The following is a 115,343-nucleotide window of genomic DNA, read 5'->3' on the forward strand; positions in this document are numbered from 1 at the left end:
ATCCTGAGTCATTACAGGTTGATCCAATTTATTATATACAATGTACTCCCATCCTTTACCTGGAATCTTCTTTTCTATCAATCGGTTTCTGTGATCATATTTATATTGATAGCAGAGCTCTGACAGTTCCGTAGTACTTACTCCATCTGTTGAACTCAGCGTTACTTTTGGAGGGATCACATAGGTCAGGTTCCCAAAATCATCATATACATAATAGGTGTCGTGGGCTATATTGTCATTATAGGTTCTTTTTAGAACTACTCTACCTTGTTTGTCTGTATACTCCTTGGTAGTATGGTCATTGAGATGCGATTGACCTGGTTGCCAGTTTTCATCTTTGGTAGTGGTAACCTGCAATTCATTAGGATTGTAATATCCATCTTTAACTAGTGATGGAACTTCGGTATTGGGTACTCCACTCACTAAAGGAAAACTAACATCAAAATAGATGACCTCATTGGTACCATTACTATCCCAATCAAATTTGATGGTATGATCAATTTCTGTTGTTATATTGGCTTTCCAGTCTTTTCCTGGAGCTCCTTGTTCTTGTACCCGATTTAAAGGTGAAGGCTCAAATACACTCTCAGAATAAGCATTCACATCTGCCAGTACCATTCCTGTAAAATCTGAAGGATACTTGGTTTGATAATAACTGTTGATATCAGTACTTATATTAACCGTCTTATAACTCCCTACAACTGCGTTAGATTCAAAAGGTAGGTATTGTTTATCCTGTCTTCCATAATCATCATATCCTATATGGGAGATGATATCTTTTCTCTCTGGAGAAGCTTTGATCCCTATTTGTTGTTTAGGTCTTCCTAATCCATCAAAATAGGTAATGCTTTCAATGACGTCTTTATTACTTTGGATCCCAATGTTTGGGTCAAGTAATTGAGTTTCTGTTATAGGAGCTTGAAAAGCCCTGGTAAACACATAATTTTCTGTAGCACTCAGTGTAGGATCAAAATAAGGCTCTGCTATAATAGAAGCAGAGAAACTCGTGGATTGAAATCCTGGAGCCAGTATAATACTTTCTGTAGCGGTATAATTACCAGAGGTAGCTGCAGAGAGTGTGATCGTAGACTGTGTTTGTGCCTGCATTGTCATACTTACAAAAAGTAATGCAACGCTGATATATTTTAGAATATTCTGTATCATCTTCACTAGTTTTTGTAGTTATATTGATTTTCACTTACCAGATTCCCATCAGCATCTTTTACATATTGCAATCGGTTGAACTGATCATACTGATAGTAGATCGTATAACCCCTTGGATCAGTGATACTGGTCACTCCAATCAGTGGATCGTACGTATAGGTCGTAACCATTGCATTGGGGAGATCGGTTCGTAAAGTATTTTCTTGTGTATTGGTTAACCCCGTAACTCCTGTATGGAAATTAGCACCAAATCCAGATAAGGCTTCAATCTCACTACGTGTAGCATTTTCAACTTTGGCTATAGGATATTCCTGGTTGTATCCCCATATATAACTGATATGAGAACCATCTGCTTTTGAAACTTCTAATGGGTTACCGTGATTATCATAGTCTAAATATTCTACCCGATCTTGTAAAGCATCATTACTTTTTCCTAATTGTACAACTTCTGGTAAAATCAAATTACCACCCCAATCTTTAAACAATGTTCGTTGTCTGGATAATAAGATTTCCTGACTTCCTTCTTTCTTATAACTTTCCACTTGGATGGGAGTTCCTATTTTATGCAAATCACTTTCTTGTAAACGAGTAATTGTATTTTGTTGTGCTGATGTTAAACCAGAAAGTACTCCAACATCTGACGGATAATACGTTGAAGTTCTTAACTCTTCTCCGTTACTATTTTTAATCGTGCTTGCTGTTTGGAAATAATCAGGATTATTATAAACATAAGAATTTTCTACTACAACAGGATTTGCACCATCGGTATTATAAATAGTTTCTTTAGAGCTAGTCAACAATTTTTTTCCAAAAGAATAAAAACCTGTATTATATATAAAGGAATTATTAGCAAAAGCCTGAAGACCACATCTATCCATTACTGAAGGAGAAGGACCAAATGTATTAGAACCAAATGTAGCTTTGACATAATTTATCGCTAAACTTGATTCATCAACTGTTGTATAATTATTTTCTATACTTCGTAATAATGTATAACTATCATCTGCATTTCTTTTATAAAATTCTTGTTTTTTTAAGCTCCCGCTAGCCCAACTCTTTGTATAATAATTACTAAAATTGCCATAACTTCGAGTTCGTAATAATGTTACATAAGGCCATTCTTGAGTTATGTTAACTCCTCCAACTACACAAGGATAATGATCTGGGTGTACAAAAATATTAAACATTGAACCACTACCTGGTCCGGTACCAATAATACGATCAGAAGGTGTAGGCTCATATTCATACACTATTTTACCATTATCTTTTCTTGAATGATCATAATTATACTCAGTAACTTTTTTATATTCTACTGATGGGCCTCCATTTATATTTAATGCATATGAAGGATGCGAAGAAAATGAATTTGTACAATCAGGATAATTTATTGTTTGATAATCTTCATACACAATTGGTATTAGCAATGATGGTGTTGTATAGTCAAATTCTTTTTTTGTTAAAAAATCAGGATTTGTACCATCATAGCTAGTTATAGATTTAACACGTAACCCGCCAACTAATTTTTCGACTGTCTCTGTTGTACTACCAGTTAATTCATCCCAACTTACTCTTGCTGTAACAAATGGACAACCTGCTGCTCCATTAGTTCCTATTCCTTTTTCCCAAGCTTCAATGGTATAATTATTACCTTGGTAAAGAGTAACATCTTCACTAATAATTGTTGATAAATAGGGCAATGTTGGAGGATTCGTTCTATTTCTTTGATAAACGGTTCCATTAAATTCAACATAAGATTCATCTCCTAACCCTCCTAAAGCATCAGAAAAAGAAATTTCTATTTTAGCATTATACGGCTTCGTAACAGGACTAAATGATGTATTTTGTAGACCCGTAGGAGAACACCAATGTGGAGGGGATCCTCCTTGTGCACCTTGAGATGAAATAAATGCGCTTTTACGTTCATATGTTGGAATCGTATTGGTCACAAGATATTTATTTGCTTCATATTCAAAATCTGTATAGCCTCCAGTAGGGTAATAAATACGTGTTAGAATACCCGCTTTTGTTTTTTCTTCATCCGGATTTCTATTCCCAAAACCAATTTCAGCATTAAGTGATGAAGTCCCTGCAAAAGTGGGAGTGGTCACTGAAGGGAAATATAAAGTTGCATTACGTTTATGTACAAAGCTTTCAGAATTATTGTTAGCATATCCCCAGAAATCTTGGCCAGATGAATTTCTACTTGATAATTGTGTGTTATTATATTCAAAACGATATATTTCAGGGTTACTATTATTTGGATATACCTCTACTCTATCTAGTTTTAGTGATTTATTATATTTGTTAGAATCATATCCTGGAATCGAAGTACTGTATGTTTTTCCTCCAAATCTATTATAGTAGCTATAATTAAATGTAATTTGTTTTATTAGTTTACTAATCCCATTAACCAAAGAATATACACTGATATTATTTAATTTTGGAGAATCACTATCAATTCTATCCATACTATAATCAAAAAGTACGTAGCCATTTTTAAAGTTTATTTTCCTAAGACTCTTTTCAATTACATCAAAAGGAGAGGATATTGATGGATTTGCGGGAGGAGATGTCCAATTATTTGTATTCGTTAATATCCCACATACCGATATATTATCCCCTGTAATCTCTTTTCCTTTCTCAAAGGTATATTCATCATATTCAAAAGTAACTTCATCAATTAAATTGGCTGAAACCACCCTACTCAAATATGAAGTTGTTATATATTTTCTATACTTATTTTCTAAAGTACTAGGTGCCCATCTATCTATAGTTTCAGTTTCATAAAACTCTAGTTTTTGGCCATTTTCCAGAATTGCATTCGAAGGGTATGCTTTAAAATCATTATCATAACCAGTAATTTTAATTGGTTTATAATCACTAAATACAAAATCTTGTTTATTTTGATCGTAATAAAATTTCCCTGAGAGACCTGAGTAGTTAAACAGGTATTCATCCTGTGCAGTATCTGCTCTACCTTTATAAACATTATATAAATAGGTATAGTTTTCTAAGGTATAATCTAATATAGAACCTAATTCAGGTATATCTTCTGAACCTGGCTGTCCTTTTACATTTCTAACGATCGCACCACCCGCATTTAACGTCCAACCTAATCCAACCCAGGACGCTTCTTCATTAACTCTTATTCCTGAGACAGCATTATAACTTAAACCTATCGGAATTTCTATACCTCCTTGCTTTATTGTATATAATGGAATGGAAATATTGGTGGTTCCTAAGTTGGTATTTACAGGAAATGTTCCAAATTTACCTATACTTGCCGCAGTAGGAGATACTGGAGCATAATCAGGTAAATCTTGTGCCATTATTATCCCATTTATAAGAAGAAAAAAGTAAATTATATATCTATTCATTTGATTTATTTTTTCTTATTATTATTCTTTAATCAACAAAGCTTCAATCTTCGCTAATCTAGCTTCTAATTCAGCATTCTTAGTTTTTACTTCCTGTAATTCTTTGATTTCTTTTTCCTGAGCAATAGTATACAATGTCAGTTCTTCGATTTTTTCAAGTAGTTTTGCATTCATTTTTCCTAATTGAATACCATTTTTCTCAACTTCTACTGCGGATGGAATATTAATCAGATGACCTTTTTCTGTAATATGATTTTCTACTTCTCGTAAAGAAGGAAGGTTATAGTTTTCTTCAAAAACGTAGTCAGGCCATCCTGTAAGATCTACTCGTACTTCTTTAGAGTGAATGGTGCCATTTACGGCTAGTTTTTCATCTGGTGTTGAAGTTCCAATACCAACGTTTCCTTCAAAATAATTCTTTGTTGTAGTTCCTTGCTGATATACTCCATAAGTGTTCTCACCTTGCACTCTTTTAATAAATACACCATATCCATTATTAACCGTTCCGTTACCTTTTTGAACATCAATATTTACTCCATAAGCATTTTTTACAATACCCGTAGCACTACTTTCATTTCCGGATCCTACATCGATACCCACAGATTCATTTACTACTCCTGACTTATTATTTAAACTAAGAATCCATCCTCCTCTTATTTTACTTTGTTCACCACTAGTATGCGAAATACTATTAAAAGCAAATAATGCTGAAGACCCATAAGAAGGCGCAGTAGTTCTATCCTGGAATACATATGTTTTAATTCCATCAAAAGGATCTGCACCTACACCAAGACCTGTATTTATTTTTACATTACCTCCTAAATCTTTACCTTTAATAGTCATAATATTTTCGCCTGCCGATATATTAAAAGCGTCATCTTTAGGAAAATATAAAGTATTTCCAAACTGAGTAGCTCCAATGGTTATTTTCTTTTTAGAATCTCCTGTTCTTCCAATGGTTAAAAAACCTCCATTAGTATTCATTAATTCCAGTACAGATTGTGTACTATCATAATTTCCTAAAATGGTGTTATTACCAATACTTACTTCATTAGCTCCAAAAGAATAAATAACTCCCTGATTATCATAATCATGTTGTGCTTGCACTCCATAAAAAATTCCTATTAAAAGTAATGCCAAAATTTTATTTTTCATTTTTCAAGTATTTGATATGTTTATATTAATTATATTTCTCTATTATTTAAATCTCTATAAGTATGTGTCTTAACTAAGGGATATGTTACCATGGTTTTTTAAATAAAATTGAATTAAATTTTAAAACCATAAAAAAAATCCCGTTCTCTATATAGAAAACGGGATACATAAAAATTTTATCGAATATTTTACTTACTCAAATACATCTTACGTCTTGAGTATAGATCATAGAATTGATCATCCTTAAGGTCATCAATAAATAAGATACTTTCTCCAGTACTCTTCATCTCTGGTCCCAGTTTCTTATTTACATTCGGGAACTTATTAAAAGAGAATACAGGTTGTTTGATCGCATATCCTTCTAAATGCGGTTTAAAATCAAAATCTGTTACTTTCTTCTCTCCTAACATCACCTTTGTTGCATAATTTACATATGGTTCTCCATAGGCTTTGGCAATAAATGGTACGGTACGAGATGCTCGTGGATTGGCCTCAATGATATATACAACATCGTCTTTAATAGCAAATTGTATATTAATCAACCCTACCGTTTTTAGCTCTTTTGCTATTTTATATGTATGATCTTTGATCTGTTGCATTACAAACTCACCTAAGTTAAACGGTGGTAAAGTTGCATTAGAATCTCCCGAATGTATCCCACAAGGTTCTATATGTTCCATGATACCAATAATGTATACATTTTCTCCATCACAAATTGCATCTGCTTCAGCTTCGATAGCTCCATCAAGATAGTGATCCAATAATAATTTATTATTTGGGATCTTACGTAACAAGTCTACTACGTGTTCTTCTAACTCTTGCTTATTGATCACAATTTTCATCCCTTGTCCTCCTAATACATACGAAGGTCTTACTAGGATTGGGAAATCTAATCGATCTGCTACTGCCAATGCTTCGTCAGCAGTTTCTGCAGTATCAAACTCTGGATAAGGAATATTGTTTTCTTTTAGCAATGTAGAGAAATTACCTCTATCTTCTGCAAGATCCAATGATTGATAGCTAGTACCAATAATTTTTATCCCGTAACGATCTAACTTCTCAGCAAGTTTTAAGGCTGTCTGCCCTCCTAGCTGCACAATTACTCCTTCTGGTTTTTCGTGACGTATAATATCATAAATATGCTCCCAGAATACCGGTTCGAAGTATAATTTATCTGCCGTATCAAAATCAGTAGAAACCGTTTCAGGGTTACAGTTGATCATAATGGTTTCATAACCACACTCTGCAGAGGCTAAAACTCCGTGCACACAACAGTAATCAAATTCGATTCCCTGACCGATACGGTTAGGGCCTGATCCTAGTACTACTATCTTCTTTTTATCTGTTGGTTTACTTTCGTTAGCAACATATTTTTCTCCTTCTGGAGTTTCAATCTCTGCTTCAAAAGTCGAATAAAAATAAGGAGTTTGTGCTTTAAATTCTGCAGCGCAGGTATCCACTAATTTATATACTCGATTAATCCCTAATTCATCACGTTTATTATACACCTCACTTTCATAACAACCAACCATATGAGCAATTTGTCTATCTGCAAAACCTTTTTGCTTTGCTTCAAGAATCAAATCTTTTGTTAATGATTGGATAGTGTAGGTAGAAATCTCTTTTTCAAGATTATAGAGTTCTTCATATTGTTTTAAGAACCACATATCAATCTTTGTAATCTCATGAATCCTGCTTAAAGGAATTCCCATCTGGATTGCATCATAGATCACAAATACTCTATCCCAACTGGCATGAGTAAGTTTATCTATAATCTGATCATAATCTTTATATCCTTTACCATCAGCTCCCAATCCATTTCTTTTTATCTCTAAAGATTGAGTTGCTTTGTGGAGTGCTTCCTGGAAAGAACGACCAATTGCCATTACTTCTCCTACTGATTTCATCTGAAGTCCTAATTCGCGATCAGATCCTTCAAACTTATCAAAATTCCAACGTGGTATTTTTACAATTACATAATCTAGTGTAGGTTCAAATAACGCTGATGTAGATTTAGTAATTTGATTATCTAATTCATCCAGGTTGTACCCTATGGCTAGTTTTGCAGCTATTTTGGCAATAGGATATCCTGTTGCTTTTGAAGCCAATGCTGACGATCTTGAAACACGAGGATTAATCTCAATGGCGATAATATCTTCATTCTCATCAGGACTTACAGCAAACTGTACATTACATCCTCCGGCAAAATCTCCAATACTACGCATCATATGTATTGCCATATCACGCATTCTCTGGAATGTTTTATCGCTCAATGTCATTGCAGGAGCTACCGTAATAGAATCTCCTGTATGAATCCCCATAGGATCCATATTCTCAATAGTACAGATAATAACAACATTATCATTATTATCTCTAAGCAATTCTAGCTCATATTCTTTCCAACCTAATAAGGCTTTATCGATCATTACTTCGTGGATTGGAGAAACCTCAAGTCCGCGAGTTAATAATTTATCAAAATCCTCTTCTTTGTGTACAAATGATGCTCCGGCACCTCCTAATGTATAAGAAGCTCTAATTACTAACGGAAAACCAAATTCCTGTGCTATTTCTTTACCTTTAAGGTATGATCCTGCTGTTGCCTGTGGCGCCATAGGAATACCAATCTTAAGCATTAGTTCTCTAAACTGCTCACGATCCTCAGTAATATTGATTGCATCAATATCAACTCCAATAATCTCTACATCAAAATCTTTCCAGATTCCTTTTTCGTCAGCTTCTATACATAAGTTTAGCGCTGTTTGTCCTCCCATAGTTGGTAATACTGCATCGATTTGAGGATGTTCTTTTAAGATCTCTATAATCGATTTTGTATTCAACGGTTTAAGATATACATGATCCGCCATAGACGGATCTGTCATAATGGTTGCCGGATTGGAATTGATCAGTATGGTTTCGATTCCATCTTCACGTAGGGATCGTAAAGCTTGTGTTCCAGAATAGTCAAATTCACACGCTTGTCCAATAATAATAGGACCTGATCCAATAATCAGTATACTCTTAAGGTTTTCTCTTTTAGGCATTTATTCTCAAATTATGCTTAACAATACAAATTAGATATAAAAAAAGGCGTTACCTCTACAGTAACACCTTAAATATTTTCAACGCACATAAATCATTAGTGCTTGTGTCTTAACTCTGATGAAACAGATAACTTCTTTCTACCTTTTGCTCTTCTTCGAGCTAACACTTTTCTACCATTTACTGAAGCCATACGCTCTCTGAAACCGTGTTTATTCTTTCTTTTTCTTTTTGATGGTTGAAACGTTCTTTTCATTGCTATCTATCTTTATAAATCTTCTTGAAATATCTAATTTTGATTTTTTGAAGTATCTCTCCTCAAAACTGCGGGCAAATATACGAAGAGTTTTTACTTTGACAAACCTAAATATCAAATATTTTTTATCCGAAAAAATTAGTTTCTTTGCACCAAATTTAAGACAACTGTTTCAATTATGAAAAAACAAGCACTATTACTAGTATTACTATTCTTCGTATCGATGATTGTTTTTGCTCAAAAACAGTTAAAATATAATCTTACAACAGAAGATTCTTTTATCATACATCAAAATACAACCCAGCATATTACGCAAACATTGCCTTATGGAGAACAAGTGGTTACTAATGAAATTGGCGGCGATATGTTTTTTAATGTTGTAAAAGTACAAGAAGATAGTATTTCCATAGAAATGCAATATAAGAGCTTAAAAATGAAAATGAGTTCTCCTTCTCTTGGTGATCTTATGACCGTAGATACCTCAGTCACTCCAGATTCTACAGATATTCAAGCGCTGATTTTTCAAGGACTTGTTGATGCTCCCGTTACTTTTACTATGCTTAGGACAGGAAAAATAGTTTCGTTTAATGGTGCAGAAAATTTGATAAGTTCAATGCTAAAGAGTGCTAAAATAACAGAGCCTAATATGGTTGATGTTATAAGAGCCTCATTAGACGGACAATGGGGAGATGAAACTTTGATCAATAATTTTGAACAAATGATTTATGTTTACGGTAACAATACCTCTTCTAAAGGTGATACCTGGCAAAATCAATATACTGGTGATCTGAGCGCAAAAAACACCTGGAAAATTGAAGCAATTGATAATGAAAAAGCGCAACTCGTAGGAGATGCTACAATAGAAATGAACACCACTAATAAAGATATTAGTATGGCATTAACTGGAACTCAAGAATCCATCATGTCAATTGATCCCCAAACGGGACTTATTACAGAAGCAAAAGTTAGTGGATCTTGCAAAGGAGATAGCATTATGACTGTATCTCCAGACACAAAGATTCCTACATCAATTACTTACACAAATAATTACAAAACATCTAAACATTAAATTACAGTCAAAAATGTACAACAAGAATATTAAACTAGTAATAGCAGTATTAATTATCGGAACTGCAGTATGGCAAATGATCGAAGGATATATAGGCAATGGAATTATGCTAATATTATTATCTTTAATCTTTGTCTTTTTATATTTTAAAAATGAATTAATCCTATTAGCATTTTTGCGGTTACGGAAGCAGGATTTTGAAGGTGCTCAAAAATGGCTTAACAAAATCAAAAACCCAGAAAGCGCTCTTACCACAAAGCAACAAGGTTATTATAATTACCTTTTAGGTATTATGCTGTCTCAAACTAATATTACACAAGCAGAAAAATATCTAAAAAAAGCTATCAAGCTTGGATTATCTATGAATCAAGATCTTGCAGTAGCCAAACTAAACCTAGCGGGTATTGCAATGACTAAAAGAAGAAAAAGAGAAGCTCAAAATTTACTTACAGAAGCTAAAAAATTAGATAAGCATAATATGCTTAAGGATCAGATCTCTATGATGAAACAACAAATGAAAAAGATTTAGGCACACTATTTGTCTAAAGTATTACGTTATCTATTAAAAAGTAGTGAAACACAACCCTTATAAATAAACACCACAACAAGAAGTTTTTATTTCAAAAAAACGTTTATTTAAAAGACTTTATAGTACTTTAGCTATTGTAATTAATTTGTAATGAAGAAATTATTAATTTTAGGAATACTCTTTTTATATTTTACCAATACATTCTCTCAGGAAGAAGTTAGAATACCTTTCTCTGTTGCTATTTCTGCCCATATTGTAAAATACAATCAGAGAATTGATGAAGCATATAAAGATAATGATTTAGAGCGTGCAGAATTTCTTTTTGACTCTCTTGTAACCAATCATCTTAATGGTACTTATTTGGATGATTTTACTGTTAATCCTTTAAAAGGAGATCCTATCACTTTAAGAGAGTATGAAAAGCCTATGTTTCTTCTTTCATATGCATCCTGGTGTGTACCTGGTGTTGGAGAAATTCCTGCATACAACGATCTTGTAGACAGGTTTCATGATCAAATTGATTTTGTCATAATTTTCTGGGATACCAAAGAAAAACTAAAAGAAAAGATCAAAGAGTATAACTCACATGTGCAGATGGTTTATGTTAACGAAAAAACCAATCAAGATTCTTATATTATCAATAAACTAAAACATGCCCTTGGTTTTCCGATGATGTACTTTATGGATGAAGAGAAGAAAATCTTAGATATTCGTAAAGTAGTTACTCATCATTCTAGTGAAACGCTAAGCAATTCTTATAATATACACTTCAATTCTTTATCTAAAGGGGTTTCTCTTTTAATTGCAGATATAGACGCAAAGCAACTTTTAGAAGAACAACGTAACCCCGAAAAAGAAAAAATAATAGAAAAAGATACCCGGACTGATGCAGAAAGAGATATTGATGCAGAGTATGAACAATACAGAAGGGAAAAAGATTCTATTAGTCGATTAAAAAAAGATAATAATCGATAAGCTTTCGCGTCCACAAAATCTTGTATTCAAATTTATAGATTATTACTTAATTATATAGAATCACAACAATAACACAATGAATCTATTGAAAATTTCATTCTTTTTGGTCTTGATAAGTTGTTCAACTTTTTCAAAAAAAGAGCAAATCCTCACTGAAGATGAAAATATAAAATTAAACGATCAAGATACTGAAGTAGAAAAAGTAAAAATTACAAATTATAACTTTGTTGCTCATTTTTACGATAAATCTTACGGTAGTATACTTATAAATGGAATACCTATAGTATATAGATCGTTAGAAGATACTAAATCCTCTAGTAGATCTAATTCTCTACCTATTGGGGATCTTTTAGTAAATGGCACGAATACAATTCAGCTTATTGGGGATTTTCAAGAAGATAAATATGAAATAGGAGTTTACCAAAATGAAGTTATACAATCTGGTCAACTTGCTGATGAAGATATAAAGATTGAACTCAAAAAAAGTAACTCTAACTTTTTTACTTTTGATATAAATAACATCCCTTATCATATATGGGATGATGGTGAAGATTTTAAAGCTTCAGATTATGAAAACCTTGCTACACTTGTAAAGAGAATGGATCATATTATTAAAAAGGGGCAAGTAAAAAAATATATTGAACTTCATAAAATTGAAATACAAGAAGCTGTAAAAAGAATTAATTCTATTGGTCATTTATCGTTTTCTTTTAAAGAAATGGAGGATGATCTTAAAGATTCTTTTAAAACTATTAGAAAAGGAAAAGAATTTACTGCTATTGATATTTCTATAGATGAAATTAAATACCACATTTCTACTTCTAAAAAACTAGCAACTATAACTCACAAAAACAAACCTTATCTTACTGGTTTTAGAGATAATGAATTTCCTAAACAGGTATGGGAATGGAAAATGTTGTATATGAAGAAAAACGGTAAATTTATACCCATTTTAGATTACTAGAAATAACTATTTCCCAAAAATCATTTTTAGAGCAACAATCATTAATACTCCTCCAAATATTTTTTTAAGAAGTGTCTGATTAATAGATATTGCTAGTTTACTACCTAAATACCCTCCTACAATAAAAGTAACTGCAATTATAGCTGCATATTTCCAGTTAACATGGCCTTCTTGATAATAATTATACGCAGCTAATAATGTAACAGGTACAGCTAACACAGCCAAACTAGTACCTTGTGCCTGGTGTTGAGAAAAATTAACCCATAAGATTAACAAAGGAATCATTATTACACTTCCTCCAATCCCTAAAGTACCGCTAAAAAAACCTGCTAATAAACCTATTAGGATTAATGAAATAAGCACAGATGTATTCATACCATAATTTTATAGCAGCTAACTTATAAAAATAATCAATTTAAAGAGTATGATTTTTTATAGAATCTTACAAAATCATTGTTTAGTACAAAACAGACATTTATTGTCCAAAGCCTGTTTTGTAATATCCTTCTCTAGGTATTTTTATAAAATACTCTTTTCCCGTACTATTATTAAGATGTGCTTCTCTAAGCCAGGGATTATGAAGTTTTAAAATCTTATAATTTATATTATGCAATTTTGCAAAATCTGTAAAATCAGTGATAGGCTCATCTACTAAGACATCAAATGTAGGTATATGCTTATACAGATCTTCATCTTTAAAGTTAAAACCATATTTCTTAGGGTTACTAAGAATTTCTTTTACAGCAACAATTCTAAATACATATCGACCGGTTTCTTGTCCTAACAAAAGATCATAATATGTTTTTACATTTTGTTTGGTAAGTCTCTTATTTACTCCTGCACTACCCGCATTATAAGCAGCTGCAGCCAAGGTCCAGGAACCAAAACGTTCTTTTGCCTTCTTTAAATACTTACAAGCAACTCGAGTAGATTTTTCTATATGATATCTCTCATCAACGTTAGCATTAACTTCTAAACCGTATTCTTTTGCAGTACCTTTTAATATTTGCCAAAACCCGGTTGCTCTTGCCGGAGAAACTGCCTGTGTAAGACTACTTTCTATTACTGCCAAATACTTAAAATCATCAGGAACTCCTTCTTCTTTAAGAATAGGCTCTATGATAGGAAAAAACTTATTAGCTCGTTTAAATAACAACAATCCATTAGATTGCCAATATGTATTGACTAATAACTCTCTATCCATTCGCTCTCTAATATCCGGATTTTCAACAGGAACCAACTCTCCTGAAAAATTCAGGTTATCTGGCATTGGGATGGCATAAACGTTATAATCGTTTATTAATTTTTCTTCTAGAACCTCTTGAGCCATAGGTTTCTCAGGTTCTTGCTTTGTAGCATTTACTAATATTCCAAATGTAAAAAGAACACCCAGAACAACTAAAACTTTTTTTATTGTCTTCATTACTAAGTAGATTTTATTTGGGGAATAAAATTTATGTTTACAATATAACGTAAAAAGTTAGACTAATGCAAGTTATCATTGATTATTTGAGGTAAATGTTTATTAAACCATTTTGCCCTATTTATAATCATGACGTGCGTTCCCCCATCTACAGTTATGCAGTTTTTGATATTTGAAATTGGAAATACAATATCCTTATCCCCATGGATATGTATTAACTCTTCTGAAGCTTTTTCCTGATCCCAACATACCATTTTTTCAATAGCCCAATCCAGATATCTTTTATCATTCACCGATAAATATCGCTGATACATTTTAGCTCTTTTTTTGGCAAAATCTCCAAAAGCTAATTTTTCCCAATTCTCTATCTTAGACACAATTGATGTTGGTAACAACCTATAAGCCCCTGTTTTTCTTGCCAACTTCATTCTCTTAGGCAATTCATATTTATTTTTTACACTAGAAATAATGATAAGTTTTTTGATTTTCAAATACTTACTCATTTCCTGTGCCATGACTCCACCAAAAGAAACACCTATTAGAATACAATTTTCGTGCCTTATTTCTTCACACATTCGTTTAGCATACATTTCCATGGATTCTTTCTTTTCAGGAATCTTCCACGGTATTGTATATGTCTTAAATGTATCCTTTGGAAGTTCAATATATTCAAAAATTGATACATCCGCTGCCATTCCCGGAACGAAATAAATATGGCTAACTTCCTGCGACATAGGTATTTTAACAGAGGTTATTGAGTTTAAAGCTCTAATTTTGTTATCTTTGCACTCAAAATTATGGTATTCCTTTTTGACTTAAAAGGAAATTTTAGATTAAATTATTGTAAAGAGGGAATTTTTAACTAACAAATCTTTGTTAGGTAATTTAATACCATTTTTAATTATAAGTTAAATCTTATTTAAATAATGGTTGATACTTTTTGAAGTTTTTTTATAAAAACTTTTAAGGATATATAACGTTGAATTTGAGACAAAACTCAAACCAACATTTAATGTAAACACCTGATAATTAAAAATATGGAGAACATGAGCGAGGTCGCATTAGAAGTGATTGACAATGAATTTCTAAGACAGTTCGAGACTACTATTGAAGGTCAAAAAGCAAAGATTGAGTACGCCCAACAGGAAAGAAAGATTTTTCTTACCAAACTTATTATGAGCGAAGAACACCTTGAAAAAGGGTATGGTGAAGATTTTATTATCGCTGTATTTAACATAATTGAAGAACGTAATATCAGACTAGTACCAACAAGTCCTATTATCGCTAAATTTATGAGAAAAAATAGAAGGAAGTATAAAGATTTACTTCCTGTAGGCATAAATATATAGTTTTATCTATATTATAAATTAAAAAATCTGCACTAGTGCAGATTTTTTAATTTATAGACTTTACAATTCAATCTCTACTTATAAAAAGTCAAACCGTACCATTCCATCCTCATCAATTTCGGTAAGTTTTACTGTATGTAAAGTATTAACATAAGACGGATTCCATGGCATTTTCACCTTTACATAGTTCTCTGTAAAACCATGAATATACCCTTCTTTATTTTCTGATTCAAAAAGTACTGTTCTTTGAGTTCCTATTTGGCTTTCATAAAAAGCTCTTCTCTTCTTTACAGACAAGCCACGTAACATCTTACTTCTTTTCTTGCGAACATCAGAAGGTATTACACCTTCAAGATTAGCCGCTACCGTATTATCTCTTTCTGAATATGTAAAGACATGCAAATAAGAAATATCTAGTTCTGAAAGAAAATTATATGTATCTAAAAAATAATCATCTGTCTCTCCAGGAAACCCAACGATCACATCTACACCAATACAAGCATGAGGCATTACCTCTTTAATTTTCTTAACCCTATCAACATATAAATCACTAAGATATCTACGACGCATCATTTTTAATATCTCATCACTACCTGACTGTAACGGAATATGAAAATGCGGTACAAAAGTTCTTGATTGAGATACGTAATCAATAGTTTCATTCTTAAGTAAATTAGGCTCAATAGAAGAAATTCTTAATCGCTCAATACCTTCTACCATATCTAACGCTTGCACTAATTCAAAAAAAGTATGCTCGTGCTTTTTATTTCCAAATTCTCCTTTTCCGTAATCACCAATATTTACACCAGTAAGTACAATTTCTTTAATACCTTTTTCAGAAATTTCTTTTGCGTTCTTCAGTACATTTTCCAATGTATCACTACGCGAGATCCCTCTAGCAAGTGGGATTGTACAATACGTACATTTATAATCACATCCATCCTGAACTTTAAGAAAAGCTCTCGTACGGTCTCCAATAGAATAACTACCTACATAAAAATCTGCATCTTCTATTTCACAAGAATGCACTTCTCCAAAGTCATTCTTAGACAAATCATGGATATAATCTGTGATTTTAAATTTCTCTGTAGCTCCCAAAACAAGATCTACTCCATCAACAGATGCTAGTTCTTCTGGTTTTAATTGCGCATAGCAACCTACGGCAGCTACAAAAGCATCAGGGTTTACCTTTTGTGCCTGTTTTACAATAGTTTTAAAACGTTTATCGGCATTCTCTGTAACTGAGCAAGTATTAATTACATAAATATCTGCGTCTTCAGAAAAATCTACCCTATCAAAACCTTCATCTTTAAAATTTCGGGCAATAGTAGAGGTTTCTGAAAAATTCAGTTTACAACCTAACGTATAAAAAGCAACTTTTTTTCTATTCATACTGAACTTGTTTCAGTATCTTATTAAATTTACGACTAAGATTCCAAAAATCATTACATTGTAGTCCTTCAGAATCTTTATTTTTTACAAATAAAAGGTCCTGAAACGAGTCCAGGACACACTCAAAAAATTGAGTGTGCAAATATACCAACAATAATTCGTTTACTAAAATTGAAATCAAATCATTATTTAAGTTTAATTCATTATACAACAATCATTTACACAAGTCTACTGTTGATTTCTTGTGGAAACTCTTCAAAAGAGACCAATGATCATTTGGTCTTTAGATATAATGAATATTCAAATATAAAGACACTAGATCCCGCTTTTGCCAGAAATCCATCAATTATCTGGCCTACAAATCAGATGTTTAATGGCCTGGTACAGTTTGATGATTTACTGCAAGTACAGCCAGATATCGCAAAAAGTTGGACAATATCAGAAGACGGAATGACTTATACATTTATTCTTCGGGATGATGTATATTTTCATAAACATCATCAGTTTAAAACACCAGACAGTACTCGAGCAGTAATAGCTTCTGATTTTACTTATAGTTTTGATCGATTAATAGATCCAAAAGTAGCCTCGCCAGGCAATTGGGTTTTAAAAAATGTAGAAAACTACAAAGCTGTTAACGACAGTATTTTTACAATTAATCTCAAAAAACCTTTTCCTGCATTTTTAGGATTAATGAGTATGCGGTATTGTTCTGTAGTACCTAGAGAAATTGTAGAGCATTACGGAAACAAATTTAGGGCTCACCCTATCGGTACCGGTCCTTTTAAATTTAAATTATGGGAAGAAAATGTCAAACTTGTACTTCGCAAAAATGAATTATACTTTGAAAAAGATAAAAACGGAAAACAACTACCCTATCTTGAAGCTGTTGCCATTACCTTTTTACCAGAGAAACAAAGCGAATTTTTACAGTTTGCAAAAGGTAACATAGATTTTCTTAACAGCCTGGATGCTTCTTACAAAGATGAATTGCTCACTCCTGCAGGTAATTTAAGAGATCGGTATAAAGATCGTATCAATATAAGCAAAGGTCCCTACTTAAATTCTGAATACCTAGGATTTTATTTAGAAAGTGAAAAAGACGAAATCAAATCCGAACTACTTAGAAAAGCGGTAAATTATGGTTTTGATAGAGAAAAAATGATTACGTATCTCAAAAATGGTATCGGTACGCCAGCAGTAAATGGTTTTATTCCCAAAGGACTTCCTGGTTTTAATAATGTGCAAGGATTTACTTATAATCCTGAAAAAGCCAGAAAACTGGTAAAAACCTATATCCAACAAACCGGAAACACAAATCCAACCATTGCCATCGCTACAGATAGTAACTACTTAAGCCTTTGCGAATTTATACAAAGAGAATTAGAGAAGATCGGTCTCACAGTAAAAGTAGATGTTATGCCACCATCTACTATTAGAGAACAAAAATGGAGCGGTAAACTAGATCTCTTCAGAGCTAGTTGGATTGCTGATTATCCAGATGCAGAGAACTTTCTTTCTCCGTATTACAGCAAGAATTTTACTCCTAACGGACCTAACTATACTCATTTTAAAAATGAAACTTTTGATCGTTTATATGAGGAGAGTTTTTCTATCACAGATCAAGCGCTTAGAGAGCAATATTATGCAAAAATGGATTCTATCATCATAGCGCACGCCCCCATAGTTCCTTTATACTATGATGAAGTGGTACGTTTTACACAAAAAAATGTGAAAGGACTTACCAACAATCCTCAAAACTTCTTAATTCTTAAACGAGTTTGGAAAGAAAAGAAAAAGTAATTTGATGGAAATAATTAACCCATTGTACATTTAATTATTTTTTAAATCATAATCCGTCAATTCGAGTGCTTCGACTTCAGGAGAAGTATATCGAGAATAGGATTTTATTTAAAAAAGACTATTCTCGATACATTTTGTCTTCATTTTATTGCAACAAAATACTCGAATCAATCCTTTTATAATAATTTTCCTAAATGCACAACCAGTACAATTAATATCCTTCTATGAATCAAAACCTTTACGCCAAGTCTTCGTTTCCTCAAAAATATGCTCTAGTATTTTAGCATCTTCATCTGTAAAAGGAACATCGCGTCTTGTCATTACAACCTTAGCTACTTCAAATGCTTTTTTGGTTAGGTAGGTTGTAAAACCACCGTTTCCACCCCAACTATAACTAGGTATAAAATTACGTGGGAAACCACTTCCAAAAATATTAGCATTCACTCCTATTACCGTTCCTGTATTAAACATGGTATTGATTCCACATTTAGAATGATCCCCCATCATCAATCCACAGAATTGTAATCCCGTTTTGGCAAAACCTTCGGTTTCATAGCTCCATAAACGAACCTGAGCATAATTGTTTTTTAAATTAGAGGTATTGGTATCTGCCCCTATGTTACACCACTCTCCTATTACCGAATTACCTAGATACCCATCATGTCCTTTATTAGAACATCCAAATATCACCGAATTTGTTATCTCACCTCCAACTTTAGAATGAGGTCCAATAGTAGTTCCTCCATAAATTCTTGCTCCCATTTTAACCTTTGCCTTCTCGCATAACACAAAAGGCCCTCTAATAAGGCTTCCTTCCATGATTTCTGCATCCTTTGCTATATAAATTGGTCCTTTACTTGCATTAAGTGTTGCAAATTCGAGTTTTGCTCCTTTTTCTATAAAGACATTTTCTGGCGCTAGTACATTATTACTTTCCGGAATAGGTTCACTTTGTCTACCATCAGTCAATAGTGCAAAATCTTCATTAATTGCCTGTTCATTCTTTGAGAAAATATCCCAGGTATTTTTAACCGTAAAGATGTCATAATTATACTGGATCACTTCATACGTATCAAAATCTACTTCCTGATCTTCTTTTACATAAAAAGCTATTGGTTCATCATTATAAAAAACAGCTTGTTCTGGTTGTAGATTGCTAATCATAGTCACCAGATTTTGAGAAGGAAGATAAGATGCATTGATCATCACATTTTCTTCTAACTCTACCATAGGGAATTTCTCACTTAGATAATCCTCTGTTACCGTAGATGTAGTAAACCCCAAGTGTTTCTCCCATTTTTCTCGTATCGTTAATATCCCAATTCGGATTTCTGCTACAGGTCTTGTATAGGTAAAAGGCAATAACGCATCACGCGAAGCTCCATCAAAAAGAATATAATTCATGTCTTGATCTATAGTTGATTGTTAATAATAATGGGGTAAAGTCAATGTTGTATCCAGAGCAAAAATAAAAACTCAAGGTTAAACCAGGGTTAAATCAACCAATTATTTTAGTTTTTTAGATGTTCTGAAATAATGGTAAATAAAAAAGCCTTTCTGCTAAGAAAGGCCTTTATTAAATTCTTATGCTAGAATTACTTCTTGAATTTAGCATATTTATTTTTGAACTTGTCGATACGTCCTGCTGTATCAATAAGTTTAGATTTACCTGTATAGAAAGGATGAGAAGTTCTTGAAATTTCTAATTTCACTAACGGATACTCTACACCATCAACATCAAGTGTTTCTTTAGTATTCGCAGTAGATTTAGTTATAAAAACTTCATCATTTGACATATCCTTAAAGGCAACTAGTCTATAATTTTCTGGGTGAATATCTTTTCTCATTATTTTATATCTTATTCAATTTTCGAGGTGCAAATTTACAACTAATTTTTTAATCACAAAATATTTTTGATTAAAGAAATTGAAATTAATTTACTATAATCAACCCTATCTAAAGTTTAAAATATTATCCTCCTTCTCCAGATGCAGTTTCTTGGCAGTTACACGCCCAACCTAACAAAATTGCAAGCACTCCATCATCTGCATCCGAAACATCGCAACATCCTCGTTGGCTTCGATTACTTGAAAGACCAATTAAATATATTCTTAAGTCTTCAAATTGATCAGCAATGCTATAAAACTCTTCTGCAGTAAGATTTAGAGCTTCTAGCTGATAATAAACATTTAAAAATTCTTCTGTCTGATTTCCTAAAAATTCTTGGATTAATAGTTCTATTTCAGTTTGACTCAATTCTCCAGATGCTGATTTCTCGGAGAAAGAGTTAATAAAAGTTTCATATTTCCCTGTTTTAATTGCACTTTTATTAAATTCAATAATGGTTTGCTTTACCAAATATTCTTTTTGAGCTGATAAAATCTCCTCAGATCTATCGTCCTTTGAACAGGAAGTGATGAATAATAAAGAAATCCAAAATGTAAAAAGTAATAGTTTTTTCATAAGCTGTAATTTTGTTAATATTTTATCAATTTAAATTGGGGATGAAATTTCAAAGAGGTTTATTTCTATTTTAATCAACAATATAATTCAAACTAAACAACGCATTACCACACACTTAGCCTCAACTTTTGCTTGCTAAAATCTTTATATTCAAACATAAGCAAAGACCTTATTTTAATTACGGAAAAACCGTAATAATTTTATAAATATACGACAAAAACTTGGATTATATCGATAAAGTGCTCTTTTTATTGAAGTGTAACATTTTATTATATTTGTGACTTGAAGCCTAATAAACAAGTATCTAGCATCTTTACAGTATGGAAAAAACTACTATTTCTACAAAAAAATGCATCCTAAAATATGGAGTAATTCTAGGAATCGTATTAATTATATATGACATAATCTTATATATTACAGGGAATTCAATCAATAAAAATTGGATAAAGCCAATAATCGAATTAACTATACTTACATCCATAATCATTTATGGCATTTATGTTTTTAAATCACGTAATCAGGGCTTTTTAAAACTTGGACAAGCTTTAAAAATTGGAATCGGAATAGCTTTAATAGGAGGATTAGTTCCTTTTATTTGGAATTTTCTATTATTGAATGTCATTGATCCAGATTTACCCAATCAAATACTTCAAGCCAAGCCTGAAAGGTTATTATCGTCTGACTCTAAAATATCGCAAGAACAAATGGATAAAAGTATAGAAATTACTAAAACATTTAGTTCTTCATATATGTTAACAGTTTTTTTAACAGTTTCCAATTTATTTTTTGGATCACTTATTTCTTTATTCGCAGGTGCAATAATGCAAAGAAAAAAAGATGTTTTTTAGCTTGTGAACATCTTGGTATTTTTGTTTAATCAATATAATTTCCCTCGTAACTACTGTACTATTCCATTATTTTCTACCTTTTTATAAACTTAAAACTAAATATGCTTCAATTTATTTATAAATGATGAAGGATAAATCCCTGTTTTTTTATGGAATGCTTTTGAAAATGATTCGCTGTTTTTAAAACCAACCTCTTCAGAAATACCTTTTATAGAATATAATCTAAATTGTCTATCATCTTTTAATCGTTCTATTGCATAACCAATTCTAAGATCATGTAAATAATTAGAAAAATTCTTTCCTTTATAAACATTAATTATTTTTGATAAATAAGTTGAATTAGTATCCAATTCTTTGGCTAATACATTTAAACTATATTTTTTGCTTAGGTAGCGTTCTTTATTTTCAAAATCGTTCATCCCTTTCAAAACTCTTTCAATTACATTAGTAGAAATATTTAAATCATTAAGTTTCTTTTCATTCTCTTCTTTAAGCATTGATTCTGGATCCGATAATTGATTTGTATGAGAAACTATTGCTCTAAAACTTTTTTGATACCGTGCACGATCTTTATAAAGAAAAATTGTAGCACTAATAAATATAATAAGAAAAAGAGTCAATACTACTATAGTTATTCTCCAGGAAAACCCATCATCTTTTAAATTAGATATTCTAATATCATCCTTAAAAACGATTAAAGGAATATCATACTCTTTAATTACTTTCTTTATCGAATCCGTATAAACACTATTATATAAGCTATCTGTTTGGGAGAGTTTTTTAGAGTAGAGCAATCTTTGGTCAAAACTTTTTTCCTCTTCAAAATGATTCATCAATATTTTAAACCCTTCTATCATATCTGGAAGAATATTTTTCTCTATTTGAATCATCGAATCCATTTTAATTAAATAATGAATACTCTGATCCTTCAAATCAATTTCAGAATATATCTTACCTAAGTAATAATATGATAATGTTAACTCAGAGGTTCTATTATTATCCTGAAAATAAGAAAACGCTTTTGTTATACTATCAATTCCTTGTTTATATTTTTTTTCATGATAGTTAGTTATTGCAGAGTTTAAAACAAATGAATGGTATAATTGTTCATCTTTATTATTCAGTGATTTTTGAATTCCTCTTTTATTAAAATATGATGCTGAATCTAAAACATTTAGGTAGTTATATTCTCTAGCCAAAAAAAGAATATTTTTAACCTGATCTTTTAAATCTTTTTTAGATGCATATTCATAACATTTTTGAAAACTTTTCAGAGCTCCCCTATGCTCTCCTATCCAACTTTTTAATTGACCTACAGAACGATTACAAGAATACAATATCCTAAGGTTAGACTTTTGCAAGGCAATCTCTTTAGCTGCATTATAATTGTTTAATGCTTTTTTAAACATTCCCTTTGTTAAATAATAATCCCCTTTTAATAAATATCCATCTGCGAGAAACAGTTGATTTTTAGATTCTTTTGACAATTGAATAATACTATCCATATATACTAAATACCTTTCTTTTCCTTCATATAAATGAGAGATTAAAAAGAAGCCGCGAGTAGTAAAAAAATCTTTTTTTTCTTGCCTACCTTTTTCTATATATGTTTTAGCATAAACATAGGCTTTATCAGGTTCTTTTTTGTAGTTTTCAAAGAACAATTCATACAGCTGTAAATATCTTTTACCTTCTAAAGAATCAGGAATTTTAAAATCTGTCACTCTATCCTGAGCCAATACCTTACAGCTTAAAATAAGTACCAAAAACAATATTCTTTTCATTAAAAAACTAAAATTGATTTTAATTTACTTCATTATAAAAGAGAAAACTTAGCTAATAAATTGTAATAAAGCAAAATCAAAGATCGTTTATTTTTAAAAAGCAGAAAACTATTACTTAACTTAAAAATTAAGATATTTACCCCTTTAACCTCTAGCATATTATTACTTACTAATGAAAAAAAACATTGGCTCTATCAAAAAATGCGTCTTAAAATATGGAGTGATTCTTGGAATATTATCTATTACATATAATATTGTTCTTTACATTTTTAATAAGATTACGGAACAAAATTGGATAAAATCTATCATTGAATTAATTATTCTAATAATTATGATTATTTATGGAATATATAAATACAAAAAGAGTAATAATGACTTTTTAAAATTAAGCCAAGCCATCAAAATTGGAGTTGGAGTTTCCTTTATTGGCGGGATTGTAACTTTTATATGGTTTTTATTGTTATTGAATGTTATTGATCCCGATGTGTATAATCAGATAGTTCAAGCGAAGTTAAAAAGTGGAATATCAAATAATCCTGATATATCTCAAGGACAAATAGAGAGAAGTGTTTCGATTGCTGAAACTTTTAGTTCTTCTTATATGCTGACAGCATTTTTAACTGTTTCGAATCTATTATTTGGGTCACTTATTTCTTTGATCGGAGGAGCAATAATGCATAAGAAAAAAACTTTATAGCTAGTTCTAACTATAGTAGACCTTAAAATTATTTACACACTTTATTCTTTCCAATAGTATGTAAAAACCATACATTTCTAACCTTCATCATACCATTTGACTATATTTGAGGTAAGCACTTAATTATGTTTAATAACATAACCATGAAAGAAACCACTGTTCCTTCTATCAAAAAAATTATAATAACTTATGGATTGGTTTTGGGGATTATTCTTAGCTCACATAGAATAATTATCTACCTTACCAATAATATCACCAGTAATAATTGGGTAATAGCAGTAACCGAATTAATGTTATTAACTTCTGTAATTATTTATGGAATATATAAATATAAAAAGAGTAATGATGATTTTTTAAAACTAGGTCAAGCCATGAAAATTGGAATTGGAGTTTCCTTTATTGGCGGGATTGTAACTTTTATATGGTTTTTATTGCTATTGAATGTTATTGATCCCGATGTGTATAATCGGATAGTTCAAGCGAAGCTAAATAGTGGAATATCAAATAACTCTGACATATCTCAAGAACAAATAGAGAGAAGTATCGCTGTTTCTGAAACTTTTAGTTCTTCTTATATGCTGACAGCATTTCTAACTGTTTCTAATTTATTATTTGGGTCAATTATTTCTTTAATTGGAGGGGTGATAATGTATAAGAAAAAAACTTTATAGCTAGCTCTAACTATAGTGGATTTTAAAATTATTTCTACACTTTATTCTTTCTAATATAAGTAAAAACCATACATTTCTGACCTTCATCATATCATTTAACTATATTTGAGGTCAGCACTTAATTATGTTTAATAACTTAACCATGAAAGAAACTACTGTTCCTTCTATCAAAAAAATTATAATAACTTATGGATTGGTTTTAGGGGTTCTGGATGTTATATTTAAAATAACAACTTATTCAACCGATAAAATATTCAGTAAAAATTTGATAATACCTCTAATAAATTTATTTATACTAATCTTTGTAATTATTTACGGTATATACAAATACAAACTAAGTAATAAAGGCTTTTTAAAATTGAGCCAGGCTTTAAAAATTGGGATTGGCATTGCCCTAATAAGTGGTATAGTAATTTTTATTTGGTTTTTTTCATTACTAAATTTTATAGATCCCGAAATACATAATCAATTTATCCAGGCAGGTTTAAAAAGTGGAATGTCAGTGAATCCCGATATGTCTCAGGAAGAAATAGAAAAAAGCTTGAGAATCGCTGAAACCTTTAATTCTTCCTACATGAAAACTGCATTTTCCACAGTTTCTAATTTATTATTTGGGTCAATTATTTCTTTAATTGGAGGGGTGATAATGCATAAGAAAAGAGTTTTATAGCTAGTTCCAATTATTGATATACAAATTTCTGTTTTGAACATTTACGATGTTTCACCGTTTGAAAAACACTTAAAATGAAAAACAATACTCTATCAGCTAGAAATTATATTCTGAAATATGGTTTCGTTCTTGGAATTTTATCAGCTATTTATTCCTTTATTCTCTATTTAATAGGTAATATGACTAATGAAAATTGGTTGTTTCCAATTATAAGTGCAATCATACTTATTGGTGTCATCAATTATGGAATATATAAACATAAATTAGATAATAATGGTTTTTTAAAATTAGGAAATGCTATAAAAATTGGGATTGGTATTGTCTTATTTGGTGGAATAATTACAATTATTTGGAAAGCCATTTTATTTAATGTTATTGATCCTAATTTATCAGATCAAATGTTAAATGCAGAAATAGAGAGAATAATAGCTAATAATCCAGATTTATCACAAAAACAATTAGATAGAAATATAGCAATTGCAGAAAAGTTTGGATCTATTTATGTTAAATCACTATATGTTTTGATTGAAAATTTATTATTTGGATCAATTATTTCTTTGATTGGAGGAGTTATTATGCACAAGAAAAAAAGACTTTAGTCGGGATATTTATTATGTTTTGCATGAATTAACAATATTTCCTAAATACGCCTATTATAATTTAATCATTACTTTTTTCTATAAGTTCCTCTATCTCAAAAACTCTATCTCTAATCTATTATTATCAATATATTTTATTGTCTTAAATGCAAAAATCTACTTATCATCGTAATTTTTACTGTTATAAAAACCGAATAGATCGTTACATTTTTATAATATGTAAGTATGTACATAAACATTTTTAATTTTAGTAATTCTTACCATAAAAGGTCTTAAGATTTACAAAAAATATAGCCACCATCTTCTTTATTTAAAATATTTTATAGCTCTAAATAAGGTTTTATGACTGTATTATCTGTAAAAACCCACGTTTTTCATTCTAATTATCACAAACTTAACTACAAAAACACAAAAGTCTAATTATCAGATAATTACCACTTCATTTTTTAACCAAAAACAGGTCGATTTTTATAAATTAAGACTCATTTTGTTTGTATCAACCTTATTCTCCGCTATAGATTTGTAATCAGTTATTAAAAGTCTATTGTGAAACCTAATTCGCAGGTTGTTGAAAAAGTTAATCCAATTTTCAAGCACAAAATAACTTGTTAATCTATTAAACGAAATATTTAGGGATAAAAACAAAATTATGAGCAGAATGAATGAAGAAGAGATCAAAAACAGAATCGTATCGGGAGATGAAATTATTTTGAAATCATTTTATCATCAGCACTTTTCATATATAAAAAGTTACATTTCTAAACAAGGTGGATCAAAAGAAGATGCTGAAGATATTTTTCAAGATGCTTTATTATTAGTGTATCTAAAATTACGTTCTAATCAAGATGTAATTAATATTTCTGTAGCCGCTTATTTTAAAGGTATATGCAAAAATCTATGGCGAAATCATGTTCGTAATGAAAGGAAATGGGCTATGGCTGATATATTAACTGATGATTTTGAAGATGACCAAATATCCATCACAGAAGAAATTTTGAATAAAAACCGTAAAAATTTATTTAACACTTATTTTTCTACATTACATGGCAAGACAAAGCAACTATGGAAACTTATTTTTGAAGAAAAAAGCAGTAAAGAAATCGCATTAGAAACTGGATATACAGAAAAATATGTTCGCAAAAAGAAACACGACACAAAAAAGCAATTAATTCATAAGATATCAAAAGATCCTATATATCAAGAATTGGTTGAGTATGGTTCTTAATTTCAACTCATAACCTTTTAATATATTTGTTAAGTATTATTTAAAAAGTAATTATGCCAGAAACCAATATTTCTATCAAAAAATATATTTTAAGATACGGAGTGATTTTAGGAATTCTGTATGTTATATCTCGAGTTGTTATTGATTTAAACCACGATGCAAGCTCTATTCATCCTGTTTTGGATTTATCAGTACGAATTATAGTAATCTTATCAGGAATATATGCCTATAAATCCGCTAACGGAGGTTTCTTAAAATTAAGCAAAGCCATAAAAATTGGTATAGGTATTGCTGTATTAGCTGCGGTAATGCTCTCAGTTTGGAGTATTTTATTTCATACGATTATAGAACCTGATCACTTAGCTAAAAAATATGAGGTTCTAGAAGAGCAAATGATTGAGGATAATCTCACTATGTCAAGAAAAGATGTAAATCAAGGTCTGGAAGTATCAAAAAAAATAGGTTCACCCTATATTATGTCTATAATAACAATCACCTGGAATGCTTTATTAGGATTCTTTATTTCTTTACTTGGGGGAGCAATAATGTATAAGAAAAAAAGCCTTCTTTAATATTTTGCAATCTAAAATATCTAAGCAATAAAATTCCTTTATTTACTCGTAGCAAACTCATTTTAAATTCACCATTATAATATATTTATCACCCATACTTGTAACAATTTAGTATATTTGAATACTTATGGTTTATAGATAACCAAAACAACATTAATTATGGAAAATGAGAAAGCACCCGCTAAGAAAATTATTATTAATTACGGAATTATATTAGGTATAATCTCGGTACTTCTTGGTGTAGTAATGTACATTACCAATGAATATACAGATCCACATTGGATATACTCTGTTGCAGGATTTTTAATTCTTATTGGCGTAGTCATTTATGGTATTAAAGCTTACAAAACTTCTAACAATGGGTTCTTAACCCTAACAGATGCCTTAAAAGTAGGAATCGGAATTGCTATGATAGGTGGTATTATCGGCGCGATCTGGTCACTTACATTAACAACAGTGATTGAGCCCGATTATACACAACAGGTTCTTGATGCACAAAGAGAAAAAATGCTAGAAGATCCTAATATTACAGAAGAAATGGCTGAACAAAGTATTTCGATAATGGAAAAATTTAGTAGTCCTTTTATTAGTATTGCATTTTCTATAATAGGAAGCTTATTCTTCGGTTTTATTATTTCTCTTATCGGAGGTCTCATTATGCAAAAGAAACAAGATCTTTATTAACATATGAATATATCAGTGGTCATACCACTGCTCAATGAGCAGGAATCGCTAAACGAATTATACAATTGGATTGCAAAAGTTATGCAATCCAATTCTTTTTCTTACGAAATTATTTTTATTGATGACGGTAGTACAGATGGCTCCTGGAAAACCATCGATCTACTATCTCTAAAAGACTCCAATGTCAAAGGAATTCGGTTTCTGAAAAACTTTGGTAAATCCCAGGCATTACATGCTGGATTTAAAGAAGCCCAAGGAGATGTTGTGATCACAATGGACGCTGACCTGCAGGATAATCCAGAAGAAATTCCTGAAATGTATGATCTTATTAGTAACAAAGGGTACGATCTAATATCTGGATGGAAAAAAAAGCGGTATGACTCTGTAATTGCAAAAAACTTACCTTCTAAAGTATTTAATGCTGCAGCTCGCAGAACCTCTGGTGTCAAACTGCACGATTTTAATTGTGGACTAAAAGCTTATAAAAACATTGTTGTAAAAAACATAGATGTTCACGGAGAAATGCATCGATACATTCCTGTATTAGCAAAGAATGCGGGGTTCTCAAAAATAGGCGAAAAAGTAGTACTACATCAAGCCCGAAAATATGGTAAAACCAAATTCGGGATGAATCGATTTATAAATGGATTCCTTGACCTGGTGACAATATGGTTTATGTCACGTTTTGGTAAAAGACCAATGCATTTCTTTGGACTTATTGGAACAATACTTTTTATTGTAGGTTTTTTCCTCTCTCTCTATCTCGGAATAGATAAATTATTTATTGAAACCAAAGGAAGGCTTATTGCTCAAAGACCAGAATTTTATATCGCTTTGACTTCTATGATATTAGGAACACAGTTTTTTCTTGCTGGGTTTTTAGGAGAAATTATATTGACCAGTAAGCGCAATAAAGAACGTTATAACATTTCAGAAAAAATCCATCTTTAAGAGTATACCAGTTCTTAAATGATATTAGATTATAAAAAGATCTCTTTCATTAGGAATTATCCAATTTCAAAACTTAACTTTGCCCACTGTTAACTACACTTAAGAAAGCTTTTAAACCAAAAATACAACCATGCAAATCACAGATTCCTTAATAAATTCAAAAGTTGAAGAATGGTTTACACCAACCTTTGATAATGCCACACAAAAAGAAATAAAAAGAATACAAGATCAGGATCCAGAAGAGTTAAAAGAAAGCTTTTACAAAGACCTTGAATTTGGTACTGGAGGTATGCGTGGTATAATGGGTGTAGGAACCAATCGTATTAATAAGTATACACTAGGTAAAAGTACTCAAGGGTTAAGTAATTATTTAATACGCCAATTTAGTGATCAACAACCAAAAGCCGTTATCGCTTATGATTGTAGAAATAATAGTGATACGCTGGCGCAAATAGTTGCCGATGTATTTTCTGCTAACGGAGTTAAAGTATATCTTTTTTCCAGCCTTCGTCCTACTCCTGAGTTATCTTTTGCTGTGAGAGAATTAGGCTGTCACTGCGGTATTGTATTAACAGCCAGTCATAACCCTCCAGAATATAATGGTTATAAGGTGTATTGGCAAGATGGAGGGCAATTAGTACCACCACAAGACGCAGAAATTATTGCAGAAATCAATAGTCTTAAATATTCAGATATACAATTTGAAGCGAATACGGATCTAATACAAAAAATAGATCAGGAAATCGATACAGTTTTTATTGAACAAAGTGTAAAAAACGGAAGTTTTGTAGCTACTCAAGAAGCAAAAGATGATACTACAATTGTATTTACTTCGCTTCATGGTACTTCAATCACAGCAGTGCCAACAACGCTGGAAAAAGCAGGGTATAACAATGTTCATATCGTAAAAGAACAAGAACAACCTGACGGCAATTTTCCAACAGTAAAATCTCCAAATCCTGAAGAACCGGAAGCTCTGGCGATGGCAATGCAACTAGCGCAAGAAGTTAAAGCTGATATTGTAATCGGTACGGATCCGGATTGTGACCGATTAGGAATTGCTGTACGCAATAACAATGGAGAATTGCAATTGCTTAATGGAAACCAAACTATGATCGTTATGACTTGGTTTCTTTTAGAACATTATAAAAACAATAAAGGCCTTAACGGAAATGAATTTATAGCTTCTACTATAGTCTCTACGCCGATGATGAAAAGTCTTGCAGATGCTTATCAGGTAGAATATAAAGAAGTATTGACTGGTTTTAAATGGATTGCAAAACTTATTAAAGATTTTCCAGAAAAACACTTTATAGGAGGTGGAGAAGAAAGTTTTGGATTTATGGTTGGGGATTTTGTAAGAGATAAAGACGCGGTTACCTCTACTCTATTGGCCTGTGAAATTGTAGCCTACACCAAAGCAAAGGGTAGTTCTTTCTATAATAAATTATTAGAGTTATATACTGAATATGGTTTTTATAAAGAAAGTTTAGTTTCACTAGTAAAAAAAGGAATTGATGGCGCAGCAGAAATCAAACAAACTATGATTGATTTACGCAACGATCCTCCTCAATATATAAATGAAGAAAAAGTAGTGCTGATCGAAGATTACCAAACCGGGATAGCCAAAAACTTACAAGATCATACAGAAGAAACAATAGACATTCCTAAATCAAATGTATTAATTTTTTATACAGAAACTGGAAGTAAAATTGCTGCTCGACCTAGTGGTACAGAACCTAAAATCAAATTTTACATGAGTGTTCAGGAATCTCTGAGTACTATCACAGATTTTGATCAAGTACAACATCAATTAGACAACAAAATAGAATTGATCAAAAAAGATCTAAAATTAACGTAATAGCAGTATGTACTGCTGATAAATTATAATGAATTATTTTAAACAAATCCTTCGCTTTGCGAAACCGTACAGAATGTTTGCTGTACTTAATATAATATCAAACATATTTTACGCTCTTTTTGGCACGCTGGCCATGGTATCCTTGTTTCCGATGCTTAATGTTTTATTCGGAAAAACAGAAAAAGTTAGAATAGAACCAGAATGGCAAGGAATACTGAAGGTAAGAGAATATAGTGAAAGCTACCTCAACTATTTTGTAACTCAAAAAGCTGATCAAGGAAATGATGATGTGCTTATTTTTATGGTTGCTCTCGTTGTTAGTATGTTTTTCTTGAAAAATATATTTAGTTATTTAGCTATGTACTTCATTACATTCCTTAGAAATGGTGTGCTAAAAGATGTTAGAAATGAACTATATCGAAAAACAGTAGAACTACCTCTCTCCTATTTCTCAGAAAAAAGAAAAGGAGATACTATTGCCAGGATCTCAACAGATGTATTAGAAATACAACATTCTTTTTTATCTATTCTAGAGCTAATCGTTAGAGAACCTTTAATGATAATATTTACAATACTTACAATGCTTTTAATAAGTTTAAAACTTACAATATTTGTATTTGTATTTATACCAATTTCTGGATTCGTGATTTCTTTGATAGGAAAAAAGTTAAAAAAACACTCAGATAAAGTTCAACAGGAACAAGGGTATTTTTTATCAATTGTTGAAGAAACTCTAGGTGGATTGAAAGTAATTAAAGGATTTAATGCTGAAAAAATCTTCGGTAAAAAATTCCAGGCATCTACACAACGATTTTATGATTTTTCAAACTCATTACTTAACAGGCAAAACCTTGCTTCTCCAACGAGTGAGTTTTTAGGAATCACTGTAATAGCGGTATTGCTATGGTATGGAGGTCAAATGGTTCTTGTAGAAAAAACATTAGATCCAGGACTATTTATTGTATATATGGGATTAGCATATAATATCCTTACTCCTGCCAAAGCAATTTCAAAAGCAAGCTATGGTGTAAAAAGAGGTAATGCAGCTGCAGAACGTGTTCTTGAAATACTCAATACAGAATCTCCTTTGAAGGATAGTCATGATGCTATTGATAAAAAAGGGTTTGATAATTCAATTAGTATAGAAAACATATCTTTTAAATATGAAGATGAATATGTTCTTAACGATTTTACATTAAACGTACCCAAAGGAAGTTCTGTTGCTCTGGTAGGACAATCAGGTAGTGGTAAATCGACTATTGCAAATCTAGTTACTCGATTTTATGATGTAAATAAAGGCAATATTAAAATCGACGGCACTGATATCAGAAAATTAACAAAAGAATCTTTAAGAAATTTAATGGGGCTCGTTACACAGGATTCTATACTTTTTAATGATACTATAAAAAACAATCTTCTTATCGGAAATGAAACAGCATCTGATAGCGAAATTATTGAAGCTCTAAAAGTTGCTAATGCCTGGGAGTTTGTTAAAGATCTACAATTAGGAATAGATACTAATATAGGTGATAGTGGTAATAAATTAAGCGGTGGACAAAAACAACGTTTATCTATTGCAAGAGCTGTATTAAAAAATCCTCCAATCATGATATTGGACGAAGCTACCTCTGCTCTAGATACCGAAAGTGAAAGATTGGTACAATCAGCATTAGAGAACATGATGAAGAATAGAACTAGTATTGTAATAGCCCATAGGTTATCGACAATACAAAATTCAGATTTAATCGTCGTAATGCAAAAAGGTAAGATTGTTGAAAAAGGTACACATGAAGAATTAATTGCAAAAAACGGAGTATACCAAAAATTAGTAACAATGCAATCATTAGATAACTAAACTTCTATTTATCAAATAATTACAAAATAAAAAAGAGTGCTTTCGCACTCTTTTTCTTCACACAAATCATCTTAATTTAGGGGCTTATTCTAAAATTAAAACTCACTTTTTATAAAATCTTTCATCTTGGGGGGAATGAAAGGTTAATTCTGTTTTACTGGTGTAAATATACAATCATTTTTGAAACCTACAAACATATTTATGTATTTTATCTAAAAAAAGTGTTTTTTATCATAATTAAACTAAAAAATATGATAAAAAGTAGTATTTATCCTACAAATTACTATGAGTACATAATATAATTACTTCTTAAGATTTGTTAATACCTATAAAATAAAAAAGAGTGCTTTCGCACTCTTTCTCTTCACACAAATCATCTTAATTTAGGGGCTTACTCTAAAATTAAAACTCACTTTTTATATAACTTTCATCTTGGGGGAAATGAAAGCACTAACTCATTTTCACTTTGTAAAGATACAACTATTTTTCAGTTAAGCAAACTTTTTATGCTTTTTATCTATAAAAAATTAATTTCAACCATTATAATTTTAAAAAAATAAATAAAAATGAAAGTTAATTCCTACAAATAATATATACCTTTATTTTTACAAAATGAAAAAAGAGCGCTTTCGCACTCTTTTTCTTCACACAAATCATCTTAATTTAGGGGCTTACTCTAAAATTAAAACTCACTCTTATAAAAAACTTTCATCTTGGGGGAAATGAAAGGCTAACTCCATTATTACACTGTAAAGATATTATTATTTTTTAATAAAACAAATTTTTTATGCATTTTATCGAAATAAATGTGTTTTTAAACCAATTTAATGATATAATTATAATAAATTGTAGTATTATTCCTACTTACAAAAAAATATAATAATTTCCTATACTACTATATTTATCAATTTAAAAAGTGCTAAAAATGTGTAAAAATAAAAAAGAGTGCTTTCGCACTCTTTCTCTTCACACAAATCATCTTAATTTAGGGGCTTACTCTAAAATTAAAACTCACTTTTTATATAACTTTCATCTTGGGGGAAATGAAAGTACTAACTCATTTTCACTTTGTAAAGATACAACTATTTTTCAGTTCACCAAACTTTTTGCGCATTTAATCTATAAAAAACAACAATAATCATATAATTTAACATTTATTCCTACATTTTCCTACAAAAAATTACAATAAAAAATTTTTATACAAGTTAATTAAACCTTTTTTCTCTAAATTAGTCATAGATATGTCATATTACTAAAAACAACCAATATCAAAACTACATTCTAACATTGAATATCTATAAAGAAGAATACTTACTTAGAGAACTACAATCTGGAAAAGACATTAATGCTGCTTTTAGCACACTTGTGTCTTTATACAAAGAACGTCTCTATTGGCATATAAGAAATATGGTAAAAAATCACGATGATACTGATGATATACTTCAAAATGTTTTTATTAAAGTCTATAAGAATATTAAAAACTTTAAAGGAGATAGTAAACTGTATTCCTGGCTATATCGTATTGCTACCAATGAATCTATAACATTTCTTAATCAGAAGGCAAAGAAATATAATATCACTAATCAAGAATTAAGTCAACAATTGGTACAGAATATGCAGGCAGATGTATACTATGAAGGGGATGCCATGCAATTAAAGCTACAAAAGGCTATTGCCACATTACCGCAAAAGCAACAACAAGTATTTAATATGAAATATTTTCAAGAACTTAAATACAAAGAAATGTCAGAAATATTAGAAACAAGTGAAGGGGCTTTAAAAGCTTCTTATCATCATGCCACAAAAAAAATTGAAGATTTTTTAAAAAATGATTAAACCTTTTTACATTTAACCAGTCTTATTAATAGTGAAAAAGAATAATTTACATACAAATAAAAGTGGGTTTAAAGTTCCTGATAATTATTTCGAAGATTTCGAAAAGAATATTCTCGCTTCTTTACCTACTCAAAATGAAAGTCATTTATCTGATAACAAAAACACAGGGTTTAAAGTTCCTGATGATTATTTTGCCAAATTTGATGATAACCTTTCAAAAAAGATTGATGCTGAAAAATCTTCAGGAAAAGTTATATCTATATTTTCTAAACGAAATATCTTATACTTCTCTAGTATTGCAGCAATGATAGCTATAATTCTTACTGTATATACTTCTAAGGATAAAGAATTTGACTTTAATAAAATTGACGTAGCTGATATACAATCTTATTTTGATGAAGGAAATGTAGAATTAAGCGATAATGAAATTGCTTCTCTGCTAGATGAGGATATCAGTTTTGCAGAGACTTTTAACGACCAATCTATTGATGAAGAGGAACTAATAGAATATCTATCTAATGAAGAAATAGATGAAGACATTATATATATAGAATAAAATGAAACGAATGAAAAAAATATTACTATTGGCCTGTGTTGTTTTTATATCCTGTGCTTCTTTTGCTCAGAAAGGCCCTAGAGAGAGGATGAAAGCTTTTAAGGTCGGGTATATTACAGATCAACTTGATTTAAATGGTAGTGAGGCTCAAAAGTTTTGGCCAATCTATAATAATCACGAAGAAAAAGTAGATAAATTAAAATTTAAAGAACGTAAACTAATTCGATCTTTAAAAGAAGCTAATAATGGTCCAGATGGTCTTAATGATCAACAAGCTGGAGATTTTTTAAATCAATATCTGGAAACCGTAAAAACGAAATCTCAATTACGACAGCAATTGATTAAAGATTTACAAAAAGTATTACCTAATAAAAAGATACTCAGATTAATTAAAGCTGAAGCCGATTTTAACAGAAGACTTATGAAACAATTACAAGAAAGAAGAAAACGAAATAAGCAATAATCCATAGTATTTTTCAAATAAATAAAAGAGAGACATAAATTGTCTCTTTTTTTTATCTAAAAACTATTCTCGCTATTCTATCTCTTCCAGCTGCTATAGCAGTACTATCGTTCACAAATCGTAGTGTCAAAAAAGCTTCTTTACTTAATTCTTTCCAATTTTCTCCATAGTCATTAGAAATAGAAAGACCTGTAAATCCTATAGCTACCATCTCTTTACCTCCACTATTAGGTATATAACGTACACTACTTTTGTATCCTGGTTCTTTTCCAGTTGCAATTAATTGCCATGTTTTTCCACCATCCTTTGTAATAGCTTTGTTAGCAATATTTTTTTCTGGTTTGGTATAATCCCCACCAAAAACAACTCCGTTTGATTCATCATAAAAATGAATAGTATATGCACCTGTAGTACTAGTTCCCTGAACAATCGGTAACTCATATACTTCCCAATTTTTTCCTTTATCAGGAGAATAAAATACCCTGGATTTCATTCCTCCAGATATAATCCATGTTTTATCTCCCACAATACTAATATTACTATCACTAGCGGCAAAAGCAGCTTCTCCTTCAATTGTTTTAGGGAGTTCATTACAAGATAACTTATTCCAACTCTCTCCCCCATCTCTTGTAATCAAAATAGATAAACAGTCAGAAACAGGATCACCCATCGCTATACCTTCTTTTTCATTCCAAAACATCATCGAATTATAAAATATCTTTTCATGACGCTCAGTATAAACCAATTTCACTTTTCCTGATCTTTTACTGACTTTATATAATAAAGCAGGAGACTCAATACTCAAAACAAAAAAATATGCCCTCGTATCTGCTATTGCTCTAAAACTTGGTTTCTTTCCTTCAAAATTAAAAACCCCTGTATTCTTTTTCTTAAAAAATTGATATAAAGCATTATTCTCTACATATCTCTTATTAAGCTTAAAATAGCCATACTTACCATTATTACCGGCATACATCAATAGATTTTTATCCATAGTTATTGCTCTGATACTTATAGAATCCTGGTATACTGTTTCTATAGTTGCTTGAGTAAAATTATGTTCCTTAGTTACTTCTTTTTTACACGAAACGAAAAACATAATTAGAGCTACAATTGTGATTATCCTCATTCTCAATAATTTTGCTCAAATATAATGGTATTTTATTACAAAGAACTACCTTTGCAACCCCTTAAAAATTAAAGATGCGTTTACATAGAAATTTAGTTTTTGCAGTTATCGATGGACTGCACCAAATATTTAATGAAGGAGCTTATGCAGATAAGGTTGTTCAAAAATTATTAAAACGTGATAAACGATGGGGTTCTCGTGATCGCAGTTTTGTTGCTGAAACTACGTATGAAATTGTTAGATGGAAACGTTTATACGCAGAAATCGCAGAGGTATCAGAACCATATTCACGAGAAAATCTTTGGAGATTATTTGCCGTATGGGCTACGCTTAGAGGTATCACTTTACCCGATTGGAAACAAATTGCTCCAACTCCTACAAGACGTATCAAAGGGAGGTTTGATGAGCTTAGTAAAGTAAGAAAGTTTAAAGAATCTATCCCTGATTGGATGGATCAGTTAGGAGAGCAGGAATTAGGGAAAAAATGGGATAAAGAAATAAATGCTTTAAATCAACAAGCACCTGTAATTCTTAGAGCAAATACCTTAAAAATATCAAGAGATAAACTCAGAAGCAAACTTGAAGATGAAGAAATTGATCTAGAGTTCATAAAAGGGTATCCTGATGCACTTCAACTTACAGAAAGAACTAATGTTTTTTCTACAGAAGCTTTTAAAAATGGGTTATTCGAAGTACAAGATGCTTCTTCACAACTAGTTGCTAATTTCCTGGATGTACAACCAGGTCAAAGAATTGTAGATACCTGTGCTGGAGCTGGAGGAAAAACACTTCACCTTGCAGCATTGATGCAAAATAAAGGTCAAATTGTTGCTATGGATATCTATAGTAATAAATTAAAAGAGCTTAAGAGAAGAGCTCGAAGAGCTGGAGCACATAATATCGAAACTCGAACAATTGAGAGTACAAAAGATATTAAAAAACTACACGGTAAAGCGGATCGCGTATTGATCGATGCTCCTTGTAGCGGCTTAGGGGTTCTAAGTAGAAATCCAGATGCTAAATGGAAGCTTCAGCCAGAATTTTTGGATAAAATAAAAGAAACTCAATCTCAAATATTAGAAAGCTATTCTAAAATGGTAAATCCAGGAGGAAAACTAGTATATGCCACCTGTTCTATTTTACCATCTGAGAATCAAGAGCAAGTTAAAGCCTTCTTGGCAAAAGAGACAGGAAAAGAATTTACCTTTGTAAAAGACAAAAAAATACTTTCATCAGAGTCCGGTTTTGATGGATTCTATATGGCATTACTGCAAAGAAAATAACTCAACGCAAATACAAATGAAATTAAGGTTACTTTTAATAGCATTTAGCATATTATATCTGGGATATAGTCAGGTTCCAGCTAATTATTATGATAGTGCGACAGGACTCACAGGCTACACTTTAAAAACTGAACTAAAAAATATTATATCAAACGGTCACGTAGATCAAGGATATTCTGCACTCTATACCGCTTATCAAACTACAGATAATGATAGTTATTATGAAAATGATAACACAGTACTTGATATGTATTCAGAAAATCCTACAGGAGCTGATTCTTATAACTATGCACATGATACCAATGGAGGAAATGCTCCTGGTGATGCTTGTGGCAATGTAGGAAATACAGAAGGAGGATGTTATAATAGAGAACACTTATTCCCGCAAGGTTTTTTTAATAGCTTAACTCCTATGAGAACTGATGTTCATCATGTCGTTCCTACAGATGGTTATGTAAATGGTCAAAGAGGAAGTTTTCCTTTTGGAGAAGTTAACACTCCTACTGACACATATTCAAATGGCTCCAGAAGAGGTCCAAGTGCTACCACTGGATATTCGGGAACAGTATTCGAACCTATTGATGAATTTAAAGGAGATATTGCAAGAGCTTTATTATATTTTGCTACAAGATATGAAGATGAAGTTACTTCTAATACGTGGGATAATCCCAATGCCGTTCCTGAAAACCCGTTGGATGGATCTAATGATCAGGTATATGAAACCTGGTTTGTAAACCTTCTAGTAAACTGGCATAATGGTGATCCTGTATCTCAAAGAGAAATAGATAGAAATAACGCTTCTTATAACTTTCAAGGTAATGCAAACCCTTTTATTGATCATCCAGAGTATGTAGGAATGATATGGGTTACAGATACTGAAGCACCAACGGCACCAACAAATCTTATAGTTTCTAACGAGACATCTAATAGTATTGATTTGTCCTGGACCGCTTCTACAGATAATATTGGAGTAACTGCGTATGATGTATATGTTGATGGTTCGTTTAATAAAACGGTCTCAACAACAAATACTACAATTACTGGATTGACTCCTCAAACCACATATGCGTTTACTGTATTGGCAAAAGATCTTGCAGGAAACAGTTCTGCACAAAGTACTTCGGTTAACGGAACCACGACTGCTGGTAGTGGAAACTCCAATGTGTTATTTATTTCTGAGTATATAGAAGGAAGTAGTAATAACAAAGCCATAGAAATAGCTAATTTCACGGGTGCTTCGGTTTCACTTAGTGATTACGAACTTCGATTAAGTAGCAATGGAAACGCAAGTTGGACAGCTACATATACTTTTCCTAATGGATCTTCAATAGCCGATAATGATGTTTTTGTAATCGCACATACATCTTTTGCACTTACCTGTTCTAATTTAGGAAGCGCAGACGATTCTAACAGCTCTATCACAGGCTTTAATGGTAATGATGCAATTGGTTTATTTAAAAACAATACATTAATTGACATTTTAGGAACTTTAGGAAACGGCTCTAATTATGCTCAAAATACAACACTGGTAAGAAAAGAAACCATTACATCTCCTAATACAGTTTATGATGCAAATGAATGGAATTCCTTTGCTTTAGATAATTGTGATGATCTGGGAACTCATACAGTAACTACATTATCTGTTGATGATATAAAGCCTCAACAGTTTAGTATATACCCTAACCCTTCAAACGGAACTATTTTTATAGATTCTAAAAATGTTTCAGAGGATATTGAGGTTAAAGTATTTGACATCACTGGTAAACTTATATTAATATCTGATGTTTCTCGTACTAAACAAAGAACAATGCTAATAGATCTTCCAAAAGGAATGTTGCTTATCGAATTAACAACATCTCAAAAGAAAGTCATACATAAAGTCATTGTACAGTAAAAAATAAAAGCGGCAATGTAGCCGCTTTTATTTTTTTATTAATGTATTGTTTAAAATTTAGTGGATAACTCTATAATTGTACAATAACTTTATAATATAGTTTCCGAAGAAAAGTAGTAAATTTGCAGCTTAATAAAAACAACACAAAGTACTCGGAGCATGATCCACTTCTTCGGAAACCCAAAAGAGAATATTTTTGCAGTACAAACAGCTGACGAAATCTCATCAGAAAACATTAAAAAATTGATATGGTTATTTGGCAACCAACCTAAAATATCTGCGGCGTCTATTGACGCTTTTTTTGTTGGTCCGCGTGCCGCCATGATTACACCTTGGAGTACTAATGCCGTAGAGATTACCCAAAATATGGGTGTTGATGGTATCATACGTATTGAAGAGTTTACATTGGTATCAGAAGAGTTCTCAGATTTTGATCCAATGTTATCTCAGAAGTATAACGGTTTAGATCAAGAGATATACACTATTGACATTGAACCTGAACCTATATTAGAAATAGATGACATCGCTGCTTACAATAAAAGTGAAGGACTAGCTCTAAATGATGAAGAAATTGAATATCTCGAAGAGGTTTCTAAAAAAATAGGCAGAAAACTTACAGATTCTGAAGTATTCGGGTTTTCACAAGTAAATTCTGAACACTGTAGACATAAAATATTTAATGGCACCTTTATTATTGATGGTGAAGAAAAACCTTCTTCTCTTTTCAAACTAATTAAGAAAACCTCAGAAACAAATCCTAATGATATTGTTTCTGCTTACAAAGATAATGTTGCCTTTATAAAAGGCCCTAAAGTAACTCAGTTTGCTCCAAAAAGTGCTGACAAGCCCGATTTTTATGAGAACAGTGAGTTTGAAAGTGTTATATCAATTAAAGCAGAAACACACAACTTTCCTACGACCGTTGAGCCTTTTAATGGAGCGGCAACAGGTTCTGGAGGAGAAATAAGAGATCGTCTTGCAGGAGGAAAAGGTTCTTTACCACTTGCAGGAACAGCTGTATATATGACTTCTTACTCTCGATTAAATGAAAATCGTCCTTGGGAACAAGGTGTAGAGGAAAGAAAATGGTTATACCAAACTCCTATGGATATCTTGATCAAAGCTTCTAACGGAGCTTCTGATTTTGGAAACAAATTTGGACAACCATTAATAATCGGTTCTGTACTTACTTTTGAACATGAAGAAGATGCCCGTAAATTAGGGTTTGATAAAGTTATTATGCAAGCCGGTGGAATTGGCTATGGTAAAGCAGAACAAGCTATAAAAGCAGCACCCGAAAAAGGTGATAAAATAGTAATTCTTGGTGGTGAAAACTATCGTATTGGTATGGGTGGAGCTGCAGTATCTTCTGCAGATACAGGAGAATTTAGTAGTGGTATAGAATTAAATGCTATCCAACGCTCAAATCCTGAAATGCAAAAACGTGCCGCCAATGCTATTAGAGGTATGGTAGAAAGCAATGTAAATTCTATCGTTTCAATTCACGATCACGGAGCTGGAGGTCACTTAAATTGTCTTTCTGAACTCGTTGAAGAAACTGGTGGTAAGATCGACTTGGATAAGCTACCTGTTGGAGACCCTACATTATCAGCAAAAGAAATCATCGGTAACGAATCACAAGAACGAATGGGATTAGTGATCGGTCAAAAAGATATAGACACCCTTAATCGTATTGCAGAACGTGAGCGATCTCCAATATATCAGGTAGGGGATGTAACTGGCGATCATAGATTTACTTTTGAATCAAAAACCAAAGGTGATAAACCTATGGATCTTGCTTTAGAAGATATGTTCGGTAGTTCTCCTAAAACTATTATGACCGACAAAACCATAAATAGAAACTACGATAGTGTCAGTTATGATAAAAACAATTTCAATAGTTACCTTGAACAAGTACTACAATTAGAAGCCGTAGCTTGTAAGGATTGGTTAACTAATAAGGTAGATCGATGTGTTGGTGGAAAAGTAGCTAAACAACAATGTACTGGTCCTTTGCAACTGCCACTTAACAATTGTGGAGTTATGGCATTGGATTATAATAGTACAGAAGGTATTGCAACAAGTATTGGCCACTCTCCTATTTCTGGGCTTATTGATCCTGAAGCAGGAAGTAAAAACTCTATTGCAGAAGCATTGACAAATATTATTTGGGCACCTCTTAAAGACGGATTGCAGTCGATTTCTTTATCAGCAAACTGGATGTGGCCTTGTAAAAATGAAGGAGAAGATGCCAGACTATATAAAGCCGTAAAAGCAATATCAGATTTTGCTATTGATTTAGGGATCAATGTGCCAACAGGTAAAGATTCTTTATCAATGAAGCAAAAATATGCGAATGAAGATGTAATTGCTCCAGGAACGGTAATTATCTCTGCAGCTGCTAATTGTAATAACATAAATAAAATTGTTGAACCAGTTCTTCAAAAAAATGGTGGAGATATTTATTATATCAACCTTTCTCAGGATAGTTATAAACTAGGTGGTTCTTCATTTGCGCAAATAATTAATAAAATAGGTACAGAAGCTCCAAGTATTAAAAATGCTTCAAGTTTTAAAACCACTTTTAATACTATTCAAAAGCTTATTAATGAAGATCACATTGTAGCTGGTCACGATGTTGCTTCTGGTGGATTAATCACAACGCTGTTAGAATTATGTTTTGCAGATATTAACTTGGGAGCAAATATTGATTTAACCAATATCGCTGAGGGAGATTCGATAAAATTATTATTTGCAGAAAACTCAGGGATTGTATTACAAAGTAAGATTGGTTCTAATATAGAAGCTATTCTTTCAGAAAATGATATTGCATTTTTCAATATTGGTAAAGTATCCGAAAATGGTGCATTACAAATAAAAAATGGTGCAGATCAATATAATCTTGATATTGAAAATCTGCGAAATACCTGGTACAAAACTTCTTATCTATTAGATCAAAAGCAAACGGCTAATAACTTAGCCAACGACAGGTTTGAAAATTATGCAAAACAACCTTTGCAGTATTCATTCCCAAAACAATTTACAGGAAAACTTCCTGTTATTCCAAATCAAAAAAGACCTAAAGCTGCTATTATTCGTGAAAAAGGAAGTAATTCTGAGCGAGAAATGGCTAACGCAATGTATCTAGCTGGATTTGATGTTAAGGATGTACATATGACCGATCTTATTTCTGGTCGTGAAACTTTAGAAGATATTCAATTTATTGGTGCCGTTGGAGGATTCTCTAATAGTGATGTATTAGGTTCTGCAAAAGGATGGGCAGGTGCTTTCTTATATAACGAAAAAGCAAACACTGCTCTAAAAAACTTCTTTAAACGAGAAGATACTCTTTCTGTAGGTATTTGTAACGGTTGTCAATTATTTATGGAACTTGAAGTAATTAATCCTGATCATTCTACTCACGGAAAAATGACTCATAACGAGTCTCATAAACACGAGAGCTCTTTTACTTCTGTAAAAATACAAGATAACAATTCTATAATGCTATCTACGCTGGCTGGAAGTACACTGGGAGTATGGATTTCTCACGGAGAAGGCAAATTCAATTTACCACTATCTGAAGATCAATATCACATTGTTGCTAAATACGGATATGAAGGATATCCTGCTAATCCAAATGGTTCAGATTATAATGTAGCAATGATGTCTGATAAAACAGGGCGTCACTTAGTAATGATGCCTCATATTGAGCGTTCTACCTTTCAATGGAACTGGGCCAATTATCCAGAAGGAAGACAAGATGAAGTTTCTCCTTGGATAGAAGCTTTTGTGAATGCTAGGTTATGGATTGAAAAGCAATAAATAGCAAATCAATAATTATTGTAGGGTCAACCACCTTTCACTTGTTATATATAATAAACTCATCTTGGAACTTTATTTTAACCAAAAGTTCTGAGATGAGTTTATAATGATGTCTTAAAAAAGGGATAATAATTCTATTTTTTATAGATCATCGTTGCTTTTTCACTCTAAAACCATTTTAATTACACTAAAACCTAATAATTTACAAGGCCATGAAAAAACTACTCTTTATTCTAACCTTAATGGTATCTTGTTTGATTTTTTCACAAACCAAACCAACTATATATAGTCGTGCAAAAATCACATACAATACTCCTCAAAACTTTAAAAAACTTATGCAAGCAGGGATCTCAATGGATCACGGACAGCATAAAAAAGGAGTTTTTATTATTTCTGATTTTTCAAAAGAAGAAATTAATATTGCCAAAAATTTAGGCTTTCAGGTTGATATACTCATTAAAGACTCAGAAGCAGATTTTATTAAACGTAATCAAATTGCCAAAACTCAAAAAGCAGTTCAAAATCCAACCTGTCCATCTGGTAATGGTGATACGACCGTCTATCCTACTCCAACTAATTTTTCATTAGGATCTATGGGAGGATATCTAACATACCAGGAAATGCTGGATAATTTAGATGCCATGCGCACTCAATACCCTACTTTAATTTCTGCAAGAGCAAATATGAGTACTTTTTTAACCAATGGAACTCCTGATAACTCAGTTTCTCCATCTATTGGTGGAAATGCTATTCAATGGGTAAGGATATCTGATAACCCGGATAATGATGAAAATGAACCTGAAATCTTGTATGATTCAATTCACCATGCAAGAGAACCTGCTAGTTTATCACAACTTATATATTATATGTGGTATCTCTTAGAAAACTATGCTACAGACCCTGATGTAAAGCAAATTGTAGACAATACCGAGTTATATTTTGTTCCTGTAGTAAACCCTGACGGATACTTATATAATCAGGTAACAAACCCCAATGGTGGTGGTTTATGGAGAAAAAACAGGTTTAATACACACGGAGTGGACAACAACCGTAATTATGATCATTTTCCTAACGGAAATGCTGGTGCAGCAACTTGGGGGGGACCAGGTTCATCAAGTAGCACCGGTGCCGAAACTTATCACGGAGCTAATGCCTTTTCTGAAGTCGAAAACCAAGCAATGAGATGGTTTACGCAACAACATAATTTTATTATAGCGCTTAACAATCATACCTTTGGCCAACTTCTCTATTTTCCATATTCCTATGCAAATATTGCTACACCAGATGAGAATACATTTATAGCTGTAGGAGCAGAACTTACATCCAGAAATGGGTATAACCCTTTAAGAGACTCTCCTTTTTCTGGAGATAGTGATGATTTTATGTATGGTGGTACTACACAACCACACGATAAAATATTTTCTTTTACTCCAGAAGTCGGAAATTCTTTCTGGCCTGCTTCAAATGAAATAGATGCTATTTGTAAAGATATGATGTATCTCAATCTTACTGCAGCCAAAATGACAAATAACTACGCTAGAATAGAAGATTCAGGTTCTGTATTTATTGGGGATAACTTAGCATTTAGTGCAGAATATATTCTCAAAAGATTAGGATTGACAGGAAATGGAGATTTTACGGTTAGCATAGTACCTGTTTCTAATAACATTACTAGTGTTGGTAGTGCTAAAAATTATACCAATACCCAGATTGGAACCGATATACAAGATAATATTCAAATCAATCTAAACAATTCGATAAGTATTGGTGACGAAATCTCATATACTATTCAAGTAAATGGAGGTGCAATTACAGAGTCAATAACAGTAATCAAAAAATTTGGTGCTTTTCAAAGTATTGTTGATAATAATGCTAATACTTTAACCGGATATACACAGTCAGGTTGGAGTACTACCACATCAACTTTTGTATCCGCAACAGCTTCGATTACAGAATCTCCAACAGGTAATTACGCTCCAAACCAAAATAAAACGATAGAGCTTGATCAAAGTATCGATCTTACAGATGCTGCTGCTGCGAATGTTCAGTTTTATGCAAAATGGGGTATTGAAAATAATTGGGATTATGCACAATTTGAAGTATCTATAAACAATGGTACTTCTTGGATTCCTCAATGTGGTAAATTTACGAATGCAGGAAGTTCTAATGCAGGTCAACCTACAGGAGAACCATTATATGACGGTACACAAACTGAGTGGGCATTAGAAGAAATAGATCTTAGTGATTATCTGGGCGAAACAATTAAGGTTCGTTTTCAATTTGTATCAGATGGTAATACTGAAGCTGATGGTTTCTATTTTGATGATTTAAAAATAAATACTATCGATAATTCTGTCTTAGGATCAGAAGATTTTATCATTCAGAATTTCAACCTTTACCCTAATCCTGTAGTAAACCAGCTTCAGATACAATCATTATTAGCCAATGATTATACCTTTATAGTAAGTAATCTTCAAGGGCAGCAAATTATCAGTAAAACGCAAACATCAGGAAATCAAGTTTTAGATTTGTCTTCCTTAAATACTGGATTATATTTTTTAACAATTATTACTGAAGGGAATAAAAACACTTTCAAGATTATAAAAAAATAAATCTGATAACATTAAGCATAAAAAATTGACGAGTTATTAAAAGATAGCTCGTTTTTTTATATATTAGGGTTGCGTATTCTAAGATTTTTTATAATTTGCAAAACTATGCACGCATAGTAGTTATATAATCTCTACTAGCAATTAAATAGATAAAGATTAAAAAACTGCTAAAAAATATCTAAAACGACTTATGACGACAATTACTAGGCTATTTGATTTTCCACATTATCAATTAGAAAACTTTAATTTAGACAAGGCTTTAGTCACCAAATATGATGGCAAATGGATTGCAACTTCAACTGCAGAATATGTAGAAAAAGCAAATCAGATCAGTAGAGGTCTGTTGAGGCTTGGTGTAAAACCTAATGATAAAGTTGCAATTATCTCTACTAATAACAGAACCGAATGGAATATTGTTGATATTGGTATCCTTCAGATTGGAGCACAAGATGTCCCTATCTATCCAACAATTTCTCAAGATGATTATGAATATGTATTAAACCATTCAGAATCGGTATATTGCTTTGTATCTGATGAAGAAGTTTGTCAAAAAGTAAAAAATATTCAAGCCAACGTTCCTTCTTTAAAAGAAGTATATTCTTTTGATGATATAGCTGATTGTAAAAGTTGGAATGACGTTTTAGAGTTAGGAAAAGATGATAGCAATCAGGAAGAAGTAGAAAAACTGATGGCATCTGTTAAAGAAGATGATCTTGCTACTCTTATATATACTTCAGGAACTACTGGTAGACCAAAAGGTGTAATGCTAAGTCATAAAAATGTAGTAAGTAACTCTCTTAACTCTTCGACTAGATTTCCTATCGTTGATGGAGAAACAAAAGCTTTAAGTTTTTTACCTGTCTGTCATATTTATGAAAGAATGTTGATGTATTTATATCAATATAGAGGAGTAAGTATATATTTCGCAGAGTCTTTAGAGACAATAAGTGATAACCTGAAAGAAGTTAAACCAGATGTAATGACAGCTGTTCCGAGACTTTTAGAAAAAGTTTACGACAAAATCATTGCCAAAGGTGCTGATCTTACTGGTGTAAAAAAGAAATTGTTCTTCTGGGCTGTAGAGCTTGGATTAAAATATGAACCTTATGGTGCCAATGGATGGTGGTATGAGAAAAAACTTGGGATTGCCAAAAAACTAATTTTTAGTAAATGGCAAGAAGCTCTTGGAGGTAATCTTAAAGTCATCGCTTCAGGAAGTGCGGCCTTACAGCCTAGATTGGCAAGAATATTTAATGCTGCCGGACTTTCTGTGATGGAAGGTTATGGTCTTACTGAAACGTCTCCGGTTGTATCTGTAAATGAGCAAAAAGATAGAGGTTTTAAAATAGGTACTGTTGGTAAAATGATTCCGCAAACCGAAGTTAAAATTGCTGAAGATGGAGAAATACTTGTAAAAGGACCTCAAGTAATGCAAGGATATTATAAAGATGAAGAAAAAACCAACGAAGTATTAAAAAATGGTTATTTTCACACTGGTGATATTGGAGAAATTGACAATGAAGGGTTTTTACGCATTACAGATCGTAAAAAAGAAATGTTCAAAACCTCAGGAGGTAAATACGTTGCTCCACAATTGATCGAGAATGCTATGAAACAATCTCGTTTTATAGAACAAATTATGGTTATTGGAGATGGAGAAAAAATGCCAGCTGCCTTTATACAACCAAATTTTGAGTTCTTAAAAGAATGGGCAGAACGTAAAGGGATTGAAATCAGTGGTTCTATTGAAACTGTAATTAACAATCAGGCAGTAATCGATCGTTACCAGGAAGAAGTTGACGAACATAATGAAAGGTTTGGTAAGTGGGAACGTGTTAAGAGATTTGAGTTAACAGCAGATGAATGGAGTATTGATGCAGGTCACCTCACTCCTACTATGAAACTTAAAAGACGAGTAATAAAAGAAAAATATAAAGATTTATATACGAAGATTTATGGCTAATTCAATTCACTGATTACATTCTTATAGTTTATAACATTAACTGTAATTCAGTAAACTCCTCATTTTATGAGGAGTTTTTTTATTAATTCAACAGAAAAACGTAAATTACTCTCACTTTCCTTAAAATTTTACATTATTTATTATGCATGCATAATAAATTTTCTTATCTTTACGTTCCAATATATTATTGAATGAGAGAAAAGACAATTGATTATGCACTTAGAGCCACTTGGATGGCCGTTGCAAAAATGTATAATGAAGAAGCAGGTAAAAAGGGTAGCACAATGGCTACTGGATTTGCATTAATAAGTATAGACCCAGAAAATGGTACTCCTTCTACTTCTTTAGGTCCTAAAATGGGTATGGAAGCAACTAGTTTGTCTCGAACCCTTAAAACCATGGAAGAAAAAGGATTAATCTACAGGAAGAAAAACCCTCAAGATGGTAGAGGTGTACTTATCTATTTAACGCCTTTCGGTGTAGAAATGAGAAATTTTTCAAAAGATGTGGTCTTCGCATTCGATAATGCTGTGAAGAAACACGTGCCAAAAGAAAAGTTAGAAACTTTTTTAGAGGTATTTCAGATGATAAATGATCTGATTTCTTCAAAGAAAATTTACACAAAACAAGAATCTATAACATCTTAACAACCAGAAGTTAAAAAATGAAGAGAATCATTAAAAAAGTTGCAGTCGTCGGTTCAGGAATTATGGGATCCGGTATTGCATGTCACTTCGCTAATATTGGAGTCGAAGTATTATTATTAGATATAGTTCCAAGAGAACTAAATGACAAAGAAAAGGCAAAAGGGCTTACCTTAGAAAATAAAGTTGTCCGTAACCGATTGGTAAATGATTCATTAACCGCGGCTCTTAAATCAAAACCTTCACCAATATATCATCAAAAATTTGCTAATCGTATAACTACTGGTAATCTAGAAGATGATATTGCAAAAATTGCTGATGTAGATTGGATTATAGAAGTAGTTGTAGAAAGACTTGATATCAAAAAACAAGTTTTTGAAAACTTAGAAAAATATAGAACTCCTGGTACTCTTATTACTTCTAACACTTCAGGTATCCCTATCAAATTTATGAACGAAGGAAGAAGTGAAGATTTCCAAAAACATTTTTGTGGAACACACTTTTTCAATCCAGCACGATACCTTAAGTTATTCGAGATCATTCCTGGACCTCAAACTTCTAAAGAAGTTTTGGACTTCCTTAATGGTTATGGAGAACAATTCTTAGGAAAAACTTCTGTAGTTGCCAAAGATACTCCTGCTTTTATTGGAAATAGAATAGGGATCTTTAGTATTATGAGTTTATTCCATATGGTAAAAGAAATGGGATTAACTATAGAAGAAGTTGATAAACTGTCTGGTCCGGTGATTGGACGTCCTAAGTCAGCAACCTTCCGTACAGTTGATGTTGTGGGGTTAGATACTTTAGTACATGTTGCTAATGGTATTGCAGAAAACTGCCCTGATGATGAGCGTCACGAATTATTTAAACTTCCTTCTTTCATAGATACTATGATGGAAAACAAATGGTTAGGAAGTAAAACAAAGCAAGGTTTTTATAAAAAGAGTGTTTCTGCAGAAGGAAAGAAAGAAATCCTTTCTCTTGATTTAGACACATTAGAATATAGGTCTAAGAAAAGAGCTTCTTTTGCTACTTTAGAAATGACAAAATCCATTGATAAAGTAGTGGATCGTTTTAAAGTATTAGTTGCTGGAAAAGATAAAGCCGGAGAATTTTACCGCAAAACTTTATCTTCTCTTTTTGCATATGTTTCTAATAGAATTCCAGAAATCACCGATGATCTATATAAGATTGACGATGCAATGAAAGCTGGATTTGGTTGGGAACACGGACCTTTCCAGATTTGGGATGCTATCGGTGTAGAAAAAGGAATCGAAATCATGAAAGCCGAAGGTTTAGAACCAGCTGCTTGGGTTAATGATATGATTGCATCAGGTAGTACTTCTTTCTATACAGTAAAAGACGGAGCTACCTATTATTATGACATTCCTCAAAAAACTCAGGTAAAAGTTCCTGGACAAGATGCCTTTATTATCCTGGATAATATCCGTAAATCTTCAGAAGTATTCAAAAACAGCGGTGTTGTAATTGAAGATCTGGGAGATGGAATCCTGAATGTAGAATTCCAAAGTAAAATGAATTCTATCGGAGGAGACGTATTAGCTGGCTTAAACAAAGCTATAGATCTTGCTGAAAAAGATTTCCAAGGATTAGTTGTCGGTAATCAAGCTGCAAACTTTTCTGTTGGTGCCAATATCGGAATGATCTTTATGATGGCTGTAGAGCAAGAGTATGATGAGCTAAATATGGCAATAAAATACTTCCAGGATTCTTGTATGAGATTACGTTACTCTTCTATCCCAACCGTAGTTGCTCCTCACGGAATGACACTTGGTGGTGGTTGTGAGATGGTATTACACGCAGACAAGGTGGTTGCCGCTGCAGAAAGTTACATTGGACTTGTAGAATTTGGAGTCGGTGTCATCCCAGGTGGTGGTGGATCAAAAGAAATGGCGTTAAGAGCTTCTGATCTTTTCAAGAAAGATGATGTAGAGTTAAATATACTTCAAGAACATTTCTTAACTATTGGTATGGCCAAGGTATCAACTTCGGCTTATGAAGCCTATGATACTAATATCCTTCAGAAAGGAAAAGATATCGTAGTCGTTAATAAAGATCGCCAGATCGCTACTGCAAAAGCGTATGCAAAACTGATGGCAGAACAAGGGTATACACAGCCAGTAAGACGCAAAGATGTAAAAGTTTTAGGAAAACAGGCACTAGGTATGTTCTTAGTAGGTACTGATTCTATGGAGGCTAGTAGATATATTTCTGAACATGATCACAAAATAGCCAACAAGCTTGGGTATGTAATGGCTGGAGGAGATTTATCAGAACCAACTCTGGTTACAGAGCAATATCTTTTGGATCTTGAACGTGAAGCTTTCTTGTCTTTATGTACAGAACGCAAAACCCTTGAGCGTATCGAACATATGCTAAAGAAAGGAAAACCTCTTAGAAACTAGAAAAAGAAAAAAAAGAAATGAAAACAGCATATATAGTAAAAGCATATAGAACAGCCGTGGGAAAAGCACCTCGCGGAGTGTTCAGATTTAAAAGAACAGATGAATTGGCTGCTGAAACCATTCAGCATATGATGAAAGAATTACCTCAATTAGATGTCTCTCGTATTGATGATGTTGTTGTAGGTAATGCAATGCCAGAAGGATCTCAAGGATTAAATATGGCACGTTTAATTTCACTTATGGGATTAAACTCTATCGATGTACCAGGATCTACAGTAAATAGATTTTGCTCTTCTGGATTAGAAACCATAGGTATTGCAGCTGCAAAAATACAGGCTGGTATGGCAGATTGTATTATTGCAGGTGGAGCAGAAAGTATGAGTTCTGTTCCTATGACAGGATATAAAACTGAATTAAATTATGACCTGGCAAAATCAGGACACGAAGATTACTACTGGGGAATGGGTAACACTGCAGAAGCAGTAGCTGATCAATTCAAAGTATCTCGAGAAGATCAGGATGAATTTGCTTATAATTCACATATGAAAGCGTTAAGAGCACAAGCAGAAAATCGTTTTCAGGATCAAATAGTTCCTATCAATGTAGAGCAAATTTATATCGATGAAAACGGAAAGAAAGCGTCAAAATCTTATACCGTAACTAAAGATGAAGGCCCTCGTGCAGGAACCAGCAAAGAAGTACTAGGTAAATTAAGACCTGTATTTGCTGCTGGAGGTAGTGTTACGGCTGGTAACTCTTCACAAATGAGTGATGGAGCAGCTTTTGTAATGGTTATGAGCGAAGAAATGGTGAAAGAATTAAACCTTGAGCCTATTGCAAGATTGGTAAATTATGCTGCAGCTGGTGTTGAACCAAGAATTATGGGTATCGGACCAGTAAAAGCTATTCCTAAAGCTCTTAAGCAAGCTGGATTAAAACAAGATGATATTGAGTTAATTGAACTTAATGAAGCCTTTGCTTCTCAATCTCTTGCCGTAATGAGAGAATTAAATATCAATCAAGATATCGTTAATGTAAACGGTGGTGCAATTGCACTTGGACATCCACTTGGGTGTACAGGAGCTAAACTTTCAGTACAATTATTTGATGAGATGCGTAAAAGAGATATGCAAGGTAAATACGGTATGGTTACCATGTGTGTAGGAACAGGGCAAGGAGCAGCAGGTATTTTTGAATTTTTGAATTAAGAGGTAGAACTAGAGAAATAACACTAAAAAAATGAGTACAGAAACTATAAATAAAGATATTCTTAGAGGAGGACAATTCCTTGTTAAAGAAACGAAGGCAGAAGATGTGTTTACTCCAGAAGATTTTTCTGAGGAGCAAAGAATGATGAGAGATAGTGCCAGAGAGTTTGTTGATCGCGAACTTTGGGCACATTGGGAAAGATTTGAATCCAAAGATTATGATTATACCGAGGCTTGTATGAAAAAAGCTGGAGAGCTTGGCCTTCTTGGTGTAGCTGTTCCTGAAAATTATGATGGATTAGGAATGGGGTTTGTATCTACGATGTTAGTATGTGATTATATTTCTGGAGCTACAGGATCTTTCAGTACTGCATTTGGAGCCCATACAGGTATTGGTACTATGCCAATTTCATTATATGGTAATGAAGAACAAAAGAAAAAATATGTTTCTAAACTAGCTACAGGTGAGTGGATGGGAGCATATTGCTTAACTGAACCAGGTGCCGGATCAGATGCAAATTCTGGAAAAACCAAAGCCGTTCTTACCGATGATGGTAAACATTACCTGATCTCTGGTCAGAAAATGTGGATCTCAAATGCTGGATTTTGTAATGTAATGATTGTGTTTGCTCGTATTGAAGACGATAAAAACATTACCGGATTTATAGTTGAGTACGATCCATCAAATGGTATCTCATTAGGAGATGAAGAGAAAAAATTAGGTATCCACTCCTCTTCTACTCGTCAAGTATTCTTTAGCGAAACCAAAGTGCCTGTAGAGAATATGTTATCAGAAAGAGGTAACGGATTCAAAATTGCAATGAATGCATTAAACGTAGGTCGTATTAAATTGGCAGCTGCTTGTTTAGATGCCCAACGTCGTGTTATTGGTGAGGCAACTAAATATGCAAATGAGCGTATTCAGTTTAAAACTCCTATTATGAATTTTGGTGCGATCAAATCCAAAATTGCAGAAATGGCAACCAATACATATGCTGATGAATCAGCTTGTTATCGTGCAGCAAAAAATATCGAAGATAGAATTGCTATCCGTCAAGCAGAAGGTAACTCACATCAGGAAGCAGAACTTAAAGGTGTAGAAGAATATGCTATTGAGTGTTCGATCCTTAAAGTAGCAGTATCTGAAGATGTACAAAGTACTGCTGACGAAGGTTTACAAATCTTTGGAGGTATGGGATTCTCTGCAGATACTCCTATGGAATCTGCCTGGAGAGATGCCAGAATATCTCGTATATATGAGGGAACAAATGAAATTAACAGAATGCTTGCTGTAGGTATGCTTGTTAAAAAAGCAATGAAAGGACACGTAGACCTTTTAGGACCTGCTATGAAAGTAGCTGATGAATTAACAGGTATTCCTTCGTTTGATACTCCTGACTACTCTGTATTATTTTCTGAAGAAAAAGAGATTGTTGCAAAACTTAAGAAAGTATTCTTAATGGTAGCAGGATCTGCAGTACAAAAATTTGGACCTCAACTAGAAGAGCACCAACAATTATTAATGGCTGCTTCAGATATATTGATTGAGATCTATATGGCAGAATCCGCCATCTTACGTACAGAGAAAAATGCAAAACGTTACGGAGAAGAATCACAAGAAACTCAAATCGCAATGTCTCAACTATATCTATATAACGCTGTAGATATAGCTATCAAAAAAGGTAAAGAAGCAATTGTTTCTTTTGCTGAAGGTGATGAGCAACGTATGATGCTTATGGGACTTAAACGTTTCACGAAATATACTAATCAACCTAATGTGGTAGCATTAAGAACTAAGATTGCTAATAAAATTGCCGAAGAAAACGGGTATTTCATTGGCTAATGCAACTCAACTGCCCTTCCCTATGGCATTAAACTAGGGAGTTGTTTAATTTTGATTTAAGAAACGGTCTTTCTGTTGGGGAAAGACCGTTTTTTCTTTTTCTTATTTCTATATATATATTCATTTGTACCTATTTCAAAAACTACGAAAACCTCAAAGCTAACACTTCATTTTTCGTACTATAAGCTGTGAATAAATAATAAAAAAGATCCCTTTATAGTACTATTAGACAATAAATTATGTCAAAATTTGATAGTTTTTGCTAAAATATCATCAATTTATCAACACGAAAACGTTGTAGTACCATAGTAGCTTTATAAAATTGATTATTTCGTAATAACTTAGTAGGAATTTAACACAAGAAACATTTTTATAAACAAAAACTACTTATTATGAAATCAAACTCTCCTCCAACGAAAATTAATAATCTTTTTGCGTTGCCATAACCAACACCGCAGCAATTTTATTCTAATTATAGAAATCATCAGCTATTAGATTTCTAATTTTTGAATTCTATAACGTCACGGTCAATATTTAACTTATAGATATATACTCGTGATTCTACTTTTACGATAGTGTTCAAAAAAACACCAGACAATTTACTTGCAATGATAATTGCGAGATAACACAAACTCACTTATATAACCAAAATGATTCTTAACTAGAATTACAACAATTTTAAAATGAAAAATACCAACACAAAACTAATTTTATGGATCTTTATATTTTGCTTACCACTTATAAATATTAAGGCACAAGATGAAGATGTACTCTTTCAGGCTTTTGATTGGAATGTACAAAATCAACCCGCAGGACAAACCTGGTATGATGTCGTAACTCAAAGTAGAAATGCTATTAAAGATGCGGGCATAGATATGATATGGATGCCACCTCCTAGCAATTCTGCAGCACCACAAGGATATTTACCGAGAGAGTTATATGATTTAAATAGCGCTTATGGAACGCAAGCACAACTAGTAAATCTGATCAATCAATACCATGCTTTAGATATTAAAGTATTAAGTGACATTGTGATCAATCACAGAGTAGGTTCTAATGATGCCGTTACTTTTGAAAACCCTGATTGGCCTACTTTTTATATTACGGCTGATGATGAAGGCAGAAACTTTGTTAATTTCCCAGTAGAATTCAGTATTAATGGAGATTATTTTCCTGGTACGGCTCTAAAATCTGATGGTTCTGACGGTACTTTCGCCGCAGCAAGAGATATAGATCATAAAAACCCAGCAGTAAGAACTGAAATCATACGATGGATGAATTTTCTGAAAAATGATATTGGTTTTGATGGTTGGAGGTATGATTTTGTACATGGATATGATCCTATCTACAACAAAGAATATAACGATGCTACCAACCCATACTTTGCAGTAGGAGAATTATTAGAAAGCAGTCGTGTACAAACCAACAATTGGGTAAACTTTGCACAACAATCTTCTTCTGCATTTGATTTTAACACCAAAGTAAGTTTACAAAACGCTATAAGGGATAACAATCTTTCTTACCTAAGAGACGGACAAGGAAGGCCTTCTGGTATGATTGGTATCAACCCAACAAAATCGGTGACATTTCTGGATAATCACGATACTGGATTTGCTCAACAATGCTGTGGATCTAATTATGTATTCCCAGATGGAGAAACTAATTTAAGAAAAGGATATGCCTATATCTTAACACACCCAGGTAATCCAGCAGTTTTCTGGCCTCACTTTTTTGATAGTGGAACCGGAGTTCGCAATGCAATAAAAGACCTTATTACTGCCAGAAAAAGCGTAAGAATACACTCAGGTTCTACTATAAATATTGCTGAAGCAAGAAATGATCTATATGCTGCTTATATAGATGGTCGAAGTGGAACTATTGCTATGAAATTAGGTAGTGGTAACTGGTCTCCTAATGGTAGTGGTTGGGTTTTACAAACTTCGGGTAATGATTATGCAGTATGGACACAGGGCGGAGATACTGGTGGTGGAGAAACTGTGCCTCCATTTACCGTTAATTTCCAAAAGCCTTCAGGTTGGAGTAATAATATCAATGCCTATTTCTTTGATGCTTCTGCAAATGCAACACTTCCAGGCACTTCTGGATGGCCTGGACAGCAAACCACAAATATCTCTGGCACACAATGGTATTCTTATACAGTTACACCTACAGCTGGAGTTGCTGCAGAGAATATAAGAGTTATCTTTAACGATGGTAGTAATCAAACCGGAAACTTATCCCGCAGTACAACTGGATGGTATACTAATGGAACCTGGACAGATACTTGCCCATCTGATTGTAGTGGTTCTTCAAATTCTAATGAAGTAACACTTAATTTTAGAAAACCCGGAGGCGGATGGGGAAATAACGCTAACCTATATTTATATAATAAAACCACAAATCAAACCTTATCAGGAACACCTGGTTGGCCTGGTCAAAGTATGAATAATTTAAGTGGTACTTCCTGGTGTGCAGAAACATTTACGCTGCCAAACGGTGTATCAACAAACGATGTAGGTGTTGTATTTAATAACGGTAGTGGTCAGCAAACTGTAGATCTTACTCGAGGAACCGATGGCTGGTTTAGTGTTACGGGTAGTAGCAACGGAAAAAGAACAGGTACCTGGTCCAATAACTGTCTCACTGGTTGTCCTTCTAGAAATGTATCAGGAGTTAATGACAAAGATATAGCCATGGATGCTAATGCAATCATAACCCCTAACCCTATTCGAGATCGAGCGACTTTATATGTGACAACCCAAACAGATGGATTGTTACAGATTACAGTTTCTAACCTTTTAGGTCAAACCCGAACAATTTATAATCAAAAAACACAAGCAGGTAATCAATCTATTGATATTAATGGTAATGATATAGGAGAACAAGGCATTTACTTTTATACGATTAAACTAAATGGCATCAAGATCTCTCAGCTAAAAGTCGTGAAATAACTTTTGCCCCTTATTTTAACTTTTAGTCAGTGTACTTTCATAAGTATGCAAAGCGGTTGCTACATTCCTCTAGCAACCGCTTTTAGTTTTAATTATAAATTTTTGATGAATATCATTCTTTCATTTAACTACTTTAATAGGTTCTTTTTCCATTAACCCTTCAAAAGTGGTACGTATTTATTCCAATTAGCAACAATTGCCCAAATATTAATCCCAAACATTACTAATGATACTCCAATACCTGAAATATCGTGTACTAAATGATGAACAAATATTCCTACCATTACCGGAAGAATTACTATCGCTCCTAATGCTCTTGTTTTAGGTATCGCAATTAATGCTCCTCCAATAATTTCTACAATTCCTACCAAAGGAAAAACCCATTTGACGATCATAAATCCTCCCATGATTTTCATCATTTCTTCAGACATTTCGGGCATAGGCATATAGTTGAAGAATTTATTAAAACCTGAGTTAACCATCATTAACCCAAATAGGATACATAAACCTGTAAGAATTTTATTTTTCATTTTTCTTTTGACTTTATTATTAATGGGTCAAAATTAGTTATTTTTGATTACCATATGTAATCAGTTACCCAAAGGTAATCAGTTACCTTTGGGTAATCAACACCTTAGAATAGATGAAAAAAATGGAACATAAAGAATGTATGTCTGCTTTACTCCCAGTAAGAGATACATTAGATATAATCGGTGGTAAATGGAAGATTTTAATACTAATTTCTATTTGGGAAGGCAATAAACACTTTAGAGAAATAGAACGTAGTATTCCCAAGTTAAGTACTAAAGTATTGTCAAGTGAACTAAAAGATATGGAAGCTAATCAATTGATCACAAGAACTGTCTTAAACGGTTTTCCTGTTCGAACCGAATATAAACCCACCGAATACTCAAAAACGCTGCAAAAGGTCATTACAGAATTGCATAATTGGGGTGCCAATCACAGAAAAAAGATTTTTGGAAAATAAACTCTAAGTTAGGTTTTTATAATCGCAAACAATTATTGCTGTATCAACCATTATTAACTAGTAAAGCCATAAAGTAAAGGAGTTTCACTCACTTATTTATCTATATTTTCTCATATATAAGTGTGTACAATTATTTTTTTATCTTTTGTCCTCTTCCTATAATGAAATACAATAATGCGCCAAATAGATTAAAGAAGATTATTACGAGTAACCATACCAATTTATTATTTCCTCTAAAATTATTCCTCAAAACATCAATTAATGCAATTAGAGGAAGTATCAAACCGAATATTAATAATAAAATTTGCCATGGACCAATAATACCGAGAGTAGTCATTGTTTACGTTTTTTTTAGATTATAGGTTAAGGAGTACCACCCCCAACGTTTGATATATGTTGTAACCAAACAAAATGTTACCTTGTTTTTACTTTTCTTTTTGAATTTTTACAACTATCGTGTTAGCTGCCATGTCACCAACTCTTTGATTTTTTTTTGAATTTTGTATTGTTAGAATTCCAACTAACCCAAAAAAGGACATATCAAATGGATCTAATAAATGTCTTAGCAAAGATTGCCAGAATGATAATTTTTCAGAAATTCCATTAATTGAGATCGGTCTTAATCCTACAATTGAGTTTCCTATCGTGGCTCCAAACAATTGTTCAAGTCCAACCGTCATTAGCCCCCAAAATATTACTGGTATCAAAGCAGGTAATCCACTCACAGAATATCCTCCATCCGGATCAGGTTCTCCATAAGCATATAGATAAGCAAAGAGAAACATATAGATAAGTAAATAATCTATAAATCCTGCTAAAATTCTACTTCCAATATTAGGTTCTGTTTTTGTATTTGTGGAATAATTCATTTATTTTTATTTTAATGTATTTTATAGCAAACAAGTACAAACCAATTGTTTTACAATAGTTTAACTTTAAAAATTGCTCACCTCTATATCTAATCAATCAGTTTATTTAATTACAATTACCATTATCCATATTTAAGGTATAAGGTTGACTACTATATTCATTATTTACCACTTCAATAACCAGATACAATTCAATATCCTCATTTACTACTAGAGTTGAATTCGATTCTTCATCAGGGATAACTTGAATAGAAGAAGTAAATAAATTTTTATTAATATCATACAAACTCTTTTTTAGCAAAAAATTCGATGGGATATTAGAAATATTTATTTGAATGGTTTCACCAGCCGTTGCACTAAAAAAGTAATAATCAATATCGTCTAAAGAGTTAATTGTGGCTGTTATATTTTCACATGTGCTAATTTGAGTAGCCGTTTCACAAGAATTATTTTGTTCATATATATCTTCTGCTGAGCTAATCCCTTCAGTAACCGTAAGACCAAAACTTACATTCTTAGATGTTGCTGTATGAGTAATTGTTACTTCTGTTAATGATTCAGTAAGAATTGTTCCATTATCAGGAGTAGATTTGATTCCTTTGTTTTCGAATTCAGAAAAAGGTACTTCTTCAAAACTACCATCTGTCATAGTTTGAGTTATAACAAGTCCAGAAAGATCTAAGACTTCATCAGTGTAATAGCTTAGTTTTAAAGGAGGCGTATTAATTGCAATATTACTTGTTTCAATCAGTATAGAGTCTTCTTTTTCACAGGATGATGAAATAAATATGAAAATTATTGCAAATAAAACTAAATCAAATCTTCTTGTCATTTTTAAATATTTCAGGTTATTACAATGCTTGTTAACAATTAATATATGTCGTGACAAAACAAAATGTTACCTTGATTTTTAGTTTTTTTGCATATTGATTATTAACGCTTTCTTAATAAAGACATTACATCATTGTAAAAACACACTTCCTTATAGATCAATCACCTTATTGTTATGATCTTATTAGATTATCGTATATATTTTTATTCTATGAATGACATTAATTATAGGCTTGACAATTGAAAAATCTGTTCAGATTGTTTTCTATTGATTGAAGAAGGTGTCATTCGTATCATTTGATTGCGAATCCCTACTAATATTGGATTAGATAAATGAGCAATTTTCCCGACAAACCAACTTGCTTTAACTACTTGGTGAGCCTTTGGCAATCTTAGTTTTTGAAATTCTTCAAAAGCCTTATTGGTTTCGTATCTATCTAAACATTCTGAGAGGATAAATGCATCTTCGATAGCCTGACAAGCACCTTGTCCCATATTTGGAGTTGTTGCATGAGCAGAATCTCCAAGAAGACAAACATTTTCTTTATACCAGATATTGGTGGGTTTTAGATCTGATATTTCGGCAGTATTTATTTGTTCTTTTTGGGTAGAAGCAATGATGTTTTTAATAACTGGATTATAACTACTAAAGTATTTTTCAATGTTATTTATGGAAAGTTCATTTTTATCATTTTTGAAAGATTTTAAAGCGTACCAATAAACTTTGCTTTCAGAAAGTTGAACAAATCCGAATCGCTCAGATTTCCCCCAAGCTTCATTTAACTCACTTCTATATTTAATTGGCAAGTTATGTTCTGTAATTCCTCTCCAGCATATTTGATTTGCATTTCGTATCGTATTGTTAGGAAATAACTGCTTTCTAACCGCTGAATTTAGTCCATCAGCACCCAAAACTATTGAAGATTGGATTTGTTGTCCATTTTCAAAATATAGAGAATACCTATTTTTGTCTTTGACCATTTTAGTAAGCTTGTGGTCTAAGTGAATTGGAGTGGACTTTAATTCGTCTATTAAAATTTGTTGTAACGTTCCTCTGTGAATTGCAATGTTTCTAACCTTATGTTTTTTCTCAAAATACGATAAATCAATTTTGGAAATTGCTTTTAGATTGGCCTTGGTTATATTCATTGATAAAATTGGGTTTCCTTTTTCCTCAATTATATTTCTCAAACCTAATTTCTCATATACCTGCATTGCATTATTTGCTAAAATAATTCCTGCTCCAACAGGTTTAAATTTTTCAGCTTGTTCAAAAATTCTCGTTTTAAACCCTTTCTGTTCAAGTGCAATTGCTGTGGTTAATCCTCCTATTCCAGCTCCTATAATATCAATGGTCATTTAGTATTGGTTTTGTAATTGATAATGAAAATTCTTGTATACTAGCAATTCGTTTTTATATATGGCTTACATATTTATCTAAGTGACTATTTATTTTTCAAGTATAATCATTTAGTTATCCAATGTACTTACATCTACAGAGGCACTTTGTGAGATCAGTTTTTTAAGACAATACCCAACGTCTCTATTGCGATGTACATTTGTAAAATATTCTGCGCCAGGACCTTTAGCAAAAAGAGGTACTACGGCAGACGAATGATCTTTGGTAGACCATTTCATTTGTATTTTTGGATACTTGTCAAAATCAGAAACAACTGCCAATCCACCTGTTTCATGATCAGCAGTAAATATCACTAAGGTTTCTCCATTGGTTTTAGAAAAATTCAGAACAGCAGAAAGCGTTTCCTGAATTGATTTTAAACCTCTTAAAACTCTTTTAGAATCATTCTCGTGAGAAGCTGCGTCCATTTCTTCACTTTCTACCAATAATACAAAAGGTTTATCCTGAGAAGAAACGTATGTTAAAGCTGTTTCGGTCAATTGCAAGAGATTAGGAGATGAGTTCATATCCTGGATTTCGTCTTCCTCAAAAAGAATGGCGATAGGGCTTGTTTGTTTTGCACCACCTGGAAGTTCTAAAGATCGTTCCAGAAAATGAAATCGTTTTTCCAAAATTTCCAAAGTTTCACCTACTTCAGGAACATCATCTTCACCTACATCCTCAAATTCACCAAATAAAAGGTCGAGTTCACTTGTTGCGATCTGCTTCAATATACCTCTGGCATCATCTTCATTTCTGATATGTGCCACAAAAGCTGCAGGAGTACCATCCCAAACGTAAGAATCAGTTACAATTCCAGTAGTATAACCCTGAGAAGAAGCCAATTCAAAGATATTTTTTATGGGTTTCTGGTCCTTATCGATACCTATATAACCAAAATTTGTTGATGTTCCAGTAGCTATAGCTGTAGCCGACGCCTCTGAATCTGTTAGTGACCCGTAAGCAGATCTTGCATCGTGCCATCCTTTAACATCAAACTCCTGCCAAACAGGAGATAAATTTTCTGACTGCTGCGTTTGTAAGGCCAGAGATAAATGATTAAAACCCATTCCATCAGCTATAAAAATTATGATGTTTTTTGGTTTTTTACCAGGATATTCAGAATTAATCTTGTTACTAACATCTCCTGGCGAAAACTCAATATCAGACGAAGGTATTGAAATAGAAATATTGAATATGTACAATATTCCTGTAACAAGTACAACTAATACAACAGCTGTCAAAAAGCTAATTTTTTTCCAATTTTTCATAATAATCGCTATCGTTTAATACATAAATCAGAACAACGCAAGTATCCCCAACTTGCTTATTTTTATTTCTTATTAAACTTATAAAAATTTAACGCCATTACAAATAGAAAACCATCTTTTAATCTGACATTTAATTGCTCTCATTTGTATCTTCATAATGAATAATAAATTATTGAATTAGTGTTATTTTTGCCCAACATCTACTGTAATTAGATTGATTATTTATGAATCCAAATTTTATAGACTATCTTTTAAAAGTTACCAAATCTACTGAGTGTAAAGAAAGTGAAACCATTCAACCTTTATGGAGTGATTACGGTAGGATTTCTCGTTATCAATTAGACAATTCCTCGCTTAATACAGTAGTAGTAAAGTTTATATCCTTAAATCAATCTAACGAGCATCCAAGAGGATGGAACACAGAGTATTCTCATAACAGAAAGGTGAAATCTTACAAAGTTGAAACAAACTGGTATGAAAAATGGAGTCAACTTTGTAACGATAATTGTAAGATCCCAAAGTTAATCGGTTCTTTTTCTGAAGGGAACGATCAATGGATTGTTTTAGAAGATTTGAACCTCAACTTTCCGTTAAGAAAAAAACAACTTCAATTTAAGGAGGTAAAAGTGTGCTTAAAATGGTTGGCAAATTTTCACGCCACATTCTTAAATCATAACCCCAACGGTTTGTGGGAAATTGGTACGTATTGGCATTTGAAAACCCGACCAGATGAATTCAAAAATATTGAGCATCAAGAACTAAAGTCAAAAGCACACTTAATCGATGATTTATTAAACCAATGTAAATATCAAACTATTGTTCACGGAGATGCAAAACTTGCTAATTTTTGCTTCTCCGAAAATGGGGAAAGTGTAGCTGCTGTAGATTTTCAATATGTTGGCGGTGGATGCGGAATCAAAGATGTTGCTTACTTTTTAGGAAGTTGTCTTTCTGGTTCTGAATGCGAATTATATCAAGATGAATTATTGGATTTTTATTTTTCGCAATTAGAAAGCTCACTTAACTCTCTTAAACTAAAGGTTGATTTTAAAGAGTTGGAACAGGAATGGAGAAAGATGTATCCTATTGCCTGTACTGACTTTATGCGCTTTATGCTTGGATGGATGCCATCGCACCAAAAAATAAATGATTACAATCTGAACATAATGAATTCGGTTTTATCGAGTTTGTAAAGTATAAGAGTCATTTAAAAGTATTAATCTTCAAAACTTAAACCTTCTATAGCGATATCAGGTTTTTATTACTTATCCGATTATTTTTATTTTAAAATACTGATCCATAAAAACTATTAACAATAACGAGATTGAGCAAAGAAAAAACGTTATCAAGTTAAATTTTAGACTTATTTTATTTCTTATAGAAAACCTTAAGATTAAAAATAAAAGAAAACTGCTAAAAAGTATTGAAATAGTATACAACCCTAGTCCAAATGACAAACCAAATCTTCCTTCATCATTAGGGCCAAACATATTTGCTAAACCTGCAAAAAATCTATACACGAACGGAAAAAACAAAAATGGATAGCTATTAATATTTTTAGTTTTGTCTGCAATAAAATAAAATATGACTGCTTGAAGAACTGTAAATATCGGTGCAGAAATAGTTATTATGTTTGCATTCCAATCATTTATATATTTTCCAGAAATTGGTGATGCTCCATTAAGTGACATTGACATTTTATTTCCTAGTAATTCACCCGTGATCCAATGCGCAAATTCATGAAAAAAACAACTCAATAGAACCGCTATAAAAAGGAATACAATATATATAAGATTGATTTTTTGTGATTTCATACTACAACTTTTCTGTTAGACAGAAGGAACATAGTAACGGTTACATATTTATCTTACCGTCAACATTGGGTATATATTTAGAGGTTCAGGTAAACATGAATCTCTATAGGTTCATATTGAGTTAAAATGAGAAAAGGGTTTCTAAATCGTTTTGATCAGTTTGTTTTAATTCTATTTCTATTGTTCTTTTCATAGTAACCAGAATTTGATATAAGAAAATCACGTCAATTCGAGTGATCCGACATAGGAGGATTCTATCGAGAATAGTGGTTTTCTCTCGAAAAAAGCTATTCTCGATACAATTTTTCTCCGTTTCACTATAAAAAATTACTCGAATTGACGCTTTTATCTATTTAAATGTATCATATTTTGGATTAACGCAGAGTCAAAGTTTTATATTTTAGGCATTTCTTAATTCATGTTTAAATTGTTTTTTAGCTAGTTCTGCGATCCTTTTACTTCTGATTAAGAGCCATAACATCAATAAAATTTCACCGCACGAAGTATAGTCCGAAAGCGTTGGAATCTTCAAATCAGGATAAACAAATAGAAATATAGAATCTAAAACATAGCCAACACCTGCAATAATTAGCATAATTCCAATAAATTTTGAAAAAGGAGTGCCCAATTTAAAGATTAAAACACCTAAAGGAAATAGCCAAAGCCCCCAGAATATTACAGCAATATAGCTTCCATGTTTTTGTATTTCTGTAAATAGATGCGTCAGGTTTTGTTTTTCTATTAAGGTAAAACCTTCTAAATTATTAATTATGATCATAGCAAAATGATTAACCTCATTTACTGTAGATACAACAGCTCCAAATAGCATTAAGATTAGCATAGATAAAGTCATGGTTTTGTTGATACCCGATAATAATCTATATAGACAGATTACGAGTAAAATGCTTGTAACATTCATAATAAGAATACTTACTATCCCTATTCTAAACAAAAACGGATTGTTGCTAATATTAAAAAAGGTGGTTGCAATATCTCCTTCTATTTTTATTTGAGGAAAGACGTACATAAGAGCATAAAAACCTGTTATGGCAAGAGCTAAATAGAATAATCCAGCATAAAGTGCATTCTTTTGTGGCTTGTTTATTTCTACGCTTTTCATTCTTCCTGTTTTTTATATGTAAATACTTCTTCTAAAGGTTTATCAAAAACTAACGCGATTTTAAATGCTAACTCAAGTGAAGGTGAATACTTCCCTTTTTCAATAGCAGCAATTGTTTGTCGTGTCACATTTACTTTATCTGCTAATTCTTGTTGGGTCATTTCATTATTAAGAAATCGCAATGTCCTAATCGTGGTATCTATTCTACACTTTTTCATATCAGATCCCTTTTTTTGAATAATAGTACTCTGATATATTTTGCGCTATAAATGAAGAAAGTATTGAGAAGTAAAACATTTTGAACATTGAAGGAATCGATGCACCAATTGAAAGCAATATCATTGTAACAACAAAACCAAGCATAAATGTGGTGTTAAAGTTGCGGGATGCTTTTAATTTTATAATTTCTCCTAGCTCATCTATAAGGAATTTTTCCTCTTTCTTTTTAGTCAACACAGTATTGAAAATACTATAAAGCAAGTAAAAAATAATTCTCGATAAAATCATTATAGGGATAAAAATTAGTATGGATGTACCCCAAAAAGGTAATTCTTTTACAGTGTTACTATACCCTTTATAAACATTCAAAAGAATTATAAAATATGTTGAAAAGGTTATAAGATCTATTGTCAAAAACACTAATGGTCTTTTTTCCTGAGCTGTCATAATTCTTCATTTTAAGTTGAGTAATTTTTACTCAAAGTTAAAAATACATTACTTAATGTAAAATATTTTTAACATTAAATTTTAAAGAAACTTAATTCATAGATTTTTAGTGTTATCTATTTCGTTGAAATTGTAGTTTTTGAAATTGTGGATAACGATCTATACAAATGGGTGAAGACTTATAATCCGAACATATATCCTTTGACACCAAACACTTTATTATTTTCTTTTTGCTTCTTCGATAAGTTTACCGTTTTCGTAGATATTCAAAGTTTCAATTTTGGTCCCCGATTTTATAAATTCATAAACCACATTTTCATAGTTGAAGTAGAATCTATTCTCTGATTCAGGGAATAATTGTGTTGTCCAACCTGGTTTTCCATCATTAACATCTGTAGCTCTGAGTAGCTTTCCTTCTCTTTTGATATTCACTATTCTGTCAGGAAGACTATAATCACCCACATATTGATTCAAGGTTTTACCTGTTAATTCGACTTCGGCCAAAGGCTGATGATCATAGCTAATGATTCGCGTTAATTTCCAGGTATTGTTTTCTTTTTTCCATAATGCAGTCATTTTTCCAGATCCCACTACCTTTTCGGTTCCATCATTAATTTGTAAATAGAAAATATGGTCGCAGAATTCGAGTGCTCCATAATTATCCATCGGAAAAACTTTAAGGGTACCTTTGGTCAACTGTCTTCGCAAAGGTTGCCTGGCGCGTTGTCTTTCTCCACAAAAAATGGCCATATCTGCCATTTCTTTTTCTTTTGATTCGGTAAATCCGGCTTTATCATGGAAGTATTCAAAATCTTCTGCCAAAAAAGACGCATATGTTTCCAGGTCACAGTCTTTTTGTGCTGTAGAAAACATTAGGCTATCCATCATCGCTATGGTTTTGAATAGTTCACTAGGTTGTTCTACTTCTGCTTGCACTATTTCCTCGATGGTTTCTACCGTTTTGTGCTTGCAAGAAGTTAATACGATAAGAATGGCACTTGAGTATATTAATTTTCTCATTATCAAACTTTTAATTTGATATAAAGATTACATTTCTTATCAATTGTTACAGTTTTTAATATTGCATAAAGATTTGGTTATGAGAAGTTTTAATGCAGTTTAGGTTTTGTTGCAGGTAGTTTTTTAATTTTTTCAATACTCCAATTTAGGCCTTCAATCACAGCGTCTTTTGATAATAGCCAAGCCCGGTTGATTTTAAAATCTTTTCTATTTTCCTTTACTTGGTTGGATATTGATTCTTGACCTACTTCCCAACCAGCAATTTCCTTAGTCCAACCGTACTCAACTTTAATTAGTCCTTTTTTTACTTTACTTATAAATAAGCCACCAACATATTGGTCAGAAAGGTCAAAAGCAATGAAAGCCTGTTTGTCATTCAATCCTTGAATTTTCTCTTTGAAATAGTCCAAATATCCAAGTACAAGTTCTTTTTTCGTTTCGAATTCCTTAATTAAAAAATCTCCAAGATAATAGGTGTCTGCAACTTGCAAGAATGAAGGCATTGCATCCACTTTCAAAAAGATGTCGTTGTTTGAGCTTCCAATTTCGTCAAAGAGTATTCGTATCATTTTTTAACTATCTACAACGTTTAATATATGTGTTGTTGTATAACGTTTTTATTTTTTCTCACTCCTGTTTCTATATATTTTCAGGAGATAATTTAGTTTTTGCGTACTTATGTTCAGTTCATTTATGAATATTTCTTCATTCCCATTTTTGTGATCATAACTTAGATAGTATTCACCTTGTCCTCCAGAATATGAAGGTTTAACAATGATATCCTCATTTTTTATTTCTGACCATTTTCTTATTCGTTTACCATTAAAAATAATACCCTCTTCTGAAAGAATAAGTTGAGGAACATCATTTTTCGGAGATTTATGATAGTTTCTTATTCCATAAATTGACAGAATAACTATTCCAGTTCCTAAATAATAATTATGGTAAAAGAAAACATAGATTCCAAAACCAAGAAGCAAAATAGAAACTATTAAGTTAAATACTTTATATCTCTTCGAATAGTAGATAATCGTCTCTTTTGGAGCTTTCTTATTTTCAACAAATAAACTTTCTAGCATTTCTTTGATGTTGTGCAACGTTTAATATATGTGTCGTGGCAATGCAAAATGTTACCTTGCTTTTCGATCTTTTTACGCATTGGCTACTAACTTTTCCTCTCAGCAAGCATAACCCTTACCAAAAATACAAGAGCCATTCGATTAATCACAGATCGGCTATAATCACATATATTGTGTTGTATGCTATTTGTTAATTAATATTCAGCCGCTTGTTCATTTCCTTTATATGTTTTTTGCTGTAAAGTTTGCTACTAACGATCCAATATATAATTCCTCCAAATATAATAGCTGCAAGAATTGAAATCCAGCTGATTCCTTGCCAATAAAACACTCCAATAAGAATTATTAAAAGGATTATCTCGAAAATGTATTTCTCCTTTTCCTCATTTCTTCTTTGAAGAATCATTTTATTACCTTTTCCTTTTTTAATCCGTTCCAACACTTTCTTTGTTAGTTTGTCAATACTATAATATTTGTCCAAATCCGAATAAGAGAAACAGATACCAAATTTCAATTCCAATTTATCCATAAACCTATAATACTTTCGTACGCCTCTAAATGAATTCTTAATCGTATTTTTTTTATGCGCTGGATGAGTTAAGAAATCCATAAAATGACTTTCATTAAAATCAGCAGAAGGATTACTTCTTTCAGATTTAAAAATCTCAAGTATTATATTTTTAACTTCTTGTTCAGTCATTTTAGTTTGATTATCTACAACGTTAGGTATATGTTTAGTGATTTGGTTGTAGTGTTGGCTTTTAGCAGTCATTAAATATAATACAGTGTTGTTTGCTGTAGTCTTTTCAACTTTCCCAGGTTATATAATCTAAAGTTCCATCATAATTTACATTTAAAACTAAAAGCTGATTGCAAGGTTCTCCATGAATATCAATTGTGTAATCAAATGTTGCGAAATAAGGAGCTTGTGGATAAATCCCAACTCTTGTTAAATTCAGTTGTTCCATTAAAAGGCTATTCTTTGATTTTTTGCGATTTTTAAAGTCAATTATTTCAGCTAATTCACTTTCGTCAAGTTCTTCAAGATAGAAATTAAGATAGTCCGATGTCATACTTATGTCTTGTTCAAAATCAGCTTTTATATACTTCCGATTTTGATTATCAAATTCAGGTATTCTTTTCACGAATTCCCATATTTGATTTAATTCAGATTGATTTGTCAATTCAGTCTCAAAATTTAAATCTAGATTAATTTTTCTATTTCCAAACTTTAAAGTCCAATCGTAATAATCCTCAAGTTTTCTCAAGTCGATTTCCGTAAAATCAGGTTTTTCCAAAACTTGGACTTCTCTGTAGTTATTTTCAGATTCTTTTTTGTCTCTTTTGAAAAAATCAAATATTCCCATCTTCGATTGTTTGGTCAGATTACCGCTAACGGTTTGTGTATGGCTTGTTGCGGAATTTTCCGAAGGAAACATTCTGATAAGTTACTAAGATAGCAAATCTGCAATGAATTCCGATTAAGGAATTCTGCCGCAATGAGTTATACACCTTGTTAGGCACAGCTATTTTAGTTCAAATATTTCTTTTCCGATTTCTTTTTCGATCAATTTAGTCGCCAAGTAAGTTATTTTAAATTCCTCCGTTTTGATTGAGAATTTCAGATAAGGTCTTTTGGCAAGCTCATAATATTCATTCAAATAGAAATCATTATGGTCAGAATACAATTCGGGATTGATTTCTGGACTATTTAAGTTATAGCAATAATTCAAAGTCACATTTTGATTGTATTTGCTAATAGCTTTGAATTCATAACACTCACAGTCTAAATCCAATATTTTTTGATTATCAATTTTCCCTTTGCTTAATAATTTCAGCGAGTTTTCTTTCGTGTTCAAAGAGTCAACTTTAGAACTGTTTTTATTCGTAAAATAGAGTTTTGCTTTATTGGTAAAATAATATTGTGAATCAGCTCCAAATTCAGAACTATTCAGATGAATTCTGCGAAAGTCTCCATTTCCAGAATAGTACATTAATAAACTGTCTCCATATTTATCATTCAACTGTTTTTGAAATCCGTCTGGCGCTAATTCAGTTGTTGTGATTTCAGTTGAGAACTTTATAATTCCCTCAAAGTTGTTTTGTCCATTTGAACTACAACTTGTTAAAATCAAAAAAGCTAATATTATTAATCTGTTCATTTTTCTAATTGTGCCTAACAGGAATATATACACACCTTCCATTTACAAACGATTATAAGTATTTGTAAATATATAATACACGTTTAGCGCATACCTGTTTTATAAGTAAACGAAGGTAACAAAAAGGTTTCTTATGACTTTAATTTTCAGTATTAGAAATTCTGATTTATAAATTGAGACCTATTCAACTGGCTTTCTGAAAATAAAAAATAACAAACTATCTTTTTACAAGGTACATTTCTCGGAGTAATATTAAGAAAGATAACAAGAGTGACTTTTTACCTAATAGATAGGTTTTATATTGAAATACAGACAACGTTTTAATGTTTAAATATTTTTCAAATTATGCACAACATGTTCGTGCATGATTTGTTTGCGTTGATTAAGCAACTAATTTAGTAAATACAAACTGAATAGAAAATCCGCGAGGATTTTCGTAAGTAGAGTAGAACTAGCAATTAATTATACACGGTGTTACCAAACGTATGTACAATTAGTCTTAAAATTATGTTTGCTAAATTTATTGTTCCTTCTTAAAATATGCCATTTTTAACTTGCTGATAACTTCTGTGCTCACCCAATAAAGATTCATTTCTCCTCCTTCGGAACGTCGGCTAAAAATTAAATATTTTCCATCTGGAGTGACATTCGCACTTCTTTCATCAAACGTTGAGTTTACTGTAATTCCGAGGTTTATTGGTTTTGTCCATGCACCGTCTTTCTTTTTAAAATAAACATAAAGATCCGCTTTTTGATTTTTGTCTTCTCTATTTCGAGCATCTACTATTAAATAATCTTGAGACGGGGAAATAAAGGGGTGACCTCCAAACTCAATTTCAGCTTCCTGAAACTTAGGGTATTTACCATTTATATTCGGAGCATAGTAGGTTCTAAATTTTTTAGACATATTGGTATAATAAAGATCTCCGTTCTTCGCGAAAGTTGAAGTCATCACTTCATGCTCATTTAAAGGAGAATCAAGTTTTATTGCATCACTCCAACCATTGTTCAGACGGTTTACATACCAAATGCTAGTGTCTGTAAAGTCAGCGTTATACGCGGTGAAATATATTTTTTTACCGTCATAACTCACATTTGGTTTCATTTCTCCGGCCTTTTTACCTTTGGTAAAATTTGCTTTTTTAAACGGTGTCCATTTTTTATCTTCGAGTTTTGAAAAATAGATATCAGCGGGTATGCCAGCTTTTTTCTGAACTGCAAAATACATTTCATCTAAATCAGGAGAAAACGAAACACCCATTTCGTGTCTCCCATTAATTGAAATAATGCCAGGTGCAAAAATTTCAGGAATTAAGTTTGGTGGCTTTTGTCCAAAATAAGGGCTTACTATAGTTGGTGAATCATTGCCTTTTAAGTTCTGTTTTTTAGTATTGCACCCATTTAAAAATAATGCTAATACAAATATTAAAATAAAATACGTTTTTTTCATTATTTTAAGTTTCAGTCAATTTCTACGTTTTTATGTTTTCTTCTTTGTGTTTGCAATTTATAATTCCAACCCACCCGTTGGCTCGTTCACTAAAAAGATCTACTCACTACAGCATCATTCAAATGGTAAATCATTACTATTTTCATAATGTCCATTATACATTCCGCCTTATTTGGATCTAAGCGTCTCAATAATTTGCGCATCCACCCAGAATATATCTCCCTTTCCTAAGCTATCAAGACTGAAAAAGGAAAGATATTTTCCATCTGGCGTTACGTATCCTCCACGCTGTGAAGCACTTGTGTTTACCTTATCACCTAAGTTAATGGCAGTTCCCCAAGAGCCGTCTTCCTGTCGAAAACTAACGTAGATATCACTACCACCATAGCCATCATCTCTTTTACTATCCCACAAAATATAGGACTCATCAGGTGCAATGAACGGATGGACGTTCTGTTTTCCGGTATTTATCTCTTTACTAAGTAGCTTCGGGGCTTCACGTACACCATTGATTAGTCGAGAATATCGAAGAACAAAATCTCCTTCTTTAGGATATTCATCAAAAACATAAGTGCCTTTGGACGAAGTGGTAAGGCGCATGATGTCGAAGTCTTCAAACGCAGAACCAAGACTTTTAGGCTCTGACCATCCCTCATCGGTTCGCTCCCTATATTGGTTTTTAAAAAACATAGTTTTACCATCGGGAGAGAAAGACCCACGCACCCCAGGTTCCGCTTCTGACTCGTGCCATCGATTATTCTCGTATTTAAAAACAAAGTGCGTATCTTTTCCACTTTGGTTGTTTCTCCTACTAAAGTAGAGCTCTTTCATGTCGGGTGAGAATTTAAAACCCCATTCATGATGCTCTGTCGAAACAATACCCGGAGCAAAAACTTCGGGAGTTAAGCCTGGAGGCTTTTGCCCAAGATAGGGGCTTACTATCGTTGGTGAATCATTGTTTTTTGATTCTTGTTTTTTAGTATTACAAGCATTTAAAAATATTGTAAATACAAGTACTAAAAATATAAAATTGCTGTTTTTCATGTTTATTTTTTTACTCAAATGTTGAATAAATGTATAGTATATTCAATGTAAAAATTCATTAATGGGATAAACACAACAATTAAATGATGAAATCATTTCGTCATTTATATGGGGCTTATGTATAGAATTTATGTGAATTTGAATTCCTAAGATATTATCTAAAAGTTTTCAACGCACACATAAATCATACATTGCGAATTTGGATAGAGTTACAAAAGCTACCAGAGCATATTTGCTAATTGAAAATAATAAAGTACCTGTGAGTGCGATGTATAAGGTTATTGATTTTAAAAAATTGGAAGTTTTAGCAAAATTATAAAATGGTTTATTCCAGTCCTAAAGTATAATTCTTAGTCATTGTTTAAATTTTTATGATGTTTGGTAACGGTTCGTGTATGAGTAGTAGCGGATTTCTATTCACAAACCTTTCGGTTTAGTACTGACCATTGTTATATGTTTACACTTTCGTTTTATAACATAAACCGCTATTACTTATACACCGTGTTGGTGGTAGTTTTTTATTTTTTTTGTATGGTATAGAAATCATAAGTTGCTTTTGCAATATCCGCTATAATTTTTGCATTTATTTTAAAATCTTCTTGTGATTCTGTTACAAATACACTAATTAAAAAGTAATTCCCATTAGGTAAAAAGACTACACCAATATCGTTTACCGCAGCAGTAATTCCTGTTTCTTTGTTGGTGCCTGACCAACCTGTTTTATTAGCTACACTTGTTCCCTTTGGTAATTGCCCTTTTATTCTGTTTTTCCCAGTTGTTGTCTCTTTATTAGTTTTCCAAAAAAAGTCATAACTGCTTTCTGAAAGTAAATTATTTTTATTCTCAAAGAATAGTTGAAGTGTTTTACTTGCAGCATTTGGGGTTGTCCAATTTTGGAAAATATTTTCCCATCTTGTTTGTAACCCTTCTTCATTGAAAGTAATCTGTATATCTTCTACACCGCTCTCTTTTATGTATTCTTCAATCGTTTTAGGTGTTCCGATAAGTCGAATTAAAATATCACAAGCTGTGTTGTCACTATGAGATACATTGTATTGGATTAATTTTTCAATAGTAAAATTGCCTCCATTTGGGTTTTCATCTCTTAGTGGACTCCAAAAGTCCTTTGGCAAAAGTTCATCTTTATCTATTTTTACGGTTTGGTCTAATGATAACGTTCCCTTATCAACCTCAGATAATACTGCCAATGCAATATGGAACTTAAAAACACTTTGCATTGGAAACCGTTTATCTCCATTTAGAGAAAGAGTATCTGTCCCATTATTTCCGATTATTGAAACTCCAACTACTGCATTTTTATCCGATACGATTTGCTCGATTTTTTTTCTTAGAGAATCAGTTTTATTATTTGGTGTCTCGCTAAGAATGATTTGCTCATTTTCTTTTTGTTGCGAATTGGTTTTGTCGTTTGATGTCGTGCAACTTATTAAAAATAATAATAGTAGAGTTGTAAATTGAATTGTTTTGTTCATTCTGTATGTTTCTTTCTTTGTAGTCTTGATTATGTTTCTGTGAGCTGGATTCAAATTACCACCAACAGGGATATATACACACCTTCCATTTACAAACGATTATAAGTATTTGTAAATATATAATACACGTTTAGCGCATACCTGTTTTATGAGTAAACGAAGGTAACAAAAAGGTTTCTTATGACTTTAATTTTCAGCATTAGAAATTTTGATTTATCTATTGATCCCTATTCAACTGGCTTTCTGAAAACAAAAAATAACACACTATCTTTTCATAAGATACATTTCTCCAGGTAATATTAAGAAAGAGAATAAGGACAACTCTTTACCTAATAAATAGGTTTTATATTGAAATACAGACAACGTTTTAATGTTTAAATGTTTTTCGAATTATCCACAACGTGTTTGTGTATGATTTCGTTGGGTGTTTCAACAACTAAATTAGTAAATACAAACCGAATAGAAAATCCGCAAGGATTTTGGTAAGTAAGCCTTCACTAGCAATGAATTATATATGGTGTTGGCAACTGGCTTTATTTAATTCAAATTTTTAATCATTCTATTCATTCCTTTTAATTCTTCTTTAAAATATGGAATGTCTAAGGTCGTTTTACTATGGAATTCAAACCCAAGTTTTTTATAAAATGCAATTGCGTTTTTATTTGTGTCAATTACACATAAAAAAACACTTTCCTTTCCACTATTTTTCGTTTTTTGAATTATATCTTTTAAAGCCAATTTTCCTATTCCCATTCCTTTATATTCAGGCAGAACATAAATTTTCTCTAATTCTACTGAATTTGGAATGAAATCCGAAGACGTATTAATCTTGGTTTTTACAAATCCAACTTGTTTTTCTTGATGTTCAATAAAATAGTATTCAGTATTTTTATCCGTCAAATCTAAAGTGAGTCTTTTGTCGCTAAATTCGTTATCTAAATACCACTCTAATCCGCCTTCATTCCAATGATTATGAAAATTCAGAGAATAAGCATCAATGCATATCTTTTTTAATTTATTAATATCCTCTAAAAAGGCTTTTTTTATTTTCATTTTATAATTTGAGTTCGATTTTCCGCTTGTCGTTTAATATATGTGTCGTAGCATTGCAAAATGTTACCCTGCTTTTCGATCTTTTCGCGTATTGGTTGTTATCTTTTACTTTCTGCAAGCAATTACGCCTTATCAAAAATACAAGAACCATTCGATTGATCACTTTGCTGCTATGATCACATATATGTTGTTGTAACCAGTAATTTATTTATTTTCTACTGAATCGATTTGTGCTTTTATTTCAATTATCTCTTCAGGAATCCAGTCAAATGACGAATCCAATTCAAAAGCTTTTTGTTTTAATTCCAAGGCTTCTTTATACTTTCCAAGTTGTCGCATTAAGTCTCCTTTTGAATCGTATGCATTTCCGTTTTCAGGTTCATTATTAATAAATTTTTCAAAAGCTTCTTCTGCCTTATTTAATTCGTTATTATTAATATAGGCATATCCAAGAATATTATAGCCGGAACCATAATTTTCGTCAAGCTCAACAGATTTTTCTCCCGCTTTAATGGCGAGACTAGGATTTTTTCTAAAAAGCAAAAAAGAAATAGTGTGATGTAGATATTTATCGGAAGGACAAAGTTTTGCTAATTCGAATAATTTGTTTTCATAAATATCTTCTGGGTTGTTAAGCCTAAACTCTGTTGCATCAATTAACATTTGTTCTTCTTTAGAAGCTAAATGTTTATATTTCTTAGCAAGTTGATGATTAAGTCTTTTTATTGAATCCTCTGGTGAATATATTGATATGAAATTATACATTCTTACAAAACTGCTATCCAATTCAATAGCTTTTTCATATTGTTCGATTGGATTTCCATTTATTCCATTTTGAACTAAATATCTGGCTTTTTCAAAATGTTCTTTCGCCTTTTCAGATGATGTGGTAATTGGGATAATTTTTTGTACATCTTCTTTCTCGTCCATTTTGTTGTTTTTACAAGATATCAGTAATGAAATAAGTAGTAAGGCAATTATTCTCATCTAGCAATATTCATTTAGGTTTGGTTTTATTGGTTACAACGTGTTCGTGTATGGTTTGTTGCAGAACAAAATGTTACCCTACTTTTCGATTTTTCTTGCGCATTGGTTGCTAACTTTAACTTTCTGCAAGCATTGCGACTTGCCAAAAATACACTAACCAATTGATTGATCACTTAGTTGCTATGACATCATATATAGTGTTAGCAACTCTATATTTTTTCGGCATAATATTCGTTCGCTTCCAGTCCAAGTAATTCCATTTTTTTGAGATCAGGATATTTTTCAATCCGCTCTATTAACTGTTCAAAAGTTTCCTCTTCCAATCTGATCTCATCTAAAGAGAAGAACCATTCCGAGAAATAGTATAATTTTTGAACTCCGTATTTATTGGCTATTTGAGAGAATATTTTTTTTACCTTACTCGTCAATTCCGCATTTTCTTTATCCACGAATTTAAACCAGGCTGTAAAAATATCTGATGTTCCTGAAAACTCTATGAAATTTGGATTATCAAAGTATATTTTAAACTGTTGATCAATAAAAGTAAATTCAAAAAACTCAACGTTATTCCTCTTTTTTAGACTCCAATTTAGATTTTCAGAGTTTAGGATATTGGAAATCCGTTCTTTTTCCTTTTCTAAAGAATTAGATTCACGAAAACCTATTATTTGCATCCAGACTGCCATTCAGATTTTATTGTTGCCAACAGGAATATATACACACCTTCCATTTACAAACGATTATAAGTATTTGTAAATATATAATACACGTTTAGCGCATACCTGTTTTATGAGTAAACGAAGGTAACAAAAAGGTTTCTTATGACTTTAATTTTCAGTATTAGAAATTTTGATTTATAAATTGAGACCTATTCAATTGGCTTTCTGAAAACAAAAAATAACAGACTATCTTTTCATAAGATACATTTCTCCAGGTAATATTAAGAAAGAGAATAAGGGTAACTTTTTACCTAATAAATAGGTTTTATATTGAAATACAGACAACGTTTTAATGTTTAAATATTTTTCAAATTATGCACGTCTTAAGTTTGATTTTTATTTTTTATTATAAATATCCCAATGATTTGAATAAGGATTAAATTTCCAAAAATCCATTAATGGTTTATTGCTTTTATCCCATCCTCCAAATAAAATCAAGGATTCATCTATTACACTGTACATCAATGCTGGTTTTCCTGCTCTTTTGGATGGGCCTTCATTCGCGATCAAAATCCACTTTTCACCATTCCAACTTAGAGTGTCACCCAAATACTGTTGGTTATATCCTCCAAACAAGATTACTCTTTTGGATGTAACATCATATGCCATAGCATGATGGTCTCTAGCTAATTGATTATTCTTATTACTTATTTCCCAGCCTTTTACTATATGCCATTCCCAAGTATCTCCATAAATAAATTTATCATTTCCATTTTTACTAAAGCCTCCAAAAAGAACTACTTTTTTTCGTTGTTGATCATAAGCCATTGTATGTTGTAATCGCGGAGGTGGTACATCTTTTGACTTTAATTCTATCCATATTTCATTACTAAAAATCCAAGTGTCATTTAGGGATAAACCTTGAGCATTTGAGCCACCAAAAAGAAAGAGATCACCATTATCGCTGTTAAATACCATTCTATGTGACTGTCTGGGGATTGGACCTGATTCGCTCAGTTTTTTCCACTTATTACCATTCCATGACCATAAATCGTTCAGAATATCTCCATTTTCATTTTTGCCACCGAATACTAAAAGGCGATTCTTAAATGAATCGTAAATCATTGAATGTCCGCTTCTAGGTTCAGGAGCTATGTCTGTTTGTATAACCTTCCAGGTTTCTCCGTCAAATACCCAAAAATCGTTTAATCTTTTTTTTTCAATACTGCAATAACCTCCGAAAAGGAACATTTTGCTCTCCTTAGAATGATATGCGGTAACCGGTTGATTTCTTGGACACGGATTGTTTACTATCTGTGAAAAAACCTGACTTGTTGAAAATACTACTACTATAACAATTATTTTCAGCATGATTTTTCATTTAAAGTATTATTCAGAACATTGTGTGTATGCTTAGTTGCGCTATCCAGAACTAAGTTAGCAAAAGAAAATAAACCTGAGGGGAATCTGGCAAACCTTTAACAAACAACTCATAGTCAGATAATTAACCTTTCATATTATTGTGTAGCGTTTTTTATTTCATCTCAATTACAGTATTCCCTTTTTTTCTGCCAGAATCTATATGTTTATGTGCCTCTACAATTTCATCGAATTGATAAATCTTGTCAATAACTGCTTGATACTTTCTATTTTCATATAATTCTCTCAACATTTCAAGTTGCTCTATGGTCTCAGTAGCATATTCCATTCCTCCAACTGTTTTAAAAACTCCGCCATTATTTAGTAAATGCGCACATTGTTTTTTGGAAAACTTTCCTGATGCATCAAAAATAATATCATATGACAACGTACTTTTTGTAAAATCTTCCTGATTGTAAAAAATGAAATGGTTACTATTAAAAGTTTTGATAAACTCTTCGTCGTTTGAATGACAGACTGTAGTTATTACAGATTTGTAGTATTGAGCTATTTGAATCGCTGCTGAACCAACTGAACCAGTGGCTCCAATAATTAAAACTTTACAATTTGGTTTCTCTTGAATTTTAGCTTTTTGTAAAAAGTAAATAGCCGTTTGTCCACCAAATAAAATTGAAGCTGATTGGTTAAATGTTGCGTTTATAGGTTTTTTGGTTACCAGCTTTTTCTCAGAAATGGTTAAATACTCTGCGTGTGTTCCAAACTTGAAACCGGTAACTCCAAAAACTTCGTCATCAATATTGAAGTTTTTCACTTTATTACCAATCTGTTCTACAGTACCTGAAAATACGGTTCCAAGAATTGATTTACGTGGTTTTGTAAACCCAAAGGTAAATTTCATAGCTAATTTTTTTAATCCATTAGTTTTGAGTGCTCTAACACTTACATCTCCTGAATTAATAGTAGTTGCCATCACCTTTACTAATATTTCATCATTTTTAGGGGTTGGTCTCTCAACCTTCTGAATTTGTATAACTTCTGGACCACCATATTTCGTGCAGATAGCAGCTTTCATTGTATCAATTTTCATGGATATCTATTTTTCATAAATGTAATAGATAAGCATCCTCTTAAACGTTGACTATAGTCAAGAAATTAAATATTTAGAATTTCCTTAAACAGACTAATTACATAGTTTACTTTTATCTAAAAGTCGTTTTTTGATTCTACTTAGAGATTCTGGAGTAATTCCTAAATAACTTGCGATTTGACCTTCTGAAACTCTATTTATCAAGTCAACTCTTTCTTTTAAAAAGTTTAGATATCTCTTTTCTGGGGATTGAGTTTTAAATGCAGATATTTTTTTTGTCGCTTTGACCCACTCATCTTCTGCCATTTTCGAAATTATATTCTGTAAAGCAGGATAGTTTTCTAATGATTTGGATTCGCTTTGATGATCTCCAACTATTAAGAAACAGTCTTCTACACATTCAAGATATGTATCAGCACGCAAATTTTTTATAAAATTTTCAGAAGGTATTGCAGGATGAGACTCGGTGTAAAACTCAACAGTTCTCTTGGTTCCATCAATTATTTTATATTCTCTTACCAAACCTTTGAGAACAAAAAAACAATTCACAGAAATTTTACCTTCTTCTTGAAGAATTTGTCTTTTAATAATTTTTTGGACGTTAAGTTCTGAGCCCAGTTGTTGTTTTTCCTTCTCAGAAAGTTCTGAGAATTGTTCTAAAAACGTTTTAATAATCTCTTTAATCATGTTTTGGATTCTAATGATATACAACGTGTTTGTGTATGGCTAGTTGCGTTGGTTAGCAACTAAATTAGCGAATACAAACCGAATAGAAAATCCGCGAGAATTCTCAGAAGCAAGTGAGAACAAGCAATTACTTATAGCCATTGTTGTACGTAGTTTATTCAGTTAATTTGGTCAAATCAACGTTTGTAATTTCCTCAAAGATTTGAGCTGCTAATTCAGTATCAATTTTTCCCATTCCGAAGCTTACAATTTTTCCGATAAGAATCATTTTTAAATCTTTCTTACTGATTTTTTTGCTTTTCCCTTTGAGCTCTTCGATTTCCTCAAATATTATTTCTTGTCCGAATCCAAGTTTATCCAACCTTTCTAAAACAGAGTCAATTCTCTGATGTAATTGGGTAAGTTCTTTTAAAGAATATTCCACATCATTTTCAGTCAATTCACTTTCTGGAACTTGGTAATCTTGAAAAATGTTCTGTTGTCTTTGAATTTCGTGATTTATGTTTCTGATATTACTTAATTCAGACCTGTTAATTCTCTCTTTTTCTTTCAAGAAATTTAATTCTTGATTTTGCCTTTTCTTTGTTTCGATATCAAGTGCTTTAGTTAAATAATCTTGATTTCTAGAAAGCTCTTTTCGCTTATCAGCTAACTTTTTTTCAAAATCAGCAACTTTAGTACTTACTCGAATTAATTCTTTTGATTTTGAGTCAATTTGTCTTTGATAACCTTGAGCAGTTGAAAGACTTTTAGTGGATAACATTTTTTTAGTCAAGTCATTAATCTTAGAATTCAAATCCACTTCTTTTTTTCTTTCCGCAGCTTGTTTTTTCATCAAATCCGCTATTTGAGAATTAAGTTGACTTACTTTATTTCTATAACTACTTACTGACATTCTAAATACTTGTTTTCAAATTACGTACAAAGGTCTTGTGTATGAAACGTGGCGTGCAAAATGGCACTAAATTTTCGAATTAACACAGAGCCCAATTTTTATATTTTGATTTAATTTTTCTATTCTTAAAGCCAAATTAAAAATTTGGCGGTCTTTATAAATAAACACAAACCTTTCGGTTAAGTACTTATTAGCTATGTTTTATACACCGTGTTGCGCACAGTACTTATTTTTCTCCGTTTTTCTTTAATAAAATGTATACTCTATTCAAAATCATTATAAGTGTCAATAAAAAGAGAGACATCAAAAAATAGTTTATTCCAATTATTGACTTTTTAATTATCCAATCATATTGAAATTCAGGAATGTCAATAGTTGTAAGCAAAAGAGTTATTACTATAAAAATTGAAAGAACTATGCAAAATGAAATATTACTGTGTATCTCTTTTACAAACTTTTTCTTTAGGTCACTGTTTTCATTATTAGCATCTTTCTCAATATTGTCTAATTGACTATAGATTATCGCTAAAAGGTTGAATAGAAAACCTCCAAAAATTGAAATAGCAGCAATTAAACTCCCTAGTTGGTCTTTAAAAGTATAACCTTTATAAGTTAATAAAATGGAAAGTGTCAAGGGTAAACCGATGAATAACAATAAATCTTTTCCATTAACCCAATTTGATTTTTGATTTAAGCTTTTTAGTGTCTTAAAATGGTCTGTAATTATCGATATAATATTTATACGCTCTAACATATTAAAGTCTTAAGTCAATTATATCGGTTATTAATTCTTCACTTTGTTGTATCAGTGATTCAATTAATGGTTCTCCTTGTTCAGAGAATTCAATTTGTGATGTTACATCTACATCTGGTTGAATTCGATTTCTATGCATAACATAAAAAGTCTTTCTTTTACCATTTAATTCCAATTCAAATTCCACTTCATCAAAGTCTTCATCAATTCCGTCAATTTCAATTCTTTCTCTGTCAGGATTAGTGAATAAATTGTCTACAAAGTTTTTGAAGTTTTGAGGTAAACTTCCAGTTGATGATAGCATTGATGTTTTTAATGTTCCTGGAATTTGTTCAGGTGTTCCATTATTTCTGTAGTATTCTTCAATTGAGCTAGGAATTCTTCTTTTTATAAAATCTACCTTTTTAAGGTTTCCATCAGTTATCATTCTTCTATAGACTCTTCCGTGAACTACATTATTTACCAATACGGTATAATTTTGATAGCCTTGTTCTCTAATGTATTGGTTAATAGTTTTTTTGAAAACTGTTTTGATACCAAATTTAGCTTTTCGTTGAAGTATTAATACTCCATTATCTCTTTGCGTAGGCATTTTTATGTAAAAGAAAATATTTCTAAATGCAGCGTGATTCCTTTGGACATCTAATACTTCTTCTCGTGTTTCCACATCTCTTATTTGGTATTGTTCACCACTTACTCCAGTCGAAAAGTGTCCGTAAATCCTCCTGTTTTCAATATCTACCGTAGGTGGTGCTTCTAAAGTTAAATGTAATGCCGTTGTTTGTCTTGTATCAGCTGTTGCTAATATGTTCTCAAAAATAGAATTTAAATAGTTTTCAAAAACGCGAAAAAAATCGTCAGTACCGTTGAAATGACTTAAAACTTGGTCATTTTTTTGTCTATCTTGAATTTTTATCAGATATGTGGAAAGTAAAATTTTATCCATTTATTTTGTTTTCTCGCCTTATGCACAACGTCTCTTGTATGGTGCGTTTGCTTCCCGAAGGGAGCATATGCATTATACAAATTGTTAGGCGCTTTTCTTTAGGTTATTATCTAAGAATTCTTTCAGCTCTTTTGGGATTCTCAATCTCGGTGCTAATACTTGGACAGCTGTAGCAGCGGATAAATTTACATTCAGTTTAAATTTTGGTTCTCCTTTTTTTCTGTCACAGTTTAGGATATCTGGTAAACTGTTTAAGAACTTCAAGAAGAACCACATTTCAAATTTTCCGCGTACATAGTATTTGGAATTGTCTATTTCTGATAAAGTTCTACTATGTGTAAGAACGTCCTTCCATGGTGCTCCATTTGGTGTGTCCATTGATTTTTCTAAGAATTCCTTTATGCTTCTTTTGCGCTTTACCTTCTCTTTAAATTCAAAAACTTGGGACAGATCGATTTGATTAAGGTTCGCATTCAATTTATTCTCTCGGAAATAAAGTATAAGCGCTATTACTGGCATTATTTCCTTATGGAAGTTTGTCAATTGTATAATAAATTCTCGAGTTATTTGATTAATTACTTTATCGTCATCTATTGACAATAACTCTCTTAAACATCTTGCAAACATTGATTTGTTTACTAGATAGTTTTCAATAGAATAATATTTGGTTTCAAAAATATTTGTGTCAGTTGGATATGTTTCATTTAGGATATCTCTAAAGTCTTTATCCACTAGAAAGAGTACCCTATTTTTTTTGTATTGAGACCAATCGACTTGCGAATAATTATGATAAACACTTTTTTTGTTTTGAGCTCGGTAGTAAAATATTCTTTGTTTTTTACCCTTATATCGTTCAATGTAATTTGAATAAAATGAAGGGTCGTCTTTTCCTTCATAAAAGACATGAATTCCGTTATTGCCAAAATTATATTGTTGAAGGAATTTCGCATAAACAGAGGTGCTTGATTTAGCCGCATTTTTTAAGTAATCCAAGAATTCCATATACTACCTTTCTATAAATGAGTTCAACGCCTTGGCATATGGTTCTAATTCATTTTCGAAAATGAAAGGAGAGTGAGTTACTGCAATTAGTCCATCACAATACTCATTGTTGGTAATGTCTAGCAAAAAACGTTGTTGCCATGGAACAGATAGTGAAAGTTCAGGTTCATCAATTATTACAAAGAATTTTTTACGTCTGGATAGATATATGTGACTGAATAAGGATACAATTTGCTTTTCACCTGAACTTAAATCTTTGAATAAAATTTCATCTTTTTTCCTTACACGTCCTTTTATCAAAGGGTGAATTGAAATTTTGAAGTTTATGTTATCATAGATGAACTTTTTGTTACCAGAAAATTCGTTACAAATAGAAACAAAACGCTTTATATCTTCTTCTTCCCTCATTAGCTCATTGTAGATATCGGAAAGACGGTAAATAAAATATGCGATTATTTTATTCTCCTCTTTATCAATTGAACCTTTTTGGTTTACATCATTAACGAAATCTATAAGTTTATTTTTTTCTTGTTTTGATAATACACTTTCATCAATTCTATCAAGGATTGACGAAAGGGCTTCTTCCTTGAAAGTTTCGATTTGTTTAAATGAAATGTCTTGATAAACACGGTTAATAACATCTTTTAAATATCCACCCGTAAGGTTGGTCTTTAATTTGTTATTCAAATCTTCTCGTAACTCATATAATCGGTGTTTAATCTTGTCTTCGACATCTTCCATGCCGAACTCTACTAACTCCACATAACTTCCTTCAGTTGGTTCGCGATGTCTCTTTCTTTTTCTATATTTATCAATATCAGATTCTAAATCAGGGAAAATATTTTTTAAATCTTGTTCAATTCTCCTGTATGTTGGTAAGTAAAGTATTTGTGAGTCAATAAGGTTTGAAAGAGCTTTCCCTCGTTTGGGAAGGACTTCATCAAAAAGAGATAAGTTTTCTTGGGTTAAAACATTCGATATTTCAAAGAGTAAATGAGAAGGTATTCCAAATCTATCAGCAGTGTATTCGTATTTATAGGGATGTTTTATTATTTCGAATGGGTCTATATTAAGTAGTAGGTCTGCTAATTTCTCTTTTACGCTCTTAGGATATCTTTTGAAATATTTTTGAATTTTGGGTGAGTTTAATATATCCATTTCATCTCTGGAGATCTTAAAGGCTTTACCACCAACCGTAACTGAAAGACTTTTGAAATTATAGCGTAATAGTTTATTCCATTGTCTTGTGAGTAAATAATAGATAATATTTACGATTGTCGTTTTTCCTGAACCATTTTCTGCTACAAGAATTAATTTGTTGTCCTCGACTGGGATATGATAGTCATGTTCTCCAAATAAGCCTTCTATGTTAATTTTCTCTATATTCATTTTGTTTTCTTAATTGCGCCTAACAATTGAATATACCAATATGGTATATCTACATTTTATCTAACTATTTATAAACGTATAATACACCTATAATCTACGGTTATTTTGTAATTAATCGATTCTAAAGAAAAGGAAAATTCCCCGAAAAAACAAAACGAAAAATATAAATAAGGCAAGTGTTTTTAAAAAACTACTACATAAAACCCAGGCTCTTTTGAGTATAATCCTACAGATAAACTATCGTTTGTAGAGTTTTATTTAGAATGAAATCGAAAAGTAAAAAGGATCATAGATCTGATATCACTACGCAGTAATCAAGCAAACAAAAAAATCTTAAAAACGAATCGGCATCAGTAGCCTGCTAGTTTTATTATTTCTTTTGGGGTAAGATTACTTAACTCTAAAATATTTTTTCCAGAATTCGTCATTGCTTTCCTTATTAAAAAATTTCCGGTTCGATACCCTATATACGTTCTCCCATCCGGATGTTCTCCCATTACCCAATCTGCATAACTTGCATCTATAGGAAGTAACAAAATTTCTTTTACCCATGTATCGGTAACATCGGTATACGCATTTCCTTCATGTACGTTTCCTGTATATATTTCTGTAAAAGCAACCGCTAAACCTTCATTAACCATCGCATTAGGGATTCCTGGGCTAAACGTATTATCTTTTATCGCCCATCCTCTGGACAAATGATGAAACTCGTGAAAGATGGTAGATTTTATACCTAAACGCACCGAATCAATGATTCCGTTCTGATACTTATTTGAGATTTGAATGAAAACCACCGGTGGAGCATTGGTTTCTGTTCTTCCGGTTACTCCTCCAACAGCATCAAGATCCCAATCTACATTCTCCACAATAACTTTTATGCCATCCGGAAGTTTTGGTAATAGTTTTCGAACCTCCTTTCCTGAATTGGTTATCACTTTATGGATAAAATCTTTCTGAGGTTCTGTAAATTTAGCAGACGCTTCTTGAAAAACGATATTCACTTTGGTTGATTCGTCATTCTTAGAATCAGAATTGCAAGAAATAACACATAATACTGGAAGAATTAAAATCAGGTTTCTAAGTAAATTCATTGTATTCGTTGTATTAAATATTAAAATGGAACAATAGGGTAAAACACAATTCATTCTTGTTTTAGTTATATCTATTTTTGATTTCTTGAATGATGTTTTGTTTGAAGTTTTCGTTTGTCATAAACTTCTTTTCAAACTCCTCGAAGTCTTCTTTTTTAATTCCGCTTTTTATTGCGGATTTTTTAAAATACTGAAGTGTCAGCGTTTCACTTTTAGCAAATTCTAATAAAGATTTAATGACAAGGTTCATTTTAGCTCTTCCAAAGGTATCTTCAAAACATTTAAGCATTAGCGGAGCCATGATATATCTATATTTTTCTCCAATCTCATTTGTATCTTTTATGTTATGTAATGGAATAAAAACATCGTCCTCTTTTAAATATTTTGCTCTCTTAATCAAAACCTCTTTCAGGAATTCTATTCCAATTAAATCTTCTGCAATATTGTATGATAAATACTCAGCAAATGATTCTAGCCAAAACCATTTTAACTTTCCTGACAATACATTATTACCAAAATAATTATGTCCAAATTCGTGACCGAAATATCTAAGATAATCGTTAGAGAATTTACCATTCTCATCTGTCAATTCATTAAAATCCAACCCTGTAAATGCAAAAGAAGGATATGTATTAAATCCCCAACTACTTCCTTTTTTTCTTTGATTGATTGCCTTGTGGTTAATTAAATAAATATGGTCTGTAAACTCAAGATCTAGATTTCTGGAGAGATTACTTTTTATGATCTCTATATTTTTAAAGATGTCTTTTGCATTTTCTTTGGTTACAGCGGTATTTAAGATATAGTCTCCATCATTTTCTATAAAATCATAGGTACCGGCAAATAGCAATAATGGATACGCTTTTTTTGAAACAAAACGGGCCGTATTTTTCTTTTGCGGAGCGGTTCCATTTAAAAAGATAGTATCACCACCCACAATACTGATTGTTAAATCATAGGTATAACTATTCATTAGTTTATCATGTACACTATCATAAATTACAGGATACCATTTTGTTTGTTCGGTTGCTCTAACGGTCTGGTTATTAAAAGCAATGATGCCTTTGTAATCAAAATTATTATAATCATTAGCATACACCGGAAAAGCACCTAAATATGTAACGTTGAGTTCTTTTAATGCTGTTGTAGAATCTACTTTAAGGACATATTCTATGGCTTCTCCTTTCATTTCGCCATCATAATGTCCATTGTAATTAATTAGTTCATTTTTTTTGTCCTTAAAGTATTTGACATTCATCCCTTTGTTTAACAGGATACGATACTCTTTTAATTCTGGAATATTAGATAAGTTTACATCGCATGTAAATAATCCAGAATTCAGATCAATTTCAATACTACCTTTAATATGTACTTGTGCAGAAATGGTATTAGCTAATAGACTAACACCAATAAATACTAAAACTATATAAATTCTTTTCTTCATTGATCAATGTTTTTTTAATAGAGACCTGTGATTTTGATATTGGTTACATTAAAAATTGTAAATCATATACGTTTGTTTTAATATTATATCCTTTTATAACCTATACCGATCCATAGTATATTCATGAAAAAGAAAAAAAATGAAACTAAAAAAATAAAGAAGCCCTGGCCAACCAAGGATGCTATGGAACAAGTTTATAAAATGAAACTTTGGGGTGATAATGAATCTGATTATTATTCTGGTACAGGATCACATCATCCTGATATTGTAAATCCATATATAAATGTTATAACATCATTTTTGACATCTTTTAAAAACCCCCTGCTAGTATGTGACTTGGGTTGTGGGGATTTTAATGTAGGAAAAGAATTGGTAAAGTATTCTAAGAAGTATATCGCTGTTGATATAGTAACGGATCTTATAGAACGTAATAAAAAAAAGTTCAAGGAAGAAAATTTAGAATTTCATTGTTTGGATATCGCAGTAGATGATATACCTTCTGGAGACTGTGTGTTATTAAGGCAAGTATTACAACATTTATCGAATGCAGAGGTACAAAGTATCCTCAATAAACTAACCGATTTTAAATATGTTATTTTAACAGAGCATATACCCGATGAAGAGTTTATACCTAATAAAGACATTATATCTGGGCAAGGGATTAGACTAAAAAAACAAAGTGGTTTAAACGTATTAGCGTCTCCTTTTAATCTTAAAGTAAAAGAAGAGAAACAGCTATTATCTATTAAATCAAATGACTTTAAAGGAGTTATTGTAACTACATTATATAAAATCTTTTAACGCTTTCTTTATTTCTTTTTATATGTATTGTTATCAACGATACTCAATGCTTTTTCTGCCTGTTTGATATGTCTAAAGTTATGATATATCAAAACTCTAAATGTATCTCCTAATCTAAGCTTAATCAGTTTTGATATAGAAATTGCGGTTTTAGTCTTATCAAGGTCTACATGCTGGGATTTGTTCAACAATTCAATTATCTGATGTTGCTGATCTATAAATTTCTCAAGTGTTTGAATATCCAATTCTGAATTTATCGGGTTCATAGATGTAAAGGTTTTCATTTTATTCAATTTCTCACTGTATGAAACTGATTTACTAAAATATCTTCCTAGCCAATTACTTTTAAAAACGTTTGAGCTTTTATAATTAGAAGTTTTTATTTTATCAGATATTTCTGGGATATAAAAATCTCCATACCTATTTAAATGTTCAATACATTCTAATGCGCTCCAACTTTTAAGGTTTTCTTTCCCGTTTAAAATATCAATAGGTTGATTTTTTAAATTTTCTACAAAATTTATATTCTCGCGTGTAATCTCTAATAACTCTTGTAATAATTGTTCGGATGCTAATTCCATATATTTTTTATTACAAATTTGAGCATCCTGATTATTAAAAAACTTGATTGAGATTAAGATTTTTTAATTCTTGAAAGTGTTTCTGGAGTCATCCTTAAATAGGATGCGATATATTTATTAGGTATTTCTTGAAAAAGTTGAGGGCTTCTTTTTAAAACTCTATTATATCTCTCAATAGGAGAAGATGTTAGAATGTCTCTTTCTCTTTCCATTTGTTGCAAGACAAAATCTTTGAGAATATTAAGCCATATTTCTTTATTCTGAGGTGATGATTCTATAAAAGACATATAACTTTTTTTATTGATAACCTTTACCACCGTTTTTTTTAATGCCTGAATATAGAAATCTGACGGCTTTTCGTTTAAAAATGAATCTAAAGAGGCTATCAGATTGTTTTTATATCCAAACCTAATTGTATGCTCTTCGTATTCATCTACTACAAATATTCTCAAGCTTCCACTTTTTACCAGGTAAATATTGGTATCAATACTTCCTTTTACTTTTAAATACTCATTGCGTTTTAACTCTATTTCTTTATCCCAAAGATTCTCATTATTAATTCTGTTAATTAGATCTGAAATAGGGTTCATATTAGTTTTTGATTGACCGTTTTGTTGTACTTATTTATTTTTTATCAGTTCGTTTAATTTTTTTCTCGAAAACTCTTGATCAGGCTTGACTTTTAATGCTTTTTTATACCAATGTATTGCCTTTTCTTTTTCATCCATAGCACGATACGCATCTCCTACACTATCTATCCAACCAGCATAATTGGGTTCTAATTCTAAATTAAATTGAAATACTTCTAAAGCTTTTTTATTGTATCCTCGATCTAATAACCAATATCCTAATTCATCAATACACCAACTATCTAAGATATATTTTTCTGGGGTTTTTGTCTGCTTCTCAAAATATACTTGCTTACATTTTTCTATTCCTTCATTAAGGATATAATCTTTTAATACAAAGTGAATTGGTGTTTTCCAGGGTTTGTTTTCTTCTAAAAGAATATTTCTTAGCAGATGATTTGCCGCATTTTCACTCCATAAAAAATCATTATTCGCCATAAGTACAATTGCCGATTTTTTTTCAGGAATAAATCCAAAGAAAGTTCTATACCCTTCATCTCCTCCACTATGTCTAAACATCTTAAAACCTTCTAAATGACCGGTAAACCAACTTAGACATACACTATCCTTTTTACCCACTTTGACTTGACCTGTTGTTAGTAATTTGTATGAATCTTTATTATAAATTGTTTTTCCGTTTATCGTTCCTTTATTAAGATTTAACTGAGCCCATAATAACATATCATCTACGTTGGAATGTAATGTAGAGCTTGGTGCATGGATTCTGTTATATGGATAAAAATCTCCTGTTATTATTTTCAATTGATCTCCTAATACATGAGGTTTTGTTGCTAATTCTTCAGGAACATCAGGCTTATAAAAAGTACTATTTATCATACCGATTGGTTCGAATATGTTTTTTTGCATATAATCCTCGAACGTCATCCCAGAAACCTTGGCTATCACATCTGCAAGTATATTAAAAGAGGCATTGCTATAATTATACTTTTCTCCAGGAGTAAAATCTAATTCTTTTACATCAAAACTTTTTACATATCGTTCTGCAGCCCCCTCATCATATTGCGGATTATCCCATTCATAATCCTGAACATCAGGAATCCCAGATGAATGATTTAGTATTTGGCGTATCGTAATTTCTTTATACCTATCATCTTTCATTTTGAAGTATGGTAGATAATCCGTTAGCTTTTTATCTAATTCAATTTTGTTTTGTTCTACTAATTGTATGATGGCTGTAGCAACAAAAGGCTTTGAAACCGAAGCCATATGAAAAATTGATTTCTGCGTCAATGCATCCTTAGATTCCAAATCTTTTACTCCTACCCCATTAGCATAAAAAATTTCTCCTTCTTTTATTACACCTACTGCCATCCCAGGGACGTTAAATGATGTTTTTTGATCCAAAATAAGTGTTTCTAAAGCTGATATTTTAGGATTCTCAACTTTATTAGGTTCTTGTTCTCGATTAACTTTTTTGCAGTTTAAAAAAAGTAACGGTATTAGTAGAAAAATTGAGTTTTTCATTGTAAGTTGATTTTCAATGTTCAATTCATAGACAACTCATATCAATTTTTGTTACAGTTCTAATAATCAGGTATAAGTATCAATAAAATGCATTTAATACTTTTCATACAGCATTTACATCACTATTTCTTATTCAGAAAGCTTTTTGATTTTATAATAAATTCTTCTTTTGTTTCTCCTTCGTGTGCTCCATGAGAAACATTAGGTAATATCCACAGATCCGAATTAGGTAAGTTTTCCTTCACTCGAACTACTTCTTTTAGATCCATACCTTCATCATCATCGCCAATCATGATTAACACCTCGGGTTGTATGCTTTGTAATTCGTTGTCACTGAGTGCTACAGTATAATTCTTAAACTGTTCCATCACTCCTTTAATGTGTTCATCACTATCATGAGAAGTCTTAAGCCAGGGAAAATTATCTCGATTCTCAAATGTAAAGGCTTTCAAGTATTCAGGAAAATCCTTGATTGTCCACGTTCCTACCGCTCCGATTGTGATCATACATTCAATTATACTTGGATTGATTAAAGCAAGTTGGTACAGCACATCTCCGCCAAAACTGAAACCAATGGCTTTGATCTTTTCTAATTTCAAATATTGAATTAAAGAGTTAAGATCATTAGCTACTGATTTTATAGAAAGATCTTCCTTAAAAGCATCAGATTTTCCATGCCCGGTTAAATCTATTAAATATACTTCGTACTCTTTCTCATAATCTTTAATATATGGTTTCCAGGATATAGAAGATTGTGTATATCCGTGTAAAAGAAATAAAGGTTTTCCTTCACCATACATTTCGTAATAAATATTTTTTCCATTTATTGAAACATATTCAGATTTTTTTGGTGTTTGAGAAGAAGTATTAATTGACATTAAAATTAAAATTATGTGAAGCTATATTTTCATTATTATCTTCTAATCGTTGGTTAAGATTAAATCTTAAAGAAACATAAATTCTCCTGAAAACACAAAATCAATTTATAATAAACACCTCAACTACTTTACAAAATCTTAACTTTAGGATATTCAGTACAGATAAGCCTATCTTTTTAATATATTTCGGCTTTATAATAAAACTTTAAAATGCAAAAACTATCCTTCCTGCTACTATTCATTCTTATTGTAAGTTGTAAAAATGAGATCAAAACTAATCGTGTTGATGAAATTGCCGTTGTTGAAAAAACCTCTCAAAAGAAAGATCATCAGGTTAGAGAAATAAAAAAAGCCGTTATTGTTCCTAATGTTGATGGAAATATGGATGATCCTATCTGGAATGAGACTACCTGGTATTCAATTGATCAAAGGTGGTTGGGAGATCCTTATTCTTTTGAAGATTTTTTTGGAAGGTATAAAATGGCCTGGACTCCAGAAGCACTATATTTATTAGTAGAAATCAAAGACCAAACTTTATATGATCAATACAATGATCCGTTAACATTATGGTGGGATGATGATTGTGTCGAAATATTTATAGATGCCGATAATTCTGGTGGTGGGCATCAATACTCAAATAACGCGTTTGCTTATCATGTAGCTTTAGATGGAAATGTTATTGACCTTGATAAAAACCAAAAACCTGTACTTTATAATAATCACGTAAAAACCAGAAGAACAACTAAAGATGATGTTTCTGTATGGGAATTTGAAATCGTTGTGTATGATGATACGTATGAAGAAGGAAAAGCTAACGATGCAGTTATTCTTCAAAAAGATCAAAAACTAGGATTTGCTGTTGCATATAATGATAATGATAGTAGCAAAGAAAGAGAAAACTTTATAGGTTCTGTGTTTATTCCTGGAGAAGAAAAAAACCTGGGATGGATTAATGCAGATGTTTTTGGAACTATTATCCTTAGAGAGTAATAGTTCATAACACCAAGCAATTAGATCAACAATCTAAGTTTTACCTTTGATGATTTCATGTTAATTTTGGGGTTCTTTGAAAGAAAAGGTAATCGCATTTAAAATAATGCGTATATTTCCGTAAACCTTTTTCATCCCTGAAGCCAAAATTTTACATACTTCCCATAATCATTATTTCGCAATTCTTTTGTACCTCATTGTGGTTTGCAGGAAATGCAGTCATTGATGATCTTGCTTCGCAGATTACTGTAGGATTTAATATTTTGGGATATCTATTATCTTTTGTTCAGTTTGGTTTTATAGTTGGCACCTTAACTTTTGCTTTATTTACGCTTTCTGATCGATTTTCTCCTTCAAGAATTTTTATGATTTGTGCGATTTTGGGAGGCTTGAGTAATTTGGCTTTATTAATACCTGATATTACTGTCTTTAATTTATTAAATGCAAGATTTAGCACTGGTTTTTTTCTGGCAGGAATATATCCTGTTGGGATGAAAATTGCCTCTGATTATTATAAAGACGGACTAGGCAAAGCTCTTGGTTTTCTTGTAGGAGCATTGGTTTTAGGAACAGCGTTTCCGCACTTTATCAATGAGTTTTCCTGGAGTAGTGATTACCGTGCTGTGATTATCAGTACTTCTGTATTAGCAACTATCGGTGGAATAAGCATGTGGTTATTAGTTCCTGATGGACCTTATAGAAAAAGTGTATCCAAATTACAACTAGGTGTAATCACACAATTATTTAGTATTCCTAATTTTAGGAAAGCTGCCTTTGGTTATTTTGGTCATATGTGGGAACTATATGCTTTCTGGGGATTTGTACCGGTTATTCTTAAAACATATGCAGATATGCAATCTATTGAGATTCAAATTTCATTCTGGTCATTTGTCATTATAGGTATTGGAACCATATCCTGTATATTAGGTGGTTTGATTTCTCTAAAAACCGGAAGCAGAAAGGTAGCCTATAATTCATTGCTTATTTCGGGGATATTCTGTCTCGCTTCTCCTGCTTTTTTTGAACTCCCTCCTCAACTATTTATAACAGCTCTTTGTATTTGGGGATTATTAGTGATTTCTGATTCTCCGCAATTCTCAACTATGGTTGCTGCTGCTGCTCCCGCAGAGCTTAGAGGTACTGCACTTACTATCGTAAACTGTATTGGTTTTGCGATCACTATAATCAGCATACAACTACTATCTTTTTTAACGAGTAGAATTGATCCTACGCTACTCTATCTTTTCCTAAGCATTGGGCCAATTCTGGGATTATATTCTCTTAGAAAGTAACAGGCACTAGTCTTAACAAATCCTTAAGAAAAAGTAATCCTTTTCCGCGTATTTTAGAAAACAAAAACAATGAGGAATATAATCTTCGGACTCACATTACTGATAAGCTCATTCATTTTTTCACAATCCAATACAGAGGTATATTTATTTGATCTATCTGTCAAAGGAGAGTCGATTACACTTAATAACCAAAGAAATATATCAAATAACGATGGGTATGATAATCAGCCTTCATTTTATAATGACAATATAGTTCTCTTTTCTTCTACAAGAAATAAACAAACGGATATCGCCAAGTATAATATAAGAGATGCTAAGATTGATTGGATTTCTAATACTGCAATTGGTAGTGAATACTCTCCTACTAAAATACCAAATCAAAAAGCAGTATCAGCCATAAGACTTGATACCACAGGAAAACAATTATTATATACTTATGATTTTAAAACTGGAGAATCAAAACCTCTAATAACTGATCTTAAAATAGGGTATCACACCTGGTTTAATAAAAATACGCTGATCTCTTCTGTATTAACCGGCGATGGATTATCGTTAGTTGTTTCTAATATCCAGGAAAAAACTAACAAAACCATTCAAGAAAAGATAGGAAGATCTCTACACAAGATTCCTAATTCTCAATTAATTAGTTTTATCAGTAAAGAAAATAAGCAATGGGAGATTAAATCAGTTGACCCTATAACTGGTGATACTAAAAAAATTATAAATACTGTTCCTGATGCTGAAGACATGTGTTGGTTAATCAATGGCACTATTCTTATGGGTAAGGACAATGTAATCTATAAGTTCAATCCTAAGACAGATGATAATTGGAGTGTTTTCCATACATTTTCTGATAAAGAAATCAACAATATTACTAGAATTGCAACTAATGAAATAGGTACATTACTCGCTTTAGTATCTGACGTTTCTCCAGAACATATTGTACAAAAACAAGTAGAAGCTTATAACTCAAGAGATATTGATGCTTTTCTGGAAACTTATCATAATGATGCCATTATTTATAATTTTCCAAAAGAGGTAAAGTATAATGGTAAAGAAGCGATGAGGCCTTACTATGCAAAAAAGTTCAAGGAAGAACCTAATTTGCATTGTGAAATTAAAAATAGAATCGTATTTAAAAATAAAGTTATAGATGAAGAGTTCGTTACCTATGCTGATCGTACAGCACATGTAATTTCTATCTATGAAATACAAAATGGTAAAATAGCTACTGTAACTTTTATACGACCTGACCTTACTAGTTCTGAAAAACCAGTAGAAATTGTAGATAAGCAACTACAAGCATATAATTCAAGAGATATTGATGCCTTTGCAGCTACATATACCGATGATGTTAAGTTATACGGCTATCCGGAGCAGTTTATGTATGAAGGCGTAGCAACCTTAAAAACTGGATATGTCGGTTTTTTCAAAAATACCCCCAATCTCAATTGTAAAATTGAAAATAGAATTGTATTAGGTAATATCGTAATCGATAAAGAAAACGTTACTGTTAATAAGGGTAGTATTAATGCTATCGCTATATATGAAGTAAACAATGAAAAAATCTCAAAAGTTACTTTTATACAATGATCCAAAACCCTTTTTTATAAAGACACATTAAAAAAATATTCATAGCTCTGATAGTACATGCTTTTAAGTAATAAGGTAGTAGATCGAGAACACGTAAGATTTGGTGATAAATGTTCAGATCTAAATGTTATTTATGAAGTTACAAACTAAAAGATTTCCAAAGTCACATTTTTAAGAGATATCAAGGAGTAAAAACTGATTCTTTTGCTGAACATATTGTTTTGTATTCTTTTTGCGTTATACCTATACCACGTATTTCCAAATGATTATGAAAAAAATGTTCCTGCTCCTATTTAGTATTTTCTCATGCAACCTATCGGCTCAAAATACTTTTTATGTTTCTGACACCAACGGAAATAATTCATTCGCAGGATCACAAACAAATCCTTGGAAAACTATACAATATGGAGTAAATCAATTGTCGGCTGGAGATATTTTAATAGTAGAAGGAGGTATTTATCCTGAAATAGTAACGTTTAGCGGCTCTTCAAACTCAGGTTCTCCCGATAACCCTATTACCATTAAAAGCAATAGAAATGTAATAATAGATGGAAGTTCTTTAACTCCTAACGGAAGAAAAGGGCTCATCACCATTTCTGGAGCAAGTAATTTGATCATAGATGGTTTTGAGTTGCAAAATTATCAAACACCAAATCCAGTAGCTGATGACAATAACACTCCGATAGGGATTCTGGTAGAAGGCACCTGTAAAAACCTAACCATCAAAAACAATAAAATTCATGATATAAAAAACTTCTCTTCCTGTACCCAAAACAGTGGGTGTGGTCCAGGAGCAAATGGCATTGCTGTTTACGGAGATACTATTGGAGGAATACAAAACATAGAACTCCTCAATAATGAAGTATACCAATGTGTAACTTCTTCTAGTGAATCTTTTACCCTAAACGGAAATATAAATGGATTTAAAGTGATCGACAACTATGTACATGATAATAATAATATTGGATTTGATTTTATCGGTTTTGAAGATGATGTATGCTCAGCATGTGGTGATGATAATCAAGCCAGAAATGGATTGGTAAAAGGAAACCGTGCTATTGGCAATACAATTTTTGGGAATAATTCATTAGGTATCCCGGCAAATCCCTGGTATCAATCTGAAATTAATGCCAATGAAGGAAATGCAGGTGGTTTTTATGTAGATGGAGGTCGTAATATTATTTTTGACGGTAACCTATCATCAGAAAATGATTTGGGCTTTGAGTTTGGTAGTGAAAACCAGTTTAGAGAAACCTCTGATATTCTTATGATCAATAATTATGTTTACAATAACAAAGAAAATGGGGTGATTGTTGGGGGATATTCACAAACAGAAGATGATCCTGATGGAGGTGGCGGTGATGCCTTACGGATATACATTTATAATAACTCTTTTTACAAAAATAAAGGTTGGGGAAGCGAAATTGTATTCCAAAACCGAGTAAAAGAAAGTCGAGTAGCGAATAACATTTTTTTTGGAGAAAACACCACCTCAGATTGTTATGAGAATTTTAATCCTGGATCTAATAGTAATAATTTTTGGGGCACCAATCTTTGGTGGGGAACCTCAGTTTCAGGATCTGTACCCGGAACCTCGATTATGCAAAATCCTAATTTTGTCTCTCCGGATACAGGTGATTTAGATATTCAAGCATCTTCTACAGATGCAATTGATACTGGTATTATTCAAAGTGATATTACTACCTGGACCGATCCCTTCTGGGATACTAATTTTCCACCTGACGGAGTAATTTCAGCACATGGCACTACCGATTACAGAAACAATAATCGTTTTATAAACGGTCTTGATATAGGAGCTTTTGAGCTTGACAATACTTTAGGAATTCAGGATAAACCAGAAGAACCTTCCTTAATGACTTATCCTAATCCTGTTCAAAATATTATATATTTCTCCATTACCGGAAAAAATTATAACTACGCTATTTATGATATGAGTGGTAAAAAGTTATCTCAAGGAAAAGCTGCTGATAAAATCTCAGTTTCAAATTTAACTCCTGGTATTTATATCTTATCACTCGAAGACGATACCTCTAAATGGTCTTATAAATTTGTTAAGGTACAGTAAGTAGTGAGTGGTTTTAATTAAATTAGGCGATTAAAATCGCACAAATGAAAACACTTCTTACCTCAACATTATTTTTATTTTCTATTATTTTAACTGCACAAACCGATCAAAGAATCTACGATATTATAGATAATGTATCAGCAGAAAGAATTGAAGCCGATATTAAAAAACTAGCTGGTTTTGGTACTCGACATACACTGAGTGATACCGTTTCAAAAACCAGGGGAATCGGTGCAGCAAGAAGGTGGATCAAATCAGAATTTGATAAAATATCAAAAGATTGCAATGGTTGCCTCGAAGTTTTTTATCAAAAAGACTTAGTTAAAAAAGGAGCTAACCAACGTATTGTTAAAGACGTATGGGTAGTAAATGTAGTAGCCATTCAAAGAGGTACTAAGTATCCTAATCGATACATTATGATGAGCGGTGATATTGATTCTCGTATTACAGACCCTAATAATTTTACAGATGATGCTCCAGGAGCTAATGATAATGCTACCGGTATGGCAGGAGCGATAGAAGCAGCTCGTGTACTTTCAAAATACAAATTTGAAAGTAGTGTTGTATATATAGGATTGTCTGGAGAAGAACAAGGATTATTTGGAGGAAAAGGATTAGCTAAACATGCAAAAGATAATAACTGGGATATTATTGGGATCATGAATAATGATATGATTGGTAATATAAAAGGAGTTGACGGTGTGATCGATAATCGTACTTTTAGAATATTCTCAGAACCTGTTCCTCCCAAAGAAACAGAAAGGCAACGCACTGCAAGACGTTTTGCTGGTGGCGAAGTAGATGGGATATCTCGACAATTAGCTCGATATATACACAAAACAACTAAAACTTATATGCCAGAAATGAATCCGATGATGGTTTATCGATTGGATCGTTTTGGTCGAGGTGGTCATCACAGACCATTTAACGATCAAGGATTTGCAGGAATCCGTATTATGGAAGCTCACGAGAATTATACACAACAACATCAGGATATCCGCACTGAAAACGGAATTGAATATGGTGACGTTGTAAAACACGTAAATTTTGAATTTGCGGCAAAACTTACAGCTGTAAATGCTATTAATCTTGCTAGTATCGCGTGGGCACCTCCTACTCCAACTGATGTTGAGATTGGTGGTATTGTGAAACCTTCAGTTAAATTTCGTTGGAAAAAAAGTGATGACCCAAATATCAAAGGATATAAAATTTATTGGAGAGATACTACATCACCAACCTGGGATCGCAGTAGATTTGTAGGAAATGTTGATAATTTCATACTAGAAGGTATCGTAATAGATAATTTTTTCTTTGGTATTGCAACAGTAGGAAAAGATGGTCATGAAAGCCCTGTAGTTTTTCCTTCAAAAACGTTTAGATAATACTTAACTACAAATATTTTAATCATTAAAATTATTATACTTGTGTTTAACTTAGTCTAAACATAACCATCAAAACAATAAACATAGATAGATGAAAAAAAACATCTTATTGATCTTACTTCTAACGGGTAATGTCCTACTTCTAGCTCAAGAACAACAATTTACTCGTCAGGATTCCTTGCGCGGTTCTATTACTCCAGAGCGAGTATGGTGGGATCTCACCTATTATCATTTGGATATAGCAGTAGATCCAGATAACAAATCAATTACTGGTAAAAATACAATTCATTACAAAGTATTGAAAGGTCACGATATAATACAAATTGATCTGCAGCCTCCTTTAAAGATTGAAAAAGTTTTACAAAATGGAAAAGAGTTAAAAGTAAAATCAGAAGAGAACGCCCATTTTGTTTCGCTTACTGCCAAACAGAAAAAAGGTGACATCAATGCGGTTGAAGTTTATTATAGTGGTAAGCCAAAAGAAGCCGTTCGCGCTCCTTGGGATGGTGGTATTTCCTGGAAAAAAGATTCCAACGGAAAACATTTTGTAGCGTCTTCCTGTCAGGGACTAGGTGCCAGCGTTTGGTGGCCCAACAAAGATCATATGTATGATGAAGTTGATAGTCTGCTTATTAGCGTTAATGTTCCTAAGGATTTAATGAATGTATCTAATGGTAGGTTGCGCAATATTGAAGAAAAAGATAATAATACTAAAACCTATCACTGGTTTGTAAGCAATCCTATCAATAATTATGGAGTAAATATTAATATAGGTGACTATGTACATTTTGGAGAAAAATATGAAGGAGAAAAAGGAACCTTAGATATGGATTATTATGTTTTAAGAGATAACCTTGAAAAAGCTAAAGAACAATTCAAAGATGCTCCAAAAATGATGAAAGCTTTTGAACATTGGTTTGGTCCCTATCCTTTTTATGAAGATAGTTTTAAATTGGTAGAAGTTCCATATTTAGGGATGGAGCATCAAAGCTCTGTAACTTATGGCAATAAATATGTAAATGGATATCTGGGCAATGACCTTTCTGGTACAGGATGGGGAATGAAATTTGATTTTATTATTATCCACGAATCAGGTCACGAATGGTTTGCTAATAATATCACTCATAAAGATGCAGCCGATATGTGGATTCATGAAAGTTTTACAGCCTATTCAGAAAACATATTTCTTGATTACTATCACGGTAAAGAAGCATCAGCAGAATATGTAATAGGAACCCGAAAAATAATTCAAAATGACAAGCCAATTATAGGTGTTTATGATGTAAACCAAGAAGGCTCTGGTGATATGTATTATAAAGGAGCTAATATGCTTCATACGTTACGTCAACTTATAGAAGATGATGATAAATGGAGAAATATCTTAAGAGCAATGAATAAAGATTTTTATCATCAAACTGTTACCTCTTCGCAAATTGAAGAATACCTAAGTAAGAAAACAAAAATTGATCTTACCTCGTTTTTTAATCAATACCTCAGAGATATTAGGATTCCTACTTTAGAATATAGCTTAAATGATAAAGTACTAAAGTACCGATATGTAGATATTGTAAAAGATTTTGATATGCCTGTACGAATTCAAATAGATGGCAAAGATCAATGGATTCAACCCAATCATCAGTGGCAAACATTAAAGACAAAGGCAGAACAAGTTAAGGTAGATCCCAATTTTTATATAAACACAAAATCTTTATAATGAAAATCTACTTCCCCCAATGGCAAGGCTCCGGAACCGGTAAAAATATTGAACCTGGTGCAAAGACGGTCTTAGAATATATCAATGATCCCGAATTCGTTCAAATCCCACTTTCAAATATTATTGCTGGCGAAGAAGGAGAAAAAAAATATGACATCAATAACTATGATGCCATAACCGAGCAATTAGAACGTCTTAAAGATCATATTAAAACTACAAACCCCGATACTATAAAAACTATTGGTGGGGATTGCGGTTTAGAGATTGTGCCCGTTTCTTACCTTAATAAAAAATATCCCAACCTTGGAGTTATTTGGTTTGATGCGCATGCAGATATCAATCGTCCTTGTGATTCTACTAGTTGTAATTTTCATGGAATGCCATTACGGACGTTGCTTAATGAAGGAGAAAAGAAAATGAAAAGCTTATTATTCAGTACCATAAAAGAGCATCAGATCCATTATGTAGGTCTTCGGGATATTGACGAAACCGAACAAGAAAGAATCACTCAAGGAAAAATTTATGCTCCTTTGACTTTATCTCCTAATCATCTCGTTCAAACTTTAAAAGATAAAAAAATCACCAATTTATATTTACACTTTGATTTTGATTGTTTAGAACCTTCAGATTATGATAAAACCTATTACCAGATTCCTAACGGGGTTAAAATCAAAGAAGCTGAAGAATGTATAAAAACATTACAAGATCATTTTACCATCGTTGGAAGCAGTGTTTTAGAATCTGTAACTACTGAGATTTCAGAATTACAACCTATTGAAGGAATTATTAATATGCTTATTACGTAGTATAACCCAGAGTAGTTTTATAACATATAAAAATTATAATTTAAGACAAATGAAACATATAATTTTCTTAATTATTTTATATGGGTTTGGATCACAAGTATTTTCACAAGAAAACCTAGGGTATATTAGTTATGATCAAATTGTAAATAGTATTCCCCAATATTCAAATAAAGGAAAAAGTATAGAATCGCTTAAAACTAAATATAATGATTCCGTTAGAAGAATGATCAAAGGGTATGAGAGCACCGTAAGTTGCGCAACAAACGTAGATTTTACTGATAAAGAAATTAAGAAAAAAGAAAACGAATTAATTCTTTTGGAAAAAAGAATTGAAGCATTAAAAACGAATTACTTAGAAGAGGTTAATAAAGAAAAACAAAGAATAAATATTTATTTAAAAAACAAAATCTGGTTTAGACTCAAAAATTATTGTACTAAAAATAATATTAAAAGTATAGTATATAAACAGGATATCCTTTATTGTCCGACTTGTGTAGATTATACATCGGATTTTATAAAATATTTGAAAGAATAACAAAATACATATGCTAAGATCTTATATTAAAACATTTATAATTTTATCTTTTTTGTCATTGATTAGTTGCAAACAACCTACAGCAACAAAGACGGTAGAAAAACCAAAAAATGAAGTTTTGGTGCTTGGTGCTATTCACGGAAGCCATCGTACTGACAGTGTGTATAATACAGATTATCTTGAAAAGTTAATTCGGGAAATTAAACCCGATTTTATTCTATCCGAGATTCCACCAGATCGTTTTGAAGAAGCCATGAAGGGTTTTCAAAAAGATGATTCTATCTCTGAACCCAGAGTAATGCGTTTTCCTGAATATGTAGATGTAGTTTTTCCATTAACCAAAGAAATGGATTTTGAAATTATTCCAACGGCAGGATGGACCCTACCTATGGCACAAGAACGTAGCCAAAAACTTAGAGCAATCAGTAAAGATTCAAGTAGAGCAAAAGATTGGAAAGCATATTTAGAAGCAAATAAACGTTCTGACTCTGTTTACAAAGCAACAGGAAAAGTTAATGATCCATATTTTATACATACTAATACCTACGATAGTATACAAGATATTAGTCTCCAGATCTATAATAAATTATTTAATGTAGAACTAGGCCTTGGTGGTTGGGATAATATCAATATTGCTCATTACTGGAATATCGAAAAGGCACTAGAAAAACATCGTTACAAAGGAAAAAGAATGTTAATTATTTATGGAGCCGGTCACAAAGGATGGTTCTTAAGAGAGTTAAGAAAACGTGATGATATTACCTTATTAGAAATGAAACCGTTTTTAGATGCTATAAAAGAAAAAAATACTAGATGAAAGCAATCGTATACGAATCTTTTCAAGGACCATTAACCATTCAAAATGTAACAGATCCTAGTCCAAAAGAAAATGGTGTTGTTATAAAAGTAAAAGCTACAGGCTTGTGTCGTAGTGATTGGCATGGTTGGATGGGTCATGATCCTGATATAGAGCTACCTCATATTCCTGGTCATGAACTTGCCGGAGTTATAGAAGCAATAGGTAAAAATGTTCAAAATTTCAATATAGGAGATAGAGTTACGGTACCTTTTGTATGTGGTTGTGGTTCTTGCTCGCAATGCATCTCTGGTAATCATCAAGTATGTGATCATCAATCACAACCAGGGTTTACGCATTGGGGTTCGTTTGCAGAATATGTAGCCATAGATTATGCAGATACAAATCTGGTAAAACTTCCTGATGAAATTACAGATGTAACTGCAGCCACCCTAGGATGTAGGTTTATTACATCCTTTAGAGCAATCGTCGAACAAGGAAAAGTTTCTGCTGGACAATATGTAGCTATACATGGATGTGGAGGCGTTGGTCTATCAGCAATTATGATTGCTAATGCATTAGGAGCACAGGTTATTGCCATTGATATTAATGAAGAAACTTTAGCTTTCACCAAAGAATTAGGTGCTATTGCTACAGTAAATGCTGCTAACAATACTGATATTATTGAACACATAAAATCTATTACAAATGGCGGCGCTCATGTATCAATGGATGCTTTAGGAAGTGCAACAACTTGTTTTAATTCAATTTCTAACCTCAGAAAAAGAGGAAAGCATATACAAGTAGGTTTAATGACTGGTGATCATCAACATCCTAAAATCCCTATGGATAAAGTATTGGCCGATGAGCTTGAAGTTATAGGCAGTCACGGAATGCAGGCTTACAAATATCCTGAAATGCTCGATATGATTAAAAATAAAAAATTGTATCCCGAAAAATTAATACAACGTACTATTACTCTTGAAGAAGCAATTACAGCACTCCCCAATATGAACTCATTTGATACTAAAGGCGTACAAGTCATTAATTCGTTTTAAATGTATATTCGGGTTGTATATAAAATATATCACTTATGAAATTAGCTTTCGATGTTCAATATTATGAATCATATGCTAAAACAGTTTGTGTCATTTTTTCTGATTGGAATGATCCTGAACCGACAGATATCATAATAGAAGAAGTCAAAAATGTAGCTTCTTATATACCAGGAGAATTTTATAAACGAGAACTTCCTTGCATCCAGGTCATTTTGAAAAACCTAAATTTAGATGTGATCGAGCTTATTATTGTAGATGGATATGTGCATCTTGATGATACAAAAAAGTTTGGATTAGGAGGATATTTATATACATCTTTAGACAATCAAATCCCTGTAATCGGAGTTGCTAAATCAGGTTTTCACAATAACAAAAAACATGTTAGAGAACTGCTTCGAGGAGAAAGTGTAAAACCTCTGTATATTACAGCTATAGGTATTGATCTGGAAGAAGCAACAAAAGCGATTCAATCTATGCACGGAGTTTACCGTATGCCAACCATTTTACAAATAGTAGATACCAAAACAAAAGAAACAAAATCAGTATAATAGCATTGACCTCGATTATTTAGAAATAAAAAACTATTAAAACTCTTGACTAATGAAAGTAAAAGTATGTCTAATACAAGACAGCCCAGTTTTTTTTGATAAGGATAAAACCATCGCTAAGGTTGAGAATCTTACTAAAAAATATGCACAAGAAGGTTGTGAATTAATAGTGTTTCCAGAGTCTTTTATCCCTGGGTATCCAAGAGGTTTTGATTTTGGAGCAAAAATAGGTAGCAGAACAACAGAAGGACGTGCTTTATATTCTGAATACTACAATAACAGTATAGATCTGGAAAGTGATGATTTAAAGAGACTTGAAGGCATCTCTAAATCTCATAACACATACCTGGTAATTGGTGTAACAGAAAAACAAGGCACAAATGGTAGTTTATACTGCTCTATGCTATACATCTCTCCTACTCAAGGCTTATTAGGAGTTCATAGAAAAATTAAACCTACAGGAACAGAAAGAATCATTTGGGCAGAAGCTTCTGGAGAATCATTAGTTACTTTTAATACCAAAATCGGAAAATTAGGCGGACTTATTTGCTGGGAAAATTATATGCCTCTGGCTAGAATGGCGATGTATCAAAAAGGTGTTGAGATTTATATTGCACCCACAGCTGATTCCAGAGAAGAATGGACAGCTACTATGAAACATATCGCTCTAGAAGGAAGGTGCTTTGTATTAGGTTGCAATCAATATTATACCCGTTCAATGTATCCAGAAAAATATCAATCATTAGTCAAAAGCGAACCTGAAGAACTATGTCCTGGAGGAAGCATTATCGTATCTCCACTTGGCAAGGTGATTACTGGTCCATTATTTGGTGAATCTGGAGCTTTGATAGCCGAATTAGACCTAGAGGAGATCAGTCATAGCAAACTGGATTTTGATGTTATTGGTCATTATGCTCGAAATGATATTTTTGATTTTGAAGCAAATAAACAACCAGAAACTAAAAACGAATAAACCATAAACCAATTTTAAAAAAAGATGAGAATATTTTACCTGGCACTTATAACAGTTTTTCTTAGTAGTTCTTGTAATACCAAAACAAAAAAAATAGATTCAGAACAAGAACCTTTGCCCATAATCGGCACCTGGAAACTGATCTCCGGAACCGTAATTAACGGTAAAGACACCACCATCACAGATTACACAAAAAATCAAAAAATGATTAAAATTATTAATCAATCTCATTTTGCTTTTTTAAGGCATGATTTAAATAATGGAAAAGATAGCACAGCTATCTTTGTGTCTGGAGGAGGTAAATACTCGGTAGATGGAAATAAATACACAGAATATCTTGAGTATTGCAATTATAGAGAATGGGAAAATAACACTTTTGAATTTGAATACAGAATAAGTGGAGATACCCTTATAACCGTTGGAATTGAAAAAGTCGAAAAAATAGGTGTAGATCATTTAAATATTGAAAAACTGATTAGAGTAAAAGAATAATCTTCTTTTATACAATATTCTGCTTATATAGATTTGTTCTCATATTTATAAAAGAAGCTCCTAAGCATTCTAATTTCAATTCAAAAATGCTTTATTTAGCACCCCTATTCTTAAATCTTACAAATCTTTGAAAATGAAGTCATCTTATACTCTTATATTTTTAATCGGTTTCTTATTCGTATCCTGTAAAAAAAACGAAATAATTAAAACAGAAGTAGTGACTTTGGCAGAAACTACAAAAAGTTGGAATGGTGATCCACTTCCTAAATATCCTGATGGCACTCCAAAAGTGACTATTCTAAAAATAACTATCCCAGCTAAAACCAAGTTAAAATTGCATAAACATCCTGAAATCAATGCTGGTGTTTTATTAAAAGGTGAATTGACAGTAATAAGTGAGCATAATGACACCTTACATCTTAAAGAAGGTGATCCTATTGTAGAATTGGTAAACACCTGGCATTATGGAAAAAATGATGGCACAAAACCTGCTGAAATAATTGTTTTTTATGCTGGTGTTGAAGGAACCCCTATCACTATTGTTAAATAAACAAATTCTTGTTTTCGTAAATCCGATCATCAGCTAAAAAATTACCAATTCATTAATACAATAAGTCGTTACAAATCATTTAATTAGATAACAAAATACATTTTCACATTCTTAAATATATGATTATGGAAAAGCAAGTTATCTTTATAATGGTAATTCTTTTTAGTCATGCCTGTAACTCTCAAGGTACTACTAAAGATAAAATAATTGGAGGTCCTTGTCAGGGATGTGATGCTATATTTGAATACGAGAATAAGAAACTCACATCAATAGATACATTACCTGCTTTTAGCAAAAACCAACCTCAACTTAAAATCACGGGAATTGTTTACCAAAAAGATGGAAAAACACCAGCCAAAGACGTAATATTATATATCTATCATACTAACCGTGAAGGAATATACGAAACTAAAGGCGATGAAAAAGGTTGGGCTCGCCGACATGGCTATATACGTGGCTGGATCAAAACAAATGCTGATGGTCGGTATACCTTTTATACCTTCCGTCCCGCTGCTTATCCTAATGGAGTCGCCCCAGAACATATTCATATTACAGTAAAAGAACCTGGTAAGAACGAATATTATATTGAGGATTATTTTTTTGATAATGATCCTCTCCTAACCCAAACTAAAAGAAAAAATCTGTCCAATAGAGGAGGTTCCGGAATAAGTTTCCCTGTACTAAAGAATGGAATTTATACGGTTAAAAGAGATATTGTTTTAGGACTTAATATTGAGAATTATAATTAATACTATTTTTTCTTTTAAATTACTCAAAAAATAAACTGGCATACATCAAATTAATGTAGCCTTCCTTTTTCAAGGAAAGCTACATAAAAAGTATACTATATATCAGATTAATTGCCTTAATTCAATGGGCAGGTTCCCTGGTTTGCAACCCATGCCCCATGAACAGTATCTCCCGCAGAAACACTACTCATAGCAATCATACATCCTCCATACCATTGATTACTATTCACATCTTTATATGCCATACTTAACCATACAGCATCTGTTGGTACATCAATATCTGTAGTTGGTGCTCCTGGTGTCAAAGTTTTTATAGGTATCCAGGTTGCACCATTTTTATTGGTATCCGTAGAATATGACCAGGAAATACTCGTAGCTGGCAATACTTCATTAGTCACTTTTATTGTGATTGTTGATCCAGATGGAGAACTACCTCCACAAGCCGTTGGTAAAGTAGGATTATAACCAGTACTGCATGGTAACGGATCTGTTCCCGCAACAGAAGAAGCTGCAAAGCTAGTAATCGCAGCATATTGAGTTCCCAAATCTGCAAACCCATTACCCAAAATAGGAGTTCCACTCGTACTTACTAATCCTAAGTTTTCTGTATGTTGAATATATCGAAATGCAAAACCTCCTGAAATAACATCAGACATGGATACAGCACTAGCACCGGAAGGTGTAAGTTGGGTAGTTCCAAAAAGATAAGGGACCTGAGTCCAATTACGATTACTGCTAGAATTACAACCATATTCACCAAAATAAACCGGTACTGGAAAATCTTTAAAGCTTTGATATAATTCATACCACGCATTAATGCTTCCCTGTGGAGGAGTAGATGTATAATCACACCATCGATATTGATTATAGGCAACATAATCCACGCGGTCTGAAGCACTGCCACATGCATAAAAATAAGCAGCAGCCAGCGTATTTGCTCCAGTAGCACTAGGATCATCACGTAACACTAAACCTACAGGAATACTTCTGTAACCTTTTTGAACAATATAAGCTTTCGTATCACGCACCAGAGCTTTGGCAGCAGCAGCTACATTCGGTTGGTTAGTTGCATATAATAATTCATTCGAAACTGAGAATGAAAGTACATTATCGTATTTCTGAAACTTATCTACTACACTTTTTACTCTATCTAATACAGCACACGGGTAAGTACCATCTCTTGGTAATGCAACTTGTGAATTTACACATCCTATCATTACATAAATACCTTTACTGGCTAACAAACTCATTACTTTATCATGTGAGGTTGCAGAAGAAGGGTCTACCTGATAGACTCTAATAGCATTAATGCCAAGTTTGGTCCAATCTCCATTTTTTCCTAACAACGCATCAATAGTTGCATAATTGTCATCCGAAATCGGATCTACATCATTAGTAGGTTGATAACATAAGCCTTTAGGAGACCAGCGTGAGGCGCCATTCATAAAAACACGCCCTGAAATAGTAATTGCACTCATTATAATTAGGTTTATTAGAAATTAAAGTTTAGTAAATTATTGTTGAACTTTTAATTCTTTATGATTGACCTCTTTAAATTGTCGATATAATAATTGAGGGTATCAATGTATATAAAAGTAATTCAGATCATTATTTTTGTCATCTAACAAATATCATTTGTTAATTGGATATGTTTTAGCGTAGAATTACCTGTTTTTACAAAATCAGCTAGAATTACCTCTTATAAATACTATTGTGCCACAAAAAAAGTAAGATGTCCCTCTTATTCTGATCAACATTCTTAACCTCTTCAACATCTGAAATCGCTTTTGAGAAGAAATAGTATATTGGCCTAAAAATTTAGTCATTAAAAGAATACTTTTCATCATACCGCCCAAAGTTCATCTTCTGGATATTAATGGTCCCGCCCACATCTTTTATGAAGCCAAAGAGTATGGAGCTGATATTGAACTACATTTTGTAGCTATGAATGACACTACTAAAATTGAAAGCAGTGCAGGCTTACATTTTACCCAATTAACTCCTTTTCATCAATTTGAATTAAACAAAAATGATTTCGTTTTTGTTCCTGGAATAGAATTTCACCTTATATCAAATGCTGAGTTCATTAAAAAAAGTGTTTCTTTTTTTAAGTGGCTACAATTACAACACACTAATAAAGCTACTATTTGTTCCATCTGCACAGGTACATTTTTGGTGGCAGCATCTGGCGTTCTTAATGGTAAAAGTTGTACTACCCACTGGAAGTATTTTTCGGAATTCAATCAAAAGTATCCTAATATCGAACTTAAGCAAAATAGGTTATTTGTAATCGAAGACAATCTATATTCTAGTGCAGGGGTTACTTCCGGTATTGATTTAGCTTTATACATCTTAGAAGTTGAGTTCGGGACAAAGCTGGCGGCAGATGTTGCCAAAGAAGTTGTTATTTATTTTCGCAGAAGTCAATCAGATCCACAACTAAGTATCTTTCTTCAGTATAGAAATCACTTAGAAACCCGTGTTCATGACATTCAGGATTATATCAGTAATCATATTCATGCTTCGTTTACATTAGAGGATATTGCTGAGCATGTAAATACCAGTAGTAGAAACCTAACTCGCCTTTTTAAAACCACAACAGGAATTACTATTGGGGCTTATCTGGAAAAACTTAGGGTAGACAGGGCCATTCACCTACTGATGGAAGGTAATAAGGTGAGTTATGTCGCTAATCAATGTGGATTAAAAAGTGCTAATCAATTAAGAAACCTTCTTAAAAAACATCAAGGCATATTACCCAAAGATATTTTATCAAACTAAGCCCTTAATTGTCTCAATACTTCGCCTGCTTGTCCTTTTAACACGCTGTTAAACTATTACTTTTACCCCTGTCAATCATAAATCAAAAACAATGAAAACCCCGATAACAGTAGTATTACTTCTAATCTCTATTTCACTAATTGCACAATCCTCAAAAAAACCAGACGATATCTATGTGTGTGTTCCATGTAATAACAATTGTGATACTTTAGAGTTTGATCGTCCTGGAACTTGCACTCATTGTGATATGCAACTGATTACAAAAAAGGAACGAAACGAAAAATATAAAAATGTAGGTAAGAAAAAAATTGCATTCTACTTACAACCTGGAGTAGAAGTTTTAGATTTTGCCGGACCGATGGAAGTATTTGCTTATGCCGATTTTGAAATATTTACGGTTTCCAAAACCAAAGAACCTATCACTTCACAAGGAATTCTTACCATTGTCCCAGATTATAGTATTCATAACGCTCCACAAGCAGATATTCTTGCTTTCTTTGGAGGAAACGCTTCTAATGCATTTAATGATAAACAAGTAATCGATTGGGTAAAAAATCAACAAAACATTGCTTATCATTTTTCTGTATGTACCGGAGTATTTGCATTGGCAAAATCCGGAATACTTGATGGTATGACAGCCACAACTTTTCATAATGCTTTGAGCGGTCTGGAAAAAAACTACCCAAAAATCACTGTTGTCAAAGATGCTCGTTTTGTTGATAATGGAAAAGTTGTTACTACTGCAGGAATCTCAGCTGGTATAGATGGAGCCCTACATCTCGTTGCCAAATTACAGGGGTTTAATCAAGCCAGAAGAATAGCCTATCACATGGAATATGACAAATGGATCCCCGGTGAAGGTTTGATTTTAACTAAAGACAATCCGTACCACAAATACACAACTATTTCTAATCTCAAAGAATATACAGGAACGTATGAATACCTAGAAGGAGCTAAAGTAGAGTTAAAGTTCAATTCCAGAGAAAAATCACTTTACGCTATCCTTGAAAAAAGGAGCTACCCTGTTTTCTATCTGGAAAAAGATAAGTTTACCAATCTAAGTAAAGACGAAATTACCTTTATAAAAGATAAGAGTAATACCATAATTGGTTATACATCCTCTAAGCATCCAGGCAAGGTATTCAAAAAACTAACCGATTAGTATCACTACAAGTTTTCAAATTCTTGTAGTGGTAATGTTTTCCTTATTTCAGGTCAATTTCTTGTAGATTCTCCATTTTGTTTCTAACAAGAAACTCATCTATCGTTTCAAAATGTTCGATAACCCTTTTATCTTTAAATTCAAATACTTTATTTGATAACCCTTGAAGAAAATCCCTATCGTGAGAAACCAGGATTAATGTTCCGTCAAAAGCCAATAGAGCTTCTTTAAGTACATCCTTTGATCTAATATCAAGATGGTTTGTAGGTTCATCTAATATCAAAACATTTACTGGTTCAAGAAGTAATTTAACCATCGCCAGTCTCGTTCTTTCTCCTCCAGAAAGGACACTTACTTTTTTATCGATATTATCCCCGCTAAACATGAATTGCCCCAATATATTTTTAATCTGGGTTCTAACATCTCCTTTTGCTACTTCATCTACCGTTTGAAAAACCGTTAAGTTAGGATCTAATAAAGAGGCTTGGTTCTGAGCAAAATATCCAACCTTTGCATTATGTCCTAAACCACATTCTCCTTCATAATCAATCTCTCCCATTATAGCTTTTATCATAGTCGATTTTCCTTCTCCATTCCTTCCCAAAAAAGAGACCTTCTCTCCTCTTGCTATAGATAAGTTAGCTTCTTTAAAAACTATATGATCTCCATATTGCTTAGATAACTCTTTTGCCATAACTGGATAATCTCCAGAACGTGCAGAAGGCGGAAATCTAAGTTTTAAAGAAGAGGTGTCTATTTCATCAATCTCTATAATCTCCAATTTTTCCAGCATACGTTCTCTGGAATTTACTTGATTCGTCTTTGAATAAGTACCTTTAAATCGTTCTATAAATGTCTTGGTATCTGCAATAAATTTTTGTTGCTCCTGATATGCTTTTACCTGATGAGCACGTCGTTCCTCTCTCAACTCAAGATAATGAGAATAATTTGCCTTATAATCATAAATTCTCCCCATCGTGACTTCGATAGTTCGATTGGTTATATTATCAATAAATGCTTTATCATGAGAAATAACAATTACCGCTTTGGCTTTGTTAATTAGAAAATCTTCTAACCATATAACCGATTCTATATCTACATGATTCGTTGGCTCATCCAATAGAATTAAATCAGGTTTTTGCAATAAGATTTTAGCCAGCTCTATTCGCATTCTCCATCCTCCGCTAAACTCACTTGTAGGTCTTATGAAATCTTCTCTTTTAAAACCTAACCCCATCAACGCCTTCTCTACTTCTGCATCATAATTAACCTCTTCGATTGCGTAAAACTTTTCACCTAGATCCGTTACTTTCTGGATAATCTCCATATACTCCTTAGAATCGTAATCTGTACGAGTTTCTAATTCTTTATTCAGACGATCCATTTCTTGTTGCATCTCCTGGATTTGCCCAAAAGCCTTAGAAGCTTCTTCAAACACTGTACAATTATCATCAGTTAACAAATGCTGTGGTAAATAGGCTATCACAGCATCTTTAGGACAACGAATATTACCTCGAGTTGCTTTCTGTACGCCAGCAATAATTTTCATCATGGTAGATTTACCAGCTCCATTTTTACCCATAAGGGCAATTTTATCATTCTCATTTATCACAAAAGAAACATTACTAAATAATGTTTCTCCACTAAACTCTACTGCAATTCCGTCTACAGAAATCATATATTTTTTCTTTAAAAATGCAAAACTATAAAAAAGCAGGTCAAGACAAAGAAATATCTAACATAATAGATTTAACAGTAAAAGAATGTCAAATCTTCAGACTCATAAATCATAACTCTCACAAAATAAATACTCTAACCACCCCTTTCAATAAAATATTAACATAAAAAATGTAACAATTTTATGAAATGCTTGTCCATACAAAAAAACATTCATCATGAACTCACCAATTTATCTCTCTAACTCCGTTTATAAAAAAAATATCTTTAAAACTTATTTCAAACCCATAATAATCTGTATTTGCTTGATTATTTTCTTTCAGTTTAAATCATTCAGTAACTCTCTACTCCTAGAAAATGATAGAACTACCTCAAGTTTTCCCTCTAATGGTTCTGTTGCGTATGCTTACCCTATTACAAACATAACAATTGATGGTAATGCCGAAGATTGGCCCAAAAATCTTCAACAATTTCCTATAGCTAATTTTCCATTTGGAAACACTCCAAAAAATGAGCAAGATTTCAAAGCTCATTTCCAGATAGGGTATAATATTTCTGAAGAATCCTTATATATTCTGGTAACTGTAGTTGATGATTCTTATGTAGTGGATAATTCTGAAAATGCTGATTGGAATACACAGGATTCATACAATTTATATATTGACGGTCAGCATTCTCCAAGAGGATCTGGTTTGGATCTGTATCAATTCAGTAAAGAATATAAAGAAATGATGGATTCTTCAACAAGTTGGGACCCATCAACAAGAAATCATAATTGGGATAACGTTAAAATTGTTACTAGTCGTAAAAATACAACCACCTACTATGAATGTAAGATTAAATTAAAAGAGCAAATAATAGCAGGAAAGACCATAGGTATTGATCATGTTATTATTGATAAGGACGAAGAAGACGATCAAAGTACATATAGTTTTACTTCCTGGGGTAAAGGTGGTGGTAAAAGTCAATCCTCTAACAGGTTAGGTGATGTTATTCTCTTAAATAAAAATCAACAAATTGCTACAATCACAGGGCAAATTCGATGGAAAGATATTTCAACAAAAGGGTTTCCGGATCAGGTCAGATTAACCTCTACTGATAACCCTATATTATGGACACAGGCAGCAGTAGATTCTACTGGTATTTATAATATAGATCTTCCTCCTGGTAGTTATGATATAACAGTGGCTAATCCTATTT

General features: G+C 32.1%; 104 protein-coding genes (1 of these 104 running past the window's edge). 52 read left to right on the plus strand and 52 right to left on the minus strand.

Translation table 11 applies throughout. The features are described 5' to 3' along the window. From U0D62_RS16445 to rpmH, 5 genes are all read right to left on the minus strand, one after another. A partial coding sequence (locus U0D62_RS16445; RefSeq protein WP_322288417.1) for a DUF6443 domain-containing protein occupies positions 1–1,164 on the minus strand: 1,164 nt, incomplete at its 3' end. A gap of 5 nt (positions 1,165–1,169) precedes the next feature. Continuing rightward, a complete protein-coding gene (locus U0D62_RS16450; RefSeq protein WP_322288418.1) occupies positions 1,170–4,493 on the minus strand; it encodes an RHS repeat protein in 3,324 nt (1,107 codons plus the stop codon). Between the two features lie 69 nt (positions 4,494–4,562). Beyond that, the gene (locus tag U0D62_RS16455; RefSeq protein ID WP_322288419.1) at positions 4,563–5,696 is read right to left on the minus strand and encodes a tail fiber protein; all 1,134 of its coding nucleotides are present in this window, start codon (positions 5,694–5,696) and stop codon (positions 4,563–4,565) included. A gap of 188 nt (positions 5,697–5,884) precedes the next feature. Continuing rightward, positions 5,885–8,737, minus strand: a complete 2,853-nt coding sequence (carB, locus tag U0D62_RS16460) for a carbamoyl-phosphate synthase large subunit (RefSeq protein ID WP_322288420.1) — start codon at positions 8,735–8,737, stop codon at positions 5,885–5,887. A 95-nt stretch (positions 8,738–8,832) separates the two neighbouring features. Next, positions 8,833–8,991 carry a 50S ribosomal protein L34 gene (gene rpmH / locus U0D62_RS16465; protein ID WP_073314535.1) on the minus strand — a complete coding sequence of 53 codons (159 nt, stop codon included), beginning with the start codon at positions 8,989–8,991 and terminating at the stop codon, positions 8,833–8,835. A 178-nt stretch (positions 8,992–9,169) separates the two neighbouring features. On the opposite strand from rpmH, the gene U0D62_RS16470 reads away from it, so the two are divergent. From U0D62_RS16470 to U0D62_RS16485, 4 genes are all read left to right on the plus strand, one after another. Continuing rightward, a complete protein-coding gene (locus tag U0D62_RS16470) occupies positions 9,170–10,060 on the plus strand; it encodes a DUF6263 family protein (RefSeq protein ID WP_322288421.1) in 891 nt (296 codons plus the stop codon). A 13-nt stretch (positions 10,061–10,073) separates the two neighbouring features. After that, a complete protein-coding gene (locus tag U0D62_RS16475) occupies positions 10,074–10,589 on the plus strand; it encodes a tetratricopeptide repeat protein (protein WP_322288422.1) in 516 nt (171 codons plus the stop codon). Positions 10,590–10,739: 150 nt separating this feature from the next. Then, the gene (locus tag U0D62_RS16480; protein WP_322288423.1) at positions 10,740–11,564 is read left to right on the plus strand and encodes a TlpA family protein disulfide reductase; all 825 of its coding nucleotides are present in this window, start codon (positions 10,740–10,742) and stop codon (positions 11,562–11,564) included. Between the two features lie 76 nt (positions 11,565–11,640). Then, positions 11,641–12,528, plus strand: a complete 888-nt coding sequence (locus U0D62_RS16485) for a hypothetical protein (protein ID WP_322288424.1) — start codon at positions 11,641–11,643, stop codon at positions 12,526–12,528. Positions 12,529–12,534: 6 nt separating this feature from the next. Here the strand turns inward: U0D62_RS16485 and U0D62_RS16490 are convergent, their stop codons facing one another. The 3 genes from U0D62_RS16490 to U0D62_RS16500 all read right to left on the minus strand — a co-directional run bounded on the left by U0D62_RS16490 (position 12,535) and on the right by U0D62_RS16500 (position 14,685). After that, entirely contained in the window at positions 12,535–12,903 is a 369-nt protein-coding gene (locus U0D62_RS16490; RefSeq protein WP_322288425.1) for a sulfite exporter TauE/SafE family protein, read from the minus strand. Between the two features lie 100 nt (positions 12,904–13,003). After that, the gene (locus tag U0D62_RS16495) at positions 13,004–13,951 is read right to left on the minus strand and encodes a lytic transglycosylase domain-containing protein (protein WP_322288426.1); all 948 of its coding nucleotides are present in this window, start codon (positions 13,949–13,951) and stop codon (positions 13,004–13,006) included. Positions 13,952–14,013: 62 nt separating this feature from the next. Continuing rightward, positions 14,014–14,685, minus strand: coding sequence for an alpha/beta fold hydrolase (locus tag U0D62_RS16500; protein ID WP_322288427.1), 672 nt, complete (start codon positions 14,683–14,685; stop codon positions 14,014–14,016). Positions 14,686–14,997: 312 nt separating this feature from the next. Here U0D62_RS16500 and U0D62_RS16505 point away from each other — a divergent pair, with 312 nt between their 5' ends. Continuing rightward, entirely contained in the window at positions 14,998–15,300 is a 303-nt protein-coding gene (locus U0D62_RS16505; protein WP_322288428.1) for a GNAT family N-acetyltransferase, read from the plus strand. Between the two features lie 78 nt (positions 15,301–15,378). On the opposite strand, the gene mtaB is transcribed toward U0D62_RS16505, so the two are convergent. After that, the gene (mtaB, locus tag U0D62_RS16510) at positions 15,379–16,692 is read right to left on the minus strand and encodes a tRNA (N(6)-L-threonylcarbamoyladenosine(37)-C(2))-methylthiotransferase MtaB (protein ID WP_322288429.1); all 1,314 of its coding nucleotides are present in this window, start codon (positions 16,690–16,692) and stop codon (positions 15,379–15,381) included. A 171-nt stretch (positions 16,693–16,863) separates the two neighbouring features. Here mtaB and U0D62_RS16515 point away from each other — a divergent pair, with 171 nt between their 5' ends. Next, complete coding sequence (locus U0D62_RS16515) at positions 16,864–18,495, plus strand: ABC transporter substrate-binding protein (RefSeq protein WP_322288430.1); 1,632 nt, start codon at positions 16,864–16,866, stop codon at positions 18,493–18,495. 222 nt (positions 18,496–18,717) lie between these two features. Here U0D62_RS16515 and U0D62_RS16520 read toward each other — a convergent pair whose 3' ends face one another. The 3 genes from U0D62_RS16520 to U0D62_RS16530 form a co-directional block, all read right to left on the minus strand. Then, complete coding sequence (locus U0D62_RS16520) at positions 18,718–19,899, minus strand: GlmU family protein (protein ID WP_322288431.1); 1,182 nt, start codon at positions 19,897–19,899, stop codon at positions 18,718–18,720. A 191-nt stretch (positions 19,900–20,090) separates the two neighbouring features. Continuing rightward, a complete protein-coding gene (locus tag U0D62_RS16525; protein WP_322288432.1) occupies positions 20,091–20,342 on the minus strand; it encodes a type B 50S ribosomal protein L31 in 252 nt (83 codons plus the stop codon). A gap of 124 nt (positions 20,343–20,466) precedes the next feature. Then, positions 20,467–20,958 (minus strand): hypothetical protein, encoded by a 492-nt coding sequence (locus tag U0D62_RS16530; protein ID WP_322288433.1) that lies wholly within the window; start codon positions 20,956–20,958, stop codon positions 20,467–20,469. A 320-nt stretch (positions 20,959–21,278) separates the two neighbouring features. Between U0D62_RS16530 and U0D62_RS16535 the strand changes: the two genes are divergently transcribed. Then, positions 21,279–21,806 carry a DUF4199 domain-containing protein gene (locus U0D62_RS16535; protein WP_322288434.1) on the plus strand — a complete coding sequence of 176 codons (528 nt, stop codon included), beginning with the start codon at positions 21,279–21,281 and terminating at the stop codon, positions 21,804–21,806. 95 nt (positions 21,807–21,901) lie between these two features. Here the strand turns inward: U0D62_RS16535 and U0D62_RS16540 are convergent, their stop codons facing one another. Then, entirely contained in the window at positions 21,902–23,590 is a 1,689-nt protein-coding gene (locus U0D62_RS16540; RefSeq protein WP_322288435.1) for a helix-turn-helix domain-containing protein, read from the minus strand. A 172-nt stretch (positions 23,591–23,762) separates the two neighbouring features. On the opposite strand from U0D62_RS16540, the gene U0D62_RS16545 reads away from it, so the two are divergent. From U0D62_RS16545 to U0D62_RS16605, 13 genes are all read left to right on the plus strand, one after another. Then, a complete protein-coding gene (locus U0D62_RS16545) occupies positions 23,763–24,287 on the plus strand; it encodes a DUF4199 domain-containing protein (RefSeq protein ID WP_322288436.1) in 525 nt (174 codons plus the stop codon). Positions 24,288–24,430: 143 nt separating this feature from the next. Continuing rightward, the gene (locus tag U0D62_RS16550; protein ID WP_322288437.1) at positions 24,431–24,958 is read left to right on the plus strand and encodes a DUF4199 domain-containing protein; all 528 of its coding nucleotides are present in this window, start codon (positions 24,431–24,433) and stop codon (positions 24,956–24,958) included. A 142-nt stretch (positions 24,959–25,100) separates the two neighbouring features. Then, the gene (locus tag U0D62_RS16555) at positions 25,101–25,628 is read left to right on the plus strand and encodes a DUF4199 domain-containing protein (RefSeq protein WP_322288438.1); all 528 of its coding nucleotides are present in this window, start codon (positions 25,101–25,103) and stop codon (positions 25,626–25,628) included. A gap of 74 nt (positions 25,629–25,702) precedes the next feature. Then, positions 25,703–26,227: a DUF4199 domain-containing protein gene (locus U0D62_RS16560; RefSeq protein ID WP_322288439.1), complete on the plus strand. Its 525-nt coding sequence runs from the start codon at positions 25,703–25,705 to the stop codon at positions 26,225–26,227. Between the two features lie 649 nt (positions 26,228–26,876). After that, entirely contained in the window at positions 26,877–27,452 is a 576-nt protein-coding gene (locus U0D62_RS16565) for an RNA polymerase sigma factor (protein WP_322288440.1), read from the plus strand. Positions 27,453–27,505: 53 nt separating this feature from the next. Next, complete coding sequence (locus U0D62_RS16570; RefSeq protein ID WP_322288441.1) at positions 27,506–28,024, plus strand: DUF4199 domain-containing protein; 519 nt, start codon at positions 27,506–27,508, stop codon at positions 28,022–28,024. 159 nt (positions 28,025–28,183) lie between these two features. Further along, positions 28,184–28,708, plus strand: a complete 525-nt coding sequence (locus U0D62_RS16575; RefSeq protein WP_322288442.1) for a DUF4199 domain-containing protein — start codon at positions 28,184–28,186, stop codon at positions 28,706–28,708. 3 nt (positions 28,709–28,711) lie between these two features. Next, the gene (locus U0D62_RS16580) at positions 28,712–29,659 is read left to right on the plus strand and encodes a glycosyltransferase family 2 protein (protein WP_322288443.1); all 948 of its coding nucleotides are present in this window, start codon (positions 28,712–28,714) and stop codon (positions 29,657–29,659) included. 130 nt (positions 29,660–29,789) lie between these two features. After that, the gene (locus tag U0D62_RS16585) at positions 29,790–31,520 is read left to right on the plus strand and encodes a phospho-sugar mutase (RefSeq protein WP_322288444.1); all 1,731 of its coding nucleotides are present in this window, start codon (positions 29,790–29,792) and stop codon (positions 31,518–31,520) included. Positions 31,521–31,548: 28 nt separating this feature from the next. Next, the gene (locus tag U0D62_RS16590; protein WP_322288445.1) at positions 31,549–33,375 is read left to right on the plus strand and encodes an ABC transporter ATP-binding protein; all 1,827 of its coding nucleotides are present in this window, start codon (positions 31,549–31,551) and stop codon (positions 33,373–33,375) included. 1,293 nt (positions 33,376–34,668) lie between these two features. Beyond that, a complete protein-coding gene (locus U0D62_RS16595) occupies positions 34,669–35,211 on the plus strand; it encodes an RNA polymerase sigma factor (protein WP_322289098.1) in 543 nt (180 codons plus the stop codon). 31 nt (positions 35,212–35,242) lie between these two features. Beyond that, positions 35,243–35,767 (plus strand): hypothetical protein, encoded by a 525-nt coding sequence (locus U0D62_RS16600; RefSeq protein WP_322288446.1) that lies wholly within the window; start codon positions 35,243–35,245, stop codon positions 35,765–35,767. Positions 35,768–35,777: 10 nt separating this feature from the next. Then, positions 35,778–36,230 carry a hypothetical protein gene (locus U0D62_RS16605; RefSeq protein ID WP_322288447.1) on the plus strand — a complete coding sequence of 151 codons (453 nt, stop codon included), beginning with the start codon at positions 35,778–35,780 and terminating at the stop codon, positions 36,228–36,230. Positions 36,231–36,282: 52 nt separating this feature from the next. Here the strand turns inward: U0D62_RS16605 and U0D62_RS16610 are convergent, their stop codons facing one another. Then, the gene (locus U0D62_RS16610) at positions 36,283–37,359 is read right to left on the minus strand and encodes a WD40/YVTN/BNR-like repeat-containing protein (RefSeq protein WP_322288448.1); all 1,077 of its coding nucleotides are present in this window, start codon (positions 37,357–37,359) and stop codon (positions 36,283–36,285) included. A gap of 74 nt (positions 37,360–37,433) precedes the next feature. Here U0D62_RS16610 and U0D62_RS16615 point away from each other — a divergent pair, with 74 nt between their 5' ends. The 10 genes from U0D62_RS16615 (at position 37,434) to U0D62_RS16660 (ending at position 58,005) form a co-directional block, all read left to right on the plus strand. Beyond that, a complete protein-coding gene (locus tag U0D62_RS16615; RefSeq protein ID WP_322288449.1) occupies positions 37,434–38,642 on the plus strand; it encodes an RsmB/NOP family class I SAM-dependent RNA methyltransferase in 1,209 nt (402 codons plus the stop codon). A gap of 16 nt (positions 38,643–38,658) precedes the next feature. After that, positions 38,659–40,536 carry an endonuclease gene (locus U0D62_RS16620; protein ID WP_322288450.1) on the plus strand — a complete coding sequence of 626 codons (1,878 nt, stop codon included), beginning with the start codon at positions 38,659–38,661 and terminating at the stop codon, positions 40,534–40,536. 159 nt (positions 40,537–40,695) lie between these two features. Next, positions 40,696–44,358 (plus strand): phosphoribosylformylglycinamidine synthase, encoded by a 3,663-nt coding sequence (gene purL, locus U0D62_RS16625; protein WP_322288451.1) that lies wholly within the window; start codon positions 40,696–40,698, stop codon positions 44,356–44,358. 212 nt (positions 44,359–44,570) lie between these two features. Continuing rightward, entirely contained in the window at positions 44,571–46,970 is a 2,400-nt protein-coding gene (locus tag U0D62_RS16630; RefSeq protein WP_322288452.1) for a M14 family zinc carboxypeptidase, read from the plus strand. A 190-nt stretch (positions 46,971–47,160) separates the two neighbouring features. Then, positions 47,161–48,933: an AMP-dependent synthetase/ligase gene (locus tag U0D62_RS16635; protein WP_322288453.1), complete on the plus strand. Its 1,773-nt coding sequence runs from the start codon at positions 47,161–47,163 to the stop codon at positions 48,931–48,933. Between the two features lie 191 nt (positions 48,934–49,124). Then, positions 49,125–49,580 carry a MarR family winged helix-turn-helix transcriptional regulator gene (locus tag U0D62_RS16640; RefSeq protein ID WP_322288454.1) on the plus strand — a complete coding sequence of 152 codons (456 nt, stop codon included), beginning with the start codon at positions 49,125–49,127 and terminating at the stop codon, positions 49,578–49,580. A 17-nt stretch (positions 49,581–49,597) separates the two neighbouring features. Continuing rightward, positions 49,598–52,003 (plus strand): 3-hydroxyacyl-CoA dehydrogenase/enoyl-CoA hydratase family protein, encoded by a 2,406-nt coding sequence (locus U0D62_RS16645; protein WP_322288455.1) that lies wholly within the window; start codon positions 49,598–49,600, stop codon positions 52,001–52,003. 17 nt (positions 52,004–52,020) lie between these two features. After that, the gene (locus U0D62_RS16650) at positions 52,021–53,211 is read left to right on the plus strand and encodes an acetyl-CoA C-acyltransferase (protein WP_322288456.1); all 1,191 of its coding nucleotides are present in this window, start codon (positions 52,021–52,023) and stop codon (positions 53,209–53,211) included. 31 nt (positions 53,212–53,242) lie between these two features. Continuing rightward, positions 53,243–55,054 carry an acyl-CoA dehydrogenase family protein gene (locus U0D62_RS16655; protein WP_322288457.1) on the plus strand — a complete coding sequence of 604 codons (1,812 nt, stop codon included), beginning with the start codon at positions 53,243–53,245 and terminating at the stop codon, positions 55,052–55,054. 683 nt (positions 55,055–55,737) lie between these two features. Further along, positions 55,738–58,005 carry a starch-binding protein gene (locus U0D62_RS16660; RefSeq protein ID WP_322288458.1) on the plus strand — a complete coding sequence of 756 codons (2,268 nt, stop codon included), beginning with the start codon at positions 55,738–55,740 and terminating at the stop codon, positions 58,003–58,005. A 152-nt stretch (positions 58,006–58,157) separates the two neighbouring features. Here the strand turns inward: U0D62_RS16660 and U0D62_RS16665 are convergent, their stop codons facing one another. After that, positions 58,158–58,535 (minus strand): DoxX family protein, encoded by a 378-nt coding sequence (locus U0D62_RS16665; RefSeq protein ID WP_322288459.1) that lies wholly within the window; start codon positions 58,533–58,535, stop codon positions 58,158–58,160. A gap of 113 nt (positions 58,536–58,648) precedes the next feature. Here U0D62_RS16665 and U0D62_RS16670 point away from each other — a divergent pair, with 113 nt between their 5' ends. Continuing rightward, positions 58,649–58,993: a winged helix-turn-helix transcriptional regulator gene (locus U0D62_RS16670; RefSeq protein WP_322288460.1), complete on the plus strand. Its 345-nt coding sequence runs from the start codon at positions 58,649–58,651 to the stop codon at positions 58,991–58,993. 130 nt (positions 58,994–59,123) lie between these two features. On the opposite strand, the gene U0D62_RS16675 is transcribed toward U0D62_RS16670, so the two are convergent. From U0D62_RS16675 to U0D62_RS16695, 5 genes are all read right to left on the minus strand, one after another. After that, positions 59,124–59,330 carry a PLD nuclease N-terminal domain-containing protein gene (locus tag U0D62_RS16675; protein ID WP_322288461.1) on the minus strand — a complete coding sequence of 69 codons (207 nt, stop codon included), beginning with the start codon at positions 59,328–59,330 and terminating at the stop codon, positions 59,124–59,126. Positions 59,331–59,418: 88 nt separating this feature from the next. Continuing rightward, positions 59,419–59,862, minus strand: coding sequence for an RDD family protein (locus U0D62_RS16680; protein ID WP_322288462.1), 444 nt, complete (start codon positions 59,860–59,862; stop codon positions 59,419–59,421). Positions 59,863–59,968: 106 nt separating this feature from the next. Beyond that, complete coding sequence (locus U0D62_RS16685; protein ID WP_322288463.1) at positions 59,969–60,694, minus strand: hypothetical protein; 726 nt, start codon at positions 60,692–60,694, stop codon at positions 59,969–59,971. A gap of 224 nt (positions 60,695–60,918) precedes the next feature. Then, entirely contained in the window at positions 60,919–62,052 is a 1,134-nt protein-coding gene (locus U0D62_RS16690; RefSeq protein WP_322288464.1) for an FAD-dependent monooxygenase, read from the minus strand. Between the two features lie 111 nt (positions 62,053–62,163). Beyond that, entirely contained in the window at positions 62,164–63,363 is a 1,200-nt protein-coding gene (locus U0D62_RS16695) for an alkaline phosphatase (RefSeq protein ID WP_322288465.1), read from the minus strand. A 224-nt stretch (positions 63,364–63,587) separates the two neighbouring features. On the opposite strand from U0D62_RS16695, the gene U0D62_RS16700 reads away from it, so the two are divergent. Beyond that, positions 63,588–64,556, plus strand: a complete 969-nt coding sequence (locus tag U0D62_RS16700) for an oxidoreductase family protein (RefSeq protein ID WP_322288466.1) — start codon at positions 63,588–63,590, stop codon at positions 64,554–64,556. A gap of 72 nt (positions 64,557–64,628) precedes the next feature. On the opposite strand, the gene U0D62_RS16705 is transcribed toward U0D62_RS16700, so the two are convergent. The 12 genes from U0D62_RS16705 to U0D62_RS16760 form a co-directional block, all read right to left on the minus strand. Beyond that, a complete protein-coding gene (locus tag U0D62_RS16705; RefSeq protein WP_322288467.1) occupies positions 64,629–65,177 on the minus strand; it encodes a hypothetical protein in 549 nt (182 codons plus the stop codon). Positions 65,178–65,577: 400 nt separating this feature from the next. Further along, entirely contained in the window at positions 65,578–66,297 is a 720-nt protein-coding gene (locus tag U0D62_RS16710; RefSeq protein ID WP_322288468.1) for a DUF4386 domain-containing protein, read from the minus strand. Further along, entirely contained in the window at positions 66,294–66,515 is a 222-nt protein-coding gene (locus U0D62_RS16715; protein WP_416135546.1) for a helix-turn-helix transcriptional regulator, read from the minus strand. The genes U0D62_RS16710 and U0D62_RS16715 overlap by 4 nt, the downstream gene beginning before the upstream one ends. A 1-nt stretch (position 66,516) precedes the next feature. Next, positions 66,517–66,963, minus strand: a complete 447-nt coding sequence (locus tag U0D62_RS16720; protein ID WP_322288469.1) for a hypothetical protein — start codon at positions 66,961–66,963, stop codon at positions 66,517–66,519. A gap of 219 nt (positions 66,964–67,182) precedes the next feature. Beyond that, positions 67,183–67,983 (minus strand): nuclear transport factor 2 family protein, encoded by an 801-nt coding sequence (locus tag U0D62_RS16725; RefSeq protein ID WP_322288470.1) that lies wholly within the window; start codon positions 67,981–67,983, stop codon positions 67,183–67,185. Positions 67,984–68,072: 89 nt separating this feature from the next. Beyond that, positions 68,073–68,552, minus strand: coding sequence for a hypothetical protein (locus tag U0D62_RS16730; protein WP_322288471.1), 480 nt, complete (start codon positions 68,550–68,552; stop codon positions 68,073–68,075). Positions 68,553–68,600: 48 nt separating this feature from the next. Then, entirely contained in the window at positions 68,601–69,062 is a 462-nt protein-coding gene (locus U0D62_RS16735; protein ID WP_322288472.1) for a hypothetical protein, read from the minus strand. A 190-nt stretch (positions 69,063–69,252) separates the two neighbouring features. Continuing rightward, positions 69,253–69,762, minus strand: coding sequence for a hypothetical protein (locus tag U0D62_RS16740; protein ID WP_322288473.1), 510 nt, complete (start codon positions 69,760–69,762; stop codon positions 69,253–69,255). 106 nt (positions 69,763–69,868) lie between these two features. After that, the gene (locus U0D62_RS16745; RefSeq protein ID WP_322288474.1) at positions 69,869–70,429 is read right to left on the minus strand and encodes a DUF2004 domain-containing protein; all 561 of its coding nucleotides are present in this window, start codon (positions 70,427–70,429) and stop codon (positions 69,869–69,871) included. Between the two features lie 159 nt (positions 70,430–70,588). Next, positions 70,589–71,224, minus strand: coding sequence for a hypothetical protein (locus tag U0D62_RS16750; protein ID WP_322288475.1), 636 nt, complete (start codon positions 71,222–71,224; stop codon positions 70,589–70,591). 520 nt (positions 71,225–71,744) lie between these two features. Then, on the minus strand, positions 71,745–72,674 hold the full coding sequence (locus U0D62_RS16755) for a TolB-like translocation protein (protein WP_322288476.1): 930 nt from the start codon (positions 72,672–72,674) through the stop codon (positions 71,745–71,747). Positions 72,675–72,842: 168 nt separating this feature from the next. Next, positions 72,843–73,718: a TolB family protein gene (locus U0D62_RS16760; RefSeq protein ID WP_322288477.1), complete on the minus strand. Its 876-nt coding sequence runs from the start codon at positions 73,716–73,718 to the stop codon at positions 72,843–72,845. Positions 73,719–73,869: 151 nt separating this feature from the next. Here U0D62_RS16760 and U0D62_RS16765 point away from each other — a divergent pair, with 151 nt between their 5' ends. Beyond that, complete coding sequence (locus tag U0D62_RS16765; RefSeq protein WP_322289100.1) at positions 73,870–74,037, plus strand: LytTR family transcriptional regulator DNA-binding domain-containing protein; 168 nt, start codon at positions 73,870–73,872, stop codon at positions 74,035–74,037. A 199-nt stretch (positions 74,038–74,236) separates the two neighbouring features. Here U0D62_RS16765 and bla read toward each other — a convergent pair whose 3' ends face one another. The 14 genes from bla to U0D62_RS16835 all read right to left on the minus strand — a co-directional run bounded on the left by bla (position 74,237) and on the right by U0D62_RS16835 (position 88,585). Further along, a complete protein-coding gene (bla, locus tag U0D62_RS16770) occupies positions 74,237–75,211 on the minus strand; it encodes a class A beta-lactamase, subclass A2 (protein ID WP_322288478.1) in 975 nt (324 codons plus the stop codon). 537 nt (positions 75,212–75,748) lie between these two features. Beyond that, positions 75,749–76,264, minus strand: a complete 516-nt coding sequence (locus U0D62_RS16775; RefSeq protein ID WP_322288479.1) for a GNAT family N-acetyltransferase — start codon at positions 76,262–76,264, stop codon at positions 75,749–75,751. Positions 76,265–76,468: 204 nt separating this feature from the next. Next, positions 76,469–77,194, minus strand: a complete 726-nt coding sequence (locus U0D62_RS16780) for a tetratricopeptide repeat protein (RefSeq protein ID WP_322288480.1) — start codon at positions 77,192–77,194, stop codon at positions 76,469–76,471. Between the two features lie 266 nt (positions 77,195–77,460). Next, positions 77,461–77,937 carry a hypothetical protein gene (locus tag U0D62_RS16785; protein ID WP_322288481.1) on the minus strand — a complete coding sequence of 159 codons (477 nt, stop codon included), beginning with the start codon at positions 77,935–77,937 and terminating at the stop codon, positions 77,461–77,463. Positions 77,938–78,306: 369 nt separating this feature from the next. Then, positions 78,307–79,281, minus strand: a complete 975-nt coding sequence (locus U0D62_RS16790) for a Kelch repeat-containing protein (protein WP_322288482.1) — start codon at positions 79,279–79,281, stop codon at positions 78,307–78,309. Positions 79,282–79,444: 163 nt separating this feature from the next. Further along, on the minus strand, positions 79,445–80,377 hold the full coding sequence (locus U0D62_RS16795; RefSeq protein ID WP_322288483.1) for an NAD(P)-dependent alcohol dehydrogenase: 933 nt from the start codon (positions 80,375–80,377) through the stop codon (positions 79,445–79,447). Between the two features lie 93 nt (positions 80,378–80,470). Beyond that, positions 80,471–81,064 (minus strand): Crp/Fnr family transcriptional regulator, encoded by a 594-nt coding sequence (locus tag U0D62_RS16800; protein ID WP_322288484.1) that lies wholly within the window; start codon positions 81,062–81,064, stop codon positions 80,471–80,473. A gap of 154 nt (positions 81,065–81,218) precedes the next feature. Continuing rightward, positions 81,219–81,899: a hypothetical protein gene (locus tag U0D62_RS16805; protein ID WP_322288485.1), complete on the minus strand. Its 681-nt coding sequence runs from the start codon at positions 81,897–81,899 to the stop codon at positions 81,219–81,221. 286 nt (positions 81,900–82,185) lie between these two features. Beyond that, complete coding sequence (locus tag U0D62_RS16810; RefSeq protein ID WP_322288486.1) at positions 82,186–82,713, minus strand: hypothetical protein; 528 nt, start codon at positions 82,711–82,713, stop codon at positions 82,186–82,188. Between the two features lies 1 nt (position 82,714). Further along, positions 82,715–83,659, minus strand: coding sequence for a hypothetical protein (locus tag U0D62_RS16815; protein WP_322288487.1), 945 nt, complete (start codon positions 83,657–83,659; stop codon positions 82,715–82,717). An 84-nt stretch (positions 83,660–83,743) separates the two neighbouring features. Next, entirely contained in the window at positions 83,744–84,661 is a 918-nt protein-coding gene (locus tag U0D62_RS16820) for a DUF4435 domain-containing protein (RefSeq protein ID WP_322288488.1), read from the minus strand. A 3-nt stretch (positions 84,662–84,664) separates the two neighbouring features. Further along, entirely contained in the window at positions 84,665–86,050 is a 1,386-nt protein-coding gene (locus U0D62_RS16825) for an AAA family ATPase (RefSeq protein WP_322288489.1), read from the minus strand. A gap of 350 nt (positions 86,051–86,400) precedes the next feature. Beyond that, positions 86,401–87,141 (minus strand): DUF2268 domain-containing putative Zn-dependent protease, encoded by a 741-nt coding sequence (locus U0D62_RS16830; protein WP_322288490.1) that lies wholly within the window; start codon positions 87,139–87,141, stop codon positions 86,401–86,403. A gap of 61 nt (positions 87,142–87,202) precedes the next feature. Next, entirely contained in the window at positions 87,203–88,585 is a 1,383-nt protein-coding gene (locus U0D62_RS16835; RefSeq protein WP_322288491.1) for a M1 aminopeptidase family protein, read from the minus strand. A 123-nt stretch (positions 88,586–88,708) separates the two neighbouring features. On the opposite strand from U0D62_RS16835, the gene U0D62_RS16840 reads away from it, so the two are divergent. After that, complete coding sequence (locus U0D62_RS16840) at positions 88,709–89,386, plus strand: class I SAM-dependent methyltransferase (RefSeq protein ID WP_322288492.1); 678 nt, start codon at positions 88,709–88,711, stop codon at positions 89,384–89,386. 8 nt (positions 89,387–89,394) lie between these two features. On the opposite strand, the gene U0D62_RS16845 is transcribed toward U0D62_RS16840, so the two are convergent. From U0D62_RS16845 to U0D62_RS16860, 4 genes are all read right to left on the minus strand, one after another. Beyond that, positions 89,395–89,967, minus strand: a complete 573-nt coding sequence (locus U0D62_RS16845) for a DinB family protein (RefSeq protein WP_322288493.1) — start codon at positions 89,965–89,967, stop codon at positions 89,395–89,397. A gap of 53 nt (positions 89,968–90,020) precedes the next feature. Beyond that, a complete protein-coding gene (locus tag U0D62_RS16850) occupies positions 90,021–90,557 on the minus strand; it encodes a Crp/Fnr family transcriptional regulator (protein ID WP_322288494.1) in 537 nt (178 codons plus the stop codon). Positions 90,558–90,587: 30 nt separating this feature from the next. Then, on the minus strand, positions 90,588–92,081 hold the full coding sequence (locus U0D62_RS16855; RefSeq protein ID WP_322288495.1) for a serine hydrolase: 1,494 nt from the start codon (positions 92,079–92,081) through the stop codon (positions 90,588–90,590). Positions 92,082–92,203: 122 nt separating this feature from the next. Continuing rightward, positions 92,204–92,959 (minus strand): alpha/beta fold hydrolase, encoded by a 756-nt coding sequence (locus tag U0D62_RS16860; protein ID WP_322288496.1) that lies wholly within the window; start codon positions 92,957–92,959, stop codon positions 92,204–92,206. Between the two features lie 210 nt (positions 92,960–93,169). Between U0D62_RS16860 and U0D62_RS16865 the strand changes: the two genes are divergently transcribed. The 15 genes from U0D62_RS16865 to U0D62_RS16935 all read left to right on the plus strand — a co-directional run bounded on the left by U0D62_RS16865 (position 93,170) and on the right by U0D62_RS16935 (position 108,523). After that, entirely contained in the window at positions 93,170–93,949 is a 780-nt protein-coding gene (locus U0D62_RS16865) for a sugar-binding protein (protein ID WP_322288497.1), read from the plus strand. A 173-nt stretch (positions 93,950–94,122) separates the two neighbouring features. Then, entirely contained in the window at positions 94,123–95,241 is a 1,119-nt protein-coding gene (locus U0D62_RS16870; protein ID WP_322289101.1) for an MFS transporter, read from the plus strand. A gap of 69 nt (positions 95,242–95,310) precedes the next feature. Further along, positions 95,311–96,834, plus strand: coding sequence for a nuclear transport factor 2 family protein (locus U0D62_RS16875; protein ID WP_322288498.1), 1,524 nt, complete (start codon positions 95,311–95,313; stop codon positions 96,832–96,834). A 268-nt stretch (positions 96,835–97,102) separates the two neighbouring features. Next, complete coding sequence (locus U0D62_RS16880; protein ID WP_322288499.1) at positions 97,103–98,920, plus strand: T9SS type A sorting domain-containing protein; 1,818 nt, start codon at positions 97,103–97,105, stop codon at positions 98,918–98,920. 44 nt (positions 98,921–98,964) lie between these two features. Beyond that, on the plus strand, positions 98,965–100,302 hold the full coding sequence (locus U0D62_RS16885) for a M28 family peptidase (RefSeq protein WP_322288500.1): 1,338 nt from the start codon (positions 98,965–98,967) through the stop codon (positions 100,300–100,302). Between the two features lie 91 nt (positions 100,303–100,393). Beyond that, a complete protein-coding gene (locus tag U0D62_RS16890) occupies positions 100,394–102,016 on the plus strand; it encodes a M1 family metallopeptidase (RefSeq protein ID WP_322288501.1) in 1,623 nt (540 codons plus the stop codon). Then, positions 102,016–102,822 (plus strand): arginase family protein, encoded by an 807-nt coding sequence (locus tag U0D62_RS16895; protein WP_322288502.1) that lies wholly within the window; start codon positions 102,016–102,018, stop codon positions 102,820–102,822. The genes U0D62_RS16890 and U0D62_RS16895 overlap by 1 nt, the downstream gene beginning before the upstream one ends. A 49-nt stretch (positions 102,823–102,871) precedes the next feature. Then, positions 102,872–103,357, plus strand: coding sequence for an OmpH/Skp family outer membrane protein (locus U0D62_RS16900; protein ID WP_322288503.1), 486 nt, complete (start codon positions 102,872–102,874; stop codon positions 103,355–103,357). A gap of 10 nt (positions 103,358–103,367) precedes the next feature. Then, the gene (locus tag U0D62_RS16905; RefSeq protein WP_322288504.1) at positions 103,368–104,174 is read left to right on the plus strand and encodes a hypothetical protein; all 807 of its coding nucleotides are present in this window, start codon (positions 103,368–103,370) and stop codon (positions 104,172–104,174) included. Further along, entirely contained in the window at positions 104,171–105,211 is a 1,041-nt protein-coding gene (locus U0D62_RS16910; protein ID WP_322288505.1) for a zinc-dependent alcohol dehydrogenase family protein, read from the plus strand. The genes U0D62_RS16905 and U0D62_RS16910 overlap by 4 nt, the downstream gene beginning before the upstream one ends. A gap of 35 nt (positions 105,212–105,246) precedes the next feature. Continuing rightward, entirely contained in the window at positions 105,247–105,759 is a 513-nt protein-coding gene (locus tag U0D62_RS16915; RefSeq protein ID WP_322288506.1) for an endonuclease V, read from the plus strand. A 52-nt stretch (positions 105,760–105,811) separates the two neighbouring features. Continuing rightward, on the plus strand, positions 105,812–106,732 hold the full coding sequence (locus tag U0D62_RS16920) for a carbon-nitrogen hydrolase family protein (RefSeq protein ID WP_322288507.1): 921 nt from the start codon (positions 105,812–105,814) through the stop codon (positions 106,730–106,732). A gap of 24 nt (positions 106,733–106,756) precedes the next feature. Continuing rightward, positions 106,757–107,224: a hypothetical protein gene (locus tag U0D62_RS16925; protein ID WP_322288508.1), complete on the plus strand. Its 468-nt coding sequence runs from the start codon at positions 106,757–106,759 to the stop codon at positions 107,222–107,224. 133 nt (positions 107,225–107,357) lie between these two features. Further along, positions 107,358–107,774 (plus strand): cupin domain-containing protein, encoded by a 417-nt coding sequence (locus tag U0D62_RS16930; protein ID WP_322288509.1) that lies wholly within the window; start codon positions 107,358–107,360, stop codon positions 107,772–107,774. Positions 107,775–107,899: 125 nt separating this feature from the next. Next, positions 107,900–108,523, plus strand: a complete 624-nt coding sequence (locus U0D62_RS16935; protein WP_322288510.1) for a dioxygenase family protein — start codon at positions 107,900–107,902, stop codon at positions 108,521–108,523. Positions 108,524–108,639: 116 nt separating this feature from the next. Here the strand turns inward: U0D62_RS16935 and U0D62_RS16940 are convergent, their stop codons facing one another. Continuing rightward, positions 108,640–110,001, minus strand: coding sequence for a cellulase family glycosylhydrolase (locus U0D62_RS16940; protein ID WP_322288511.1), 1,362 nt, complete (start codon positions 109,999–110,001; stop codon positions 108,640–108,642). 355 nt (positions 110,002–110,356) lie between these two features. On the opposite strand from U0D62_RS16940, the gene U0D62_RS16945 reads away from it, so the two are divergent. Together U0D62_RS16945 and U0D62_RS16950 are read left to right on the plus strand one after the other, a co-directional pair. Then, the gene (locus U0D62_RS16945) at positions 110,357–111,304 is read left to right on the plus strand and encodes a GlxA family transcriptional regulator (RefSeq protein ID WP_322289102.1); all 948 of its coding nucleotides are present in this window, start codon (positions 110,357–110,359) and stop codon (positions 111,302–111,304) included. Positions 111,305–111,395: 91 nt separating this feature from the next. After that, the gene (locus U0D62_RS16950; protein WP_322288512.1) at positions 111,396–112,466 is read left to right on the plus strand and encodes a DJ-1/PfpI family protein; all 1,071 of its coding nucleotides are present in this window, start codon (positions 111,396–111,398) and stop codon (positions 112,464–112,466) included. Between the two features lie 43 nt (positions 112,467–112,509). Here U0D62_RS16950 and U0D62_RS16955 read toward each other — a convergent pair whose 3' ends face one another. Beyond that, complete coding sequence (locus tag U0D62_RS16955) at positions 112,510–114,144, minus strand: ABC-F family ATP-binding cassette domain-containing protein (RefSeq protein ID WP_322288513.1); 1,635 nt, start codon at positions 114,142–114,144, stop codon at positions 112,510–112,512. Positions 114,145–114,448: 304 nt separating this feature from the next. Here U0D62_RS16955 and U0D62_RS16960 point away from each other — a divergent pair, with 304 nt between their 5' ends. Further along, positions 114,449–115,343, plus strand: partial view of a serine hydrolase gene (locus U0D62_RS16960; protein WP_322288514.1) — the beginning only. It continues 1,133 nt past the right edge of the window; the window shows 895 of its 2,028 coding nt (coding positions 1–895); it begins with the start codon at positions 114,449–114,451; the stop codon falls past the right edge of the window.

The organism is Aquimarina callyspongiae (genome assembly GCF_034322225.1).
Taxonomy (GTDB): Bacteria; Bacteroidota; Bacteroidia; order Flavobacteriales; family Flavobacteriaceae; genus Aquimarina.

Excerpts from the sequence above, each read along its gene's own strand:
- U0D62_RS16540 (WP_322288435.1), bottom strand. The coding sequence starts at position 23,590 with ATGAAAAGAATATTGTTTTTGGTACTTATTTTAAGCTGTAAGGTATTG.
- U0D62_RS16615 (WP_322288449.1), top strand. The coding sequence starts at position 37,434 with ATGCGTTTACATAGAAATTTAGTTTTTGCAGTTATCGATGGACTGCAC.
- U0D62_RS16500 (WP_322288427.1), bottom strand. The coding sequence starts at position 14,685 with ATGTCGCAGGAAGTTAGCCATATTTATTTCGTTCCGGGAATGGCAGCG.
- U0D62_RS16820 (WP_322288488.1), bottom strand. The coding sequence starts at position 84,661 with ATGGAATTCTTGGATTACTTAAAAAATGCGGCTAAATCAAGCACCTCT.
- purL (WP_322288451.1), top strand. The coding sequence starts at position 40,696 with ATGATCCACTTCTTCGGAAACCCAAAAGAGAATATTTTTGCAGTACAA.
- U0D62_RS16830 (WP_322288490.1), bottom strand. The coding sequence starts at position 87,141 with ATGAATTTACTTAGAAACCTGATTTTAATTCTTCCAGTATTATGTGTT.
- U0D62_RS16675 (WP_322288461.1), bottom strand. The coding sequence starts at position 59,330 with ATGACTACTCTCGGTATTATTGGTCCATGGCAAATTTTATTATTAATA.
- U0D62_RS16610 (WP_322288448.1), bottom strand. The coding sequence starts at position 37,359 with ATGAGGATAATCACAATTGTAGCTCTAATTATGTTTTTCGTTTCGTGT.
- U0D62_RS16840 (WP_322288492.1), top strand. The coding sequence starts at position 88,709 with ATGAAAAAGAAAAAAAATGAAACTAAAAAAATAAAGAAGCCCTGGCCA.
- U0D62_RS16725 (WP_322288470.1), bottom strand. The coding sequence starts at position 67,983 with ATGAGAAAATTAATATACTCAAGTGCCATTCTTATCGTATTAACTTCT.
- U0D62_RS16545 (WP_322288436.1), top strand. The coding sequence starts at position 23,763 with ATGAAAAAAAACATTGGCTCTATCAAAAAATGCGTCTTAAAATATGGA.
- U0D62_RS16855 (WP_322288495.1), bottom strand. The coding sequence starts at position 92,081 with ATGAAAAACTCAATTTTTCTACTAATACCGTTACTTTTTTTAAACTGC.
- U0D62_RS16780 (WP_322288480.1), bottom strand. The coding sequence starts at position 77,194 with ATGGACGAGAAAGAAGATGTACAAAAAATTATCCCAATTACCACATCA.
- carB (WP_322288420.1), bottom strand. The coding sequence starts at position 8,737 with ATGCCTAAAAGAGAAAACCTTAAGAGTATACTGATTATTGGATCAGGT.
- U0D62_RS16710 (WP_322288468.1), bottom strand. The coding sequence starts at position 66,297 with ATGAAAAGCGTAGAAATAAACAAGCCACAAAAGAATGCACTTTATGCT.
- U0D62_RS16450 (WP_322288418.1), bottom strand. The coding sequence starts at position 4,493 with ATGGCACAAGATTTACCTGATTATGCTCCAGTATCTCCTACTGCGGCA.
- U0D62_RS16900 (WP_322288503.1), top strand. The coding sequence starts at position 102,872 with ATGAAACATATAATTTTCTTAATTATTTTATATGGGTTTGGATCACAA.
- U0D62_RS16605 (WP_322288447.1), top strand. The coding sequence starts at position 35,778 with ATGAAAAAAATATTACTATTGGCCTGTGTTGTTTTTATATCCTGTGCT.
- U0D62_RS16630 (WP_322288452.1), top strand. The coding sequence starts at position 44,571 with ATGAAAAAACTACTCTTTATTCTAACCTTAATGGTATCTTGTTTGATT.
- U0D62_RS16730 (WP_322288471.1), bottom strand. The coding sequence starts at position 68,552 with ATGATACGAATACTCTTTGACGAAATTGGAAGCTCAAACAACGACATC.
- U0D62_RS16925 (WP_322288508.1), top strand. The coding sequence starts at position 106,757 with ATGAGAATATTTTACCTGGCACTTATAACAGTTTTTCTTAGTAGTTCT.
- U0D62_RS16890 (WP_322288501.1), top strand. The coding sequence starts at position 100,394 with ATGAAAAAAAACATCTTATTGATCTTACTTCTAACGGGTAATGTCCTA.
- rpmH (WP_073314535.1), bottom strand. The coding sequence starts at position 8,991 with ATGAAAAGAACGTTTCAACCATCAAAAAGAAAAAGAAAGAATAAACAC.
- U0D62_RS16640 (WP_322288454.1), top strand. The coding sequence starts at position 49,125 with ATGAGAGAAAAGACAATTGATTATGCACTTAGAGCCACTTGGATGGCC.
- U0D62_RS16495 (WP_322288426.1), bottom strand. The coding sequence starts at position 13,951 with ATGAAGACAATAAAAAAAGTTTTAGTTGTTCTGGGTGTTCTTTTTACA.
- U0D62_RS16530 (WP_322288433.1), bottom strand. The coding sequence starts at position 20,958 with ATGAAAAAACTATTACTTTTTACATTTTGGATTTCTTTATTATTCATC.
- U0D62_RS16560 (WP_322288439.1), top strand. The coding sequence starts at position 25,703 with ATGAAAAACAATACTCTATCAGCTAGAAATTATATTCTGAAATATGGT.
- U0D62_RS16715 (WP_416135546.1), bottom strand. The coding sequence starts at position 66,515 with ATGAAAAAGTGTAGAATAGATACCACGATTAGGACATTGCGATTTCTT.
- U0D62_RS16565 (WP_322288440.1), top strand. The coding sequence starts at position 26,877 with ATGAGCAGAATGAATGAAGAAGAGATCAAAAACAGAATCGTATCGGGA.
- bla (WP_322288478.1), bottom strand. The coding sequence starts at position 75,211 with ATGAACAAAACAATTCAATTTACAACTCTACTATTATTATTTTTAATA.
- U0D62_RS16885 (WP_322288500.1), top strand. The coding sequence starts at position 98,965 with ATGAAAACACTTCTTACCTCAACATTATTTTTATTTTCTATTATTTTA.
- U0D62_RS16825 (WP_322288489.1), bottom strand. The coding sequence starts at position 86,050 with ATGAATATAGAGAAAATTAACATAGAAGGCTTATTTGGAGAACATGAC.
- U0D62_RS16955 (WP_322288513.1), bottom strand. The coding sequence starts at position 114,144 with ATGATTTCTGTAGACGGAATTGCAGTAGAGTTTAGTGGAGAAACATTA.
- U0D62_RS16520 (WP_322288431.1), bottom strand. The coding sequence starts at position 19,899 with ATGAATTATATTCTTTTTGATGGAGCTTCGCGTGATGCGTTATTGCCT.
- U0D62_RS16680 (WP_322288462.1), bottom strand. The coding sequence starts at position 59,862 with ATGAATTATTCCACAAATACAAAAACAGAACCTAATATTGGAAGTAGA.
- U0D62_RS16935 (WP_322288510.1), top strand. The coding sequence starts at position 107,900 with ATGGAAAAGCAAGTTATCTTTATAATGGTAATTCTTTTTAGTCATGCC.
- U0D62_RS16755 (WP_322288476.1), bottom strand. The coding sequence starts at position 72,674 with ATGAAAAAAACGTATTTTATTTTAATATTTGTATTAGCATTATTTTTA.
- U0D62_RS16865 (WP_322288497.1), top strand. The coding sequence starts at position 93,170 with ATGCAAAAACTATCCTTCCTGCTACTATTCATTCTTATTGTAAGTTGT.
- U0D62_RS16475 (WP_322288422.1), top strand. The coding sequence starts at position 10,074 with ATGTACAACAAGAATATTAAACTAGTAATAGCAGTATTAATTATCGGA.
- U0D62_RS16690 (WP_322288464.1), bottom strand. The coding sequence starts at position 62,052 with ATGACCATTGATATTATAGGAGCTGGAATAGGAGGATTAACCACAGCA.
- U0D62_RS16910 (WP_322288505.1), top strand. The coding sequence starts at position 104,171 with ATGAAAGCAATCGTATACGAATCTTTTCAAGGACCATTAACCATTCAA.
- U0D62_RS16470 (WP_322288421.1), top strand. The coding sequence starts at position 9,170 with ATGAAAAAACAAGCACTATTACTAGTATTACTATTCTTCGTATCGATG.
- U0D62_RS16645 (WP_322288455.1), top strand. The coding sequence starts at position 49,598 with ATGAAGAGAATCATTAAAAAAGTTGCAGTCGTCGGTTCAGGAATTATG.
- U0D62_RS16785 (WP_322288481.1), bottom strand. The coding sequence starts at position 77,937 with ATGGCAGTCTGGATGCAAATAATAGGTTTTCGTGAATCTAATTCTTTA.
- U0D62_RS16735 (WP_322288472.1), bottom strand. The coding sequence starts at position 69,062 with ATGCTAGAAAGTTTATTTGTTGAAAATAAGAAAGCTCCAAAAGAGACG.
- U0D62_RS16790 (WP_322288482.1), bottom strand. The coding sequence starts at position 79,281 with ATGCTGAAAATAATTGTTATAGTAGTAGTATTTTCAACAAGTCAGGTT.
- U0D62_RS16700 (WP_322288466.1), top strand. The coding sequence starts at position 63,588 with ATGAATCCAAATTTTATAGACTATCTTTTAAAAGTTACCAAATCTACT.
- U0D62_RS16590 (WP_322288445.1), top strand. The coding sequence starts at position 31,549 with ATGAATTATTTTAAACAAATCCTTCGCTTTGCGAAACCGTACAGAATG.
- mtaB (WP_322288429.1), bottom strand. The coding sequence starts at position 16,692 with ATGAATAGAAAAAAAGTTGCTTTTTATACGTTAGGTTGTAAACTGAAT.
- U0D62_RS16760 (WP_322288477.1), bottom strand. The coding sequence starts at position 73,718 with ATGAAAAACAGCAATTTTATATTTTTAGTACTTGTATTTACAATATTT.
- U0D62_RS16740 (WP_322288473.1), bottom strand. The coding sequence starts at position 69,762 with ATGACTGAACAAGAAGTTAAAAATATAATACTTGAGATTTTTAAATCT.
- U0D62_RS16920 (WP_322288507.1), top strand. The coding sequence starts at position 105,812 with ATGAAAGTAAAAGTATGTCTAATACAAGACAGCCCAGTTTTTTTTGAT.
- U0D62_RS16480 (WP_322288423.1), top strand. The coding sequence starts at position 10,740 with ATGAAGAAATTATTAATTTTAGGAATACTCTTTTTATATTTTACCAAT.
- U0D62_RS16660 (WP_322288458.1), top strand. The coding sequence starts at position 55,738 with ATGAAAAATACCAACACAAAACTAATTTTATGGATCTTTATATTTTGC.
- U0D62_RS16775 (WP_322288479.1), bottom strand. The coding sequence starts at position 76,264 with ATGAAAATAAAAAAAGCCTTTTTAGAGGATATTAATAAATTAAAAAAG.
- U0D62_RS16845 (WP_322288493.1), bottom strand. The coding sequence starts at position 89,967 with ATGGAATTAGCATCCGAACAATTATTACAAGAGTTATTAGAGATTACA.
- U0D62_RS16655 (WP_322288457.1), top strand. The coding sequence starts at position 53,243 with ATGAGTACAGAAACTATAAATAAAGATATTCTTAGAGGAGGACAATTC.
- U0D62_RS16575 (WP_322288442.1), top strand. The coding sequence starts at position 28,184 with ATGGAAAATGAGAAAGCACCCGCTAAGAAAATTATTATTAATTACGGA.
- U0D62_RS16860 (WP_322288496.1), bottom strand. The coding sequence starts at position 92,959 with ATGTCAATTAATACTTCTTCTCAAACACCAAAAAAATCTGAATATGTT.
- U0D62_RS16685 (WP_322288463.1), bottom strand. The coding sequence starts at position 60,694 with ATGACAAGAAGATTTGATTTAGTTTTATTTGCAATAATTTTCATATTT.
- U0D62_RS16950 (WP_322288512.1), top strand. The coding sequence starts at position 111,396 with ATGAAAACCCCGATAACAGTAGTATTACTTCTAATCTCTATTTCACTA.
- U0D62_RS16745 (WP_322288474.1), bottom strand. The coding sequence starts at position 70,429 with ATGGGAATATTTGATTTTTTCAAAAGAGACAAAAAAGAATCTGAAAAT.
- U0D62_RS16880 (WP_322288499.1), top strand. The coding sequence starts at position 97,103 with ATGAAAAAAATGTTCCTGCTCCTATTTAGTATTTTCTCATGCAACCTA.
- U0D62_RS16850 (WP_322288494.1), bottom strand. The coding sequence starts at position 90,557 with ATGAACCCTATTTCAGATCTAATTAACAGAATTAATAATGAGAATCTT.
- U0D62_RS16930 (WP_322288509.1), top strand. The coding sequence starts at position 107,358 with ATGAAGTCATCTTATACTCTTATATTTTTAATCGGTTTCTTATTCGTA.
- U0D62_RS16815 (WP_322288487.1), bottom strand. The coding sequence starts at position 83,659 with ATGGATAAAATTTTACTTTCCACATATCTGATAAAAATTCAAGATAGA.
- U0D62_RS16525 (WP_322288432.1), bottom strand. The coding sequence starts at position 20,342 with ATGAGAAAAGATATTCACCCAGAAAATTATAGACTAGTTGCCTTTAAG.
- U0D62_RS16580 (WP_322288443.1), top strand. The coding sequence starts at position 28,712 with ATGAATATATCAGTGGTCATACCACTGCTCAATGAGCAGGAATCGCTA.
- U0D62_RS16875 (WP_322288498.1), top strand. The coding sequence starts at position 95,311 with ATGAGGAATATAATCTTCGGACTCACATTACTGATAAGCTCATTCATT.
- U0D62_RS16895 (WP_322288502.1), top strand. The coding sequence starts at position 102,016 with ATGAAAATCTACTTCCCCCAATGGCAAGGCTCCGGAACCGGTAAAAAT.
- U0D62_RS16620 (WP_322288450.1), top strand. The coding sequence starts at position 38,659 with ATGAAATTAAGGTTACTTTTAATAGCATTTAGCATATTATATCTGGGA.
- U0D62_RS16810 (WP_322288486.1), bottom strand. The coding sequence starts at position 82,713 with ATGTTAGAGCGTATAAATATTATATCGATAATTACAGACCATTTTAAG.
- U0D62_RS16535 (WP_322288434.1), top strand. The coding sequence starts at position 21,279 with ATGGAAAAAACTACTATTTCTACAAAAAAATGCATCCTAAAATATGGA.
- U0D62_RS16490 (WP_322288425.1), bottom strand. The coding sequence starts at position 12,903 with ATGAATACATCTGTGCTTATTTCATTAATCCTAATAGGTTTATTAGCA.
- U0D62_RS16665 (WP_322288459.1), bottom strand. The coding sequence starts at position 58,535 with ATGAAAAATAAAATTCTTACAGGTTTATGTATCCTATTTGGGTTAATG.
- U0D62_RS16805 (WP_322288485.1), bottom strand. The coding sequence starts at position 81,899 with ATGAAAAAACAAGCTGCGGAAAGAAAAAAAGAAGTGGATTTGAATTCT.
- U0D62_RS16550 (WP_322288437.1), top strand. The coding sequence starts at position 24,431 with ATGAAAGAAACCACTGTTCCTTCTATCAAAAAAATTATAATAACTTAT.
- U0D62_RS16940 (WP_322288511.1), bottom strand. The coding sequence starts at position 110,001 with ATGAGTGCAATTACTATTTCAGGGCGTGTTTTTATGAATGGCGCCTCA.
- U0D62_RS16635 (WP_322288453.1), top strand. The coding sequence starts at position 47,161 with ATGACGACAATTACTAGGCTATTTGATTTTCCACATTATCAATTAGAA.
- U0D62_RS16570 (WP_322288441.1), top strand. The coding sequence starts at position 27,506 with ATGCCAGAAACCAATATTTCTATCAAAAAATATATTTTAAGATACGGA.
- U0D62_RS16555 (WP_322288438.1), top strand. The coding sequence starts at position 25,101 with ATGAAAGAAACTACTGTTCCTTCTATCAAAAAAATTATAATAACTTAT.
- U0D62_RS16670 (WP_322288460.1), top strand. The coding sequence starts at position 58,649 with ATGAAAAAAATGGAACATAAAGAATGTATGTCTGCTTTACTCCCAGTA.
- U0D62_RS16455 (WP_322288419.1), bottom strand. The coding sequence starts at position 5,696 with ATGAAAAATAAAATTTTGGCATTACTTTTAATAGGAATTTTTTATGGA.
- U0D62_RS16650 (WP_322288456.1), top strand. The coding sequence starts at position 52,021 with ATGAAAACAGCATATATAGTAAAAGCATATAGAACAGCCGTGGGAAAA.
- U0D62_RS16905 (WP_322288504.1), top strand. The coding sequence starts at position 103,368 with ATGCTAAGATCTTATATTAAAACATTTATAATTTTATCTTTTTTGTCA.
- U0D62_RS16695 (WP_322288465.1), bottom strand. The coding sequence starts at position 63,363 with ATGAAAAATTGGAAAAAAATTAGCTTTTTGACAGCTGTTGTATTAGTT.
- U0D62_RS16585 (WP_322288444.1), top strand. The coding sequence starts at position 29,790 with ATGCAAATCACAGATTCCTTAATAAATTCAAAAGTTGAAGAATGGTTT.
- U0D62_RS16835 (WP_322288491.1), bottom strand. The coding sequence starts at position 88,585 with ATGAAGAAAAGAATTTATATAGTTTTAGTATTTATTGGTGTTAGTCTA.
- U0D62_RS16750 (WP_322288475.1), bottom strand. The coding sequence starts at position 71,224 with ATGAACAGATTAATAATATTAGCTTTTTTGATTTTAACAAGTTGTAGT.
- U0D62_RS16800 (WP_322288484.1), bottom strand. The coding sequence starts at position 81,064 with ATGATTAAAGAGATTATTAAAACGTTTTTAGAACAATTCTCAGAACTT.
- U0D62_RS16915 (WP_322288506.1), top strand. The coding sequence starts at position 105,247 with ATGAAATTAGCTTTCGATGTTCAATATTATGAATCATATGCTAAAACA.
- U0D62_RS16795 (WP_322288483.1), bottom strand. The coding sequence starts at position 80,377 with ATGAAAATTGATACAATGAAAGCTGCTATCTGCACGAAATATGGTGGT.
- U0D62_RS16705 (WP_322288467.1), bottom strand. The coding sequence starts at position 65,177 with ATGAAATCACAAAAAATCAATCTTATATATATTGTATTCCTTTTTATA.
- U0D62_RS16505 (WP_322288428.1), top strand. The coding sequence starts at position 14,998 with ATGAGCGAGGTCGCATTAGAAGTGATTGACAATGAATTTCTAAGACAG.
- U0D62_RS16485 (WP_322288424.1), top strand. The coding sequence starts at position 11,641 with ATGAATCTATTGAAAATTTCATTCTTTTTGGTCTTGATAAGTTGTTCA.
- U0D62_RS16720 (WP_322288469.1), bottom strand. The coding sequence starts at position 66,963 with ATGACAGCTCAGGAAAAAAGACCATTAGTGTTTTTGACAATAGATCTT.